The sequence below is a fragment of the Rhizobium sp. SRI_017 genome (genome assembly GCF_057586295.1).
In genome coordinates this window covers 451,400-563,295 of record NZ_JBYCZP010000002.1, presented here as the reverse complement: position 1 = coordinate 563,295, position 111,896 = coordinate 451,400, and the positions used below count along the sequence as shown (strand labels likewise).

113 protein-coding genes, 1 tRNA gene, 1 other RNA gene and 1 pseudogene (2 of these 116 running past the window's edge) are annotated in these 111,896 nt (G+C 61.1%); 44 read left to right on the top strand and 72 right to left on the bottom strand.

What is annotated here, in order from left to right; translation table 11 throughout:
* Both AC2YI2_RS07510 and AC2YI2_RS07505 read left to right on the top strand, forming a co-directional pair.
* On the top strand, window positions 1-175 hold the 3' end of the coding sequence (locus AC2YI2_RS07510) for a recombinase family protein (protein ID WP_487385813.1). Its footprint begins 746 nt before the window's first position; the window shows 175 of its 921 coding nt (coding positions 747-921); its start codon lies beyond the left edge, outside the window; its stop codon occupies window positions 173-175.
* 96 nt (window positions 176-271) lie between these two features.
* Window positions 272-1,009 carry a hypothetical protein gene (locus AC2YI2_RS07505; protein WP_487385812.1) on the top strand — a complete coding sequence of 246 codons (738 nt, stop codon included), beginning with the start codon at window positions 272-274 and terminating at the stop codon, window positions 1,007-1,009.
* 254 nt (window positions 1,010-1,263) lie between these two features.
* Here the strand turns inward: AC2YI2_RS07505 and AC2YI2_RS07500 are convergent.
* The 4 genes from AC2YI2_RS07500 to AC2YI2_RS07485 all read right to left on the bottom strand — a co-directional run bounded on the left by AC2YI2_RS07500 (window position 1,264) and on the right by AC2YI2_RS07485 (window position 4,215).
* Window positions 1,264-1,339, bottom strand: a tRNA-Lys gene (locus AC2YI2_RS07500).
* A 126-nt stretch (window positions 1,340-1,465) separates the two neighbouring features.
* A complete protein-coding gene (locus AC2YI2_RS07495; protein ID WP_487385811.1) occupies window positions 1,466-2,365 on the bottom strand; it encodes a PhzF family phenazine biosynthesis protein in 900 nt (299 codons plus the stop codon).
* The gene (locus AC2YI2_RS07490; RefSeq protein WP_487385810.1) at window positions 2,366-3,106 is read right to left on the bottom strand and encodes an NUDIX hydrolase; all 741 of its coding nucleotides are present in this window, start codon (window positions 3,104-3,106) and stop codon (window positions 2,366-2,368) included. It abuts the gene before it with no gap.
* A complete protein-coding gene (locus AC2YI2_RS07485; protein ID WP_487385809.1) occupies window positions 3,103-4,215 on the bottom strand; it encodes an endonuclease/exonuclease/phosphatase family protein in 1,113 nt (370 codons plus the stop codon). Before AC2YI2_RS07485 ends, AC2YI2_RS07490 begins: the two co-directional genes overlap by 4 nt.
* A 311-nt stretch (window positions 4,216-4,526) precedes the next feature.
* On the opposite strand from AC2YI2_RS07485, the gene AC2YI2_RS07480 reads away from it, so the two are divergent.
* Both AC2YI2_RS07480 and AC2YI2_RS07475 read left to right on the top strand, forming a co-directional pair.
* Window positions 4,527-4,913, top strand: a complete 387-nt coding sequence (locus AC2YI2_RS07480) for a DUF4189 domain-containing protein (RefSeq protein ID WP_487385808.1) — start codon at window positions 4,527-4,529, stop codon at window positions 4,911-4,913.
* 250 nt (window positions 4,914-5,163) lie between these two features.
* Window positions 5,164-6,192: an NAD-dependent epimerase/dehydratase family protein gene (locus AC2YI2_RS07475; protein WP_487385807.1), complete on the top strand. Its 1,029-nt coding sequence runs from the start codon at window positions 5,164-5,166 to the stop codon at window positions 6,190-6,192.
* 24 nt (window positions 6,193-6,216) lie between these two features.
* On the opposite strand, the gene AC2YI2_RS07470 is transcribed toward AC2YI2_RS07475, so the two are convergent.
* Both AC2YI2_RS07470 and AC2YI2_RS07465 read right to left on the bottom strand, forming a co-directional pair.
* Window positions 6,217-7,446 carry an aminotransferase-like domain-containing protein gene (locus tag AC2YI2_RS07470; RefSeq protein WP_487385806.1) on the bottom strand — a complete coding sequence of 410 codons (1,230 nt, stop codon included), beginning with the start codon at window positions 7,444-7,446 and terminating at the stop codon, window positions 6,217-6,219.
* A gap of 129 nt (window positions 7,447-7,575) precedes the next feature.
* Complete coding sequence (locus tag AC2YI2_RS07465; RefSeq protein WP_487385805.1) at window positions 7,576-10,332, bottom strand: tetratricopeptide repeat protein; 2,757 nt, start codon at window positions 10,330-10,332, stop codon at window positions 7,576-7,578.
* 298 nt (window positions 10,333-10,630) lie between these two features.
* On the opposite strand from AC2YI2_RS07465, the gene AC2YI2_RS07460 reads away from it, so the two are divergent.
* Window positions 10,631-12,517, top strand: coding sequence for a diguanylate cyclase (locus tag AC2YI2_RS07460; protein WP_487385804.1), 1,887 nt, complete (start codon window positions 10,631-10,633; stop codon window positions 12,515-12,517).
* A 70-nt stretch (window positions 12,518-12,587) separates the two neighbouring features.
* Here the strand turns inward: AC2YI2_RS07460 and ilvC are convergent, their stop codons facing one another.
* A complete protein-coding gene (gene ilvC, locus AC2YI2_RS07455) occupies window positions 12,588-13,607 on the bottom strand; it encodes a ketol-acid reductoisomerase (protein WP_487385803.1) in 1,020 nt (339 codons plus the stop codon).
* 42 nt (window positions 13,608-13,649) lie between these two features.
* Window positions 13,650-14,300, bottom strand: a complete 651-nt coding sequence (locus tag AC2YI2_RS07450) for a TetR/AcrR family transcriptional regulator C-terminal domain-containing protein (protein WP_487385802.1) — start codon at window positions 14,298-14,300, stop codon at window positions 13,650-13,652.
* Between the two features lie 264 nt (window positions 14,301-14,564).
* Between AC2YI2_RS07450 and AC2YI2_RS07445 the strand changes: the two genes are divergently transcribed.
* Window positions 14,565-15,581 (top strand): flagellin N-terminal helical domain-containing protein, encoded by a 1,017-nt coding sequence (locus AC2YI2_RS07445; RefSeq protein WP_487385801.1) that lies wholly within the window; start codon window positions 14,565-14,567, stop codon window positions 15,579-15,581.
* Window positions 15,582-15,633: 52 nt separating this feature from the next.
* On the opposite strand, the gene AC2YI2_RS07440 is transcribed toward AC2YI2_RS07445, so the two are convergent.
* Window positions 15,634-16,530, bottom strand: a complete 897-nt coding sequence (locus AC2YI2_RS07440; protein WP_487385800.1) for a LysR family transcriptional regulator — start codon at window positions 16,528-16,530, stop codon at window positions 15,634-15,636.
* 104 nt (window positions 16,531-16,634) lie between these two features.
* Between AC2YI2_RS07440 and AC2YI2_RS07435 the strand changes: the two genes are divergently transcribed.
* The gene (locus AC2YI2_RS07435; protein WP_487385799.1) at window positions 16,635-17,630 is read left to right on the top strand and encodes an aldo/keto reductase; all 996 of its coding nucleotides are present in this window, start codon (window positions 16,635-16,637) and stop codon (window positions 17,628-17,630) included.
* 119 nt (window positions 17,631-17,749) lie between these two features.
* Complete coding sequence (locus AC2YI2_RS07430; protein ID WP_487385798.1) at window positions 17,750-18,082, top strand: hypothetical protein; 333 nt, start codon at window positions 17,750-17,752, stop codon at window positions 18,080-18,082.
* 3 nt (window positions 18,083-18,085) lie between these two features.
* Here AC2YI2_RS07430 and AC2YI2_RS07425 read toward each other — a convergent pair whose 3' ends face one another.
* Window positions 18,086-18,550 carry an Lrp/AsnC family transcriptional regulator gene (locus tag AC2YI2_RS07425; protein WP_487385797.1) on the bottom strand — a complete coding sequence of 155 codons (465 nt, stop codon included), beginning with the start codon at window positions 18,548-18,550 and terminating at the stop codon, window positions 18,086-18,088.
* Between the two features lie 144 nt (window positions 18,551-18,694).
* Here AC2YI2_RS07425 and AC2YI2_RS07420 point away from each other — a divergent pair, with 144 nt between their 5' ends.
* Both AC2YI2_RS07420 and AC2YI2_RS07415 read left to right on the top strand, forming a co-directional pair.
* The gene (locus AC2YI2_RS07420) at window positions 18,695-19,420 is read left to right on the top strand and encodes an aspartate/glutamate racemase family protein (protein ID WP_487385796.1); all 726 of its coding nucleotides are present in this window, start codon (window positions 18,695-18,697) and stop codon (window positions 19,418-19,420) included.
* A 59-nt stretch (window positions 19,421-19,479) separates the two neighbouring features.
* Entirely contained in the window at window positions 19,480-19,836 is a 357-nt protein-coding gene (locus tag AC2YI2_RS07415; protein ID WP_487385795.1) for a DUF4087 domain-containing protein, read from the top strand.
* On the opposite strand, the gene AC2YI2_RS07410 is transcribed toward AC2YI2_RS07415, so the two are convergent.
* The 3 genes from AC2YI2_RS07410 to AC2YI2_RS07400 all read right to left on the bottom strand — a co-directional run bounded on the left by AC2YI2_RS07410 (window position 19,770) and on the right by AC2YI2_RS07400 (window position 22,495).
* Window positions 19,770-20,363, bottom strand: a complete 594-nt coding sequence (locus AC2YI2_RS07410; protein WP_487385794.1) for a GyrI-like domain-containing protein — start codon at window positions 20,361-20,363, stop codon at window positions 19,770-19,772. The two genes, AC2YI2_RS07415 and AC2YI2_RS07410, sit on opposite strands and share 67 nt — an antisense overlap.
* Before the next feature lie 122 nt (window positions 20,364-20,485).
* A complete protein-coding gene (locus tag AC2YI2_RS07405) occupies window positions 20,486-21,712 on the bottom strand; it encodes an FAD-dependent oxidoreductase (protein WP_487385793.1) in 1,227 nt (408 codons plus the stop codon).
* A gap of 30 nt (window positions 21,713-21,742) precedes the next feature.
* On the bottom strand, window positions 21,743-22,495 hold the full coding sequence (locus AC2YI2_RS07400; RefSeq protein WP_487385792.1) for a pyridoxine 5'-phosphate synthase: 753 nt from the start codon (window positions 22,493-22,495) through the stop codon (window positions 21,743-21,745).
* A gap of 430 nt (window positions 22,496-22,925) precedes the next feature.
* Between AC2YI2_RS07400 and AC2YI2_RS07395 the strand changes: the two genes are divergently transcribed.
* The gene (locus tag AC2YI2_RS07395) at window positions 22,926-23,606 is read left to right on the top strand and encodes a MerR family transcriptional regulator (RefSeq protein ID WP_487385791.1); all 681 of its coding nucleotides are present in this window, start codon (window positions 22,926-22,928) and stop codon (window positions 23,604-23,606) included.
* Here AC2YI2_RS07395 and AC2YI2_RS07390 read toward each other — a convergent pair whose 3' ends face one another.
* The 4 genes and pseudogenes from AC2YI2_RS07390 to AC2YI2_RS07375 all read right to left on the bottom strand — a co-directional run bounded on the left by AC2YI2_RS07390 (window position 23,607) and on the right by AC2YI2_RS07375 (window position 26,639).
* Complete coding sequence (locus AC2YI2_RS07390; RefSeq protein WP_487385790.1) at window positions 23,607-24,734, bottom strand: ATP-dependent DNA helicase; 1,128 nt, start codon at window positions 24,732-24,734, stop codon at window positions 23,607-23,609.
* Between the two features lie 55 nt (window positions 24,735-24,789).
* A complete protein-coding gene (locus AC2YI2_RS07385; RefSeq protein ID WP_487385789.1) occupies window positions 24,790-25,191 on the bottom strand; it encodes a VOC family protein in 402 nt (133 codons plus the stop codon).
* A gap of 65 nt (window positions 25,192-25,256) precedes the next feature.
* A pseudogene (locus tag AC2YI2_RS07380) lies at window positions 25,257-25,364 on the bottom strand (LysE family translocator); the annotation flags it as partial.
* A gap of 681 nt (window positions 25,365-26,045) precedes the next feature.
* The gene (locus AC2YI2_RS07375; RefSeq protein ID WP_487385788.1) at window positions 26,046-26,639 is read right to left on the bottom strand and encodes a LysE family translocator; all 594 of its coding nucleotides are present in this window, start codon (window positions 26,637-26,639) and stop codon (window positions 26,046-26,048) included.
* Window positions 26,640-26,863: 224 nt separating this feature from the next.
* Here AC2YI2_RS07375 and AC2YI2_RS07370 point away from each other — a divergent pair, with 224 nt between their 5' ends.
* The 4 genes from AC2YI2_RS07370 to AC2YI2_RS07355 are packed head-to-tail and all read left to right on the top strand — an operon-like array spanning window position 26,864 to window position 29,483.
* Complete coding sequence (locus AC2YI2_RS07370; protein ID WP_487385787.1) at window positions 26,864-27,256, top strand: COG4315 family predicted lipoprotein; 393 nt, start codon at window positions 26,864-26,866, stop codon at window positions 27,254-27,256.
* On the top strand, window positions 27,240-27,797 hold the full coding sequence (locus AC2YI2_RS07365; RefSeq protein WP_487385786.1) for an RNA polymerase sigma factor: 558 nt from the start codon (window positions 27,240-27,242) through the stop codon (window positions 27,795-27,797). Before AC2YI2_RS07370 ends, AC2YI2_RS07365 begins: the two co-directional genes overlap by 17 nt.
* On the top strand, window positions 27,794-28,579 hold the full coding sequence (locus AC2YI2_RS07360) for an anti-sigma factor family protein (RefSeq protein ID WP_487385785.1): 786 nt from the start codon (window positions 27,794-27,796) through the stop codon (window positions 28,577-28,579). The genes AC2YI2_RS07365 and AC2YI2_RS07360 overlap by 4 nt, the downstream gene beginning before the upstream one ends.
* A 55-nt stretch (window positions 28,580-28,634) precedes the next feature.
* The gene (locus AC2YI2_RS07355) at window positions 28,635-29,483 is read left to right on the top strand and encodes an aldo/keto reductase (protein WP_487385784.1); all 849 of its coding nucleotides are present in this window, start codon (window positions 28,635-28,637) and stop codon (window positions 29,481-29,483) included.
* Window positions 29,484-29,517: 34 nt separating this feature from the next.
* Here AC2YI2_RS07355 and ilvN read toward each other — a convergent pair whose 3' ends face one another.
* Together ilvN and AC2YI2_RS07345 are read right to left on the bottom strand one after the other, a co-directional pair.
* Window positions 29,518-30,090, bottom strand: coding sequence for an acetolactate synthase small subunit (gene ilvN, locus AC2YI2_RS07350; protein ID WP_487385783.1), 573 nt, complete (start codon window positions 30,088-30,090; stop codon window positions 29,518-29,520).
* Window positions 30,091-30,114: 24 nt separating this feature from the next.
* Complete coding sequence (locus AC2YI2_RS07345; RefSeq protein ID WP_487385782.1) at window positions 30,115-31,896, bottom strand: acetolactate synthase 3 large subunit; 1,782 nt, start codon at window positions 31,894-31,896, stop codon at window positions 30,115-30,117.
* A 329-nt stretch (window positions 31,897-32,225) separates the two neighbouring features.
* On the opposite strand from AC2YI2_RS07345, the gene AC2YI2_RS07340 reads away from it, so the two are divergent.
* Together AC2YI2_RS07340 and AC2YI2_RS07335 are read left to right on the top strand one after the other, a co-directional pair.
* A complete protein-coding gene (locus tag AC2YI2_RS07340) occupies window positions 32,226-33,323 on the top strand; it encodes a helix-turn-helix transcriptional regulator (protein ID WP_487385781.1) in 1,098 nt (365 codons plus the stop codon).
* A 50-nt stretch (window positions 33,324-33,373) separates the two neighbouring features.
* Window positions 33,374-33,766, top strand: a complete 393-nt coding sequence (locus tag AC2YI2_RS07335) for a winged helix-turn-helix transcriptional regulator (RefSeq protein ID WP_487385780.1) — start codon at window positions 33,374-33,376, stop codon at window positions 33,764-33,766.
* 25 nt (window positions 33,767-33,791) lie between these two features.
* Here AC2YI2_RS07335 and AC2YI2_RS07330 read toward each other — a convergent pair whose 3' ends face one another.
* On the bottom strand, window positions 33,792-34,010 hold the full coding sequence (locus tag AC2YI2_RS07330; protein WP_487385779.1) for a hypothetical protein: 219 nt from the start codon (window positions 34,008-34,010) through the stop codon (window positions 33,792-33,794).
* A 237-nt stretch (window positions 34,011-34,247) separates the two neighbouring features.
* Between AC2YI2_RS07330 and AC2YI2_RS07325 the strand changes: the two genes are divergently transcribed.
* A complete protein-coding gene (locus AC2YI2_RS07325; RefSeq protein ID WP_487385778.1) occupies window positions 34,248-34,844 on the top strand; it encodes an NADPH-dependent FMN reductase in 597 nt (198 codons plus the stop codon).
* 78 nt (window positions 34,845-34,922) lie between these two features.
* Here the strand turns inward: AC2YI2_RS07325 and AC2YI2_RS07320 are convergent, their stop codons facing one another.
* Entirely contained in the window at window positions 34,923-35,393 is a 471-nt protein-coding gene (locus AC2YI2_RS07320) for a VOC family protein (RefSeq protein ID WP_487385777.1), read from the bottom strand.
* Between the two features lie 179 nt (window positions 35,394-35,572).
* Here AC2YI2_RS07320 and AC2YI2_RS07315 point away from each other — a divergent pair, with 179 nt between their 5' ends.
* Window positions 35,573-37,606, top strand: coding sequence for an ATP-binding protein (locus tag AC2YI2_RS07315; RefSeq protein WP_487385776.1), 2,034 nt, complete (start codon window positions 35,573-35,575; stop codon window positions 37,604-37,606).
* Here the strand turns inward: AC2YI2_RS07315 and AC2YI2_RS07310 are convergent.
* The 3 genes from AC2YI2_RS07310 to miaA are packed head-to-tail and all read right to left on the bottom strand — an operon-like array spanning window position 37,596 to window position 39,668.
* The gene (locus tag AC2YI2_RS07310) at window positions 37,596-38,150 is read right to left on the bottom strand and encodes an N-acetyltransferase family protein (protein ID WP_487385775.1); all 555 of its coding nucleotides are present in this window, start codon (window positions 38,148-38,150) and stop codon (window positions 37,596-37,598) included. The two genes, AC2YI2_RS07315 and AC2YI2_RS07310, sit on opposite strands and share 11 nt — an antisense overlap.
* Window positions 38,151-38,160: 10 nt before the next feature.
* Window positions 38,161-38,733 carry a helix-turn-helix domain-containing protein gene (locus tag AC2YI2_RS07305; RefSeq protein ID WP_487385774.1) on the bottom strand — a complete coding sequence of 191 codons (573 nt, stop codon included), beginning with the start codon at window positions 38,731-38,733 and terminating at the stop codon, window positions 38,161-38,163.
* Between the two features lie 32 nt (window positions 38,734-38,765).
* Complete coding sequence (miaA, locus tag AC2YI2_RS07300) at window positions 38,766-39,668, bottom strand: tRNA (adenosine(37)-N6)-dimethylallyltransferase MiaA (protein ID WP_487385773.1); 903 nt, start codon at window positions 39,666-39,668, stop codon at window positions 38,766-38,768.
* On the opposite strand from miaA, the gene serB reads away from it, so the two are divergent.
* The 5 genes from serB to AC2YI2_RS07275 are packed head-to-tail and all read left to right on the top strand — an operon-like array spanning window position 39,667 to window position 41,984.
* The gene (gene serB, locus AC2YI2_RS07295) at window positions 39,667-40,554 is read left to right on the top strand and encodes a phosphoserine phosphatase SerB (protein ID WP_487385772.1); all 888 of its coding nucleotides are present in this window, start codon (window positions 39,667-39,669) and stop codon (window positions 40,552-40,554) included. The genes miaA and serB overlap by 2 nt on opposite strands.
* Window positions 40,551-41,387 carry an MBL fold metallo-hydrolase gene (locus AC2YI2_RS07290; protein WP_487385771.1) on the top strand — a complete coding sequence of 279 codons (837 nt, stop codon included), beginning with the start codon at window positions 40,551-40,553 and terminating at the stop codon, window positions 41,385-41,387. Before serB ends, AC2YI2_RS07290 begins: the two co-directional genes overlap by 4 nt.
* 42 nt (window positions 41,388-41,429) lie before the next feature.
* Entirely contained in the window at window positions 41,430-41,579 is a 150-nt protein-coding gene (locus tag AC2YI2_RS07285; protein WP_487385770.1) for a BrnT family toxin, read from the top strand.
* Window positions 41,580-41,596: 17 nt separating this feature from the next.
* The gene (locus AC2YI2_RS07280) at window positions 41,597-41,710 is read left to right on the top strand and encodes a hypothetical protein (RefSeq protein ID WP_487385769.1); all 114 of its coding nucleotides are present in this window, start codon (window positions 41,597-41,599) and stop codon (window positions 41,708-41,710) included.
* Window positions 41,682-41,984, top strand: coding sequence for a BrnA antitoxin family protein (locus AC2YI2_RS07275; RefSeq protein ID WP_487385768.1), 303 nt, complete (start codon window positions 41,682-41,684; stop codon window positions 41,982-41,984). Before AC2YI2_RS07280 ends, AC2YI2_RS07275 begins: the two co-directional genes overlap by 29 nt.
* Window positions 41,985-41,987: 3 nt before the next feature.
* Here AC2YI2_RS07275 and AC2YI2_RS07270 read toward each other — a convergent pair whose 3' ends face one another.
* From AC2YI2_RS07270 to nirK, 10 genes are all read right to left on the bottom strand, one after another.
* Entirely contained in the window at window positions 41,988-43,550 is a 1,563-nt protein-coding gene (locus tag AC2YI2_RS07270) for a Do family serine endopeptidase (RefSeq protein ID WP_487385767.1), read from the bottom strand.
* A 21-nt stretch (window positions 43,551-43,571) separates the two neighbouring features.
* A complete protein-coding gene (locus AC2YI2_RS07265; RefSeq protein WP_487385766.1) occupies window positions 43,572-43,757 on the bottom strand; it encodes a DUF2065 domain-containing protein in 186 nt (61 codons plus the stop codon).
* Window positions 43,754-44,683 carry a protease modulator HflC gene (gene hflC, locus AC2YI2_RS07260; protein WP_487385765.1) on the bottom strand — a complete coding sequence of 310 codons (930 nt, stop codon included), beginning with the start codon at window positions 44,681-44,683 and terminating at the stop codon, window positions 43,754-43,756. The genes AC2YI2_RS07265 and hflC overlap by 4 nt, the downstream gene beginning before the upstream one ends.
* Window positions 44,680-45,786, bottom strand: coding sequence for an FtsH protease activity modulator HflK (hflK, locus tag AC2YI2_RS07255; RefSeq protein WP_487385764.1), 1,107 nt, complete (start codon window positions 45,784-45,786; stop codon window positions 44,680-44,682). Before hflK ends, hflC begins: the two co-directional genes overlap by 4 nt.
* A gap of 134 nt (window positions 45,787-45,920) precedes the next feature.
* Window positions 45,921-46,430 (bottom strand): dihydrofolate reductase, encoded by a 510-nt coding sequence (locus AC2YI2_RS07250; RefSeq protein ID WP_487385763.1) that lies wholly within the window; start codon window positions 46,428-46,430, stop codon window positions 45,921-45,923.
* Window positions 46,431-46,741: 311 nt separating this feature from the next.
* A complete protein-coding gene (locus AC2YI2_RS07245) occupies window positions 46,742-47,254 on the bottom strand; it encodes an N-acetyltransferase family protein (RefSeq protein ID WP_487385762.1) in 513 nt (170 codons plus the stop codon).
* A 103-nt stretch (window positions 47,255-47,357) separates the two neighbouring features.
* Window positions 47,358-47,843 carry a BON domain-containing protein gene (locus AC2YI2_RS07240; protein WP_487385761.1) on the bottom strand — a complete coding sequence of 162 codons (486 nt, stop codon included), beginning with the start codon at window positions 47,841-47,843 and terminating at the stop codon, window positions 47,358-47,360.
* A gap of 244 nt (window positions 47,844-48,087) precedes the next feature.
* On the bottom strand, window positions 48,088-48,783 hold the full coding sequence (locus tag AC2YI2_RS07235) for a Crp/Fnr family transcriptional regulator (RefSeq protein WP_487385760.1): 696 nt from the start codon (window positions 48,781-48,783) through the stop codon (window positions 48,088-48,090).
* Between the two features lie 73 nt (window positions 48,784-48,856).
* Complete coding sequence (locus AC2YI2_RS07230; protein ID WP_487385759.1) at window positions 48,857-49,756, bottom strand: SUMF1/EgtB/PvdO family nonheme iron enzyme; 900 nt, start codon at window positions 49,754-49,756, stop codon at window positions 48,857-48,859.
* Between the two features lie 74 nt (window positions 49,757-49,830).
* Complete coding sequence (gene nirK / locus AC2YI2_RS07225) at window positions 49,831-50,967, bottom strand: copper-containing nitrite reductase (protein ID WP_487385758.1); 1,137 nt, start codon at window positions 50,965-50,967, stop codon at window positions 49,831-49,833.
* Window positions 50,968-51,136: 169 nt separating this feature from the next.
* On the opposite strand from nirK, the gene AC2YI2_RS07220 reads away from it, so the two are divergent.
* Window positions 51,137-52,381 (top strand): NnrS family protein, encoded by a 1,245-nt coding sequence (locus AC2YI2_RS07220; RefSeq protein WP_487385872.1) that lies wholly within the window; start codon window positions 51,137-51,139, stop codon window positions 52,379-52,381.
* 65 nt (window positions 52,382-52,446) lie between these two features.
* Here the strand turns inward: AC2YI2_RS07220 and arsK are convergent, their stop codons facing one another.
* The 20 genes from arsK to ccoN form a co-directional block, all read right to left on the bottom strand.
* Window positions 52,447-53,661 carry an arsenite efflux MFS transporter ArsK gene (gene arsK / locus AC2YI2_RS07215; protein WP_487385757.1) on the bottom strand — a complete coding sequence of 405 codons (1,215 nt, stop codon included), beginning with the start codon at window positions 53,659-53,661 and terminating at the stop codon, window positions 52,447-52,449.
* Between the two features lie 2 nt (window positions 53,662-53,663).
* Window positions 53,664-55,067, bottom strand: coding sequence for an NAD(P)-binding domain-containing protein (locus tag AC2YI2_RS07210; RefSeq protein ID WP_487385756.1), 1,404 nt, complete (start codon window positions 55,065-55,067; stop codon window positions 53,664-53,666).
* Between the two features lie 58 nt (window positions 55,068-55,125).
* The gene (locus tag AC2YI2_RS07205; protein WP_487385755.1) at window positions 55,126-55,446 is read right to left on the bottom strand and encodes an ArsR/SmtB family transcription factor; all 321 of its coding nucleotides are present in this window, start codon (window positions 55,444-55,446) and stop codon (window positions 55,126-55,128) included.
* A 289-nt stretch (window positions 55,447-55,735) separates the two neighbouring features.
* Window positions 55,736-56,167 (bottom strand): arsenate reductase (glutaredoxin), encoded by a 432-nt coding sequence (gene arsC, locus AC2YI2_RS07200; RefSeq protein ID WP_487385754.1) that lies wholly within the window; start codon window positions 56,165-56,167, stop codon window positions 55,736-55,738.
* On the bottom strand, window positions 56,164-56,865 hold the full coding sequence (locus AC2YI2_RS07195) for an aquaporin (protein ID WP_487385753.1): 702 nt from the start codon (window positions 56,863-56,865) through the stop codon (window positions 56,164-56,166). Before AC2YI2_RS07195 ends, arsC begins: the two co-directional genes overlap by 4 nt.
* A 2-nt stretch (window positions 56,866-56,867) precedes the next feature.
* Complete coding sequence (locus AC2YI2_RS07190) at window positions 56,868-57,377, bottom strand: arsenate reductase ArsC (RefSeq protein WP_487385752.1); 510 nt, start codon at window positions 57,375-57,377, stop codon at window positions 56,868-56,870.
* A 19-nt stretch (window positions 57,378-57,396) separates the two neighbouring features.
* Window positions 57,397-57,756: an ArsR/SmtB family transcription factor gene (locus AC2YI2_RS07185; protein ID WP_487385751.1), complete on the bottom strand. Its 360-nt coding sequence runs from the start codon at window positions 57,754-57,756 to the stop codon at window positions 57,397-57,399.
* 91 nt (window positions 57,757-57,847) lie between these two features.
* Window positions 57,848-61,072 (bottom strand): efflux RND transporter permease subunit, encoded by a 3,225-nt coding sequence (locus AC2YI2_RS07180; protein ID WP_487385871.1) that lies wholly within the window; start codon window positions 61,070-61,072, stop codon window positions 57,848-57,850.
* 38 nt (window positions 61,073-61,110) lie between these two features.
* Window positions 61,111-62,082: an efflux RND transporter periplasmic adaptor subunit gene (locus tag AC2YI2_RS07175; RefSeq protein ID WP_487385750.1), complete on the bottom strand. Its 972-nt coding sequence runs from the start codon at window positions 62,080-62,082 to the stop codon at window positions 61,111-61,113.
* Between the two features lie 13 nt (window positions 62,083-62,095).
* Window positions 62,096-62,296 (bottom strand): YgaP family membrane protein, encoded by a 201-nt coding sequence (locus AC2YI2_RS07170; RefSeq protein ID WP_487385749.1) that lies wholly within the window; start codon window positions 62,294-62,296, stop codon window positions 62,096-62,098.
* A 130-nt stretch (window positions 62,297-62,426) separates the two neighbouring features.
* A complete protein-coding gene (locus tag AC2YI2_RS07165) occupies window positions 62,427-62,744 on the bottom strand; it encodes an ArsR/SmtB family transcription factor (protein WP_487385748.1) in 318 nt (105 codons plus the stop codon).
* Between the two features lie 192 nt (window positions 62,745-62,936).
* Entirely contained in the window at window positions 62,937-63,938 is a 1,002-nt protein-coding gene (locus AC2YI2_RS07160; RefSeq protein ID WP_487385747.1) for an ABC transporter transmembrane domain-containing protein, read from the bottom strand.
* A gap of 227 nt (window positions 63,939-64,165) precedes the next feature.
* Window positions 64,166-64,306 (bottom strand): cbb3-type cytochrome oxidase assembly protein CcoS, encoded by a 141-nt coding sequence (ccoS, locus tag AC2YI2_RS07155; RefSeq protein WP_487385746.1) that lies wholly within the window; start codon window positions 64,304-64,306, stop codon window positions 64,166-64,168.
* Entirely contained in the window at window positions 64,303-66,570 is a 2,268-nt protein-coding gene (locus tag AC2YI2_RS07150) for a cation-translocating P-type ATPase (protein WP_487385745.1), read from the bottom strand. Before AC2YI2_RS07150 ends, ccoS begins: the two co-directional genes overlap by 4 nt.
* Entirely contained in the window at window positions 66,567-67,058 is a 492-nt protein-coding gene (locus AC2YI2_RS07145; protein ID WP_487385744.1) for a FixH family protein, read from the bottom strand. The genes AC2YI2_RS07150 and AC2YI2_RS07145 overlap by 4 nt, the downstream gene beginning before the upstream one ends.
* A 2-nt stretch (window positions 67,059-67,060) precedes the next feature.
* On the bottom strand, window positions 67,061-68,629 hold the full coding sequence (gene ccoG, locus AC2YI2_RS07140; RefSeq protein ID WP_487385743.1) for a cytochrome c oxidase accessory protein CcoG: 1,569 nt from the start codon (window positions 68,627-68,629) through the stop codon (window positions 67,061-67,063).
* Between the two features lie 99 nt (window positions 68,630-68,728).
* Complete coding sequence (ccoP, locus tag AC2YI2_RS07135; protein WP_487385742.1) at window positions 68,729-69,589, bottom strand: cytochrome-c oxidase, cbb3-type subunit III; 861 nt, start codon at window positions 69,587-69,589, stop codon at window positions 68,729-68,731.
* A gap of 3 nt (window positions 69,590-69,592) precedes the next feature.
* Window positions 69,593-69,745, bottom strand: coding sequence for a cbb3-type cytochrome c oxidase subunit 3 (locus AC2YI2_RS07130; RefSeq protein ID WP_487385741.1), 153 nt, complete (start codon window positions 69,743-69,745; stop codon window positions 69,593-69,595).
* A 10-nt stretch (window positions 69,746-69,755) separates the two neighbouring features.
* Entirely contained in the window at window positions 69,756-70,493 is a 738-nt protein-coding gene (ccoO, locus tag AC2YI2_RS07125; protein WP_487385740.1) for a cytochrome-c oxidase, cbb3-type subunit II, read from the bottom strand.
* An 11-nt stretch (window positions 70,494-70,504) separates the two neighbouring features.
* On the bottom strand, window positions 70,505-72,124 hold the full coding sequence (gene ccoN, locus AC2YI2_RS07120; protein WP_487385739.1) for a cytochrome-c oxidase, cbb3-type subunit I: 1,620 nt from the start codon (window positions 72,122-72,124) through the stop codon (window positions 70,505-70,507).
* A 163-nt stretch (window positions 72,125-72,287) separates the two neighbouring features.
* Between ccoN and AC2YI2_RS07115 the strand changes: the two genes are divergently transcribed.
* Both AC2YI2_RS07115 and AC2YI2_RS07110 read left to right on the top strand, forming a co-directional pair.
* The gene (locus AC2YI2_RS07115; RefSeq protein WP_487385738.1) at window positions 72,288-72,803 is read left to right on the top strand and encodes a hemerythrin domain-containing protein; all 516 of its coding nucleotides are present in this window, start codon (window positions 72,288-72,290) and stop codon (window positions 72,801-72,803) included.
* 211 nt (window positions 72,804-73,014) lie between these two features.
* A complete protein-coding gene (locus AC2YI2_RS07110) occupies window positions 73,015-73,743 on the top strand; it encodes a Crp/Fnr family transcriptional regulator (protein ID WP_487385737.1) in 729 nt (242 codons plus the stop codon).
* 205 nt (window positions 73,744-73,948) lie between these two features.
* Here AC2YI2_RS07110 and AC2YI2_RS07105 read toward each other — a convergent pair whose 3' ends face one another.
* The 4 genes from AC2YI2_RS07105 to AC2YI2_RS07090 all read right to left on the bottom strand — a co-directional run bounded on the left by AC2YI2_RS07105 (window position 73,949) and on the right by AC2YI2_RS07090 (window position 76,395).
* Complete coding sequence (locus AC2YI2_RS07105; RefSeq protein ID WP_487385736.1) at window positions 73,949-74,245, bottom strand: metal-sulfur cluster assembly factor; 297 nt, start codon at window positions 74,243-74,245, stop codon at window positions 73,949-73,951.
* Complete coding sequence (locus AC2YI2_RS07100) at window positions 74,242-74,751, bottom strand: DUF2249 domain-containing protein (protein ID WP_487385735.1); 510 nt, start codon at window positions 74,749-74,751, stop codon at window positions 74,242-74,244. The genes AC2YI2_RS07105 and AC2YI2_RS07100 overlap by 4 nt, the downstream gene beginning before the upstream one ends.
* A 3-nt stretch (window positions 74,752-74,754) precedes the next feature.
* The gene (locus AC2YI2_RS07095; protein ID WP_487385734.1) at window positions 74,755-75,765 is read right to left on the bottom strand and encodes a hypothetical protein; all 1,011 of its coding nucleotides are present in this window, start codon (window positions 75,763-75,765) and stop codon (window positions 74,755-74,757) included.
* Window positions 75,766-76,122: 357 nt separating this feature from the next.
* Window positions 76,123-76,395, bottom strand: a complete 273-nt coding sequence (locus tag AC2YI2_RS07090) for a DUF2249 domain-containing protein (RefSeq protein ID WP_487385733.1) — start codon at window positions 76,393-76,395, stop codon at window positions 76,123-76,125.
* Between the two features lie 187 nt (window positions 76,396-76,582).
* Between AC2YI2_RS07090 and hemN the strand changes: the two genes are divergently transcribed.
* Window positions 76,583-77,932 carry an oxygen-independent coproporphyrinogen III oxidase gene (gene hemN, locus AC2YI2_RS07085; RefSeq protein ID WP_487385732.1) on the top strand — a complete coding sequence of 450 codons (1,350 nt, stop codon included), beginning with the start codon at window positions 76,583-76,585 and terminating at the stop codon, window positions 77,930-77,932.
* Between the two features lie 271 nt (window positions 77,933-78,203).
* Here hemN and AC2YI2_RS07080 read toward each other — a convergent pair whose 3' ends face one another.
* From AC2YI2_RS07080 to AC2YI2_RS07050, 7 genes are read right to left on the bottom strand one after another with little or no spacing between them, the layout of a single operon-like run.
* Window positions 78,204-79,196, bottom strand: coding sequence for an FAD:protein FMN transferase (locus AC2YI2_RS07080; protein ID WP_487385731.1), 993 nt, complete (start codon window positions 79,194-79,196; stop codon window positions 78,204-78,206).
* The gene (locus AC2YI2_RS07075) at window positions 79,189-79,764 is read right to left on the bottom strand and encodes a nitrous oxide reductase accessory protein NosL (RefSeq protein WP_487385730.1); all 576 of its coding nucleotides are present in this window, start codon (window positions 79,762-79,764) and stop codon (window positions 79,189-79,191) included. The genes AC2YI2_RS07080 and AC2YI2_RS07075 overlap by 8 nt, the downstream gene beginning before the upstream one ends.
* A complete protein-coding gene (locus AC2YI2_RS07070) occupies window positions 79,761-80,588 on the bottom strand; it encodes an ABC transporter permease (RefSeq protein ID WP_487385729.1) in 828 nt (275 codons plus the stop codon). Before AC2YI2_RS07070 ends, AC2YI2_RS07075 begins: the two co-directional genes overlap by 4 nt.
* Window positions 80,585-81,505: an ABC transporter ATP-binding protein gene (locus AC2YI2_RS07065; RefSeq protein WP_487385728.1), complete on the bottom strand. Its 921-nt coding sequence runs from the start codon at window positions 81,503-81,505 to the stop codon at window positions 80,585-80,587. Before AC2YI2_RS07065 ends, AC2YI2_RS07070 begins: the two co-directional genes overlap by 4 nt.
* The gene (locus tag AC2YI2_RS07060) at window positions 81,502-82,875 is read right to left on the bottom strand and encodes a nitrous oxide reductase family maturation protein NosD (RefSeq protein ID WP_487385727.1); all 1,374 of its coding nucleotides are present in this window, start codon (window positions 82,873-82,875) and stop codon (window positions 81,502-81,504) included. The genes AC2YI2_RS07065 and AC2YI2_RS07060 overlap by 4 nt, the downstream gene beginning before the upstream one ends.
* A complete protein-coding gene (gene nosZ, locus AC2YI2_RS07055) occupies window positions 82,875-84,794 on the bottom strand; it encodes a TAT-dependent nitrous-oxide reductase (protein WP_487385726.1) in 1,920 nt (639 codons plus the stop codon). Before nosZ ends, AC2YI2_RS07060 begins: the two co-directional genes overlap by 1 nt.
* Window positions 84,795-84,838: 44 nt before the next feature.
* Window positions 84,839-87,073, bottom strand: a complete 2,235-nt coding sequence (locus tag AC2YI2_RS07050) for a 4Fe-4S binding protein (protein WP_487385725.1) — start codon at window positions 87,071-87,073, stop codon at window positions 84,839-84,841.
* A gap of 145 nt (window positions 87,074-87,218) precedes the next feature.
* Here AC2YI2_RS07050 and AC2YI2_RS07045 point away from each other — a divergent pair, with 145 nt between their 5' ends.
* Together AC2YI2_RS07045 and AC2YI2_RS07040 are read left to right on the top strand one after the other, a co-directional pair.
* Complete coding sequence (locus AC2YI2_RS07045; protein WP_487385724.1) at window positions 87,219-88,079, top strand: ferritin-like domain-containing protein; 861 nt, start codon at window positions 87,219-87,221, stop codon at window positions 88,077-88,079.
* A 169-nt stretch (window positions 88,080-88,248) separates the two neighbouring features.
* Window positions 88,249-89,289, top strand: coding sequence for a GGDEF domain-containing protein (locus tag AC2YI2_RS07040; RefSeq protein WP_487385723.1), 1,041 nt, complete (start codon window positions 88,249-88,251; stop codon window positions 89,287-89,289).
* 135 nt (window positions 89,290-89,424) lie between these two features.
* On the opposite strand, the gene AC2YI2_RS07035 is transcribed toward AC2YI2_RS07040, so the two are convergent.
* Both AC2YI2_RS07035 and AC2YI2_RS07030 read right to left on the bottom strand, forming a co-directional pair.
* Window positions 89,425-91,044 (bottom strand): copper resistance CopC/CopD family protein, encoded by a 1,620-nt coding sequence (locus tag AC2YI2_RS07035; protein ID WP_487385870.1) that lies wholly within the window; start codon window positions 91,042-91,044, stop codon window positions 89,425-89,427.
* A gap of 19 nt (window positions 91,045-91,063) precedes the next feature.
* A complete protein-coding gene (locus tag AC2YI2_RS07030; RefSeq protein ID WP_487385722.1) occupies window positions 91,064-91,588 on the bottom strand; it encodes a YcnI family copper-binding membrane protein in 525 nt (174 codons plus the stop codon).
* Between the two features lie 335 nt (window positions 91,589-91,923).
* Between AC2YI2_RS07030 and AC2YI2_RS07025 the strand changes: the two genes are divergently transcribed.
* The 6 genes from AC2YI2_RS07025 to AC2YI2_RS07000 all read left to right on the top strand — a co-directional run bounded on the left by AC2YI2_RS07025 (window position 91,924) and on the right by AC2YI2_RS07000 (window position 96,244).
* Window positions 91,924-92,064 (top strand): hypothetical protein, encoded by a 141-nt coding sequence (locus AC2YI2_RS07025; RefSeq protein ID WP_487385721.1) that lies wholly within the window; start codon window positions 91,924-91,926, stop codon window positions 92,062-92,064.
* 277 nt (window positions 92,065-92,341) lie between these two features.
* Window positions 92,342-92,788 (top strand): pseudoazurin, encoded by a 447-nt coding sequence (locus AC2YI2_RS07020; protein WP_487385720.1) that lies wholly within the window; start codon window positions 92,342-92,344, stop codon window positions 92,786-92,788.
* Window positions 92,789-92,948: 160 nt separating this feature from the next.
* Window positions 92,949-94,463, top strand: a complete 1,515-nt coding sequence (locus AC2YI2_RS07015) for a PAS domain S-box protein (RefSeq protein WP_487385719.1) — start codon at window positions 92,949-92,951, stop codon at window positions 94,461-94,463.
* Window positions 94,450-95,088 carry a response regulator FixJ gene (fixJ, locus tag AC2YI2_RS07010; RefSeq protein ID WP_487385718.1) on the top strand — a complete coding sequence of 213 codons (639 nt, stop codon included), beginning with the start codon at window positions 94,450-94,452 and terminating at the stop codon, window positions 95,086-95,088. Before AC2YI2_RS07015 ends, fixJ begins: the two co-directional genes overlap by 14 nt.
* 81 nt (window positions 95,089-95,169) lie before the next feature.
* Window positions 95,170-95,517: a response regulator gene (locus AC2YI2_RS07005; RefSeq protein ID WP_487385717.1), complete on the top strand. Its 348-nt coding sequence runs from the start codon at window positions 95,170-95,172 to the stop codon at window positions 95,515-95,517.
* Between the two features lie 82 nt (window positions 95,518-95,599).
* Window positions 95,600-96,244, top strand: coding sequence for a helix-turn-helix domain-containing protein (locus tag AC2YI2_RS07000; protein WP_487385716.1), 645 nt, complete (start codon window positions 95,600-95,602; stop codon window positions 96,242-96,244).
* A 64-nt stretch (window positions 96,245-96,308) separates the two neighbouring features.
* Here the strand turns inward: AC2YI2_RS07000 and thyA are convergent, their stop codons facing one another.
* Window positions 96,309-97,217, bottom strand: a complete 909-nt coding sequence (thyA, locus tag AC2YI2_RS06995; protein WP_487385715.1) for a thymidylate synthase — start codon at window positions 97,215-97,217, stop codon at window positions 96,309-96,311.
* Window positions 97,218-97,465: 248 nt separating this feature from the next.
* Here thyA and ssrA point away from each other — a divergent pair.
* The 3 genes from ssrA to AC2YI2_RS06980 all read left to right on the top strand — a co-directional run bounded on the left by ssrA (window position 97,466) and on the right by AC2YI2_RS06980 (window position 98,657).
* Window positions 97,466-97,821, top strand: a transfer-messenger RNA (tmRNA) gene (ssrA, locus tag AC2YI2_RS06990).
* 126 nt (window positions 97,822-97,947) lie between these two features.
* The gene (locus AC2YI2_RS06985) at window positions 97,948-98,460 is read left to right on the top strand and encodes an SspB family protein (protein ID WP_487385714.1); all 513 of its coding nucleotides are present in this window, start codon (window positions 97,948-97,950) and stop codon (window positions 98,458-98,460) included.
* Window positions 98,461-98,468: 8 nt separating this feature from the next.
* Window positions 98,469-98,657: a DUF4169 family protein gene (locus AC2YI2_RS06980; protein ID WP_487385713.1), complete on the top strand. Its 189-nt coding sequence runs from the start codon at window positions 98,469-98,471 to the stop codon at window positions 98,655-98,657.
* 109 nt (window positions 98,658-98,766) lie between these two features.
* Here the strand turns inward: AC2YI2_RS06980 and AC2YI2_RS06975 are convergent, their stop codons facing one another.
* Complete coding sequence (locus AC2YI2_RS06975; RefSeq protein ID WP_487385712.1) at window positions 98,767-99,270, bottom strand: thioesterase family protein; 504 nt, start codon at window positions 99,268-99,270, stop codon at window positions 98,767-98,769.
* Between the two features lie 107 nt (window positions 99,271-99,377).
* Between AC2YI2_RS06975 and AC2YI2_RS06970 the strand changes: the two genes are divergently transcribed.
* The 3 genes from AC2YI2_RS06970 (at window position 99,378) to AC2YI2_RS06960 (ending at window position 105,163) form a co-directional block, all read left to right on the top strand.
* Entirely contained in the window at window positions 99,378-100,790 is a 1,413-nt protein-coding gene (locus AC2YI2_RS06970) for an FAD-binding oxidoreductase (RefSeq protein WP_487385711.1), read from the top strand.
* A gap of 75 nt (window positions 100,791-100,865) precedes the next feature.
* Window positions 100,866-104,546 carry an AsmA family protein gene (locus AC2YI2_RS06965; protein ID WP_487385710.1) on the top strand — a complete coding sequence of 1,227 codons (3,681 nt, stop codon included), beginning with the start codon at window positions 100,866-100,868 and terminating at the stop codon, window positions 104,544-104,546.
* Window positions 104,547-104,575: 29 nt separating this feature from the next.
* Window positions 104,576-105,163: a YdeI/OmpD-associated family protein gene (locus tag AC2YI2_RS06960; RefSeq protein WP_487385709.1), complete on the top strand. Its 588-nt coding sequence runs from the start codon at window positions 104,576-104,578 to the stop codon at window positions 105,161-105,163.
* Here AC2YI2_RS06960 and AC2YI2_RS06955 read toward each other — a convergent pair.
* Genes AC2YI2_RS06955 through AC2YI2_RS06945 form a run of 3 tightly spaced genes read right to left on the bottom strand, consistent with a single transcriptional unit; the run spans window position 105,160 to window position 109,700 of the window.
* On the bottom strand, window positions 105,160-105,378 hold the full coding sequence (locus tag AC2YI2_RS06955) for a ribbon-helix-helix domain-containing protein (RefSeq protein WP_487385708.1): 219 nt from the start codon (window positions 105,376-105,378) through the stop codon (window positions 105,160-105,162). The two genes, AC2YI2_RS06960 and AC2YI2_RS06955, sit on opposite strands and share 4 nt — an antisense overlap.
* A gap of 3 nt (window positions 105,379-105,381) precedes the next feature.
* Window positions 105,382-108,528 (bottom strand): efflux RND transporter permease subunit, encoded by a 3,147-nt coding sequence (locus AC2YI2_RS06950; protein ID WP_487385707.1) that lies wholly within the window; start codon window positions 108,526-108,528, stop codon window positions 105,382-105,384.
* Window positions 108,525-109,700 (bottom strand): efflux RND transporter periplasmic adaptor subunit, encoded by a 1,176-nt coding sequence (locus AC2YI2_RS06945; RefSeq protein WP_487385706.1) that lies wholly within the window; start codon window positions 109,698-109,700, stop codon window positions 108,525-108,527. The genes AC2YI2_RS06950 and AC2YI2_RS06945 overlap by 4 nt, the downstream gene beginning before the upstream one ends.
* 198 nt (window positions 109,701-109,898) lie before the next feature.
* Here AC2YI2_RS06945 and add point away from each other — a divergent pair, with 198 nt between their 5' ends.
* Both add and AC2YI2_RS06935 read left to right on the top strand, forming a co-directional pair.
* The gene (gene add / locus AC2YI2_RS06940) at window positions 109,899-110,942 is read left to right on the top strand and encodes an adenosine deaminase (protein WP_487385705.1); all 1,044 of its coding nucleotides are present in this window, start codon (window positions 109,899-109,901) and stop codon (window positions 110,940-110,942) included.
* A 64-nt stretch (window positions 110,943-111,006) separates the two neighbouring features.
* On the top strand, window positions 111,007-111,896 hold the beginning of the coding sequence (locus AC2YI2_RS06935) for an ATP-dependent helicase (RefSeq protein WP_487385704.1). It continues 1,732 nt past the right edge of the window; only the first 890 of its 2,622 coding nucleotides appear in the window; the start codon lies at window positions 111,007-111,009; its stop codon lies off the right edge, out of view.

Below are 111,896 nucleotides of genomic sequence, written 5' to 3'. Positions count from 1 at the left end.
AATCCGGCATAAGGGTGAGCTGCACGATGGTGAGCACACATCGATCATCGAGCCAGACGTATTCGCAGCGGTACAGCAACTGCTGGCGGCACAGGCGGCAAGTCGAAAGGGCGCAACGATGCATGACAGTCCCCATCTGCTAACGGGTCGCATCTTCGATGAGCACGGAAACTGACTCACGCCAGTTCATACGCAGAACCATGGAAAGCGTTACCGCTACTATGTCACGGATACCCGGCTTGCCGCAGCAAAAGGCGCTGCTGTCTGGCGCGTGGCGGCGCCGACCATCGAGGCTGCTGTCGAAGCACAGCTCCTCCAGCTTCTGAACAACCATCCGCAACTCGCTACGTGGACTCAAGAATATTCCCTGGAGGTCACCCTGCCTCACTTGCTTGAGAATGCTGCGATCCTTCGGCAGCGCGTCATCGCTAGCGATGCGGGCAACTTCGCCTCCTCAATCATCACGGCGGCTATAAAGCGTGTCACCCTGGCTTCCGACCGCATCCGATACGATGTGGATGCACGGCAATTCTTGAACATCATATCGAACGACACGCAACGCAATCACCGCGGTGGTGGCGAGCGGTCCACGATCACGGATCAGGAGGTCTTCGCCGAGGCCAAGCTTGATGGACCGACATCACTTGTCACGCTCGAACGACCGGTTGCGATCAAGCGTCGCGGCGTTGAAATGAAGATCGTTCTCGATGATCCCGCAACTGCCAACCAAGCACCTGATCAGACCTTGGTAGAGGGTATCGCCAAGGCTCATTATGCCCTGCGGATGCTTACGGACGGGTCCGCTCAATCGATCGCTTCGGTCGCTGACGCCATGAAGATGGATGCCTCCGACATCAGCCGGATCCTACCCCTCGCCTTCCTCTCGCCCAAGCTGACTGAGGCGATCCTGACTGGTCGTCATTCGCCAGATCTTACATTGCGCACCCCGACTCGTGGCACCGATCTGCCGATCCTTTGGAGCGACCAAGATGCCCTGCTCCCGGCATAAATGTTTGGATAAGGTCCGCCTGAAGATGGCCGGCGTATGCCGGCCGTTTCGCTTCCATCGAATGCCTACCAACATCAGCTGGAAAACGGCTGGTCACGGAATTAGCCCGAGGGAGACTCTCTCCCGTCATCGAGGAGATTTGGCGGCGAACAGAGACGAATTCCGCGTCTCCACAGGACGGCACAGCGGTAAGCCACGGAAATGTCGGAGCTATTTCGACAGACCCAATATCACCTAGGTTTTGGAAGACTGAATGGTGGGTGATGTAGGGTTCGAACCTACGACCCGCTGATTAAGAGTCAGCTGCTCTACCAACTGAGCTAATCACCCGCCGCGCGGCATTTGTTTGCCGTTGGCGGGGCGTATAGCCGGGATGGCGGGGCTTGGCAACCCCCGCCTGCCGAAAAAGTTTGCGTCGCGGCATTTCTCCCAAGGAATGCGGCTAACGCCGTCAAATCAAAGCAAAATCCGGCCTTCGGCGATCTTTACCGCCTGCCCCCCGATCCGGGCGTGCTGCACGGCTTTGCCACCGGATTCGATATGGAGATGAATGATCGATGGCCGGCCCATTTCGACCCCCTGCTCGATCGTCAGCGCATGGTGGCCGGAGCCCAACGTATCGAAATGGTGGATCGCGCCGCTCATCGCCGCCACGGCCGAGCCGGTAGCCGGATCCTCGGCAATACCGAGATCCGGGGCGAACATGCGAGCGTGGAAACTCGCCCGATGGTCGACTCCGCCGCGGCAATAGACATAGGCGCTCGTCGTGCCGAGCGGTGATGCGGACCAGCGCTGCGGGTCGAAGCGGATGCTCGCCGCGACATGAAGGTCCCGCACTGGCACCATCACATAGGCGACGCCGGCATTCCATGCCGAAAGCCGATGATTCTCGAAGCCGATATCGGCGGCACTGATGCAGAGCGCATCGGCCACGGTCTGTGCGTCGAGCTTGACGTCCACGCGCTCGGATGTTCGCGGCAGGTCGAATTCGGCAAAGTTGGCCTCACCCTTGCGCAGGCGGACGGCGCAGCGCACCGGGCCGACTTTCTCCTCGAGCATGCTCACGAGATCGTAGTCGCCCTCGCCATGCTGGCGCTCGGCCAGCGCGACCGCAGCGCCGACGGTCGGGTGCCCGGCAAAGGGCAATTCCTTGCCCGGCGTGAAAATACGCAGGCTCGCCGAATGCGCCGGATTCTCTGGCGGACCGACGAAGACCGTCTCAGAGAGATTGAACTCACCGGCGATCGCCTGCATCCTGCTGTCGGAGAGGCCTTCGGCGTCGAACACCACCGCCAGCGGATTGCCGGCAAGCTTTTCGCCGGTGAATACGTCATAGATCGCGTAATCGCGCGCCATTCACTTCATCCCTTCCTTGAAAATCCACTCGAGCGCCGGCAGCATGAACGGCGCGTAGTCGTGTGCCTTAGGATCCGGCGAGCGGATGCCGATGAGCGCGGAAATCTCCGGCTCCGGATCGGTGGCAATATGCTCCATCACCCGCGCACCGACCTCAGCCTCGGACAGCGCGCTCCGGAAGACGCGGAATACGGCGATGCTGTTGCCCACATGGACGGCACGGCATATCGGGTCGACGTCCATCTCGCCGAGATCCAATCCCGTTTCTTCCTTCGTCTCACGCTGCATATTGCTGTCCAGATCGCAGAAGCCGTCCTTAACGTCATGGGCATCGAGCGATCCCGCGGGCGAATAGACCCGTCCGGGATTGGCCGTCGTCTCGGCCATGCGGATCGCCATGACGGCGCCATCGGCGGAGACGATCATCGGTACGGCGAAGAGATGATGTCCGCCCTGCCCGCGCCCCGTGCGCCGCCAGTGCAGGAAGGCGGCAAAGGGCACCATATGCGCGCGCCCCTCGATATGGCCGGCCTCGAAGGAAAGCACGCGCTGGAACACCATCCGGCCATTGAACAGGCGGGGATTGGCCGCGACTTCCCGCTGCCAGTTCGCCTCGATCGCCGCCTCGTTCGCCAGCACCCAGGGATGCGGCCCATCCGCCACCGCGAGACGGAAGGACGACACGTCGAAGACCCTGCCTTCTCGCGGGAAGCCGGCATCGGTAAGCATCGCGGCCGTCATGGGATGCTGAGCTCCACGACGACGGGGCAATGGTCGGACGCCTTCGGCCGGTCCCACCCGGTGCGTGGAAAGCGATCGACCTCCTGCCCCGGCGGAAACGGTGTGCGATAGGGCTGCCCTTTGCGGACGATGTCGGGTACGGCGTCGGGGTTGGCGCGGGAGAGCGCCGGCGAAAGCCAGATATAGTCCAGCTGGCAGAGATGCCGCACCTCCATGCCCTGGGCATGATAGAGCGTCCAGCGATCGTCGGGATCGCGCCGCCGCACGATATTTTCGGCAAAGCCATCGGACGAAAAGACGTTCAGCGCCGATTGGGTTTCCGCCACCGGCGCGAACTGGAGGCCGAGCCGCGGCGACCCGGAAATGACCAGGCGTTCCTGGTAGTCGTTCATGTCCCCGCAGATGATGAAGTTCTTTTCGGCCGCGGCGGCACCAGCGCCGAACCGTTGTTCTATGATCTTGCGGACCGCCCGCGCCTCGGCCGTCCGGAGCGGCATGGTCGCGATCCTCCCGTCGCCCTGGTCGCGCGGCGAATTCATGGATTTGAGGTGCACGGCATAGATCGTGAGCGGGCGTCCGCCGACCTTCACGTCGACCTCCAGGCAGTCTCGACGGAAAATCCGGTCCTGCGGTTTTTCCGTCGCCGACAGGTTCGGTTCGAATAGCCCCATCGAATCGAAGGTCACCCCGGCATGGCTGCGGACGCCGACAAATTCGATCGGCTCGCCGTCCCGCGTCGTCTCCTTCATCATGATCGCGACATCGATGCCGCGCGAATCATTGCCCTCGACAAGGTACTTGTTGCGATACCCCTCCCCCATCATTCGGTAGAGATAACCGAACTCGAAGGCCTGCAAAGCCTCGAGACTCTCCACTTCCTGCAGGCACAGGATGTCCGCATCGGCCGCTGCTATAGCCTGCCCGGTCAACTGACGCGTGTCGTCGGTCAGCGAGATTATTCGTGCCTCCTCCAGGCGCTGATAATCGGCCGCGGTAGCAATCTGGTAGAGTCTCAGCACGCGGTCGCCGCGCAGCTGATTGCGGAAGCCCGTGAAATCGAAACGCGTCAGCAGGTTTTCGATGTTGAACGTTCCTATGCGTACCGCCATGCAAGTCTCCCGCCTTAGCCGTGGGCGAACCTATATCACGGCGCTTCGTCGACGCCATTCCGTCTTGCATGCCTTGTGGAGCGACTGGCAAACTCTTGCCGGCAAGGGGCGCAAATATTGAAGGATATCTTGTTCGGCCATGGCCGCTGTCCGTTCCGTTTCTTGAGCGATGACAGTAATATGATGATGGCCGCCCAAATTTTCCGCAGATCATGGGTGCGATCAAAAAAAAGTGCTGGACTCGCGAATATTCCCAAAACATTATTCGTAAAGACAGGTGAGGCCAACATCTTCCAACGAGGGGGACTAAGATGAAAACACTCAACAAAATCGCGACTGCCGTCCTTGGCGTAGCGCTGCTGACGGTTCCTGTCGCAGCATCAGCGGCGGATTTTTATGGTGCCTTTGCCTTTTCGCAAAACACCGGTGCCAGTGGCTGGGCCAAGAACTATAATTCACAAAGCGAAGCCGAAGGTGCTGCCCTTCAGGTCTGCTTCCAGACCCAGGGCGCGTCGGACTGCAAGGTCGCTTATTCTTTCGTGAATTCCTGCGCCGCGCTCGCCGTTGGTGGCGACAATGGATGGGGTGCCGATTGGGGCGTCAACATCCAGGCCGCTGAAAACAAGGCTATGAACACCTGCGCAGGCTATTCCTATAACTGCAAGGTCCTGACGAGCCAGTGCTCGAACGGTCGTTAGACCGGTAAACTCGGCGCGGCACGGGAAACCGGCATTACGCCAATAAGTTTAGTCGATCAAACCCGTGAGCCACCGCTCGCGGGTTTTATTTTTCAACCAAAAGTAAATTTAAGCAACTCACACATCTGTATTATGATAGGAGGCCGAAAAGAAATATAGTAAGACTTAAACCGCGGATTGTTTGACTTGTAACGTCTTTTTCACTTCAATGCCTCGACCGCTGGCGGAGACGGTAATCAGGGCATCGATCATGAAGGCTCTTGTCACAGGAGCGAATGGCCACATTGGCAGAAATCTCGTACGCGTCCTTGCCGAGAAGGGATACAGCGTCCGGGCGACGGTTCGCTCCCTTGGGGAGACCGAGCGTAACAAGTCACTTGCCGCCCTACCCGATGTTGAAGTGGTGGAACTTGACATACGCGACGCCGACCGCTTCCGGGTGCTCTGCGATCAGATCGACATCCTCTTTCACGTCGCAGCCACCTACGCTTATTGTCCCGGCACACGAACAACAGACGAAGACATTGTCGCGGACAGCTTGCAGGGCGCGGATGCCGCCATTCGTGCAGCGGCACGACAGGTCGCCAAAGTCGTATTGACATCGTCGTTGGTAACCGTTCCCCTAAGGCGGCCATCGGAACCGCCGGCGACGGAAGCGGATTGGCAGACCGACTTGTCCGTGCCCTACTTCCGGGCCAAGACAACGGCTGAGCGGCGCGCCCGGGAACTCGCCGAGAAATATTCCGTCAATCTCGTTACCGTGCTCCCGGGGGCAATCTGCGGTCCCGGCTTCACCCGTGGAACGCCGAGCACCGATCTCATCGAGGGCATCATGCGCGGCACGCTGCGTTTCGGCGCGCCACGGATGAACTTTCCGATCATCGATGTCAGGGACGTCGTCCGCGGTCATATCCTGGCGGCAGAAAAGGACGTCAGTGGCCGCTTCCTGCTTTGCGGCGACAGCTTTCCGAGTTTGCGCGAACTGACCCGCATGATGCATGCCTTGGATCGCAGGGTGCCGGCGGCGCCGATGACCATGCCCGATTTCACAGGGCCGCTGCTGCCCTATCTCGACTGGCTGAATTCCAGACTTTTCGACAGTCCCCTCACCGTCACCCCTGAATTCGTAGAGGCGATGTTGGGCAAACAGTTCCATGCCAGCAACGCGCGGGCACGGGCTGAGCTCGGCTGGCGACCGGAGATTCCGATCAGCCAGACGCTATCAGACACGATGGACACGATCCGCGCGCTCCGCCGCAGCGCAGGACGCAAAGTCTGATTTGAGGCCGGCAACGCGGCGGTATCAGGCTGCCGACTTGACCATTTCCCGCCGCACGAGTTCGCCGAGGCGCGACATGCCCTCGTCGATCATCTCGAAAGATGCGCAGGAGAAGGAGAGGCGCAAGGTGTTATCGCCGCTGCCATCGGCGTGGAACGCCTTGCCGGGCACGAAGGCGATGCGATAGTCGCGGATCGCACGGGCGAGCAGGTCTGCACCATCCATCCCCTTGGGCAAGGTCAGCCAGACAAACATTCCGCCTTCCGGTTTGGACCATTCGACACCCGCGGGCATCACCCTCTCCAGCGCTGCGAGCATGCGGTCGCGGCGAGCCGAATAGGTGGCACGGACAAGCTCCACTTGCGGCCCGAACACATTTCCCGCGACCTCGCCAATCACCATCTGGTTGATCGTCGAGGAATGCAGGTCGGCCGCCTGCTTGACCAGGACAAGCTTGCGGATCACCGACTCCGCCGCGACGACCCAGCCGACGCGCAGGCCGGGCGCGAGCGTCTTGGAGAAGGAACCGCAATACAGCGTGCGGGTCTTGTCGATATCTCCGCCGTTGCGGGCGATGTCGAGCGCCAGGATCGGCGGGACAGTCTCACCATCATAACGCAGTGACTGGTAGGCCGCGTCTTCGATCACGGCGATATCGAGCTGTTCGGCAAGGTCGAGCAGCCATTCGCGTGCGGAAAGCGGCATCGTCTCGCCGGTCGGATTGGAGAATTCTGGCACGCAATAGGCAAACTTCACGCGCCCGCCTGCCTTGACCGCCGCATCCCGATAAGAGTCGACATCGCGGTTGGACATCGGCGTCAGCCGGTCATAGGTCGGTTCATAGGCGTTGAACGCGCCGATTGCGCCGAGATAGGTCGGCCAAGTCACCAGCGCCGTATCCTTCGGCGACAGGAATATCTTGCCGAGATAGTCGAGCACCTGCTGCGAACCCGATGTAATCAGGACATTTTCCGCCTTGCACTCGATGCCGAGTATCTTCATCTGGCCAACGATCCATTCGCGCAGCGGCTTGTAGCCCTCGCTGACCGAATACTGCAGGCCGACTGAGGCTTGCTCGCCACCCAACACCTTGGCATAGGCCTCGGCGACGGCTTGCTTGGGAAACAGCGCTGCATCGGGAATACCGCCGGCAAAGGAAATGATGTCGGGCTGCTCGAGCAGCTTCAAGAGTTCGCGGATTTCCGACGCTTTCATCCGGCTCGCACGCGTGGCGAAGACCTGTTCCCAATCCATGACGTTTCCTCGGTTTTGTTATTGAGGCATCTGACCATGGAAACCTATAAGCGTCAACAATGCTGACCTAAATTTCCGCCATGGACGAGGCGTGGCTTGCCTGGGGCTCCAGCACCCGACCTTGCTTCATCAAATGTCCTTCAGCGCCTCGGCTGCCGCTTTCTTATTGCGCTCATCGATACCGGCTGGTCCCTTGGTCTTGGCGAAGGCGACGAGGGCCGAAAGCGTGGCCTCGTCGCAGCCGTCTTTACCCAGGCCATCGACGCCCGCCCGCTTGGCCGAGGCCAGCACGGCATCGCAGGCACCGGGCGCGAAGATGAACTGCTTCAGCACGCCGCCGAGCGCGAGCGGATCCTGCAGCCGCTTGTCGTCACGGATCGCCGCGATGACCGACTGGCCGAACTCCCGCGCCTTGCCGTCCTGGTAGATCTGCGTCGTGTTGAAAATGAACTCGAATTCGATTTTTTCCGCGCCCGGCGGCTTGGTCAGCATCAGATCAAGCCCGTAGCGGGTGATCTCGGCCGCGCTGACGACCCGGCGCACCATGGCCGCCTGATGATAGTTTGGCAACAGCGCCCAGCGCGCATCGATATTGCCGTACTGGGCGAGCAAGTTGACTTTGGCGAGCGCGGCCCGTTTCTGTCTGTCGTTCTTTGCGGCCTGGAACTCGCTTCTGATCCGGTCCCACTTCCGGCCTATGCTGTCCTTCGAGATCAGTTCACCCGCTTCCACGGCCGCCGGCTCTTCCTCCGCCGCGGAGGTATCGGTCGAAGTCGTATCGTAGCCCTTCGCCTCAACCCAATCCGCGAGCGCCTTGCGAGCCTCCGGCCCCCAGTAGCCCTCAGGCGAGCCGCGATAGAAGCCGTCGCGGGCGAGCCGCCGTTCGATCGCAACCTTGATCTCCTGCGGAAAAGCCTTGCCCATCGTCACGAGGTTGTTGTCCTCGAGACCGGCCGGCGCCTCCCGGAAGCCATTCATGATAGCCTCGGCGACTGCCTCCGTTCCCGCCTCCATCGCACGGCCGGAAAAGACATCGAGATCCATCTGCGCCCCGAGATCGGCAGCGCCGAGGCCCATCCCGTCAAAGGATCGGCCATAGCCATTGTTATAGAGCGCGATTCGCCAGGTGACCCCCTCCTCCAGCGTCATCAGCCGGTCGAATGTGTCAAAGGTGAAGGCGCGGGCAATCTTCGACTTCGCCTTGATCGAGCCTAGTTCCGCCGCGCGCCGCCAGGCATCGAGCCGCCGCTTCTTGTCCTTGGTGATACCGAGCCCGTCGTCATAGGCGTCGCCGAGCAGCAGCAAAGCCTCGATATTGTCGCCCCGCGCCGCCTGCTTGAGCATGTCGGAGGCCGCGCGGTCGTCCTGTGGATACAGAATACCCGCGCGCAGAAACTTGGCCTTGAGCAGGAAGGCTTCAGGCTCCTCCTGCCGGATACCCTTGTCGATGATGGCCATCAGTTCCGCATCACTCAGCCCCTCCTCGCGGCGCATCGGCCGGTAGCTCGTGCTGCCGAGATTTCGATATTGTGTCGAGGCATAAAGCCAACGCGCCTCTTGATCTTCGACATCGGCGAGCGGTTTGAGAAGGGTACGCGCACCGTCCTCATCGGCAAACTGGGAATTGTCGGAGAGCTTCAGCTTGACGAGCGCGAGGGCCGCCCGGGTGTTCCCCTCCGCCGCGGCTTTGGCAAGCGCGCCGGTGATCATGTCGGCGTTGTCGAGCCGACGATGGTAATCCACCAATAACCCGGCAAGCCTGATGTAGTTGGGGACATCCCAAGCTGCGGCGAGCGTCGCGATGGCTTCCTGTGGCCGGCGGCCACCGGGTTTGTCCGACAGCAGGATATCCGCCTTTACCTTCAGCGCTCGCGGATGGAACTTGAGACCTGGATCGCGCAAGAGCTCGAGCGCACGCTTCGTATCCTCGGCGCCACCCTCTCCGCTCACAAGCATCTCGGCAAGCAGAGGCCTTACACCCGCGTAGCGCTCCGCATGTTGCTCCAGCAACTCCCGAGCGCGCGCGAGATCCTTGCGGGTACCACGGCCGATCCTCATCGCTTCGGCGACTGCAATGATCGAGGAGGACGCTGTCTTCCCGCCGGAATCCATATCGGCCTGCAGATACCGGAAGGCAGCACGCTGCTCGGTGGCTGGGAAGCCCTCCTCTTCAAGAGTCGTGGTGGCGATGACGTGTGGCGCGTCTGCGCGAACGAAGTCTTCATAGGGCGATGATGCCGGCCCCTGCGGCGGCGCACCCTCGGCCCGGCGTGCATAGAGCACCGACATCTTGAGGTCGCGCCTGAACATGTCACTTCCGCGATAGAGCATCATCAATTCTCTCAAGGCCTCGATATGGCCTTGCTCGGCGGCCTTGAGCAATTCTTTGCGCGCCTCCTGCTGCGAGATCATATTCAGCGGCGCCGACGCCGGCTTGCCATTGGTCAGTATGTACAGGCGATAGATGAGATACTGCGCCTCGGCGCTGCCTTGGCCGGCCAGTTTGCGGAGTTGCGAGGCGAGGAGATGAATGCTGTCCGCATTGATCATCATCGTCACGCGAATCCACTGCAGCTCCATCCGCCTTTCTTTCGGCGCGCCGACCCATGCGGCCTGGCACTGCGCCTGAAGCACCCGAGCCTTCGTCATGTCGAAATCTTCGGGATAGAGTTCCGTGAATTGTACCGGCGCCGCCTTGGCCGAAAAATCAAGCGGTACCGATGCACCCTTGTCGCAGGCGGTCACTGCTTCGGCGATCTCGCCGGCCAGCCTTTCCTTGCTTGCCTTGTCGTCCAGCGCCGTCTGCGCAAGAGCGTTCGATGCCCCGAGCGCGAAAAGCAGCGATGCAATGGTGGAGATTGTGGGCAGATGATTGGCAAGCGGCATAGTCTTCATCCTTTCCCGGCGCCATCGGGCACCTCTCAAAGACATCCGCGCATAGCCATGCCGTCCCAACTGACAGCCCCGGCCATGCGCGTTCCAACTGCAGACACGACGTCCCGCCCGGAACTTCTATTCGCGTTGTGTTTCAACGCGTGGACAGATCCGGGTGACAACGATGTTGCACCACGGCGCCCAAAGACGAATTAGCGAATTATTTCGACCAACTGCCGCCAATTTAAGCAAAGCAAAACTTCTTGCCTGCATAGATAGGGGTCAACCACCCGGGGGCTGATAGAGAGCGATGAGCGGCGTATGGAATGAGTTCGCAGGCAACGTCGCCTTTGTCGGCTTGGCGATTGCTATGTGGGCGCATTTGTCGGTTTGGTTTTCACGACAATTGACCGGTTACACGCGCGTCGCTTTTGGCCTGGCGACAGGTTTGACCTCCGTGGGGTCGATCATGCTGGCCTTCGAGGTGAGCCCAGGCGTCTTCATCGATCTACGCCACGCACCGCTGGCGCTTGCAGCCATGTTCGGTGGGCCGGTCGCTGCCACGATCGCGGGGGCATTCGCGATAGCCTTCCGTATTTGGGTCGGAGGCGCGGCGATGGCCGATGGCATTGCCGCCGTCGGGATGGTCTTGGCTCTTGGGCTTGCGATCAACGCGATTACTCGCGATCGCCAGCCCCGCTTTTCTGACCTCTTCCTTCTCACTCTTGGCCTCGCGATCGTCCTCGTCGCTGCAATGATGGCGCTTCCAGCACTTGCCGCCGTCCACCTTCTGACGCTCGGAGGGCTCGAACTGGTGGTGCTCAATTGCGCCGGCGCTGTTCTCGGCGGCCTTACTCTTCTCATGACCCGTCGCATTCAGCTTGAGCGAAGCATCCTGGAAAGCGCGTTCGCGCAGTCACCCGATTTCCTCTACGTCAAGGACCGCGACAGCCGGTTCCTCGCCGTCAACGCCAACATGGCGACACTCCACCGTGCCATCTCCTCTGCCGGTCTTGTGGGGCTCTCTGATTTCGACGTCATGCCCAGACCGCAGGCAGAGCAGCTGTTCCTGGCCGAACAGGAGATGATGCGGACGGGCAAACCGATTATCGACTCTTTCGAGCGGCTTCAGGATCGGTTCCTGCTCGCATCGAAAGTGCCGCTGCTCGACCACGAGGGCCGCGTCATAGGACTCGCTGGCGTTACCCGTGACATCACCGAGCGTACCGAACTCGAAAACGAACTCCGCGAGAGCAAGAACCTTCTGGCTCATGCCATGGCTGGCATGTCGGATGGTTTTGCCATGTTCGACAAGCACGGCCGGCTCGTCTTCTGCAACGAACAGTATCGCGAGGCCTTTCCGCTATCGAGAGATGTTCGCGTGCCCGGCGCGCATATCAGTGACATCATCCGCCGGAGCCTGGAAGTCGACGAGCGCGCCAACCGTCCGGATGTCGTGACGGAGGAACTGATCGCAGCATTGGCTGCCACGCTTCATCGCAACAAGGACGAAGAAGTCGAACTCTATAACGGCGACTGGCGCAGCATCCGCACCCGGCTTGCGGAGGACGGCACTGCCATGGTCGTCGTTTCCGACATCACCGCCAACAAACACGCCGAGGCAGCGCTCCGGATCGCTGCGGAACAACTCAAGAATCTTGCCGACACGGATGGCCTGACGGGCGTCATGAACCGCCGTGGCTTCGATGAGGCCTTCACGCGGGAGGCGGGCCGCAGCGCCCGCGAAGGCACGCCACTCAGCGTGTTGATGATCGATATCGACTGGTTCAAGGCCTATAACGACACCTATGGTCATCCCGCCGGCGACGAATGCCTGCGGCAGGTGAGCCGCTGCCTCGTCGATTGCGTCAAGCGCCCGGCCGACACGGTCGCCCGCTATGGCGGCGAAGAATTCGTCGTGCTTCTGCCCGTTACGGATGCAGCGGGCGCCAGGGTCGTGGCGGAGCTGTTCGCCGCCCGACTTGCTGAATGCGGCATGCCGCATTCCGGCAGCCCACTCCGCCGGGTCACGGTCAGCACCGGGATCGCCACCGGCCAGGGTCAGGTGCTGCGCGCCGAGTCCCAGCGCCTCCTGGCAACCGCCGACAGCGCACTCTACGACGCCAAGGCGAGGGGACGAAACCGGGTAGCGGAACGAGGCTTCGAGCCCAAGAACGCCGGCAGACTCGCCGGTTGATTTCGCACTAATCAAGGAAAAGGGCGGGGAAGTTTCTTTCCCCGCCCGCTCACATTTCGATCGCTGAAGCTTAGTTGACGGCCTTGTCGACCAGCTTGTTCTTGCCGATCCACGGCATCATGCCGCGGAGCTTGGCGCCAACTTCCTCGATCTGATGGCTGTCGTTCATGCGACGGATACCCTTGAAGCGCGATGCGCCGGCGCGGTATTCCTGCATCCAATCAGAGGTGAACTTGCCGGTCTGGATGTCCTTCAGAACGCGCTTCATCTCGGCCTTGGTCTCGGCAGTGATGATGCGCGGGCCTGAGACATATTCGCCCCACTCCGCGGTGTTCGAGATCGAGTAGTTCATGTTGGCGATGCCGCCTTCATAGATCAGGTCGACGATCAGCTTCACTTCGTGCAGGCATTCGAAATAAGCCATTTCCGGCGCATAGCCGGCTTCGGTCAGCGTTTCGAAACCGGCACGGATCAGTTCGACGAGGCCGCCGCACAGGACGACCTGCTCGCCGAACAGGTCGGTTTCGCACTCTTCGCGGAAATTCGTCTCGATGATGCCGGAACGGCCGCCGCCAACGCCGCAGGCGTAAGAAAGTGCGAGCTCAAGCGCGTTGCCGGAAGCGTTCTGGTGAACGGCAACCAGGCACGGCACGCCGCCGCCCTTCTGGTATTCGCCGCGCACGGTATGGCCCGGGCCCTTCGGTGCGATCATGACGATATCGACCGAGCTCTTCGGCTCGATGAGACCGAAATGGATGTTGAGGCCATGGGCAAAAGCGATCGCTGCACCATCGCGCAGGTTCGGCGCGATCTCGGCCTTGTAGATGTCGGCCTGGAGCTCGTCCGGCGTCGCCATCATCAAGAGGTCGCCCCACTTGGCGGCATCGGCGACGGTCATGACCTTGAAGCCGTCGGCTTCGGCCTTCTTGATGGTCGGCGAGCCGGCCTTGAGCGCGATCGCCACATTGGCGGCGCCCGAGTCCTTGAGGTTCAGCGCATGCGCCCGGCCCTGCGAGCCATAGCCGACGATGACCACGTTCTTCGCTTTGATGAGATTGAGATCGGCATCACGATCGTAATAGACGCGCATATTCTGGTCCTTCCCTGGTGCTGTCTTTTCTTGAAATGGCGATCAGGCCGCCACACCCTTCCCCGTGCCGTAGAGCGTCAGGAAGGCGTTCACCGCCCTCTCCGCCCGCCGGCCGAATTCCTTTCTGGTCGCAGAAAAATCCTCGCCGAGCATCATGCGAACATGCAGATCCCGCACAATCAGCCCGTATAGAGTCTCGTAGGCTTCATTGGCATCGTCAAACGCGATGAGACCCGCCCGTTTGGCCGAGATCAGAAGCGCGGTGGCACGACGACCGATCTGGCGCCGGCCGCGCTCCAACAGCATCTCGCCGAGTTGGGACGATTCGCGGCTCGCCTGCCCGATGGCAAGCCGGTTGAGCGCAAGCGACACGTCGCCCGATAGCACATCGAGCAACCCGGTGGCGAAATCGTTGAGCAGCTTTTCCAACCCCTGGCGCGTGAGGTTGGTCTGAGCACCGTCGCCCGTCCGCACCTTCGAGGCCTGATAGGCGATCATCGCCTCCATCAGCCCGTCACGGTCGCCGAACCACTTGTACAGGCTCTCTTTCGAACAATTGGCTGCACGTGCAACGCCCGCCGTCGTCAGCGCTTTCTCGCCACCGGAAACAAGCAGTCGAAGAGCCTCTTCGAGCACAGCGTTCTGGCGCGGCGAAAAGCTTTCAGGTCCCGGCGTTTCAAGCGTATGCAGCATGGCGACGTCCTCAGTACCGTACGGTACGGTTCGTGGCGTTATGCTCCTTCAGTCGCCCGCTGTCAAGCGGCAACCATCCGCGAGAATGCTCGGCATTCGACCGTCTGCCTCGGTGTTAATCGTTGCACTACCCCATTAACGCGCGATTAACCATGAATTTTTACCATTTCTCTTGTCCGAAATTGGCTGCCGCATGAATTCCCGAGCCGGCATTTTACCATCGGACATGCCTCAATAGCGCGATTATTTTCCGGGTCTCATTTCATGACGAGTCTCATTACCAATACATCAGCCCTATCCGCGATCGCTCATCTGCGAACGTTGAACGACGACCTCCGCAACAGCCAGACACGCGCCTCAAGCGGCCAAAGGATCTCGACCTCTTCCGACAATGCCGCCTACTGGTCGATTGCGACCACGATGCGAACTGACAATCGCTCGCTTTCCGCGGTCGAGGATGCCCTGGGTCTGGGAGCCGCGATGGTCGATAGCGCAACGTCCGGGATCAAGGCCGCCATCGAGGTCACCGACAAGATCAAGTCCCGGCTGGTCGCAGCACGCGAACCTGGCGTCGACCGCGACAAAGTCAATTCCGAAATCACCGAACTCAAAGCACAGCTCAAAACGATCGCCGATGGGTCCAGCTTCAACGGCATCAACTGGCTCAAGCACGCCGAGAACGATCAACCCTGGCTGAAGGAGCCGATCGAGATCGTCGCCTCCGTGTCGCGCAACAGTGATGTCTTCGGCGTCGAAACACTGCGTTACGAACGCCAGGCCTCCAGCTTCTCGGACAAGCAGATCATTAATGCCTTGGTCGATGATTCCAACCAGACCCACGGCGAATATGGCATCCTGACCTCCGACGCCTATGCTGCTGATCTCGGCCTCACCACGGGCTACATCATGATCCAGGGCTCCGGCACGACCTCTGTACCCAACGGCGCCCCCACCCTGCCGCAGGTGGAGATCGGCATTTCGAGCGCCACGACCGATCAAGCGATCGAGGAAATGCTGTCGGTCACCGATGCGATGCTGATGGACATGACGACGACGGCCACCGTGCTCGGCACCGCCGGCGCCCGGATCGGGCGTCAAGAAGACTTCGTCGCGGATCTTCGCGATACGATCGACCGCGGCGTGGGTCGCCTTGTCGATGCCGATATGAACTCGGAGTCGGCGCGGCTCAAGGCGCTCACGACCCAGCAGAATCTCGGCGTCTCGGCACTGGCGATCGCCAACAGCCAACCTGACAACATCCTGAGCCTTTACAAGGGTTAAGCATTGCGGCGCAGCCGCCGGCCAACCCTCAGGCGTCAGGCGGCGTCCCCCGTCACACGGCTCTCTGCTTTACGAAATCGACGAAGGCTCTAAGCGGCGTCGGCATGTGGCGCCGACTTGGATAGTAGAGAAACGGTCCGGAGAACGGCTGTTGCCAATCCGGCAAGACCTCGACCAGTTCACGGTTTTCGAGATAGGGCCTGACGAAATCCTCGAATGTCGCCACGATGCCGAGGCCACCGCGGGCGGCCGCGAGTTCAAGCTCCATGGCATTCGCCACCAGGCTCTCCGGCGGGTTCACCCGGATGACCTCCCCGCCGCGCTCGAATTCCCAGCTGTTCAGCCGGCCGCTTTCGAAACGGTGGCGAATGCAATTGTGGCTCATCAGATCGCTTGGATGGTCGGGCGCGCCGCGCCGGGCGAGATAGTCGGGTGACGCTGCGGCACAGAACCGTTGGCTTCGCGGTCCGAACGGAATCGCGATCATGTCGAGGTCGAGGCTCTCGTCGTAGCGGATGCCGGCATCGAAACCCGCCGCGAAGACATCAATGAACGTGTCATGCGCCGCGATCTCCAGGATGATGCCGGGATAGGCCTTCATGAAGGGGACGACGATGTCTGGCATGAAGAGTCGCGCCACGATCGTCGGCACATTTATCCTTAGTCGTCCCGCCGGCGCCGTATCCGAACTCTTCACCTCATCGAGTGCCCCCGCGAGATCCGAAAGCATCGGCGACAGCCGGTCGAGCAGCCTTTGCCCCGCATCCGTCGGCGTCACGCTTCTCGTGGTCCGATTGAGAAGCCGCGTTCCCAGCTTGGCTTCGAGCCGCCGGACGGCTTCGCTGAGCGACGAGGCGGAAACGCCACGCATCGTCGCCGCCCCACGATAGCTGCGTTCCGCTGCGACGCTGGCGAAAGCTTCGAGATCGGCGAGAGGCAAATCACTCATTGTACAAAATTCCGCACGGGCCGTTCATGTTTAGATGGATTATCGCACAAAGCTCTCCGCGCTAAAAGACCTCCATCCCAACGGAAAGCAGAAAGGAGATCATCATGAAGATCGTTCAACTCGGAAAGACCGGCCCGCAAACCTCCACCTTCGGCCTCGGCTGCATGGGCATGTCGGGCATGTATGGCCCCGCCGACCGCGCCGAGAGCATCGCCACGATCCACGCCGCGATGGAAGCCGGTGTGACCCTGCTGGATACCGGCGACTTCTACGGGATGGGCCACAATGAGCTGCTGATTGCGGAAGCGCTCAAAGGCAAGGATCGCGACCGCGTGCAGTTGAGCGTCAAGTTCGGCGCCCAGCGCGACCCGTCCGCCGGCTGGATCGGTTACGATGCCCGGCCGGAAGCGGTGAAGACCTGGCTCGCCTATACGCTCGTTCGTCTCGGCGTCGACCATATCGACATCTACCGCCCTGCCCGCCTCGATCCGAATGTGCCGATCGAAGACACGATCGGCGCCATCGCCGACATGGTGAAGGCAGGCTATGTCAGGCATATCGGCCTGTCGGAGGTCGGCCCGGAAACCATTCGCCGCGCCGCCGCGGTTCACCCGATCGTCGATCTGCAGATCGAATACTCGCTGATGTCGCGCAGCATCGAGAAGGACATCCTGCCGACAACGCGCGAACTCGGCATCGGCATCACCGCATACGGCGTGCTGTCGCGCGGCTTGCTCAGTGGCAGCCAATCGGCTGGCAAGGGCGACTTCCGTGCTCACTCGCCTCGCTTCCAAGGTGACAACCTCGCCCGCAATGAGCTACTCGCAGCGGCATTGCAGAAGGTCGCCCAATCCAAGGGGATGACGGCTTCGCAGGCAGCGATCGCCTGGGTCGCAGCTCAGGGCTCGGACATCGTCCCACTCGTCGGCGCCCGCAAGCGCCATCAGCTCGAAGAGTCCCTGAAGGCTCTCGACGTCTCGCTCACGCCGGAGGATCTCGCCGTCCTGGAGGCAGCCGTGCCGAAAGATGCAGTCGCCGGAGGGCGCTATCCCGAAGCTCAGCTCGCCCATCTCGATAGCGAGAAGAGCCACGCGGCCTGATCGATCGGTCCTCTCATCCGCTTCTGTCCAGCGATGGAAGCGGATGATGCATCCATTGCATTACCGGTCCGATCTCTCCAGAATTGCCGCCAAAGACGAGGCGCAGGGGAGTCGGGCCGATGCAGAGTGACGACAACGAACAACTCGTGGAAATGCTGTTCCGCAACGGCACGCTGACCGTCTCGGGCATCCTGCTCTCGTTTTCGCTGAGCTTCGTGACGCAATGGGCGAACAATCCTGTGCCCTGGATGCTCACCGACTTGCCCACGGTACTTCTGCTGTCCAGTGGCATCGTCTTCCAGATCGTTGCGCTCGTGCGCCTGCTCCGGCACGATTCTGTCAAGCGCACCATGTATGACAGGGCAACGCGCTACATGGTCATCGGCGTCAGTCTTACCGGCACCGGTGTCATTTCCGCCATGGTCATCGACTTCATCAAGCTCCTGGCCTGATCTTCAGTCCGCGTAGGCGACAGGCATCCCCTCATCCGCCTTCATCACCTCCATGGAGATAAAGGCGGAAACATCGAACAATTCCACCTTGCGGATGATCTCCTTGTAGACATGGTCGTAATGCTCGGCGCGTGGAAGGAGGATCTTGAGCAGATAATCGTAATTGCCGGTCAGCCGGTGCGCCTCGACAACTTCCGGGATACCGGCGATCGCCTTGCGGAAGCTGTCCACCCACTCCTCGGCATGCCGCGTGGTCTTGACCAGCGCGAAGACGATTGTCGGCACGCCCATTTTCTCGCGGTCGAGCACCACGACGCGGCGGGCGATATATCCCTCAGCTTCGAGACGAGCGATACGGCGCGAGCAAGCCGACACCGAAAGTGCCACCCTGTCGGCGATCGTAGTAACCGATACCGCAGCATCACGTTGCAGGATTGTCAGAATTTTCCGGTCGCGATCATCGAGCATTTCCATACCTCCGCAAATTTTCAGCGCATTCTCTTACAGTTGCGCGCCAATTTTGCAACAGCTGGAACTAGGCGGCAAAACTTGCAAACATCTGCTGGAAAAGCCGTGTCACATTCGTCTTATATCTTGATAAGGATGAGACGCATGAAGACCATCGGATTGATCGGCGGCATGAGCTTCGAAAGCACCGCTGTCTATTACAACCAGCTCAACAGCATGGCGCGAGACACGCTGGGCGGCCTGGCGTCGGCGGAGCTGCTGCTTCATTCCGTGAACTTCGCCGACATCGTCGCCCTCCAGCAGTCTGGTCGCTGGGACGAGGCCGCTCGGCATCTCGCTGGGATCGCCGGACGCCTCGAACAGGCCGGCGCCGATTGCGTGCTGATCTGCACCAACACCATGCACAAGGTCGCCAAGCCTGTCCGCGACGCCATCTCGGTGCCGCTGATCGACATTATCGACGAAACCGCACTGGCGCTGAAAGCAAAAGGCGCCAAGCGGCCCTTGCTGATTGCGACTCGCTACACGATGGAAGACGGCTTCTACCACCGGCAGATGGCCGACCATGGTGTCGAGGTGGTGGTCGCTCCGAAGGACGCGCGCGACCGCATCCACGCGATCATTTTTGACGAACTCTGCAAGGGTAAGGTCCTCGACCACTCCCGCGTCGAAATGCTCGACATTATCGCAGCCGCCAAAGCAGAAGGCGCCGATTCCATCATCCTCGGCTGCACCGAGATCTGCCTGTTGCTCGATCCGGACAATCTGCCCTTGCCCGGATTCGATTCGACGCGCATCCACTGCGAATCTGCTGCAATGTTTGCCATGGGAAATGCCGTGGCTTTCGAGCAGAAGAGAAAGTATGCATAAGTATGACGCGTGCGCTTCCGCCCAGAAGCGGCATGCCCAGCCATAATCCGGAGGAATTTATGAAGAGAGTAGCCCTGGCTTCGGCCGTGATTGTCCTTCTTGGGGCATCTTTCGCGCAGGCCGCGGAAAATCGCTGCGGCTGGGTCAACAATCCGACGCCGGGCAATTGGTGGCTCACCGACGGCGACGGTCAGTGGACGATGATGACCCAGGGTAGCTACGAAGCCAACGGCATGGACAATATCGGTGACATCTCCGCCGGCGACTATGTAGCAACCAACGGCAATTACGGCCATGCCTGCGGCTGCATGCAGGTCGACACAGACGGCCAGGGCGCAATCACCGATATCTACTCGTTCCGCCAGCTGCCGATCGGCAAGTGCGAGAACGACCCCGCACTGTCCTCGCCGGGCTGAGCCGTCCGTTCGGCCGCACCGGACTCCGAACTGCTTCGCGTGAGAATGGCGATTTCAGTGCGGAAGTTCGCTTCATCCTCCGTGTGCCGCGGCGACACGTGATAGATTTCCAGCCGGCATCCATAGACGGTGCCGTCTTCAGTCTCCGACACATCCAGTTCGACGCCATTATGCTGGGCCCAACCCGGCAGCATGGCATTGACTTCCCCCAGTTTCTCATAGGGGCCCGTCCATTCCGCCGTCATGAACATGCCTGACGGCAGGATTCCTGACCGCACCGGCCCACCGCCGGCATGCACGCGCGTCGTCAGATAGCCGAATTCCATATCGAGTTCGCCGTTCTTGCCGATTGCGAGATAGCGCATGAAGCCAGGGCCGGCATCCTCGACCCCCTTGGCACCAATGAACTCCCTGAGTTCGGAATAAAACAGCACCGCCTGGCGGCGGAGGTTGCGCGGCGCCAGCTGCGACCGTATCGACAGGAAGGGCTGCTTCTTGCGGCGTAATTTTGCAGGCAAAGTCAACATGTTCGGAGCCTCACTCCCCGTCAAGACCGATAAAAATGAATTTGAATTATGACTTATGATCAGATTTCATACAGCCTTGTTCCCAAAAAGAAAAGCAGGGAAATGCCCTGAATTTTCAGGGATTATTGACCATCCCTCCAATCGCACTCTGCAACCCCAACAGACGAGAAGGGATTGAGAAGCGCGCCGGCCACGATCGAAGCGAGGAAGCTTGGCGCGGGCGGTATCTTGGCTAAGGTAGAGACGATCTGGTCGCGGATAAAGGCAAGGGCCGCCGAATCGCCCTGATAGAACGGCGTGAACATCAGCGACAGAAGCTGGAAGAGCCGGACGTGATAGCGGCGCGCGCTGCAATAGGCCTCTATTGCATCGTCGACCGTCACGGTGCGGGCAAGACTAATCGCGAGCGCCGCCGCGTCGAGCAGTGCCATATTGGCGCCCTGCCCGAGTTGAGGGCTCGTGCAATGCGCTGAGTCCCCGATGAAGACGACGCGGCCCCGGGCCGGCCGCTGAAGCGTACGGTGATGGTAACGCGCCAGCGTCAGCTGATCCCAAGCCGTGATTTCCTCCAGCATCGGCGCAGTCTCCGGCCAATAGCTCACCAGCCGTTTCTTCCAGGCCGCAATACCCTCGCCCATCACCGACTCCGCTTCACCGATCTTCTGGCTCCAGAAAAAGGCGATCTTATCGCGGCCATCGGGTGTGAGCTTGCCGACGGGCAGCACTCCGATCATTACGCTCGCCTTGTCGTAACGCTGAACAAGTGCGTTCGGCTCATAGGGCATGGCGGCCGCGTCGAGTGTTGCCCAGAATGCCCCATAGGCAAGCTCGCGCGATTTCTCACCAGAACAGAGTCCTGTCATCAACTGCGACCGGGCTCCGGTCGCATCGATCACCATTCGGTATGGCCCCATCTCGGAGCCGTCGGCCAGTTTCAGAACCGGATTGCCGCCGATATCTCGAACCGAAACAACGGCGCGCCCCGACAGAATCGGGATGCCGTCAGCGACGACCGCATCATGCAGGGTAGAAAAAAGTGCGGCTCGCTGGACCGCCAGCCCGAACCGACCCTTTGGTCCGGAGTCATAGCGGACGTCGAGCACGGCCCGGCCACTGCGATAGTCGGTTCCCCAAAGACGATCGATGCGATGACCTAGTCCACGGATCCGATCGTAGAGCCCGAGCATGTCGAGAACCGAAAGCCCCGTCGGCTGAAGGATAAGTCCGGAGCCAACGGGCGCAGGCTCATCAAAACGCTCGACGAGATCGACCTCGTGACCCGCACGGGTCAGCATCAAGGCCATGGCAAGGCCTGCCGGCCCGGCACCGCAGATCGCAATCCTGTCCATCTTGTCCGCCCGTGATCCGGGCGGCCCGGATCAGATCGTTTCCCCCAGGGCACGCCGGAACCGGCGCACCGTTTCTGCCATGCCATATTCGAGCGCGTCCGCTGTCAAGCCGTGGCCGATCGAAACTTCGGCCAGTTTGGGAATGTGCCGGCAAAGCAGCGGCAGATTGGCAACTGTAAGATCATGCCCGGCATTGACGTCGAGGCCCAGGCTGATGGCATGGCTCGATGTCGCACCCAATTTGGCAGCCCAGGCCTCGGCCCCCACCGGATCGTCATGGCAAGCACCGTAGGGGCCAGTATAGAGCTCGATCCGATCAGCGCCCGATCGCCAAGCGGCATCGATCTGCGCACGGCTCGCATCACCATCGGCGAAGAGCGACACGCGTATTCCGGCCGCCTTGAGCCGTGTCGAGATCGTCTTGAGCAGTGCTTCATTGGCCAGGAAATCCCAGCCGTGGTCCGACGTGGCTTGGACCGGATCGTCGGGCACCAAGGTCACCTGATGCGGCCGATGCGTCTCGACGAGCTGGAGAAAGTCCTCGCTGGGATAACCCTCGATATTGAACTCGCGACCGGAAAAATCCTCCTCGATCAGCGCCTTGAGTTCCGGGACATCGGTGAAGCGGACGTGCCGCTGATCGGGCCGCGGATGAACGGTGAGCCCGCCCGCTCCCGCCTCAAGCGCGATACGGCCGAACCGGACCACGCTGGGCCAGGGAAGGTCGCGCCGGTTCCGAAGCATGGCGATGGCGTTCACGTTGACGGAGAGCTTGGCAGACATGGTCGATCCGCTTTTGGACTATGCCTGATCACTAGCCGATCTCGCCCTCACCCGCCACCGACAATCGGTGAAGCATCGATGCAAAAGCGTTATGTGTCGCAGCAACTGAAGATTGAGGCTTACGCGAAACTTTGCACCCCACTGAAATACGGGGCCGGCTGATCGCAAGAAATGAGGATTACACGGCTATCTATTTCGCGTATAACGGAAATCAGCTCCATCCGGGAGGTCTGAGCCGGTTTTCCGGCAAGGTTCGGGTGTAGCTACCGAAAGCGCCGTATAAAACGGCCTGAGGCGAAAGAGTGCCGGAACGGCACCGATGCAGAATGGTCAGGTTGCTCGCGTGTTCGAGCCACTTCGTTTTGCACCTCAGGTTTGCATTGTAGGGCGCCACTGCTGGTTGGAGCGAATACTGTGAGGGCGCGCTGGCATGCAGGCAGAATATACATCTTTTTCATTGGACGCTGCGGCGCGGTCGCGCTTCCAGTTCCTTCCTTCCGTTCCTCTTCACCAGAAGCTACCGACGCGGCCCGTGGCCATCGCCGACATGGCCAACATCTTCGGCGTCACCCATAGGACGCTGCATTTCTATGAAGAGAAGAAGCTCCTCCATGCCGATCGCATCGGCGCGATGCGGGTCTATGGGCCACATCAGGTCAAGATCATGGCCCTGATCAATCTCTGCCGCGAGACCGGCATGTCGATCGCTCAGATACAGGACCTGCTCGGCGAACTCGAGGGCTCACGCTCCCAGGACGAGGCTGATACGACGCTGAGAAATGCGCTCACCGAGCACAAGCGCGAACTGATGAGCAACGAGTCGCTCATCCGCCGGCAGATGCAGCAGGTCAACGAACTGCTCGATCATGGCGCGCCGAAACACGATGAGACCAACGACAATGAAGCTCGCCCGCCCTTCCTCAACGATTTCGAATTTCAATGTCTCGGATTGATGTCCGAGGGCTATACCCCCATCCGCATCGGCAATGTCACTGGCCGCAGCATGGAAGAGGTGCTGACGACGGAAACCGCGATCATCCGGAAATTCGGTTCCAACAACCGGTTCCAGGCGGTAGCCAAGGCCGTCCTGCTCGGCATGATCGGCGACTGACTACTTCACGATCGTGATCGTCTCGGCCGCCCGGGTTATCGCGGTATAGAGCCAGCGCTCGCGCGTGTCGCGGAAAGCCCAGCTCTCATCGAACAGGACCACATTGTTCCACTGCGAGCCCTGCGCCTTGTGGACGGTGAGCGCATAGCCATAGTCGAATTCGTCGTAGCGCTTGCGCATCGACCAGGGCAGTTCGCCGTCGACATCCTCAAAGGCTGCCTTGAGCAGCTTGATCTTCGCAGCCCCGCGATCCATGTCGTCGTCCTCGGGCCGGACGAGCAGGTTGATGCCCGGCTTGGCCGTCTCCTTCGAAGACGACATGACCTGCCAGAGCGAGCCGTTGAGCAGGCCTTTGACCTGGTCGTTCCTCAGGCAAACCAGCTTGTCCCCGGCTGCCGGATAGCCGGTGGGGAAGCCCTTGAGTTCGCGGAGGCGCAGATTGTAGCGCTTGCGGGTCTTGTTGGTGCCGACGAGAACCTGATCGGCCTCGAGCACCATTTCCTGCGTCACCTCATTCCGGCCGATGACCTGCGCGGTGCCGTAGTCGCCATGCATGATCTCCTTGCCCTCACGCACATGCATGGCGAGTTGGATGATCGGATTGTCCCGTGCCTGGCGATGGATCTCGGTGAGCAGGTAGTCCGGCTCCTGCTCGGTGAAGAAGCCGCCGCCCGAGACCGGCGGCAACTGGCCAGGATCGCCAAGCACCAGCACCTTGGTGCCGAAGCTGAGCAGGTCCTTGCCGAGCGCCTCGTCGACCATCGAGCATTCGTCGATGACGATCAGCTTGGCCTTGGCGACCGGGCTCTGCCGATTGATCGAGAACATCGGCGAGACCGAGGTCTTGCCGGTCACTTCGTCCTCGACCTCTTCCTCGCCTTTCGGCCGATAGATCAGTGAATGGATGGTCCTGGCATTCGACGCCCCGCGCGACCTGAGCACCTGTGCTGCCTTGCCGGTGAAGGCTGCAAACAGCACATCGCCATCGACCTCCTCGGCAAAATGCCGTGCAAGCGTCGTCTTGCCGGTACCGGCATAGCCGAACAGCCGGAAAACCTGGCTCCGCGGCTCCTTCAGCCAGCGCGCGACGGCCTTGAGCGCCTCATCTTGTTGGGTGGAAAATTGCATGGTCGGACTTGGCAGGATTCGGTATCGAAAGGCAACGTGTCATGGCGGCATTCCGTCATTGCTCTTCCAGCACTGTGAACAGCGCGAGTTTGTTGCCTACGGGATCACGGAGATAGCCGACGTAGAAGTCCGGGCTGTAATAACTCCGCGTCCCGGGTTCGCCTTCATCGGTGCCGCCAGCTGCAAGGCCCGTTGCGTGCAATTCCCGGACCTTGGCGGCATCCCGCGCACGAAAGGCAGGCATCATGCCGTTGCCCGGCGTCGCAGGCGCGCCATCGAACGGCTTCATGACATAAACCGTGCCCGGCCCGTTATCCCGATCCGCCACGCCATCCATGGCGTAACGCGTGTAACCGTCGCCGTCCTCCTTCCGATATCCAAGCGGCAAAAGGATCGTATCGTAGAAGCGTACCGATTGGGCGACGTCATTCGCCCCGATCATCAGATAGCCCAGCATGTCAGCCCTCGAATATCGAGAACATAATAAGAACAAAATCTCGGACTTGGCAAGCCGGAGTTGTACTATTTCAGCATCGGCCAGAGGCTGATCACCAAAAGCACCGCCATCGTGATGTTGAACCATTTCAGCCGCACCGGATGCGACAGCCAGTCGCGAAGCAGCGCACCGAATGCGGTCCGCCCTCGTCGGCACCGCCGGCCGCGATGCCCGCCACGTAGAGGGCCTGGACCTTCGCATCGTCGCGCGCACGGAAAACCGAGGCTGAAGAAAAAGGGTGAGCCGCTATAGTGGATGCTCTCGCTCGTTATATGGACGAGGGCTTGACGTTGCCGAAATCTGACGTCGGTCACTGACTTATTTCCATAGCAGACCGGGATGCTTAGTGCCCCTCGGTCCATAGAACAAAAGCCCATCGGCGCAGACGGTCGTCATTGGAAGTTCGGTGAGTGCCAGCCGTTTGCGTTCCCCGACTTCCAACATTCGTTTCATGTGCGCACTGCCTTCGCTCATGTCGAGGTGATGTCTTAGTGCCAGGGCGTTCAAGTTGTCGATGTGGTACGTAATCTGAGTGCAGGTGACGGCGTAGCTTATCGCGTCCGTAAAAATTTCTATGCCCAGCTCGTCCGCCTTTGCTGCGGGCGCGAGTAGAAGACACGCACAGAAAACTATCCGAAAGATCATATAGCCACCGCGGATTTCGAATTCCGTCGTAAATACGGTGGGATTCGCAAAATTATTCGCGGATTGTTCTCGCGTACCCTGCTTCGCAGATGCCCCAAAGCGGGATAGGCAGTCCTCCAAATGGCAAGGCGTGGGAGGAAAAATGCCGCGTTGGCAAGCCGGTGTCGCAGTTACTTCAGCATCGGCCAGAGGCTAAGCACCAGCAGCACCGCCATCGTGATGTTGAACCATTTGAGCCGCATCGGATGCGACAACCAGTCCCTGAGCAGCGCGCCGAAGCCTGCCCAGCCGCCCTGACATGGCAATGCGAGGGCGACGAAAGTCACCGTCACAATCAACACGCTCATCACTGGTTGATTGGGATCGGCGAACGCGGCCATCGACGATATCGCCATCACCCAGGCCTTTGGATTGATCCACTGGAAGGCCGCCGCCGACCACAGGCTCATCGGCTCGCCGGAGCTTTTGCCGCTGCCGAGCGAGCGTGACGTGCCGATCGACCAAGCAATCCAGAGCAGATAGAGCCCCCCGCATATCTTCAGAACGAGATAGAGGGTGGGCAGGGACAGGAACAGCGCGCCGAGACCAAAGCCCACGGCTGCGAGCAGGCTGGCGAAACCCAGCTCTATGCCGATCATATGCGGGATCGTGCGCCGCATGCCGAAATTCACGCCCGACGCCAGCAGCATCATATTGTTCGGACCCGGGGTGACCGAGGTGGTGAAGGCGAACAGGACGAGGGACAGAAAGACTTCTGGCGACATGGGCTCCTCCAATAGGTCAATATTGCTGACCCAATCCCTGTTCGTCCAATGAATAGAAATGAAACTTACCGCACTGGCTTTGATAGGACGCCGGTCATCGGCTTCCTGCGAGACACGGCATTTCATTTATCTGCGGTCGGCGGGAATAAAATCACGCGTCCATGTTTCTCATGTTCAGGCTGGGCGAAAACCGCGCTTGGCCAACCAACGAATGGGAGAACATAATGCGCATCCGATCGATCCTGACGCTCATCTTGCTGGCCAGTGCGGCAGCAAGTGTCACAGCCAGCGCTGCCGTCGCCGCCCCCGCCGTCACCACGGTCAAATCCGACAAGGGCGACGTGCTCGCCGGCGACACGGGCATGACGCTCTATACGTTCAAGAATGACAAGCCAGGCGAATCCAATTGCTACGACGGCTGCGCCAAGGCATGGCCGCCCTTCATGGCGACGGCGGACGACAAGGCCGATGGTGCCTATACGATCGTGACCCGCAAGGATGGCTCCATGCAATGGGCAAAAGATGGTATGCCGCTGTACTACTGGGTGAAGGACACCAAGAGCGGCGATGTGACGGGCGACGGGTTCAAAGGCGTTTGGGATGCCGCAAGGCCATAGACCTGACGATAGCGGCGAGACCGGTAGCGGACCACCGGTTCCGTCGAGTTTCGAGGCCAGGCTGCTCGCGCTGTTGCCCGATCTCCGGCGCTATTCGCGCAGCCTGACACGCTCGGACGCCGACGGCGAGGATCTGCTCCACGACAGCGTGGAGCGGGTACTCTCGGCACGCGCCGGCTGGTCCGGCACCAACTTCCGCGCCTGGGCAATGACCATCCTGACCAACCTCTATCGCAACGGCACGCGGCGCGAGCGCAGGTTTCCCACCGTCGACCTCGACGACGCATCGCACCTGCCAGAAAACGCTCCGGTCGGCGACCCGCTCGAACGTGCCCGCCTTCAGCGCGCACTCGACCGCCTCTCGCCCGACTTCCGCGCGACGCTGATGCTGGTGGTCGTCGAAGGCCATTCCTATGCTGAGGTCGCTGAGATCACGCATGCCCCCATAGGCACAGTGATGTCGCGGCTGTCGCGGGCGCGCGCCGAGATCGCCCGCTATCTCGAAGAAGACAATATAGTACCGCTCCGGAGAACCGAATGACCGACCCCGGCAAACCCGTAACCGAAGAGGATCTGCTGGCCTTTGCCGACGCGCAGCTCTCCAACGGCGACGTCGCCCGCGTCGAGGCCTGGCTCAAGACGCATCCGGAAGATGCCGCCCGCGTTCGCGCCTGGCAGCAGCAGAACCGTGACATCCAGACCATGTTCGCGCCCTATCGCATCAGCCGCGAAGGTGATGAGACACTGCTGACTTTCAAGCCGGCTCAAGCAAATCCCGCCAATCCATGGAAAGCGCGATCCTTTCAGGCCGCGGCCGCAGCCTGCATTTTCGCGCTTGGCGTCGGCGTCGGTCGCTATGCACCACTGTCGCCGTGGTCCGAGCCCCTTGCCCAAGCCGAGCTCCATCAGGAGGCGAGTTCCGCCTTCCTGATCTATGCAAGCGAAGTCCGCCATCCCGTGGAGGTCCGCGCCGACGAGAAGGACCATCTCGTCAAGTGGCTGAGCAAGAAGCTCGGCCACCAGCTCGCCGCGCCCGATCTCTCCGCGCGCGGCTTCAGCCTCGTCGGCGGTCGTCTCGTGCCGGTCAATGGCCGGGCCGGCGCGCTCATGATGTATGAGGACGCAGCCGGCAAGCGGCTTACCATCCTCGTCGGCCAGAGCGAGGCAAATGCCATTACCAGCTTCCGCTTCGCCTCCGAAGGCAAAGTCGAGACCTTCTATTGGATCGATGAGAAGCTTTCCTACGCAGTAACCGGCGAGATTCCGCGTGATATGCTGCGCAAGGTGGCTGACGATTGTTACCAGCAGTTCGAGACGCTCTGAGCTTGTGGGCCTTGCTCGCTGAACCTATGTTCGGACAAGCGAGGGAGACGCGACCATGACCGCAAGACCGATACCCGACGTCCGGCTGCCCAACGGCATTTCGGTGCCAGCGCTCGGCCAAGGCACCTGGATGATGGGCGAGCGCGCTTCAGAGGCGTCGCGCGAGGTAGAAAGCCTCAAGCGAGGCATCGAACTCGGCATGACCTTGATCGACACCGCGGAAATGTATGCCGACGGAGGCGCCGAGCGGATCGTCGCCAAGGCCATCGAAGGCCAGCGCGACAGGATCTTTCTTGTCTCCAAGGTCTATCCCTGGAATGCCAGCCGGCGCGGCACGATAGATGCCTGCCGCCGCAGCCTCGACCGGCTCAAGATCGACCGCATAGACCTCTATCTGCTGCACTGGCGCGGCGAGCACCCGCTGGCCGAAACGGTAGAGGCCTTCGAACGCCTCAAGGCGGACGGCGAGATCGGCGCCTGGGGCGTGTCGAATTTCGACACCGATGACATGGAGGAGCTGGTCTCGGTTCCCCATGGCGGCAATGTCACCGCCAACCAGATCCTTTACAATCTCAACCGCCGCGGCCCGGAATTCGACCTCATCCCGTGGTGTCGCCAGCGCGATATCCCGATCATGGCCTATTCGCCGGTCGACCAGGGTACGCTTGTCGCAAATGCCGACCTTATTCATCTGGCCAAGGCTTATCAGGCGACACCGGCGCAGGTCGCCCTCGCCTTCCTGATCCGCCAGGGCAATGTCATTGCCATCCCGAAGACGTCGAGCTTCCATCGCGCCGAGGAAAATCGCGCGGCCATCGATCTGCAGATTACTGACGAAGATTGGCGGACGCTCGATCCCCTGTTCCCGCCACCGAAACGCAAAATGCCGCTGGAGATGATCTGATCTCCAGCGGCATTTTCGTATCAACGGATCGCTGTTACATGCTCTGCGCACCGCGGTTCATCGCGGCGATACCCGTACGGCACACTTCATTAAGTCCCAGTGGCTGCATGATCGCGATGAACTGGTCGATCTTCGAGGACTTGCCGGTGATCTCGAACACGAAATGACCCACCGTCGCGTCGATGACCTTGGCATGGAAGGCCTCGGCCAGGCGCAGCGCCTCGACGCGCTGCTCGCCATTGCCGGCGACCTTGACCAGCGCAAGCTCACGCTCGATCGGCCGTTCCTGGCCGAATTCACGCGCCCGGACAGTCAGGTCGACCACGCGGTGCACCGGCACGATGCGCTCGAGCTGCGCCTTGATCTGCTCGAGAACATGCGGCGTGCCGCGCGTCACCACGGTGATGCGCGACAGGTGCGAGGCATGCTCCGTCTCGGAGACCGTGAGGCTCTCGATATTGTAGCCACGGCCCGAGAACAGGCCGATGACGCGGGCAAGGACGCCGGGCTCGTTGTCGACGAGCACCGAGAGCGTATGGCTCTCGGCGATCTCCGTTTCTTTTGCGATAAAATAAGCCGAACCGCTCGGCTGTAGGTGCTTGTTCATTGTTCTGTCCCGATCCCGAGTTCTTTAGACGAGCTGGCGGCCCTTGGCGTCGATTGCATTGGCGACCGCCTCGTCCGTGGCTTCGTCCGGCAGCAGCATCTCGTTATGCGCCTTGCCCGAGGGAATCATCGGGAAGCAGTTGGCGAGATTGGCGACGCGGCAATCGAACAGAACCGGCTTCTTGACATCGATCATCTCCTGGATGGCGTCGTCCAGCTCGTCAGGCTTCTCGCAGCGGATGCCGTGACCGCCATAGGCTTCTGCCAGCTTGACGAAGTCAGGCATCGCCTCGGTATAGGAGTTGGAAAGACGGTTGCCGTGCAGCAGCTGCTGCCACTGGCGCACCATGCCCATATACTGGTTGTTCAGGATGAAGATCTTGATCGGCGCATTGTACTGCACCGCGCAGCTCATCTCCTGCATCGTCATCTGCACGGAAGCGTCGCCGGCAATGTCGATAACGAGGCTGTCGGGATGGGCGATCTGCACGCCCAGCGCCGCCGGCAGGCCGTAGCCCATCGTGCCGAGGCCGCCCGAGGTCATCCAGCGGTTCGGCTCTTCGAAATGGTAGAGCTGTGCCGCCCACATCTGGTGCTGGCCGACTTCCGTTGTGATGTAGGTATCGCGATCCTTGGTCAGCGCGTAAAGGCGCTCGACCGCATATTGCGGCATGATCACGTCCTTGCTCGGCTTGTAGGCAAAGGAGTTGCGAGCACGCCACTTGTTGATCTGGCTCCACCAATCGTTGAGGCGAGCCTTCTCGGCCATGCGGGCGTTGGCGCGCCAGACGCGCAGCATGTCTTCGAGCACCGAGGCGCTGTCGCCGACGATCTTCACATCGACCCGGACCGTCTTGTTGATCGAGGACGGGTCGATGTCGATATGGATCTTCTTCGAATGCGGCGAAAACGCATTGATCCGGCCGGTAATGCGGTCGTCGAAGCGTGCGCCGACACAGAGCATCACGTCGCAGTCATGCATCGCCATGTTCGCCTCGTAGCTGCCGTGCATGCCGAGCATGCCGAGCCAGTTCGAGCCCGATGCCGGATAGGCGCCGAGGCCCATCAGCGTCGAGGTGATCGGAAAGCCGGTCAGTTCGACCAGTTCACGAAGAAGCTTGGTGGCGACCGGACCGGAATTGATGACGCCGCCGCCCGAATAGATGATGCCGCGCTTGGCACCGGCCATCATGGCGACAGCCTTCTCGATCTCGGACATTTCGCCCTGGATGCGCGGCTGGTAATGCGCCTCCATCGGCACGTTGTCGGGCGCCTGGTAGGTGCCCTTGGCAAACTGGACGTCCTTGGGGATGTCGATCAGAACAGGACCCGGCCGGCCGGACTGGGCGATGCGGAAGGCTTCGTGGATGATCTTGGCGAGTTGGTTGACGTCCTTGACCAGCCAGTTGTGCTTGGTGCAGGGCCGGGTGATGCCGACGGTGTCGCATTCCTGGAAGGCATCGGAACCGATCAGCGTCGAGGGAACCTGGCCGGTGATGCAGACAAGCGGGATCGAATCCATCAGCGCATCCTGCAGCGGCGTCACCGCGTTGGTCGCTCCCGGACCCGACGTGACCAGCATGACGCCCACCTTGCCGGTGGAACGTGCATAGCCTTCGGCCGCGTGGCCGGCGCCCTGCTCATGGCGGACAAGAATATGCTCGATGTCTTCCTGCTGGAAGATCTCGTCATAAATCGGCAGCACCGCGCCGCCGGGATAGCCGAACACATGCTTGACGCCATTGTCGCGCAGCGCCTGCAGAACGATCTCCGCCCCTGTGATCTGATTGTCTGGATTTTCCGCCATCTTTGTTTCCTTCCCGTTGGCCGTCGCGATATCAAGTTTCAGGGCATAAAAAAAGGCCCCCTGGGGAGCCTCGATTTGCGCATGGGTGGCTATCGCCGGATGGTTACACCATCCTGCCCATGCGCCGTCCTACTACGAGAATGTTTGCGAGTTGAATTTTCATGGCGCGAAGCATTAATCGCAAAGGTCTCAAACGTCAATCGCAAAAGGGTTGCATCGCGCGATGCAAATTCGGGGATCAAATTTTTCAAAATTATCAGTAAAGACGCAAATAGAATGTTGACTTCATTGGTCATACGTTAAATCTGACGGTGAGAAACAGGATCCGTATGAAGAGTAACGAGGAAATCATCGACGGGATATACGAGGCTGCGCTCGTACCCGGCCAGTGGAGTGAGGTGCTGGATCATCTCGCTGCACTTGCGGGATGCTCCGGAGGTCTTGTCATTTCGGCGCGTGACCATGTGCCCAATCGAACATTGCTGACCGAAAATCTTTCGGAGCTTTACGAAAAGGCAACGAAAGAGGGCTGGTGGGCCCGCAATGCACGCGGCCAGGTCCTTCTTTCTCTGCCCTCCACCGAATTTCATTCGGATGCCGATCATTTCACCATGCAGGATATGTCGCGCGAGCCGATCTACCGCGATCTCCTCTGGCCGCTCGGCTGGGGCTATGCGACTGCCACCCATATCCAGATCCCGAACGGGGATTCGCTGATCCTTTCGCTCGAGCGGCGGCGCGATGATGGACCTGTCCAAAGGGAGGCGGTTACGCGGCTTACCGAACTGAGACCCCACCTCGCGCGCTCGGCACTCTTGGCCTCGCGGCTGGCTTTCGAACAGGTCCGGAGCGCCAACGAGGCCTTCGGCATGACCGGGCTACCATCGGCAGCGATCGATATCAGTGGCCGCGTCATCGACAGCAATACGCTGTTCGATCAGCGCTTTGAAAGGACGGCGATCGGCGCCGGCAATCGCTTCAAGCTCAACAATAGCGACGCGAACTCTATCCTGGAGGAATGTCTCGCCGCCGCGCAGGCCGGCAACAACGGCAAGCCGCTGGCGAGCCGCTCGATCGCTTTGTCGCGGACGGAAACTACGGAGGCCGCAGTTCTGCATCTCGTGCCGGTGGCCGGCTTTGCGCGCGATCTTTTCGCCATGGCTGCCTTCTTCGTCATCCTGACGCCGCTCGACACCACGCGGCTCGCGCCAGTCGAGCTCATCCAGGGCCTCTTCGACCTCACCACCATGGAGGCCCGCGTGGCGCAAGCGCTCGCGGCCGGCAGCGACATTGGCAACACCGCCGAAACATTCGGCATATCGCGCGAAACGGTCCGCGCTCATCTCAAGAACATCTTCTCCAAGACCGGCTTCTCGCGGCAGACCGACCTGGCCACCGCCATCTCGCTTGTCAGAACGATCAAATGACCCCATCTATGGTTTTGGCGGGCGCTCGGCCCATGGAAACCGTTTGATATATGGCGAAAGTCAACCACCATCTCCCCAGCGACTGCCGTCCGATCGCGCAGATCCTGTCGCGCGTCGGCGACAAGTGGTCGATCCTGCTGCTCAACGTCCTCGGCGAGGAAACGATGCGCTTCAAGGACCTGCACCGCGCCGTCCCCGGCATCTCGCAGCGCATGCTGACAGTGACCCTGCGCAATCTCGAACGCGATGGCCTGATTTCGCGCAAGGTCTATCCGACAATTCCGCCCAAGGTGGAATATTGCCTGTCCGATCGCGGCCGATCGTTGCGCTGCGCCATCGTCCCCATCGCCGACTGGGTGATGGAGCATCGCGATGGCATCGAGCACTCTCAGCAGATCTTCGACCAAGGTGGAGATTCAAACGTCGGCCTGGGCGATCATTAGAGCACGGCTGCGTCGCATCGATCGCTTATTCGACACTGGCTTCAGGTGCGAAGAGACCGAGATTGTCGCCCAGGATAACGAACACACCCCCGAGAGAAATCAGAAATCCTATTAGCAGCAGGGTGCACACCAACATGCCGGCATAGACAGACCGGAGTTCATAGCCCAAAGGCGTGCCCATGATGAAACAATAGAGGATAATACCCGCGGTCAGAAAATAGGCGCCGAGGAGCAAAAATCTCAACCCACCATTCCTGCTTAGCAATTTTGACACCGTCGTTCTCTCTGCGCTCGAATTGACTGATCTACGACTCAGGCGGGCGGGCAGCACTCATAGCCGCCGTTGAAAGTCTTACGCATCGATCCCGCCGTTTATTCGACACTTACCAAAAGGTAAGTCATTCCCAAAAAAGTGCCGTCTTGTCCCGCATATTAGTTACACATAGTTCTTTGCTTACCATTCGTAAGCAAGGAGAACACAATGGTGGACAAACCGAAAATCGGCATCATCGTCAGCACCACGCGCGCAGCCCGCTTTGCCGACGCGCCGCTCAACTGGCTGATGGAAATCGCCGGCAGGCGCAGCGACGCTTCCTTCGAAATCGTCGATTTGCGTGATTATCCTATGCCCTTCTTCGAGGAAGTGGGCTCTCCATTCTACGTGCCGCCGGCCAACGACATGGCCAAGACATGGGGGGAGAAGATCGACAGCCTCGACGGCTACATCTTCATCACCGCCGAATACAACCACTCGATATCAGGCGTGCTCAAGAACGCGCTCGACTATGTCTATCGCGAGTTCAACCGCAAGCCGGCGACCTTCCTCTCCTATGGCGGCAGCGGCGGTACGCGCGCGGTCGAGCATCTCCGCCACATCCTCGCCGAGCTTCAGGTCGCGAGCCTGAAATGGAACGTCTCCATCGGCATGACCGAGATGCTGGGCATCATGCGTGAGGGAAAGACCATGGCGGATTATCCCTATCTCGTGGAAACCGCAGAGAAGATGCTCGACGACCTCATCTGGTGGACAGAGGCGCTGCGCGACGCGCGCCGCGCCAAGACGAAGCTCGCCGCCTGAAAACGAAATAGCCGGGAAGCATGGCGGATGCTTCCCGGCTAGCTCAGAGCCGAATAGGCTCCAATGGCGCCCTGGAGATCAGGCGGGCGCCATGTTCTTCATGTTCTCGGCGATCTCTTCCGGGCTGAGCTGCCGCTCGCCCGGCGTTGCGATCGACCAGCTGTGGCCCCAGGGATCCTCCAGGATGCCATAGCGGTCGCCCCAGAACTGGTCGGCGACCGGCATCACGACCTTGGCGCCTGCGTCAACGGCCCGGGCAAAGACCGCATCGACATCGTCGACGATCATGTGGATCGTCACCGGCGTCCCGCCGATCAGCTTCGGCCCCTTGGCTCCCCATTCGGGGAACTCATCCATCAGCATCAGCATGGAATCGCCGAAGCGCATCGCGGCATGCATCATCTTCCCTTCCGGCCCCGGCATCCGCATCTCCTCGATGGCGCCGAAGGCTGCCTTGTAGAACTCCATAGCGCCGGCGCAATCAGCGCAGACAATGTGCGGGTTCAGCGTATGCATACCATCAGGCAAAGATTTGGCAGTAGTGGACATGGATCAGGTCTCCTCTTCCCAATTCAGCATACCGACCAGTTGGTATTTATGTCAATCGCCCGCGACAAAGCCTGGGAAATAACGGCCGGCACATTCTTGTACCATCGCGGGACAATGTACCGAAATGGCTTGTTAACCCGCCCTTGCTAGGGTCTAGCGTCTGCCTTCGGAGTACTGCGTTGTTCAGCAGAGATTTGCAAAACTCGCCTTCGGCGGGCGTCCAGGAGCGGCGCGATTCAAGGCAATGGAGCGAACGCTTCATCGGCAACGTCGTGTCGTGTGATGGCGCGCATGCAACGGTCGCCGCCCAGATCGGATCGATGGACGAGGCCGAGGCTGATCTCTGGTCGGTCGGCAGGCTCGTCACTATTCTTGTCGGCAAGAACCGCGTGATCGCGCTGACCAGGGCGATGCGGGCCTCTTCCACACATTGGGACGAGAACGCCACCAACGGCTTCATCGTCGATCTCGAACTGCTCGGCGAAGTCCGGGTTTTTCCCGATGGCCGCGAGCAGTTCTCGACCGGTATCTCGACCTATCCCTATCTCGGCGCCCGCGCCCACCAGATTCGCTCCTCGGATCTCGTGAAGATCTATGATCGCGGCACGATCGAAACGAGCGTCATCGGCAAACTCAGCCAGGACGATACGATCGACGCCGGCGTCCACATCCCATCGATGCTGTCGAAGCATTTCGCGCTGGTCGGCTCGACGGGCGCCGGCAAATCGACCGCGGTATCGCTGCTCATGCACAAGGCCATCGAGGCCGACCCAAAACTTCGCATTCTTATCCTGGACCCGCACAACGAATTCGCCGCGGCATTCCCCGACAAGGCCGTGGTGATCGATACGGATTCCCTCGATCTGCCTTTCTGGCTCTTCCGGCTCGAGGAATTCGCCGAAGTGCTATATCGCGGTCGCCCACCGATCTCCGATGAAGTCGATGTTCTCCGTGACCTGATCCCCGACGCCAAGCGCGCCTTCCGCGGCGAAGGCATGAACAGTCGCCGCCAGAGCGAACGCAACGGCTTTACCGCCGACACGCCCGTCCCCTACCGCGTCGCCGACCTGCTCGCCCTGATCGATGAACGCATCGGCAAGCTCGACGGCCGCTCGGAAAAACCCTATCTGCGGGCGCTCAAGCAGCGCCTCGTCGCCGCGATCAACGACCCGCGCTATCGCTTCATGTTCACCTCGAACACGATCAGCGACACGATCAACGACACGATTTCGCTGGTCTTCCGCATTCCCGGCGGCAACCGCCCGATCGCCACGCTGCAACTCGCCGGCATCCCCTCGGAAGTCGTCAATTCGGTCGCCTCGGTCCTCTGCCGCATGGCCTTCGAAATCTCGCTTTGGTCGAACGGCGCCGTCCACCTGCTCGTGGTCTGCGAGGAGGCGCACCGCTACGTGCCCTCCGACCCCAATCTCGGCTTCTTCCCGACCCGCCAGGCCATCGCCCGCATCGCCAAGGAGGGCCGCAAATACGGCTGCTCGCTCGGCATCATCACCCAGCGTCCGGGCGAACTCGACCAGACGATCCTGTCGCAGTGCTCGACCATCTTCTCGATGCGCCTTTCCAACGAGGTCGACCAGGAAATCATCCGCAAGGCGATTCCTGGCTCGTCGGTCTCGGCGCTGAATTTCATCTCGTCGCTGGCCAATGGCGAGGCGATCGCCTTTGGTGAAGCGCTGCCGGTGCCGATGCGGCTGAAATTCAACCGTGTCAGCGAAAGTGCCCTGCCCCGCGCCCATGGTGCTGAAGTGCGCGACGCGATCGACGATCCCTCGACGCTCAATCTCGGCAACGTGGTCGAGCGCATGCGCCAGACCAGTGCGCCCGACATTTCCGACTTCCAGTCGCGCATCTCCGCAGCTGAACAGAGCATTCATGAGGCGGTCTTCGTCTCCAGCGGCCAGTTCGACGAAGACGACGAGCCGAGTTTCGTACCACGGCTCACGCCGGAGCCCGGCTCCACTCTAGAACCCTATAATCCGGGCATGCTGCCGGGCGTGTCCCGTGCGGTTTCCTCCGACGAGGATCCGCGGCACAGCAATCGCATCGATCGCTACGACGCGCTCTTCAAGCCCGCCGCTCCGACGCCCCAGCCCCTGCGACCGATCGCGGAAGACGGCGACAACTATCAGCCCAGCCCTTCCCTGCGCGAACGGCTGCTGGCGCGCGCGCCGGGCACGAATCTTCTCAAGCGATAGGTTGAGGCTGCGCCTCTAACTTCTTGTACATGAAGGTACAATCGTCGAATCGATCCTCGAACACATCGCGGGCATAGGCCGGCACAATGCCGACCGTCACATAGCCAAGCGATGCATAGAGCGGCTCGGCCTTGTCACCGGTCCTCGTGTCGAGCGTGATCAGGTGGCGTCCGCGTGACGCCGCCATGCCTTCTATTTCCGCCATCAATGCACGGGCAATGCCGCGATTGCGGAAATTGGGATGAACCATCAGCTTGCGCAGCTCCGCCCTGTGTGGCTGGTTCGGCGGCGTGTCGCAGTCGAGTTGCACCGTTCCCGCGATCCTGCCGTCGATCCAGGCGACCAGCATCAGGAGCTTGCCACCCCTGAGCCCCGGCAGCACCTTGTCGGTCCAGAACCGTGCTGCGTCGTCCGCCGCATAAGGCAATATGAAGTTGATGCTGGCACCCGCCATCACGCTTGCATGCAGGATCTCGGTCAGCCCGGCCAGATTGGCCTCGAGATCCCCAGGGGAAAACTGCACGATCGTCATCGCGTCCGTCATTTCAAAAACCTCACACCATGAAAAGAATGTAGCGCGCGCCAATATCGTCGGGCGTCGCAAATTCGGTCGCGCCATGCAGCTGGTAGCGCAGGCAGTCGCCCGCGCCGACATCGTGGGCGGCACCGTTCACGGTCAGCCGCAAATGCCCCTCCACCATGACGAGATGGTGCTCCAAACCCGGCTTCGAGGGCTCAGGATATGAAATGCGCGTGCCCGGTCCGAGGCTGCACTCGATCACCTCGCCTGCCAGCGCCGCATTTGGCGGTGAGACGGAGCGGCGCTGGAAAGCAGCCGCCTGGTCATGCCAGACCCATTGCGCCTCGCGCCGGATCACCGGTTCGAAATCCTCTTCGACCATCCGCATCAGCCGCGACATGGCCATGCCATAAGACGCGCAAAGGCGTCCCAGAACGCTAGCCGTCGGGCTGACCTCGGCATTCTCCAGCCGGGACAGCGTCGCGCGGCTGACCTCACTGCGTTTCGCAAGCTCCTCCAGCGACCAGTTGCGCTCGGCGCGCAACGCCCTCAGCCGGGTAGCGATCTGAGTATCGAGAGATGGAGTGGATTTTTCGCTCGTTTCCATATGAGAGAAAAAATCCCATATTCGGGAAATTGTCAAGCGACCGGGTTCAGCCGCTCCCAACTTTCGTCCATCTGATTGCGGAACCAGGTCATCTGCCGCTTGGCATATTGCCGCGTCGCCGCCGAAGCCTGAGAGATCACCAGCTCCCGCGTCAACTCTCCCCGCAGCAGGGCCGCGATCTGCGGTACGCCGATCGCCTTCATCACAGGCATGTCCTTCGGCAAGTCGAGCCTGAGCAACGCCTCAACCTCTTCAATCGCCCCCTGTTCGAACATAGTGGCGAAGCGCCTGTTGATCCGATCATGAAGCACCGCGCGATCCGGCTCGACGATCAGCTTCCGCACGCGACGAGGGTCGACAAGGCCCTTCCCGGTTCCCTTCTGGAACGAGACCAGTGACCGACCCGTCGCATCGATGATTTCGAGCGCACGCACGATCCGCTGGCCATCAGACGTGCCCAGTTGATCCGCCATATCTGGGTCACGCGCTCCAAGCTCGGCATGCAGGGCCCAGGGCCCATCTTCGGCAAGTCGTTTGCGCCACTTGCTACGGATTTCAGCCGGTACTTCGGGTATCTCCGACAGCCCGCCAGTCAGCGCTTTGAAATAGAGTCCTGTGCCGCCGACAAAGACCGGCAGCTTGCCGCGCGACCGGACATCCGTCAGCATCGGCGCCACCGCGCGCAGCCATTCACCGGTCGAGAAGACCTGTCCGGCGGGCACGGTCCCGTAGAGATGATGCTTGATGCCGCCCATGTCGGCCTCATCTGGCCGGGCCGTCAGCACCCGCAGCGTATCGTAGACCTGCATGGAATCGGCATTGATCACCTCGCCCCCATGCTCCCGCGCCAATTCCACCGCGAGCGCGGACTTGCCGCTGGCGGTAGGCCCGGTTATCAGGATCGCGTCCATTGTGTTTTCGGGAATTTTCTTCATGGCCCTCGTTGCCACGCTCATTGCCAATCCGTCAAATCCGGTCCTCACCCAAAGGCTGGGCGAAGCTGCCGCCGACGCCGTGAAAGGCCGGTCGCTCTACTGGCTTGCCGACGGGGTGGCCTGCGATATTCCTCTTCCCGACGGCATGGCGGCGGATGAATATCTCGCCCTTCTCCGTGAAACCGTTGCTGGTCACGCGGTGGATGTGGCCGTGCAGGACGCTGAAACCCGGCGCAAGAAAATGCTGATCGCCGACATGGATTCAACCATGATCGGCCAGGAATGCATCGACGAACTCGCCGCCGAGGCCGGCCTCAAGGACCTGGTTGCCGCCATCACCGCGCGCGCCATGAACGGCGAGATCGCCTTCGAGCCCGCGCTGCGCGAACGCGTCGCGCTGCTCAGGGGCCTCGATGTCTCGGTCATCGACACGGTGATCGACAGCCGCATCACCCTGACGCCTGGGGGCATAGAGCTCGTCCGCACCATGAAAGCGAGAGGCGCCTATACCGCGCTCGTCTCCGGCGGCTTCACCAGCTTCACCCGTCGCATCGCCGCCCTGATCGGCTTCGATGAGAACCGCGCCAATATCCTGCTCGAGCAGGATGGCAAACTCAACGGCGAGGTCAAGGAACCCATCCTCGGCAAGCAGGCCAAGGTCGACGCGCTGAACGAACTCGCCGCCCGCCTCAACATCTCCACCGACGATGCCATGGCGGTCGGCGACGGTGCCAACGATCTCGGCATGCTGCATGTGGCAGGTTCCGGCGTCGCAATTCACGCGAAGCCTGCCGTGGCCGCTGAAGCGCAGATCCGCATCGATCACGGCGACCTCACCGCCCTCCTCTACCTCCAGGGCTACCGCAAGACGGATTTCGTATCATGACTGCAAACAACCCGGGCTTCTACCGCCGCCGCATCGGCGATATCGTTGTCACCGCGATCTTCGACGGCGTGGTGGAGATCGCGCTCGAAGCGGCCACCAACATCCCGCTTGAAGAAGCTCGGCGGCTGCAGGACGAGAATCTTCGTTCCTATCCACCCATGCTGCCAACTGCGCTGTTCGCCATCACCCGCGGCGACGACACTGTTCTCATTGATGCAGGCGGTGCGCCCGAATTGGACGAGCATCTCGGTCTTGGCCGAGCCAACCTGCTCGCGAGCGGAATCGATCCCAACCGGGTCAGTGCCGTGCTGATGACGCATCTCCACACCGACCACTATGGTGGTCTCACGCTTCCGGACGGCGCGGCCGCCTATCCGAATGCAGAGCTCGTTATCCATGCCGAGGACCATCGCTTCCGCTTCGGCGCCACCGAACCGCCACCGGACTACATGCGACGCGCCATCACGCCCTATGTCGACCGCCTGCGGCTCTTAGAGAGCGGGATGATCCTGCCGGGCATCGAGGCGCTGCCCCTGCCCGGCCATACACCGGGTCATACCGGCTTTCTTATCGGGTCAGGCGACGAGCGCCTCCTCATCTGGGGCGATGTCGTCCACTTGCCCTCGATCCAGTTCGCCCATCCCGACGTGTCGCTCAGCTATGACATCGACGGCAAGTTGGCAGCCACAAACCGCAAGCTCGCATTCGATCGGGCATCGAAGAAACGACTGCTTGTCGCCGGCATGCATATGGACTTTCCCTGCTTCGGCTATGTGGTCGCAGATGGCCAAGCTCATCGCTGGATCGCCGAGCCGTACAGGCATGCATTCTGACTCAAGCTTGTATGTACATTTTTGTATTTACAGGACATAAGAATGCGGTTCGAATGGGACGAGAATAAAGATCGGATCAACAAGGCCAAGCACGGGGTCTCCTTCGAAACCGCCACGCGCGTTTGGGACGACCCTCATGATGGATTTATTTCGACCGGTTCGAAGACGGCGAGGACCGATTTCACGCCGTAGGCATCGTTGGCGGGCTCATGCTCCTGACCGTCGTCCACACGTACCGTGGCGATACTGAAAAGGAAATCGTACGCATCATAGGAGCCCGCCGGGCAACGCGACATGAAAAAGGTGCTTACCAGAACAGCTGATCTGACACCGGAGATGATTGAAGAGCTCAAGGCCCTGGCAGCTTTGCCGGAGGATCAGATCGACATTGCCGACATACCGGAAGCTTCGATCGATAACATACGGCAAGGCGTGCGCGGCGTGCATTTCCGCCCGCTAAAGACACCCGTTACCATCCGCCTCGACGCGGACGTCGTCGCCTGGTTCAAGGAAACCGTCGAATCCGGAAAATACCAGTCCGAGATCAATCGCGTGCTTCGTCAGCACATGACCGACAAGCAGCGAAAGTCGGCCTAACACTTACTCGATCGGCACCGCCACCAGCCGCAGTTCACCCTTCTGATTGGCAATCATCAGATAGGCGTTGCGGCGATCGTCCTTCTTAAGTTCCTGGATCTTCTCGGCCACGTCCTCGGGCGATTCCATGAAGGTCTGGGCGATCTCGACGATCACGTCGCCCTTCTGGATACCCTTTTCGTTTGCCGCCGAATTGACGGGCACGTCCAGGATCAGCACGCCCTCGACACTTTCGGGGATCGAATATTGCTTGCGGTTCTCCGCCGTCAGCGGCGAGAGCGTGAGCCCCATGGTGTCGGCAGGCGTAATGGGTTTGTCGGCCGGCTCCTTTTCTTTGGGATCGGCTGGATCCATAGTGTCGGGCTTGGCGAGCCCATTATTGTCGAGCTGCTCGGCAAGCTTCTCCGCATCACTCTTCTTCTCGTCCTCGATCTGGCGCGCAAGCGTCACCTTCAGCGTCACCTGCTGGCCGTTGCGGATCACAACAACGTCGAGCGGTTTGTCGACCGGGCTTTCCGCCACGATGCGCGGCAGATCGCGCATCTCCAGAATGTCCTGGCCGTTGAATTTCAGCACCACGTCGCCCGAAAGGATCGGCCCTTTCTCGACCGGTCCGCCCTTGACGATGCCCGAGATCAACGCACCGCGCGGCGCATCGAGCTTGAGGTCACCGATCATCTGCTCGGTCACAGGCTGGATGCGCACGCCGAGCCAGCCGCGATGGACTTCACCGAATTCCTTCAACTGCGAAACCACATGGGCGGCAATCTCCGTCGGCACGGCGAAGCCGATACCGACCGATCCCCCACCCGACGGCGAATAAATTGCCGTGTTGATACCGATCACCTCGCCGAACATGTTGAACAGCGGCCCGCCCGAATTGCCGCGGTTGATCGCGGCATCCGTCTGCAGAAAGTTGTCATAGGGGCCGGCATTGAGGTTGCGGTTGCGCGCAGAGACGATACCGACCGACACTGATCCGCCGAGGCCGAACGGATTGCCGATCGCCATCACCCAGTCTCCGATCCGCATCTTGCGGGAATCGCCAAAGGGAACAAACTTGAGCGGCTTCTTCGGCTCGACCTTGAGCAGCGCGATGTCAGTCTTGGTGTCCGTACCGATCAGCTTGGCGATAAGCTTCGAGCCATTGGCGAAGTTGACCACGATCTCGGTTGCGCCTTCGATCACATGGTTGTTGGTGACGATATAGCCAGCCGGATCGATGACGAAGCCGGAGCCCAGCGAACTCACCTTGCGCGAGGTGTTGGCGCCATCGTCGTTGCGATTCTTGAAATAGTCTTCGAAGAGATCCTGGAAGGGCGCATCCTTCGGCAGGGTCGGCGTCGGCACGCCATCGTCACCCTCGGCCTTGGTGTTCTGGGTGATCGAGATATTGACCACCGCATCCATCAGGGATTCGGCGAGATCAGACACCGATTCCGGACCATGCTGCGTCCTGTGACCGGTCACGACGGGCGTGTCCTGCGCAAACACGGGTGCCGTCATGGCGGGCAATAGCGACATGCTAAGCGCGATTACCCCGATTTGACCGGCCAGCTTCGTCATGCGCAACGCCTTTCGTTCTTGTTACCCGCGGATCAGCCAGACGCCGAACACGCCGATTCCCATGGCGATGATACCGCCAATCCGCAACTCGCTCTCAGGAAATTCAGGCAGGATGGCGGCAAGCCCCTTCACAAAAGAGGGAGCCGCCGCATAGAGCAGCCCCTCGATGATGAGAAAGAATGCGATCCCTGCCAGAAAATCCGTCATTGCGGCAGGGCAGGCACCGCCTCCGTGGTCGCGGGCTTGGTTTCCAGGTTCGGAAGCTCACTGTTGAAGTACTGGAAGAACTCCGAAGTCGGCGAAAGCACCAGCGTCGCATCGCCCTGGCCGAGCGCCTGCGAATAGGCGATCATGGAGCGATAGAACGCGTAGAACTCCGAGTCCTTGCTGAAGGCCTCGCCGAAAATGCGGTTGCGCTCCCCTTCACCCTGGCCGCGCAGGATCTGCGCGTCTTTTTGGGCTGCCGCGATGATTTCGATGCGGCCACGATCCGCGATGGCCCGACGGCGCTGGGCGCCTTCGTTACCGCGCGCACGGATGGCTTCCGCCTCGGCAAGACGTTCCGCCTTCATGCGGTCGTAAGTCTGCTGCGACACTTCCTTGGTGAGATCGGTGCGACGAATGCGGACATCGGTGATCGTGAGCCCGAGCGACTCCGCGTCCTTGGTGATGTCGCTGCGCACTTCTTTCATCATCGAAGCGCGCTCCTTGGAGAGCGCCGATTCGAAGCCGCGCAGACCGTAGACCCGGCGCAGGGCCGAATCGAGACGGGTGCGAAGCCGCGATTCCGCCTGTGAGACGTCACCGGCAGCGACCTCGCGGAAGAGCTGCGCATTGGTGATGCGATAGACCACGAAGGCATCGACTTCGTAGAACTTGCCGCCCGAGACCTGAACACGCATGTTGTCGAGGTCGAGCCGGAGCTCCTGGTTCGACACATACTGGACACGGTCGGCATCGAGGAAAGCGAAGGGCAGCTTGAAATAGATGCCCGGCTCGGTCTTCACATCGGTGATCTGACCGAAGCGGATGACGATCGCCTGCTGCCGCTGGGTCACGACGAAGAAGGACGAATAGATCAGGAAGAGCAGCACGAGAATGGCGCCGCCGGCGATAGCGATACGGTTGGTCATTTCTGCGCTCCCTGCGTGGTGTCCTTCGGCTTGGTCAGCTCGTTCAGGGGTAGGAGCGGGAGCACTGCATTGGCGTTCTTGTCCGTATCGGTGATCACCTTCCGGGAGGCTGAAAGCACCTTTTCCATCGTTTCGAGATAGATGCGCTTGCGGGTGATCTCGGGGGCCTTCTTGTATTCTTCATAGACACTCAGGAACCGCTGCGATTCACCGAGCGCTTCCTGCACGATCTGGTTCTTGTAGGCGGCCGCATCTTCGCGGACCTGTGCGGCCTGACCGTTCGCCTCACCGCGGATCTTGTTGGCATACTGATTGGCCTGCTCGAGCATCTTGTCTTCGTCCTGCTCGGCGCGCTGAACCTCGTCGAAGGCGCTCGACACTTCGCGCGGCGGCGACACGTCTTCGATCGAGACGGTGTTGACGGACACGCCGGCTTCGTAGCGGTTCATGGTCGCCTGGATGGCGTCCTTGACCTCGAGCGCGATCGCCTGGCGGTTATCGCGGAAGATATCCTGTGCGGGACGGCGGCCAACGACTTCGCGCATCACGGAATCGGCGACCTGCGTCAGCGTCCGGCCGGGTTCGGCGACGTTATAGATATAATGGCGCGGATCGGTGACGGAGAATAGGACGGAGAACTCGACATTGACGATGTTCTGGTCGCCCGTCAGCATCAGGCCTTCATTCTGCTGCCCGCCAGTGGCGGTGCCGATCTTCTGCTGCTGCTCGTTGACATTGACGATTTCGACATTCTCGACGGGCCACAGCATGAAATGCAGGCCAGGCCCGGACACGTCTTCCTTCGCCCTGCCGAACAGGGTTTCCACGCCACGCTCGTCAGGCTGGACGGTATAGACCGCCTGCGTCGCCCAGAAGGCGACAAGGAGAAGCAGGCCGATGACGACCACGCCGCCGTTGAGGCCACCGGGCATGATGCTCCTGAGGCGATCCTGGCTGCGGCGGATAATTTCATCGAGATCCGGAGGTCCACCATTGTTGCGTGGACGGTTCGGCCCCTGGCCCCAAGGGCCCTGGTTCTTGCCTCCACCATTGCCGCTGCCGCCCCATGGGCCGCCGCCGCCATTCTGATTACTCCAGGGCATCCATACCTCTTGCGTCAAAAACCAGGCCGGAAAATCGACTTCCCAGCCATCCCGGAACCGTTATAGGTATCCCGCCATACGGTTTCAACGGACGGGGTCAATGATCATCGCTTTTTGATCAAAATATGTTGGAGTTATCGAGCTCTGCGCCGGTAGGTCACGAAACGCGTCGAATAGTCGTCCTTTTCGCCCACCGGCACGCTTTCGGTGGGCCCGGCTTCCCACACGACCGGATCGATCTCCGGGAAGACTGCATCGCCCTCGATCTCGGCCTGGATATGCGTCACGTGCAGAATCGTCGCTCGATCCATCATCTCGCGATAGATGACGCCGCCGCCAATGACAGCGATCTCATCGACGCCAAGCTTCTTCGCCTCTTGCGCCGCACGCTCCAAGCCTTCATCGAGAGAATGCGCGACGATCACGCCTTCCGGCGCAAAATCGCGGTTGCGGGTGATGACAATGTTGGGCCGGCCCGGCAGTGGCTTGCCGATGGAATCGTAGCAGACACGCCCCATCAACACGGGCTTGCCTGTCGTGAGCGCCTTGAACCGCTTGAGATCGGTCGAAAGACGCCAGGGCAAGCCGCCGTCGCGGCCGATGACATGATTGCGGGTGACCGCGACGACAAGCGAGATTTCCATGATCAGACCGCGACCGGCACTTTGATATTCTGGTCGGCCTCGTAGCCCACGAATCCGAAATAATTGCCGGGCATTAGCTTGGTCACTTGCGCTGCAATCCTGGTGAGCAGCGCGGTGGCTGCGATATTTCAGAGATTTCCATGACCGAGGCCTTCTTGAAAACCGTTGTCATCACATTTCGTTACACAAACCACGTTCAAGAACAAGGCTCATGGACGAGCGCCTTGCAGCCAAGCCATTTCGGCATCGGGCAGCGCGCTCTATTGAGCTCACTTCATCGAATGTGCGGGGAATCGTTTGACGGTCCCGCTTCACCCCAGTTCCTTGCGCACCAACAATAGTGTCGGATCGTCGGGATCTGTCACTGCGGTAAAGCCCATGTGCCGCTCGAGTTCGATCGCCGCATGGTTATCGCGTTGTTCAATGGATTCCAGCACCTTGACACCCTTTGCGCGCGCGACCTCGGCAAGATGCGCGAGCAATTCCCAACCGATCCCCAGGTCCTTGAAATCCTCGTGGACAGTGATAGCGACTTCCGCCCTTTCGAATGTGGGATCGCAGGCGAGCGTGGCGGTGGCGACGAGCGGTCCGCTGCCTTCTCCGAACGCCAGGAAGTTCTCGACATGAACGTGGTCAACGCCCGTCATTTCCGCAATGCGTGCGTCGCCGACACGGTCGATGCCGACCAGATACCTGAACCGAAGGTCTTCCCTGGTGACGTGTGTGAAGAATTCCTCGAGCCGTTCGGCATCCGTCACTTCTACCGGTCTAACGAAGAGCCGGACACCGGCGCGCGTTGTGAGTTCGACTTGTCCGCTTTGCATGGACTTATCCTTTTGTTTTCGTTTCGATAAGAGTGGTGCTGCCACCGCGACGACCAAAATCATCTGGTCGAGGACGAAGCGATCGACCTTTGGTGTCTTCGGTTCAGGCGCATATGTTCTCGGCACGCAGGACGAATTCCGCATTATCCTCCGCGCTTGCTGCGATCCTCAGATTGTTGTTCATCGACTTTGCGCCGCTGAACTCGCGGAGGATGGATGCCACGGCGCCAAGCCGCTCTTCGTTATCGACCTGGCCGAAAATCGAGAGGCAGCCGTGTTCGACCCTTATCCTGAGCTCCCTCGGGGTAAGCGCGTTCCACTCGAGAAGGTCGCAGGCTTTCTTGGCGATCCGGCAATCCACGTAGCGCCACGTTTCGTCCTTCGAGGTCTCGATCTCATTCGCGACCGCGCGCACGCCAGGCATTTCCATCGTCACGAGTTCCGCGACCGCTTTCACCGCCCCGTCGGCGGTGTAGCCGGAAAGCACCGCCACGCCGTCCTCGATCGAAATGCCGAGTTTGGCGGCCGAGAGCAGCGGATGGCGCTGGAACCTGGCAGTGAGCATCTTCAGAACAGTCTGGTCGTCCACGGAAATCGCCTTGAGTAGTTCATCGAACGACCGGATCTTGGCACACCCGTGTCGAAGTTCGTTGATCGAGGTCAAACAACTGCCAAGCCATAGGGATCAACCGCCCGCCCTGGGCGGCCAGAAGTTCGATGTCGCTATGGATGCCGTTGTTGATCCGCCGGATCGTTTCCAGCCCAGCCGCAATCGACTTCTGGAAGGTATTGAAGTCGACGATGAATTCGCCACGCCCAGAAGACGAGAACGTTCAGGACTTCCCGCAGTCGGCAAGCGCCTGGAGCCGCGCGAGGTCCTTGACGAACAGTTTCTGTCGTCCGCCTTCCACGATGCCATTGGATTCCCACGCGCTCAAGATCCGGGAGACGGTATGAAGCGTCGTCCCTGTCATCTCCGCGATGTCTTGCCGCGAGATCGGAAAATCTATCCTGATCCCACCCCTTTCGGCGCGTCCCGCCTGACTGCTGAGTCTGATCACGGTGTGGGCTACACGCCGCTCGACTTCCTCGGTCGACATCTCCCGGATTCGTGTATGTGCTTCTTCCAACCGCTGGCCGATCGTGTTCAGCGCACTGACGGCCACGTGGGGGCTTCTGTCGATGAACTCGGGCCAAAGGTCCGTCGGCCAGCATATGGCCAGGCTCTCGATCACGCCAAGCGCGGTGCCGGGATAGTCCGATCTCCGCAGTGCGCGCGCGAAACCGAACAGGTCCCCGGGATGCACGACGCGCACGATGATCTGCTGGCCATCGGGCGTGACCTGGGTAACCTTGAGCCGACCGTTCACCAGGAAGAAGAAATGGGTCGCCGGGCCGCCCTGCTCGAAGAAGGCATCGCCCGGTCCGACCCGTTTGGGAACCGCCTGCGAGAGCAGGGCATCGATGTCGTCGTCCTTCATCTTGTCGAACATGGAGAAGGCTTTCACGACGCTTCTGTCAATTTTCAACGATGCCTCCTGTCCGCGATCACGGACAGCATAGCCACGCCGCGCTCGGACAATTTGACATGGGACAAGGAGATCAGGAGATAACCCCGCGGTCGCGGAGCCGCTTGAGCAGGTCGGCATACCAGCGGTCGTCGCGGACCAGCCGAAAACCGAGATTGGCCGGAGGAGCACCGACCGAACATCCTCCCGTCTTGGGATCGCGCACGAACGAACTCATCGGCGACCGGTGCTGGCCCACAGTCACGTAAATGCCGCAAGTCGAAATCGCCTCTGTCGATTGCCCCGCCAGGTCCACCCTTCGTTGGCAGGTGGTCGTCCATTCCCAAACGTTGCCGGCGAAGTCCGCGAGACCATATTCATTTTCGCCGAAATATCCGATCGTCTTGGGCGCCGGATCGCTCTCAGCCTTTCGCCGCGTCTCGCGTTCGTAGTCGGCGAGCCAGCGGAGCGCAGGGTTGCGGCTGTCGGGGTCGACACCCAGCGCGTCGTCGGGAAATTTCGTACCCGCTGCGATCGCGATCTGCTCGTGGGTCGGCAAGGTCCAGACCTGGCCGGTCTCGGCGCTCAACCAGCGGGCATACGCCTCGGCGTCGTCGAAGCTGACGCCTGTGACCGGATAGGTGTCGCCGTGAATGTGAACGGCCGCGACGGCCGCGCACTTTCCCGCCTCGACGCAGCCCCTGTATTCGCCCTCTGTGACCTGGAATTTCATCATGGCCAACGGCTTCGAGCTCCGGCCGCGTAACATCGGGCCGTCGACCGCGAAACCGTTCTTATAGAACTCGCCATAATCGCGGAATTCGTATGCTCCGGCCGGCACGGTCACTGTCGTCGGCGCTGGGATCGTGCCTGGTGAGCGCTGCTGGAAATAACCTAGCTGGGCACCGATTCCCACTCCGAACGTCAAGGCGACGATCGCAGGTATGGCGATTGAAAGCAGTGACAAACCGTTCTTAGTCTTGCGGACAGACATGGCCAATCCTCGCGGCAGGCGGGATCGAAGAATGACATCCGCGCGGCCGGATGCCGCGCGGACCATATGTCGGGTTAGAGATTATTGGGCGACAGGATCGCCGTCATCAGGTCGTTGTTCCACTCACCCTCGACCTTGAAATGGGCGGCGGCGCCCTTCTCGAAAGCTTCGATGAGGTTGTGGTTCACGTAAGCGTAGATGCCGGGCTGCTGGAACGTGTAGAACGCCGCACCCGCAGTGCCGCCGGGTATGAACCAGGTCTCCTGATCGAGGTCCGGCGGGTTCATGAACTTGCCCGTCGCCCAGACGTAGTCGCCATGGCCGCCAATCAGATGCGGACGGGTGTCGCGGTTCGCCTGCGAATGCAGGATCAATACCTTCTCGCCGACGTTGGCCTTGAGGGCATTGTCGCCAGTCAGCGCGCCGACCGCGCCGTTGAAGACAATGTGGCTGGGGGTCAGCGTATTCATGACCCCGAGCACGTCGGTGTATGCGTCTCCCTGGCTCTCGTACTTCCTGTAATTGCCTTCGGCATCGCGCGGCACGTAGAAGTCCTGCTCGCCGACATAGTAGGCACGGTCGTAGACAAGGTCGTTGCCCTTGGCATCCTTGAGGCCGTCGCGCGGCAGGATCATGATGGCGCCGTTCATGCCCGAGGTTACATGCCAGGGCACCATTCCCGGAGGGGCGCAATGGTAGACGAACACGCCCGCCTTGGTCGCCTTGAACCGCATCACGGCCTTCTCGCCCGGGTTCACGACGGTCAGCGCGCCGCCACCAAGGCCGCCCGTCGCCGAGTGAAAGTCGATGTTGTGCTGAAGCTCGTTGGTTTCCGGGTTGACCAGCGTAACTTCGACATAGTCGTCCTGGTGGACGACGATCATCGGGCCGGGAACAGAACCGTCGAAGGTCATGGCATGGACTTCGGTGCCAGCGTCGTCAACGACGATCTTCTTTTCCTCGATGGTCAGGGTGACCTCGTAGATTTTCGGACCGCCCTCAGCCTTCTGGCTATGGGCATGGACGAACGGCGGCTTCACGAGTTCGAGCTTGACGCGCTCAAGGGTCGAAATGTCGACGGGGGTGGCGTTTGCCTCCACGATTTCTTCGTTCGCGCTTGCGACCGAGGCAGTGACGAGCGGAGCGATCGCCCCGGCGAAAGCGGCCCCAGCGAGAATCGAGCGTCTTGTCATCTGGATTTGATTGCTCATCGGACTTCTCCTGGTTGAGAACGAAGGTCTCTCCGTCCTGTCGAAGTGGAAGTTACGCCCGGAGAAGCCGGTTCTCTTTGTTCCAGAACAATTTCCCGCCACATTTGGCGGAAGACCAGCTTGCCTTTGCGCAAAGAGGGAAGCGTGCGCTTAGACTACAGTTTCCTCAATTCCAGAGGAGCAGACGATGTCCGATACCACCGCAGAGCGTCCACGTCCCAAGGGCGGCATTCCGAGAGGCCTGTCGGCCACGGGCCCGGTTCTCTTTTCCTATGGTTTCCGGCCGTTCTTTCTTGGAGGCGCCGTCTGGGCGTGCGCCGCCATGATAATCTGGATCATGGCCGTCTCCGGCCAAATCGACATCGGGGGCGATCATGGGGCCCGCGCCTGGCACGCCCACGAAATGCTCTTCGGCTTCGGATCGGCGATCGTCGCTGGCTTCCTGCTCACGGCCGTACCGAACTGGACAGGCCGACTTCCGGTGTCCGGCCCTCCCCTCGTTGCCCTCTTTCTGCTCTGGTGCTTGGGTCGCGTCGCGCTTCTCATTCCAGATACGATCGGGGTTTTGCCATCAGTCCTTCTCGAAGGGGCGTTCCTGCCGACCATGCTCCTCGTATGCGTAAGGGAGATCGTGGCCGGACGAAAGTGGGCTGACCTCAAGGTGATCGCCGGACTCGGTGCGCTGACATTGGCGAACGCCTGCTTCCATTATGAGACGCTCGCAGCAGGCGGTCCCGATTACTCAGAACGCTTGGCACTGGCGGGATTGACGATGATGATCGTGGTCGTCGGAGGACGCATGCTCCCCAGCTTCACCCGGAACTGGTTGAACAAGGCTGGCCGTACTGATTTTCCAGCCCCATACGACAAGTTCGATCTCATCGCGATCGTACTGACGATCCCTGCCTTCGCGTCCTGGGTGGTGTCCCCCGAGAGCTTCGTCACAGCTGTCACCGCCGCCGTGGCCGCCGCCCTGCACGCGACTCGCCTTTGGAGGTGGCGGGGCTGGACGACGTCAGGCGAACCTCTGGTGCTGGTGCTCCATCTTGCCTACGCGCTCGTTCCGATCGGCCTCGCAGCGATATCCGCCTCGGCGACCGGAATGCTGGACAGTACCGCAACGATCCATGTCCTGGCCGTGGGCACGGTGGCCTCCATGATGCTCGCGGTGATGACCAGAGCGACCCGCGGACACACCGGTCGGGAACTCGCGGCTTCGGGTATGACATGTGTAAGCTACGCCGCGATATTCCTCTGCGCATTGATAAGACCCATGGCCGCGGCCGTACCGGACTACGCCACCACCATCTACGCTCTCGCAGCCGTTCTTTGGATGGCGGCATTTGGTCTCTATCTGTTCGAGTATGGGCCGATGCTTGTCGCCAGGCGCAAGCCCTCTGCGCGAACCGCGTGAACGACCACGATCTCGGTCTGATGGGCCTGCAGTAGCAAATGCAGATGACCACGTCGTGCGGTTCGTCACTGGGCGGATGCGACTCCTTGGACGTTACCGATCCTGATGGCGAAGGGGATCAATGCGAACGCCATGGCGCCCGCCAAGCCGGCCGCCATCACGATCCATAGCGAGCCATGCACGCCGATCCCGGCCATGGACAGCGACATCACGACGGGCGCAATCGCCGAAGTAATCTGCTTGGCCGATGTGCACCATCCAAGCCTGCTGCCGTACCCGTCGCGTCCAAACAGTTCGAGCGGCAAGGTTCCACCGACGATGCTCGTCAGACCGGAGCCCAGCCCCATGCAAATCGCGAAGATCACGGCCCCGGCGAACCAGGGCGTCGTGGACAACAGGATCACAATTCCGATCGGCATCAGCACCGCTGCAATGACGGCAAGCCAGGTCTGGGAGAGACCTCTGCCGAACACCAGGTTAATCAGGCGGCTGGCCACCTGCGCGGGTCCGAACAGCGACGCGATCATAAGGCCCGCCGTCCCGAGCCCCAATGCCTGCGTCAGCGGGACCATGTGGACCAGCATCGCAGAGAGAGCATAGCCCTCGATGGCGAAGCCGAGCAGCATGAGGGCGAAGATCAACGCGCCGCTGGCTGATGGATTCGTGCTTGGACCGGGGATCGGAGCGGCGCGCGCCGCGACCACGGCTCCGGACGTAAGACGGGAAAGCCCGACATGGACGGGAAGGCACACGATAATGTGCATGCCTGCATATAGAAACAGCACGTCTCTCCAAGACATCCAGCCGTGAAGCCATGTGGTGAGAGGCCAGAATAGGGAAGAGGCGAAACCCGCGATCAGGGTGAGATGGACGATGGAGGTCTGCGCCCTCCGGCCTCCGGCCTGCACGATTGCGGTGAAGGCCGTCGAATAGAGGACACCCGCGGAGACGATCTGCATCAACGCAAGTGCGATTGCAAAGCTGGTCGCCCCGGAGGACATCGCGGTCACGACCAGGGTCATCGCCGATCCAACCGATCCGACGGCCATCACCCTCCCCGCGCCCCATCGGTCGGCGAGCTTGCCGGACAGCGGAGCTGCGAATGCGCCGATGAGCAGGGCGACGGAGAAGGCCCCATAGACCCATTGCTCCGACACCGCGAGATCGCGCGCGATGTCGGGAACGAGAATGCTCAGGCAATAGTAGAGCGTGCCGTAGCCGATGATCTGTGTCGCCCCCAGTCCGGCGAGCGCCCACATGGGCAGTTTCGCTTCCAACATCGTCAAGCGCTCTCGATCACCTTCTCCGGCGCAGCCTTCGATCCACACCCGCATCCCGACTTTCCGCTGTCCTTCGCCACAGCGTCGGCAACGCAGCATGCGTCGGCTTCGGCCGGAGCCGGGCCACCGCAACATCCGGCAGATGTCGCCGTCTTGATGTCGACCGAGCAGACACCGGTTTCCGGAAGCACCAGCTCCACCCGCCTTGCGGCTTCATGGTCGCCCGCGATCTCGGCGACGACAGAGCGGACCTGTTCGTAACCCGTCTTCATGAGGAAGGTCGGCGCTCTACCGTAGCTCTTTGAACCGACGATGTAGAAATCCTTCTCGTGATGCGAAAGCTCTTCGACGCCATGCGGAGGCACGGTCCCGCAGGAATGAAGGTTGGGATCGATGAGCGGCGCGAGCGCGGGCGGCGCCTCGACCGTGGGATCGACCTCGATGCGAAGCTCGCGCAGGAAAGAGAAATCCGGCCGGAAGCCCGTCGTCACCACGATCTGGTCCACCGTCAGCTGGAGGCGGTCGTTTCCGGTCCGCGCCAGCACCGTCGGCCGGCCACCGTCGGTCATGATCGCTTCCGCCGAAAAGGACGTCAGCATGTTCAATCGGCCCTCGTCCATCGCCTTCTTGGCAGCGAGACCGAGAGCACCCCGCTCCGGAAGCTGGTCGTTCAGGCCGCCGCCGAGCAGGCGGTCGACACCGTGGTGACGGAGGGCCCAGAAGATTTCTGTATTCGGGTCGATGTCCTGCAGGTCCATCAGGGCGATGGCGACGTTGATCGCGGAATGGCCGCTGCCGACCACGAGGGTCCGCTTGCCGATGAATTCCTCCCGGCGCGATCCGAAAACGTCCGGAATGCCGTACGAGATATTGGCCGAGGGCCCTTCGCCCCCAATAGGCAGCCCGTGGGTGCCCATCGGGTTCGGCTGGCTCCATGTTCCGGAGGCGTCGATGACGGCGCCGACGAGGACATCGTGTTCGAACTGCCCCTCGACATATCGGACAACGAAGGGAGCGTCTTCCCGCCCGGCTGACGCAAGCTTGTTCATTCCCTTTCGGGTGACCGCGGTCACCGTGACGCCGACTTTGAGGCCCTTGGCGATGGCGGCGACCTTGGACAGCGGAACGAGATATTCCTCCACGATCTCACGGCCGTTCGGCAGGTAATCAGGGTCAGGCGAGGTCCAGCCGGTGGCTTCGAGCAACACCCGCGCCGCATCGTCGATATTGTACTTCCATGGGGAGAATACACGGACATGCCCCCATTCGAGCAGCGCCGCGCCGACTGACGCCCCCTTCTCGAAGACGAGTGGCTGGATGCCGCGCTCCACGAGCCGGGCGGCGGCGGCGAGGCCCACGGGTCCGGCACCGATAACGGCGACAGGAAGGGTTTCATTGGAGATCATGCTTCACTCCTTTCATATTTCCAGAAGGTTCGAAATATAGTGGTAAAAAAAGGGGCGGTCATGCGACCGCCATCTCGGGACGTTTGACACAGGCTTGATCGGCGCAGCACTCGTCGACGAGATAGCCGACAAGCGCGTGCATGCCGTTGTAGTTGGCACGACTGATGAGCGTGGTCGCCTGGCGTTCCTGGACGACGAGTCCAGTGTCGATCAGGCGCTTGAGATGATGCGACAGCGTCGACGCCGGAATGTCGAGCTTTTCCTGGAGGCGACCCACGGGAATGCCATCCTCACCCGCGCGGACCAGCACCCTGTAAATCCGGAGACGGGTCACGTTGCCGAGCGCTTCCAACTGCGATGCTGCTTTTTCGATATCCATGGAAATAAGCTAGCGCAAGCTTATCGATCCGTCAATGGCTATTTCGATGAATGTCGAAATATCCTACTTAGCCGATTTCAGGTTCACCCTCGTCTTGAGCTTTGCCGCTTCTTTCTTGCACTCGCTGCAGCGGTCGAGGAGACGTCCTGCCTCGCGGGAGAAGGCGGGAGTGGGAATCCCGCCTGAGCGAGCCGTGGAAGATCAGGATGCGCGGCGCGTGGATGGAGAAGGCCGGGCGCGTGCTTCGAGGTCGGGCGTGCGGAGGTGTTCGACGCTCGCGACAGGCGGGTCAGACAATGCGCCTGCCCTCCTCGTCGAGAATCCTCTCGCCATCTTCCTTCGTGAACGGACCGTGGAAGATCTCGGCCGGCAGAATGTCGAGGACGACCTCGGATGGACGGGACAGCCGCGTGCCCATCGGTGTGACCACGAAGGGACGGTTGATCAGGATGGGATGGGCGAGCATCGCGTCGAGAAGCTGGTCGTCGGTGAGCGCGGGATTGTCCAGGCCGAGTTCGGCGTAGGGGGTTCCCTTCTCGCGGATTGCCTGCCGCACCGTCAGGCCCGCATCGACGATCATCGTGACGAGCGTCTGGCGTGTCGGCGGATTCACGAGATACTCGACGATGTCAGGCTCGATCCCGCCGTGGCGAATGAGGTCGAGGGTGTTGCGTGAGGTCCCGCATTCGGGATTGTGGTAGACGGTGACGGGAAATGTCATTGAACACCTTTGGGATTGATCGGGATTTCGGATGGTCCGGACTTGGCGGCGAGAAGCCATCCGGCGAGCACCGTTGCAAGAAGCGCGCCCGCGATCTCCGCCAATGCGAAGCCCGGCAGGTCGATCGGACGAATGCCAGAGAACGTGTTCGTCAGGGAACGCGCGATCGCGACAGCGGGATTGGCGAACGATGTCGATGCGGTGAACCAATAGGCCGCGGTGATGTAGAGGCCGACAAGCCACGGCACCGCGTCCTCTCGAAACCGCACCCCGCAGAGAATGGTGAGCACCAGGCCGAACGCGGCGACCGCCTCTGCGATCCACTGCGGCGTGCCGGACCGGACCGTCTCCGATATCTGGAAGATCGGGAGATCGAACATCACGTGCGCCGCCCAGGTGCCAAGGATGCCTCCGGCGAGTTGCGCCAGGATATAGGCGACGCCATCGCGCGCCGTGATTTCCCGCCTGATCGCGAAGACCATGGTCACGACCGGGTTGAAATGCGCTCCCGAGATCGGTCCGAGGATCGTGATCAGGACGACGAGGATCGCGCCGGTCGGGATGGTGTTCCCGAGCAGCGAGACTGCGGTGTCGGCTGAGAGCCTGTCGGCCATAATCCCCGACCCGACGACGGTCGCGACAAGGATGGCGGTTCCCAGCATTTCGGCGACGAGCCTTCGGCGGATGTCGAAGGTCACGGTCAGGCCGCCTTCGTCGGGTCGCGGCCGATGTCGTGCAGCCGCTTCTGGAGCGCGAGCTTGTCGATGGAGGTCATCGGCAGGCTGACGAAGATCGAGATTCGGTTGTTGAGCATCCGGTAGGCGTCGTCGAATGCGAGGTGCTTCTCGGCGTCCGTGCCTTCGGCTGCGGCCGGGTCGGGCAGACCCCAATGGGCCGTCATCGGCTGCCCCGGCCAGACCGGGCAGGTTTCGGCCGCCGCGCTGTCGCAGACGGTGAAGACGAAATCCATCTGCGGCGCGCCGGATGCCGCGAACTCGTCCCAGTTTTTCGACCGCGCGAAATCGGTATTGTAATTCAGGCTCTTGAGGAGCTGAAGCGCGAAGGGATGGACTTCTCCCTTGGGATGCGACCCGGCGGAGTAAGCCTTGAATTTGCCACGTCCCACCCGGTTCAGGATCGCCTCGGCAAGGATGGAGCGTGCGGAATTGCCCGTGCACAGGAAGAGCACGTTGAAGGTCTTGTCGGTCATCGTGGTTCTCGTCGTTGGCTCAGCTGGAGTTGGCCGCCTCCTTGGGAGGGCAGCAGGGGGTCAATTCCTTGATCAGCGGGGCGCAGAGCCCGGCGTTGCCGCCGCAGCAGTCCTTGATCAAGTAGAGGGTCACTTGTCGGAAGCGCTCGAGATCGGCGCGATAGATGATGGATCGGCTTTGGCGCTCGCCTGAAATCAGCCCGGCATTGGCCAACGTGGAAAGGTGCGCGGACATGGTGTTCTGCGGAACGCCAATCAGGCGCGCCAACTCCCCCGCTGGAACGCCCTCGGGTTCCCGCTCCACCAGGAGACGAAAAGTCTGGAGGCGCGTCGGTTGCGCCAAGGCAGCGAGTGCAGCAATCGTTTGAGTCTCATCCATATATCCAGAATAAAGGATATATGGATGATGTCAATATCGACGGCTCACGCCCTCGCCGGAGCGACGCCGGCCGCCACTCTGGACTCCGATTTCATGTTCTGAGCACCCGGTAGATTGCGGGTATGACCAGAACAGTCAAAAGCGTGGAGGAAATCAGACCGAAGAGCAATGAGATCGCCAGACCCTGAAAGATCGGATCGGTGAGGATGACAGCCGCGCCGATGATGGCAGCAAGTGCGGTGAGCAGGATCGGCTTGAAGCGTATGGCACCAGCCTCGATCAGCACTTCAGTAAATGGCCTGCCGTCCTTGTCGGCATGACGCACGAAATCGACCAGCAGTATCGAGTTGCGCACGATGATGCCGGCGAGCGCAATGAAGCCTATCATCGAGGTGGCCGAGAATGGAGCGCCGAACAGCCAATGACCTCCGAGGATGCCGATGAAGGTCAGCGGCACCGGCGTGAGGATCACGAGCGGCAGTTTGAACGAGCCGAACTGGGCGACGACGAGGATGTAGATGCCGACAAGTGCGATCATGAAGGCGGCACCCATGTCGCGGAAGGTGACCCAGGTCACTTCCCATTCACCGTCCCACAAAAGCGTCGAATGCCGCTGGTCGCCAGGCTGTCCATGCAGGGCGATCAGCGGTTTCTGAAGCCCGGTCCAGTCCTGTTTGTCGATGGCCTCCTGGACCGCCAGCATGCCGTAGAGTGGCGCTTCGTAGCTCCCCGCCAGTTCAGCCGTCACCATCTCCGCCGGACTGCCGTTGTGACGGAAGATTGGAAACGATGTCTTCTCGTCGATCACGCGCACCACGTCGCCAAGTTCAACCACGCCATTCGCGCCAGGCAGAACATTGGCTGGAATGGGCGTTGTCAGGAAGCGCTCGTCGAGCGTCTTTTCTCCCTTTGACCGCTCGAGACGGATCGGGATCGGTTGACGTCCCAGCCCGCGATGCGAGTAACCGATCGTCCTGCCGTTCGAGAGCACCGTGATCGTGTCGAACACGTCGGCTTCCTCGACCTTGAAATATTCCGCATCGTCGGTCGAAATTGTCAGGCGCTTGCGTGCAGCCTGAACACCATAGGAATTGTCCACATCGACGATGAAGGGCACGGAGCGGAACGCCGCCTCAACCTTTTCGGCAACCTTGCGCCGGGTGTCCGCATCGGGGCCGTAGATTTCTGCAAGCAGCGTCGCCATGACGGGCGGCCCGGGCGGTGGCTCCACAACCTTGAGACTGGAACCTTCGGGAAGCTTGATCGCAGCGATGCGCGTGCGGATCTCAAGCGCGATCTCGTGACTGGTGCGCTCACGATCACCTTTCGGCGCCAGGTTTATGGCGACATCGCCCATATAGGGCGAGGCGCGGAGATAGGCGTGACGAACCAGTCCATTGAAGTTGAAAGGCGCAGCGGTACCGGCATGCGTTTGAACGGAAACGACCTCCGGCAGTTCGAGAACGATGCGCGCAATCGATTGCGCGACCGCGTCGGTGGCTTCGACCGATGAGCCCTCGGGAAGATCGATGGTGACCGACAGTTCGGACTTGTTGTCGAATGGCAGCAGCTTGACAGTGACATCCTTGGTGTAGAACAGGGCGAGCGATCCGAGCGTCAGCGCGCCAACGACCAGAAGAAAGGCCCAACTCGTCGTTTTGGACGACAGTATCGGACGCGCCACTGCCGCATAGGCGCGGCCCAACGCGCCGCCGCCATGGGCGTGGTCGCCATTGTGAACAGAAGCCTTGCCGGCAACCTTCAGCATAAGCCAGGGCGTGACGATCACGGCGACGAAGAAGGAGAAGATCATCGCCGCCGAGGCGTTGGCCGGGATTGGGCTCATATAGGGGCCCATCATGCCTGACACGAAGAGCATAGGCAGCAGCGCGGCGACGACGGTCAGCGTTGCGACGATCGTCGGATTGCCGACTTCCGCGACAGCTTCTATCGCCGAACGGCGGCGGGATTTGCCCTCGCCCATGCCCCAGTGGCGGGCGATGTTCTCGATCACGACGATGGCGTCGTCGACGAGGATGCCGATCGAGAAAATCAACGCGAAGAGCGAGACGCGGTTGAGTGTGTAGCCCATCAGCCAGGAGGCGAAGAGCGTTAGCAGGATGGTCACAGGAATGACGATCGCCACGACGAAGGCCTCGCGCCAGCCGATCGAAATCCAGACCAGCGCAATAATTGAAATCGTGGCAAGCCCGAGGTGATAAAGAAGTTCGTTGGCCTTCTCGTTGGCGGTTTCACCGTAGTCGCGCGTTACCTCGATTTGCACGCTGGCAGGGACCAGCGTCCCCTTCAACATCTCAACCCGGTGCAGGATAGTGTCCGCAACGGTAACCGCATTCGATCCGGCGCGTTTGGCAATCGCCAGCGTCACCGATGGCACGCGTTCCGTTGCGGGCCCGTTCCTGCGGACGGTCGCGACAAGCGCGTCGCTGGTATTGGTGACAAAGGCAACGTTGGCCACATCGCGCACGTAAACCGGATGCCCATCTCGGGATGTCAGCAGGAGGTTGTTGATAGCATCGGGCGACGACAGCGTTTCGCCCGCCATGACATCGATCTGGACGCCGCGACTGCGAACCTGTCCGGCGGGAACCGCGCTGTTGGCTCCCTGAACCTTGGCTGCCAACTGCTGCAGGGTGATTCCATAGAGAGCGAGCTTTTCGGGCTGCGGCGAGATGCGTATGACCTCTCCCGTCTCGCCGACAAGGTAGGTGAGGCCAACATCGTCGATCCTGGCGATCTCCGTTCTCAGTTCACGCGCAATGCGCGTCAGGTCGTTCGAATTGACCCGGTCGGCGGCAGCGGGTGATGGCGACAGGGTCAAGGACACGATCGCCACATCGTCGATGCCCCGACCGACGATCATCGGCTCCGGAATGCCGACCGGAATGCGGTCGCTGTTGGCGCGAACCTTGTCATACACGCGCAGTATTGCGGCATCCGACGAGGTCCCCACAACGAAGCGGGCCGTGACCATCACCCGATTGTCCATGGATTGGGAATAGACATGCTCGACGCCGTCGATGCTCTTGACGATCGTCTCGAGCGGCTCGGTCACGAGTTTCACGGCATCGTCCGCATTCAGACCCGGAGCCTCAACCATGACATCGACCATCGGCACCGAAATCTGCGGCTCCTCCTCGCGCGGCAACGTCAGCAAAGCCACGAGGCCGAAGGCGAAGGCTGCCAGCAGGAAAAGCGGGGTCAGCGGCGATTTGATGAAGGCGCGCGTCAGATTGCCCGCAATACCGAGATTGGTAAGACCCGTGTCGTCATCTTCGGACGGAGAGCTTTGCACAGAAGACGTGCCTTGGCCTGAAAGGTTGTCATTCTCATTCACGGCGTCACCACGATGTCACCGGTCTGCAGGCCGGTCAGAATTTCGACGCCGGTTATGCCGCCAAAGTCGATGGCCGCGCCCGCTACCACGGCACGTTCGACCGGCTTGCCGTCTTCCGACACGGTCACGAAGTCGATCCCGGACCGCGTCGTCAGAGCGGTACGCGGCACGACAAGGGCCTGCCGGGAGCCGACGGGAAGTTCCACGAGAACACGCGCGTTGACGAATTCGGTATCAAGCTCCCTGACCTCGACATCGGCGATGACGCGGCCGTTTTCGATCTGCGGATAGATTTTCGCGAGTGTACCGGAGAGCGATTTCCCCTCCGCCGCGATTCTGATCTCAGCGCCTTGCTTCAGCGAAGCGGCATGCCGTTCCGGTATGGCCAACCTCAGGAAGAAGCCGCCCCCGCCGATATTGGCGACGACCTCGCCCGGCAGAACCACCGCTGCCTTCGTTACCGGAACCTTGAGAACACGCCCGTCGCCCGGCGCCACGACATCGCCTTCACTCCGCTGCTGCAGGACGACCGAACGTTGCGCCTCCGTGGCGGCTATCTGGTTCTGGATCACGTCCGCCTCTGTACGAAGCTGATCGAGACGCTGCACAGTGGTCGCGCCACTCTTGATCAGCTTCTCGGCCCTGTCGAACTCCGCCCGCGCGTTCTTGAGCGAGGCCTGAAGGCCCAGCAACTGTGCGTCAATCGCCTTGATCTGGAAGTTCGTCTTGTCATCCTTGACGACGGCGATGACATCGCCCGCCTTGACCATATCGCCTTCCGTTACCCGCAGGTCGATGATGGTGCCGCCAATTCTTGCGCGCGCCAGGACGCTGTCGCGCGCCTCGACTTGACCGTATACCGCTTTCCATTCCGGGACCGCGACGGACTTCAGGACAAGGTTTTCTGCTTGAGCAAGACTTGCCGCACTCGCGAATGCGAGTGCGGTCCAAATCGAAAATCGGTTCATAAGTTCACCTCGGTCAGAACGCCGTCCCCGATCCTATGCCGATTTTTCTGAAGAACATTGCGGCAGGACAAAACCCGGTGAAAGCGGACTGAAAAAGATTCGCTCCCACGAACGCCGTCAGCCAAACAAAGCCTGGATGAACAAAATGCATGAGAAGCAGGGATATCAGCACCATCGCGCCAGCAAAGGCGAGGACTGCACGATCGACCGTCATTGAAATTCTCCATAGTTCATAGATTTGTATCTACGATTATATGAAGATATGTGAGGTGGTTTGTCAAGCCCAGGACGGCAATCAAGGTCATATTGTCATTGACGAGAACATTCGGCCCGCCGCGAACCGATCAACGGTCACAATCGCTGCTGCGGCAGAAGCTGTTGTAGAGTGTGTTGACGACCTCGCGCGCCGGCTCACTCTCGATGCGGTACCACATTGTCTGCCCGTCCCGTCGCGCGGCGATGATCCGATCGCGACGCAGCAACGAGAGATGCTGTGACACGGTGGAATCCCTTATGCCGAGGAACTCCGCGAGTTGGCCAACGGAATATTCGCCATCGGCGAGCCGGCAAAGGATGAGGAGGCGGTAGCGGTTGGACAGCGACTTCAGCAGTTCGCTCGCCATATCCGCCCCGATTTTCATGGCTTCAGCATCAATCTTCATAGTTACGAATATACATGGTGAAAGCATGATTGCAAGGCTGTCATGCAGGTCAGGGAGAGGCGAGCATTAAGGATGAAGCTGCAAAAGTCTGCGTGGAGCCGCTAGGTTCGACGGGGCGGCAGATGCGATATCGAGCCAGTAGGCGACGGCTGAACACGGAGCATCGTGTGCAACGCGTCCATCGCGCCACGCCTATGAGGACAAGGCCCTGGATCGGCCGTGAGCCGGCGAGGCCCCCTCCCTTCGCTCCGTATTTTCGTCGTCGATCATGTTGCGGATCATGTCGTAGGATACTGCAGTATTGGATACAGAACGATAGAAATTGATCAGTTGATCCCAGGGGTCGGCGATCTTGTTTAGACCGGAGATGAAGACAAGGAGCGTGCCGACCTGTGTAGTGCCGCTCATGACGAGGTAACCTCCGACACCCAGGACAAGTATCGGGCCAAGTGCATCAAGAAAGTTGCCGAGCGCCGACAGAGCGTATTTGCGCAAATAGATGGCGATACGAAGTGTGTAGATGCGACGGATGACGCTGCTACCCGTGACGCGCTCGTTGACTATGCCAGACGCGATCCGCCCGACGCTGCGTACGCTGGCGATCCGGAGCCTTGCGATGCGATTGATGGAATTTTGCGTCACCGGAACAATGAGCGCCTGAGGCAGGTACAGAACGACGGCCAGGATCGCGATCATCGGCTCGACCCAAATCAGATAGCCAACGACATAGAGGATGGTGGCGCTCGTCAAGATAGGAAGTCCAAAAGCCTCCCCTCCAAAGCCACTCACATCCTCCGCCTCAGCGGCGAGCATCGAGACGACTGCTCCTGTGCCGGGAGCGGCCTGCATCCCCCGCCGTTCCTTGTCAAGAGCGTGGCCGACTATGCCCAGACGAATGTCACGCGCGATTTCTTCAACCGTGATGCCCTTCACCATATTGAGCGCGAACTTTGTGAGGCCTTGAAGGATGACAACGGCAAGGTAGGCCAGGCACAGCCAGACGAGCAGGCGATAGTTCCCCTCGACCAGCACTTCGTTAACGATGCGCCGCTGGATTTCCAGTGGAACCATCATCAATGGTGCCAACGTCATTGTTATGATGCAGATGGAGACTTGGCGGGATCGGCTCTCCTTCCAAATATACGCATAGAGATCGCGGCTCAGATTGAGAGTCTTGAGAGAGTGATCGCCCATAGGGGCCTGCCTTCCATTGCTCCAAAGCAGCGAAGAAAACTCATGGTTTCCAGCTTTGACTGCCCTCACTCTACGGAAATCATTTGGCGGCAAGCGTCATTGACGTCGGACAAACGCAATCAAGAAATCGAAGAGTGGCCCGATCGAAAATGCCTTTCGTGGATACCATGAACCCGAAGCGCGGTCTGCGCTCGCCAACAGATCGACGATCTTGACCACTCTGGCTCTCACTCGTCGTCCGAAATCGCGCGCCAGGCAGCCCCGTCGAGGTCTTCGTATTGACCTGATTTCAGGGACCACAGAAACGCGGCCAGGCCAAGTCCGCCAAGTCCGAGAGCGATAGGAATCAGGAAAATCAGCGCGTTCATGACGTGACGGTCTCCATGGTGGACTGAACGACGAGCGGTTCGCTGTCGACACGTGACCGCCGGGCATTGAGACGCAGGGAATTGGCCACGACGACCATTGATGACGTCGACATCGCGATCGCAGCGATCAAAGGCGTGGCGTAACCTAATATCGCAACAGGCACGGCAATTACGTTGTAGCCTATTGCGAGCACGAAGTTCTGGCGGATCAACCGCCCTGCCCCGCGTGAAACATCAACCGCCAATTCCACCGCGTCCAATCCTTCGCGCATGAAGACGAAGTCGGCCGCTTGCCGGCCGATGTCGGCGGCCGTGGACGGAGCGATCGACACATGCGCAGTACGAAGAGCCGGCGCATCGTTGATGCCGTCACCGACCATCAATACCTTTTCTCCAGCAGCGCTCATCTCACGCACCGCTTGGGCTTTCTGCATCGGATCGAGCGCGCCACGCCATTCAGCGATGCCAAGACCCGATGCGAGCCGTCCCACAACGCCTTCGCGGTCTCCCGATAGAAGAGTCGAAGGCATTCCGCGTTCGAAAAGAGCCCTCACCGTCTTCTTCGCCCCCGGGCGAAGCGTGTCTTCGAACAGGAATGCGGCGACGCTCACATGATCACGCGAGAGAACGACCTCCGACTGATCGGCAGAGGCGCCGCCCGCGGCGCCGCGAAGTGCGAAGGCTCTGCTGCCGAGCCGCCAGACACCATCTGCACGGCGCCCTTCCAGCCCACCGCCGGCGACCTCTCGAACCGTCTCGAAAGTCGCAGGGGCCATCGGGCAGGCCTTTGCGAGCGCGATCGACAACGGATGCCGGGAATGCCCGGCGAGACCCGCCGCCACGGAGAAGGCGTCATCCGTTATGGTGGAGATGTTGACGAGGCGCGGCCGACCGAGCGTCAGCGTTCCGGTCTTGTCGAACACGACTCGGGTGGCTTCGGCAAGTCGCTCCATGGCAGAGCCGTCCTTCACCATCACACCGTCGCGAAACAGCCTTCCCGCGGCGATGACCTGCACCACCGGGACAGCAAGGCCCAAAGCGCAAGGGCAGGTGATGACCAGAACGGCGACCGCGACGAGAAGCGCGTGCTTCCAATCTCCGTCGTAGGCGCCCCAGGCCAGGAAGGTGCCCAGCGCGAGAAGATGGACCACCGGGGAATAGAGCTGCGCCGCGCGGTCGGCGATTCGACGGTAGCGCGCCTTGCCGCCCTCAGCAGCTTCCATGAGCGAAATGATTTCGGACAGGAACGAGTTTCGCGCCTCGGCGGCCGCTTCGACCGTCAAGGAACCTGTAAGATTCACGGTCCCGGCGAGCACCCGATCACCTGGAATGGCGGGGACCGGTCGGCTTTCGCCGTTGACGATCGATAGATCGATATCGCTTTCACCAGACAGCACGATGCAATCGACGGCGAAGCGCTCCCCCGCCGGAATGAGAATCCGGTCGCCGGGCCGGATGTCCTCGACCGCGCGGTAGTCACGTTCGCCGCTGGCGTTCACCACCAGGGCCCCGCGAGGCGAGAGGCGCGCGAGTCCCAGGACCGCGGAGCGCGCCCGGTCCCGCATCATATGATCCAGCGTGCGGCCAATGAGGAGAAAGAAGAGAAGCGACGTGGTCGCGTCGAACCAGACATGCTCACCATGATGGATGGTCTCCCAGAGCGACACTCCATAGCTCAGGATGACCGCGAGCGAGATCGGCACGTCCATGTTCGTGTGCCCGTGCCTCAGCGCATTCCACGCCGACGCGAAGAAGAAGCGGCCGGAGAATACGAGAGCCGGCGCGGCGATCATCGCGGATATCCAGTGGAACATGTCGCGTGTCGCAGCCTCGGCTCCGGACCAAACCGAGACCGAGAGCAGCATGATATTCGTCGCCGCGAAGCCCGCGACCGCGACGGCGATCAGAAGCTGATTACGTTGCGCGTCGTTCGCTTCCGCGGCCTCCTGGAACAAATGGGCTTCGTAGCCCGCGTCGCCGATCGCCTGCACGAAGATAGCCGGGTCGGTTCTTGTTTCACCGACACTCTCCCGGAAAGTAATCCCGACGCGTTTGGTGGAAAGATTGACCCGGGCCCTCACGACTTCAGTATGCCGCATGAGCGCGTGTTCGATCGTGGAAATGCAGGCCCCGCAATGAACGGACGGCACGCTCAGATCGAGCGATCGACGGCCGCTGCCGAGATCGCGGGAGGACAGCCAGAGCTCTTCGCTATTGATCCCATTGTCGAGCAGAATCTCGCTTCCCGGCGCGCAGCAGCTCATTTTGCATGCTCCTCGATCACGATCCGCTCAGCCTGATGGAAGACCGTGCGATCATGGGACTTCGCTTCAATGTCTACGATCCAGGGTCCCGCCGCCAGCTCGTGCGCCGCCGAATATGCGCCTTCAACGGAAGGCTGTAGGTCGATGCTGAAGTCCTGACGATCGCCGACCGGGCGGTGGAACACGGCGGTCACGGTCTTCACCTCCGACACCGCTTCAGCCGGACCTTCGAGGATATAGCTGACGGCGGACCGGTCTATGGTGACCTTTCCCCGAAACCCCTGGCGAGCCCACTCGCGGGCCTCGGCCGCCTTAATGTTGAAGTCCTGGCTCGCGACATAGGTGTTCTTGGAGAGCATGCCGCTCCAGCTGGAATTCGCGTAATAGGCCATGAGGACGTTGACCGATATGATCGTTCCGAAGAATGCCACCATGATCGACAGCATGTGCCATCCGGTGAATCCCCTGTTCTTGGCGATGTCTTGCATTGTCATTTCTCCGGGACGTTGAAATTGGCTTGGTAATCCGCGCTTTCGCCGGTGACCGGATAGTCCACGCCGATCGTGAATTCGGTAGCACGAGCCGGCAGCCGGTCTTTCGGAACGGTCACGAAGACTTTCAGGGAGTGTACCGAGTCTGGTTCGGCATCGACTTGGAAGGACGATCCCTTGGCGTCGGTGTCTCCCGACACCGTCATGACGGCGCCTGGGAGGTCTCGGATCGAAAGCGTCAGCTTGCGCGGTTCGGGAACCATGTTGAGGATTTTCAGCGTGTAGCCGTTCCGGATCGCTCCGCTGGACTCCAGAACGAACTGTGGGTTCCGGTCGTGAAGAACATCGAGCTGCAGACGCTCGCGCATGCCGAGCGCGATCAAGAGGCCGATGCCGACAAGGCACCAAAGCCCGGCATAGATCAGGATGCGCGGGCGGACGATGATCTTCCAGTCGAAATGCCGCACATCGGCCATGAACCCGCCGTCCGGGGTCCTGACACGCGAAGGGTCTATCGAGGTCGTACCACCCGCCGTGGCGAGTGCCATATTGTAGGAATAGTCGCTGAGGGTCGAATATCCGATCAGGCTGGTCTCGCGGCCGAGCTTTTTCATGACCCCATCACAGGCGTCGATACAGAGCGCGCAGGTGATGCATTCCATCTGCAATCCGTCCCTGATGTCGATGCCCATGGGACAGACCGCGACGCAGGCGTTGCAATCGACGCAGTCTCCGACACTGGCGCCTGATACCAGCGACTTCTTCTGATGACGCGATCGAGGTTCGCCGCGCCAGTCGTTGTAAGTCACGACCAGCGAGTTCTCGTCGAGCATGGCGGCCTGGATGCGTGGCCAGGGACACATGTAGGTGCAGACCTGCTCCCGCATCAATCCGCCAAACACGTAGGTCGTCGCGGTCAGAACCGCGATGGTGATGTAGGCGATCGGCTCGGCGTGCCAGGTGATCAAGTCGGCCGCCAGCGTCGGTGCGTCGGCGAAATAGAACACCCAGGCGCCACCGGTCAGCACTCCGATCACAATCCAGATCGTATGTTTGGCAACACGCTTCTTGATCTTGTCGAACGACCACGGCGCGGCGTCGAGCTTGATGCGGGCGTTGCGGTCCCCCTCGATCGCCCGCTCAACCACCAGGAACAGATCGACCCAGACGGTCTGCGGACAGGTGTAGCCGCACCACGCACGGCCAACGGCCGTGGTCACGAGGAACAGCCCCATGCCCGCCATGATCAGCAACCCGGCGACGAAGTAGAATTCCTGGGGCCAGATCTCGATGAAGAAGAAGTAGAAGCGGCGACCCGCCACGTCGAGCAGAATGGCCTGATCCGGCGCATACGGACCGCGATCCCAGCGGATCCAGGGCGCGAGATAGTAGATGCCGAGCGTGATCAGCATCACCAACCATTTGAACCGCCGGAAAAAACCTTCAGCCCGCTTGGGGTGGATTTTCTTGCGGGGGGCGTAGAGCGGCTGGCGCAGCCGCGCGGCGTTGACCGGCTCGGCCTCGAGCCGCTCGATCGTGGCCATCTCGTCTTTGTCGAAAATGTTCATCGGAAGCCTTCCTTCTGGCTTCCACATTAGGGGCCGCTCGCGGCCCATTCTTTGATCTAGCGCAAGACGGCCCGACTTACGCCGGGCCGCCCGATGTTATTATTGTCCGCCACCAAGCGAGTGAACGTAGACCGCGAGTTCCTTGATCGTCGTGTCGCTCAACCGTCCCGACCAGGCGGGCATCACGCCGTGGCGGGGAACGCTGACCTGGCGCATGATGGCATCCTCGGTATCGCCCTTCAGCCAGATGGCGTCGGCGAGATTGGGCGCGCCGAGATCCTTGTTGCCTTCCGCCTTCTCGCCATGACACGAGGCACAGTTGTCGGCGAAGACCTGCTTGCCCGGCTGTACCAGCGCGGGGTCGGACGCGGTCTTCGTCAGGCTGACGACGTAGGCCGCGACCTGCTTGACCTGATCCGGTTCCAGGATTTCGCCAAATCCCGGCATCTCCGAGGTCCGCGTCTCGTTATGCGCGCTCCGGACACCGAACTGGATCGTCTGGTAAATCTGGTCGATCGTACCGCCCCACAGCCAGTCGTCGTCGTTCAGGTTGGGATAGCCGAGGCGACCCATCGCCCCAGACCCGTGGCAAGTGGCGCAGTTGACCTTGAACGCGGCGTCCCCGCCGTTGACCGCGAACTGCATGAGCTCGGCGTCCTTGGCGATTTCGCTCACCGGCAGTGATGCGATCTTGTCGGCGAAAACCTTCTGGGCGTCCGCCGCTGTCTTCACGGTCTCGGCGAGTTCCTGTCGACTGGAATAGCCGAGCACGCCCTTGGTGGCATCCGAGATCATCGGCCAGGCCGGATAGGCGATGGCGTAGCCGATGGACCAGACGATCGTGGCGTAGAAGGTGTAGACCCACCATCTCGGCATCGGATTGTTGAGTTCGCGGATGCCGTCCCACTCATGTCCCGTGGTTTCGACACCCGATACTTCGTCTATGTGCTTGTCAGCCACGGCTCACTCCTCTCTCAACGGGATTTTCGCGGCTTCCTCGGCACGCCGGCGCGCGCCCGGCAGGAAGACGGTGATGATCGTTCCAGCGAAGAACACCAGCATAGCCAGCATCATCCAGCTATCGGCGAAGTGGCGCATTGATTCATACGTGCTCATTGGGTTCTCCTCAGCGATAACCGGACGCGTCGTTGTAGGTAGAGAAGTCGACGAGCGTGCCCAGCATCTGCAGATAGGCGACAAGCGCGTCCATCTCGGTGAGCTTCGCAGGATCTCCGTCGAAGTCTCCGACCTTGGCCTTGGGATAGCGCTTGAGCAGCGCCTCGGTATCGGCGTTCGGATCGGCCTGGGCTTTCAAGTCGGCCTCCGCGTTCTCGCGCATCTCGTCGCTGTAGGGCACGCCGACGGCAAGGTTCGCGCTCAAGGTGCCTTTCACATTGAAGCCCGCGAGATCGAGATCGGTGCTCTTGAGGAACGCGTAGCTCGGCATGACCGACTCGGGAACGACATCGCGCGGCTCTTCGAGATGCTGCACATGCCATTCGTTGGAATAGCGGTCGCCGACGCGGGCAAGATCCGGCCCGGTCCGCTTTGAACCCCACTGGAAAGGATGGTCGTACATCGATTCCGCCGCCAGCGAGTAATGCCCGTAACGCTCGACCTCGTCGCGGAACGGACGGATCATCTGGCTGTGGCAGACGTAGCACCCTTCGCGGATGTAGATCTGCCGGCCCGCGAGTTCGAGCGGCGTGTAGGGCCGCATGCCCTCGACCTTCTCGATCGTGTTCTGGAGGTAGAACAGCGGGGCGATTTCCACGATGCCGCCGATCGTGACCACCAGCAGCGAGCCGACGAGCAGAAGGGTCGCGTTCTTCTCGATGATGGAATGTTTGTCAAGAATACCCATTGTCGGCTTCCTTATTCAGCGGGCACGGCGGCAGGAATGGCGCCCGGCAAAGGCGCTTCCCTGCGTTCGTGACCGAGGATTGTCATCGTTACGTTGTAGGCCATGATGAGCGAGCCACCGAGATAGAGGACACCCGCCAGAACCCGCACCACGTAGTAGGGGAACATGGCCGCCACCGATTCCGCGAACGAATAGACCAGGAAGCCCTGCTCGTTATATTCGCGCCACATCAGACCCTGCTGGATGCCGGCAACCCAGAAGGCAGCCGCATAGATGACGATGCCGATGGTGGCGAGCCAGAAGTGCCAGTTGACCATGCGGAGCGAGTAGAGCTGGTTGCGGTTCCAGAGCTTGGGCACGAGGAAATAGATCGCACCGAAGGTGATCATGCCGACCCAGCCGAGCGCACCGGAATGCACGTGACCGATGGTCCATTCGGTATAATGGCTGAGCGAATTGACCGCCTTGATCGACATCATCGGGCCTTCGAAGGTCGACATGCCGTAGAAAGCGATGGCCATCACCATCATGCGGATGATCGGGTCGGTGCGGACCTTGTCCCAGGCGCCCGAGAGCGTCATCAGGCCGTTGATCATGCCGCCCCACGAGGGCATCCAGAGCATGACCGAGAACACCATGCCGAGCGTCTGCGCCCAATCGGGCAGTGCCGTGTAGTGCAGGTGATGCGGGCCGGCCCAGATATACATGAAGATCAGGGCCCAGAAGTGGATGATCGACAAGCGGTAGGAATACACCGGCCGATTGGCCTGCTTGGGCACGAAGTAGTACATCATGCCTAGGAAGCCGGCGGTGAGGAAGAAGCCGACCGCGTTATGACCGTACCACCACTGAGTCAGCGCATCCTGGACGCCCGAGAACAGCGAATAGGACTTGGTGCCGAGGAAGGAGACCGGGACTGCGAGATTATTCACCACATGCAGCATCGCGATGGTCACGATGAAGCTGAGATAGAACCAGTTGGCCACATAGATATGCGGCTCCTTGCGCTTGATCAGCGTGCCGAGGAACACGATGAGATAGGCGACCCAGACGACTGTCAGCCAGATGTCGACATACCATTCAGGTTCGGCATATTCGCGGCCCTGGGTGATGCCCAGCAGGTAGCCGGTCGCCGCCATGACGATGAAGAACTGATAGCCCCAGAAGACGAACCAGGCGAGATCGCCGCCGAACAGGCGTGCGCGACAGGTCCGCTGGACAACGTAGAAGGAGGTGGCGATCAGCGCATTGCCGCCGAATGCGAAAATGACGGCCGAAGTGTGCAACGGCCGTGTGCGTCCGAAGTTCAGCCAGGGCTCGACGTCGAGGTCCGGAAAGGCGAGCTGCAGTGCCACGACGACGCCGACCAGGAAGCCCACGACGCCCCAGAAGACGGTGGCGATCACCCCTGCCCGCACTACGTCATCCATATAGGCCGAACTGTCGACCACTTTACGCGCGGAACCGGAGCCGAAGTCGACTCGCCACAGCAGGATCGCCGCAGTGCCGAGAAGGAACAGGCAGGCCACCGCCATGTGCTGCTGGAAGAGGCTGTCCTGGGTGAAGCCCGCGGCGAGCAGTGTCAGAAACGCTCCGACTCCCAGCCCGCCTATCTTGAGTGTGTTGTCCATTCTGGGAGTCCCCGTATTGTCAATCCACGCCGGGGGGTCCTGAGCGCACCCCGTTCCGGTGCTCCACCAATCTCAATTGTGGGTCCATCGAGCTTTGATCCAGATCAAGGCGCCAGACGCTTTCCTGCCAAATCATCAGCGAATGAACAGGGAGGCCCCCAATATGACCCACCGCGCCGTCAATGCTCTCCGCGAGATGCCGTGTCCGTGCCGGCAGTCGATTGCCTGGTGGCAGGAGGCGCACAGGCTGCAGCTCGCTCTCTGCGACGAGCTCGAGGCAATCGCGGATTCGCTTCCGCGCCATGTCGTTCACGAGGACTGCATTTTCGCGGCCAAGACCCTCGGCAGCTTGATCCGTGACGTGCACGCCTACGAGGAGTCGACACTGTTTCCGGCGCTCAAGGAACGATTCCCGGCCTCGCCCGAAATCTCCTCGGCGATCGAGCGGCTGACGTTCGAGCATCTCGCGGACGAATGCTACGCCGACGACCTCGCGGAAAAGCTCCTTTATCTCGGCAATGGAGGCGAGGACGTGAACATCGAAGCCCTCGCCTACATGCTACGGGGATTCTTCGATGCACTGCGACGGCATATCGCCTACGAACGCGACCACTTCTCCTTTGCGCTCGAAACCTTGGGAGCGAAACCGACTGCTGACGGCACCTCGTCATTGAACTAGGCGAAGTTCTCACAGGACACCTACCCCCTATTCACGCCGCAACGCTTCAAGACGGGCTGGTCGCGAAGACGGTTTTGCTTGACCTCGATCAAAGTCGCGGTTGATGGGATGATGGTATCGTCCCTCTCATCAACGGCGACGGCGCGCCTGGCCTGTTCGACGACCGGTCCATCTTGGATCGACATTTTCGCGGGCAAGAGAGCGGAGCTTCATGAAAGAGATTCGGAACGACAACGATTTCAAAGACGTTCCGGTGGTCTGCAAGACCTGCGAGGTGCGTCACAATGGCATCTGCCAAGCCATGACTCCGCAGCAACTCGGGGAATTGAACCGCCACTCGACCCGCAAGTCGATACGGCCCGGTGCCGAAGTGCAAGGCCAGGGCGATCGTGTCGTGTCCTACGCCAACATCATCAAAGGCGTGGTCAAGCTGACCAAGATCATGGCCGACGGCCGTCAACAGATCGTCGGCCTGCAGTTCGCCCCCGACTTCATCGGGCATCCGTTTTCTGCGGAAAGCTCGCTCTCCGCCGAAGCCGCGACGGACGCCGAAATCTGCGCCGTCCCCAAATCAGCGCTCGATCGGATGCTCGCCAGTACGCCGGGTATCGAAAGGCATCTTCACAATCAGGCGCAAGGTGACCTCGAAGAGGCCCGGGACTGGATGCTTACACTGGGCAGAAAGACGGCGCGAGAGAAGGTCGCGAGCCTCCTCTGCCTTATCGCCACCCACTGCGATCCTCAGCAGGACCACGCGCTCGAATTCGAGCTGCCGCTATCGCGTCAGGACATCGGCGATTTCCTGGGTTTGACGATAGAAACGGTCAGTCGGCAGATGACGAAGCTCAGGCAGGAAAAGCTGATCGAAATCGAAAACAACAGACACATAACGATTCTCGATTTCCGCCGCCTTGAGAGGGCGGCACGCCTTGCCGATTGACCTTCAGTCTCACCACATAGAGATCGATGAAGCCGATGGCCTGCCCGGGTTTGCGATATTCCGGATAACCGTCGCGCCGATGCTTTTCATGCTCGCTCCTACCAACGCGGTTGCGATGGCGTCGGGCGCCGCTGTGGGCCAGGTCTGCCACGATTGACATCCTGGGACTCAAAGGTCGATTGAGGCTTCGCGACCGAGCTTTGAATCACGCTTGCATCATCTCAGGCCGCCAGGGAGGGTCGTATGTCAGTCTCACGTCGACGTCCCGAGCGACGCCCATATCGAGTGCGCGCTCGCGGACTGCATCCAGCAGATATTGCGTTGCAGGACAGCCTCGGGTGGTCGTCGTCATGCTGATGACCGCGACGCCATCCTCCCCCACTCGGATATCGTAGATCAAGCCGACATCCACCACGCTAAGGCCGATTTCGGGATCGATGACACCACGAAGCGCATGGCGGATTTCAGCCTCCCGGCTGGAAAGATCCAGTTTGAGTGTCATGCGGCTGCTCCGCGCTTGACCATGATGCGGAAGGCTGTCCCGCCACTGTCGTAGTTGCCAGCCCATTTATGGCCGCGCTTGGTCAGTTCCGGAAACAGGAACAGCGGCTCGCGGGCGAGTACCGCGAACATGACCTCGCCGGGCGCCATCGTCTCCAGTTCCGAAAGAATGCGGACCATCGGCTGCGGGGGATCGAGATCGGAAAAGTCGAAGTTTCGAACGGCCTCCGGCCATTCGTCCGCGTCCTCCACGTCTTCGGAAGCGAGCACTTCGGTGGCACGCGGCAAGAACCTGACCTCGAAGTCCCCGCCATCAAGTTCGGCGACCTGGTGAAGGAAGCCCTTCCGCTCCATGACCGTGAACAGCGGCAGGGGCTTGAAGGGTGCGAGCAGTTTCAAGCCCTGCCCTGGCGCCAGCCCCTCGACCGCGGCCATGATCGCCTTGAACGGTTCGCCGCCGCCGGCGAGCATCGGTCGAACGTCGAGTTCCTTGAATTCGATTTCCATGTTTCACTCCTTGGACGTGGTGTTCGCGTAGATGAGATGCGGACGCACCGCACCGGGCGGCAGACGCAGTTGGAAAGGCGCGTAGGAGAGCCGCCTCGCGCGCAAATACTCTAGCGACAGCGCAAGGACGGCAGCGCATTGGCAGAAGCTGGCGGCTCGGAACAGCAGATCAATGTCGGTCACGATCGCGGTCGCGCCGGCGCAGACCGATAGGTAGAACACGCCGAACCACAACCTGGCGCTCCGCTCGTCGACGAGATCCTGGACCCTGGGAACCTGGCTCTTGCCCATGACCGGTCCGTATGTCTCGAGCCACGTCAGGAAGGGAACGATCTTGTAGAGCTGGGCGAGACCAAGGCCCGTGAGCCACCCCAAGCCAAGCAGATAAAAGGCCGTCGGCACCAACACGGCTTCGACGTCGAACCACACCGCAAGCGCAAGCATCGTTCCTCCGGCACAGAGAAACATCAGCGCGGCTAAACCGGCCAGGGAATTCAGCTCGAGTATTTTCCGGCGCCGGGCGCGGAACATGGACCAGATATCCCGGCCGTATGCGACAATCAGCCCGAGCGCGAGCGCTACGGCAAGCATCGGCATGGCCGAGACCAACGGCAGATCGAGTAGTTTCGAACCAAAGCCCAGATAGAGGACCGTCAGCGCTGAGACGGCAAATGCCGTCACCGCCCACTCCGAGTGCCCACTTTCCGGAGCCAGCATGAACATCGCGAACAGGCGGTAGCTCACCCCGATCGCGGTCAAGGTCATCCAGCCAAGCAGGCCCGAAGCGGCATGATACGGCACGAGGTCGGGAAGAACGGCAGCCAGCCTCGGCAGATCGACGATCCCGGAGAGCACGCCGGTGAATGAGGCACCCATCCCGAGAGTCGCCAACAGCGCGACCAGTCCGGCCATCACGAGGATGCCCGGAACATCGAAGGCTTTCTGCGAAATGATCGTCGCCGCCAGCGAAACGGCAAGGCAACCGAACCCTACGGCCAACGGAATGGCGGCCATGGAAAGGATCCTGACCTCGATATCCAAATGTCCGCCCAATGCGAGAAAGCCAGCGGTCAGAAGTCCAAGGCCAGACAGAAGAAGAGCCAGAGCAGGAGCCGCGAGCCACGACATCCTGAGGTGGGTGGCCGCCAGAACAGGGACGAACTGAAGCAGCGCGCCGCAGAATAGCAGTCCCAACCATCCAACCGTGATGAGATGTACGACCGCGAGCGTCGCGGGAGCGTCTACCGCCTTTGTGGGGAGACCGTATCCGCATCCCCACGCCGCCAATCCCAGAACGAGAAAGGCAAGCGCCGAGGCGAAATAGGCCATCGTCCACCTGGAGATCGACGCTCCGTGCATCGCGGTCGCTCCTCAGTGACCGCAGCAGCAGTCGCAGCCGGCAGACTCCGCCCGCGTGATCTGGACCTTCCAGACTTCTGGACCTTGCTCGATATACAGCCAGCCGAACTCTTCCGGATAACGGGTCTCGATTTGGCGATGCAACGGACTCGGGTCATGGTCGCTCGTGACATGCATTGCGCCGCCTGGCGACAGTGCAGCCAGCACGCCGAAAATTGTCGGATGGCGACGGCTTGGGGAAATTTGCCGCACGTCGATTTCGGGAGTGTTCGAGGGGTTCAACATGTCGTCTCCTGTACCTTCATCTTGTTTGCCGGGATGCGCCGACATTGGTGAAGGTTAGAAGACATCCAGGGCTCGCACGTTGTCGTGGAACAAACAGGTGTGGGAATTTCGGCCGAGGGGTTTGTTCCGTGTCAAAGAGCTGCGTTTTTTATCGCGCTAGATTTGGCCTCTCAATCGAGGAGACCACATGTCCAACGATCTTGTCGCGAAATACGGCGACGCTCGCCTGCCGCGCTACACGAGCTATCCGACCGCCCCAAAATTCGGCGCCGACACCACTTCCACCGATTATGCCGATTGGATCGGACGCATAGGCTCGGACGCGGCCTCCCTCTACCTCCATATCCCGTTCTGTCGGTCCATGTGCTGGTACTGCGGCTGCCACACGACGATCACCGAGCGGGACCGGCCCATCCACGAATATCTCGACGTCCTCCACCGCGAAATCGAACTGGTGTCGGAAGCCGCTTCGGATCCGCTCAATGTCAGGGAAATTCACTTCGGCGGAGGCACGCCGACGATCATCAAGCCGGAAGAGTTCGTCTCCCTCATGTCAACGATCGGCGGACGTTTCGACATCGCGCATGACGCGAACATATCCGTCGAGATCGACCCCAGGACTTTGCCCGCCGAGATGGTCCACGCACTGGGGGAATCGGGGGTTACCCGCGCGAGCCTCGGTGTCCAGAGCTTCGACCCCGTGGTCCAGAAGGCGATCAACCGCGTCCAGTCGGAGGAGACAACGGCGCTTGCCGTCGGGCACCTTCGCGACAATGGGGTCGAGCGGATCAATTTCGATCTCATCTACGGCCTTCCGCATCAAACGGTCGACTCCTGCGTCGACACGGTACTGGCATCGCTGGTGATGAAGCCGGACCGGTTCTCGGTATTCGGCTACGCGCATGTCCCTTCGTTCAAGAAGCATCAGCGCCTGATCGACGAGAACGTGCTGCCGGGTGCTGCGGAACGCAACGAACAGGCGGAAGCCATCGCCGCCACCCTGGTGTCGGCGGGCTATGTCCGCATCGGGCTCGACCATTTCGCCCTGCCTGAAGACGACCTGGCGCGCGCTGCCGCCCGCGGAAAGCTGAGGCGGAATTTCCAGGGCTACACAACCGACCAATGCGAGAACCTGTTGGGCTTCGGCGCATCCGCGATCGGCCGTCTCCCGCAAGGTTACATACAGAACGAGGTGCCGCCGGGCGTTTACGCCAAGCGGATCGCGTCCGGCTCCCTGGCGACGGCGAAAGGGTATCGATTGACCCCCGAAGACAGGCTGCGTGCCCATGTGATCGAACGTCTGATGTGCGATTTCGCGGTCGACGTTTCCGCGATTTCGGCACTCCATGGCTTCCGTCCCGACGACCTTCTCGCGGGGAACGACCGCCTCCGGTCCATGGCCGACGACGGAGTTGTCACGCTCAAGGACGGGTTGGTCGTTTTGAACGCCGATCACCGTTTCCTCGTCCGCGCAGTGGCCTCTTCGTTCGATGCCTATCTGGGCGACATGCAGCGCACGTTCAGCAAGGCGGCTTAATTGACAGCCTCACGGAAGACCGGCTTGTCGTAAGCGTTGATGACCGCTGACACGCGACGGTTTTTCAATTGTTGGCTTGACAAGCAAGGCCCAGCGGTTGCCTCCGCCGTGCCTCTCGCGGCGCGCTTTGCCCTCAGCGTATCAAGCCGCGATAGATCGCGGGCAACGCGCGCCGCATATTGCGCCGCATCGACCGCCATAAGGGTCGTCGTCGCTCCAGGGTGTCGATGTCTGGCGACCTTCAAGAGAGAGTCGCGCCGTTCGAAGTCTGCTAGACCAGTTCGCCGAGATCGACGTGGACGCCGTCTGCCCGGACCAGTTTGACGGCCAGCCTCGACCGGACCCGCACAACAGAAGCGATCGCATCCTCCTCCATCAGCGTGAACGCCGTCGAAAGGGCATCTGCGGAGGCGGCATCGTCGGCCACAACCGAAACCCGTCGATACATCGCCGGCGTAGTGCCTTTGCGCGGATCGACGATGTGTCCGAAGCGACCTGGATCGTCGAAATGAAAGCCCGCGGCACTGGATGTCGCGACAGCCATGTCCACGATATCGAGAATCCTGTCGGGATGCAGAGCGTCTTGGCTGTCAGCCAGCCCGATCCTCCACGGACGTCCATCCGCCCTGGTGCCGATGGCGCGGTCCTCGCCCATGTCCACCAAACTGCTCGTCACGCCCGCGTCGCGCAACATGTCGACGATCCGATCGGTGATATAGCCCTGAGCGATGCCGTTCAGCGTGATCGCCATCTGCGGCCGCATGACAATCTTGTCCAGATCGAACCTTACACCGCCGAAGCCGACACGGGCGACCGCGCGATCGATTTGTGCTCGTGACGGGCCGGACGGGTCTGGGTCAGGTTGGCTGAAGTGATCCCGGTAGACCGCCCATAGCGGTTGAACCGTCGGGTCGAACGCGCCTCCGGTCTGTTCCCAGAAGCCATGAGCCGCGTGAAGCAACGCCACCAAGTCGGAGGGAGGCGCGGCCAGGACGCCAACCCGATTGAGCTCGACGAGAGCCGAATCCGCGCGGTAAAGGCTGAAGACGGACTCAAGTCTCGAGACCTCTGCGACGACACGCCGGACGAGCAGGTCGGCCGCAGCTCTGTCTCGGTGGTTCAGGATGAGCGTCGCCGGCGCTCCCAGAGCGTGGCCCGTCCAGGTGATCGAAGTTTCCGGGAACTTCGCACCTGTCAGCAGAGGCAACCCGGCGGTGGCCGCGAAGATCGCGATCGCCCGTCTGCGGCTGAACGCTTTAGCCATGGTCATGTCCCTTCGTGTCTTCTTGCTCGGAGACGGCTCCGCTTTCCTTGGGCTTTTCATTTTCACCACCCCCGAGGATGTAGTCGCGGGGAACATCGCCGAACGACATCACCTTGCCGCCGTTCTCGCTCGCGAATTTTTCAGCGGCTTCGCGGGTCGAAAACGGCACGGCCTCCTCGGCACCCATCCCGCCGCGGAGCGCGCTTCCGATCACATAGAACGCTTTTTTCGCGTCGATCCAGTTGGTCTCGCCCGGCTCTTCCCAGCTCGGAGCCTTGCCCATGTCGGACACGTAGATCGCGGCGTAGTCCTTCGGCTCTTCGGGAAGCATGGTGAAGGCCAGGGTATCGCGCGCCGACGAAAACCAGATGGGCTCGCCAACCTTCGCATCGAGGATGACCTGGCCCTTGGGTCCCACGTGTTCGAGAACGTTCATTCCGCAATATCGGCCGATCGCTTCGGATGTGAGGGCGAAAGGCGCAGGCGGAGCCGCGTTCTTCTCGCCCTCGCAGCCCCCAACCATCAGTGCGGAGACCATCAATGCCAGAGTCAGGTAGTGTCGTCTCATAGCTCTCTCCTCGAGAAAGTAGCGGCGGCTAGCACGAGCGGAACAATTGTCCAGGCGCAGAGGGCGGCGATAAGGATTGTCGCGTTGAGACCCGTATGTCCGGCGATCCCCCCCATGCCGGAAAGCGCGCTTGCCTCTCCCGTGCCCAAGTTGAGCATGCGGTAAGCGTCCGTCGGATTGAGGAGCAGGAGCGCGTCCAACAGTCCGGCCGGAAGGGCATGCCCTCCCGCGGCGACCAAAGCTCCCAGGAGAGCCATGTCATAAATCAGGACGAACAACAGCCAAATTCCGATGGAGATGCCCCCTGCTGTGCTGCGCTCGCGGACACGTGCGCTGACGAGGTAGCCGATCGCGATGAACACCGCGCCGAGAAGCACCGATGAGCCAAGCATCGAGACGAACGAGGCCCAACTCGTTGCGTCGATCTCGGTTCCCGTCACGGCCAGGGCCACGGCCGCGGCCCCATAACCGAACAACGTCGCGAAGGAGAGGATCGCGAGATGGCCGAGAAACTTGCCGAGGATGACCTGATTGCGGCCGATCGGATAACTGAGCAGAAGAAGCATCGTGCCCCGCTCCATCTCGCCGACGATGGCGTCATGAGAAAGCAGCAGCGCGATCAGCGGCACCAGGAATATGGTCAGGCTCGAGAGGCTGACGATGACGACATCGAGCTGGTTGACGCCGACATTGCCGGTCGGCGCGCTGCCCAGAAAGGACAGCGTCAGGGCGAGTGCGGCCAGAAGCAGCGTCGTCGCCAGGACCCAGCGGTTGCGGAGTCCTTCCCGGACCTCCTTGCGGGCGACGATCAGGATGTTTCTCATTCGGCCGCCCTCTTCGTGTTGAGAAAATGCGCATAGAGGTCGTCCAGGGTCGGTTCCATCACATGCAAGGCGGCGATATCCGCCGGATTGGCCGTCACCGCCTTGAGCAGCGAGATCTTGTCTTCCATTGCCACTTCGGTCTCGACCATGTCGTGCCGTGCGCCCGACCAGACGGCGCCGCCGAGCTTCCAGTTTTCGGCCGTCGCGCCATTCGCCAACCGGACACTGATGCGGGTTGGCAGGCGTGCAAGTCCCCGCAGGCTGTCCAGTGTTCCGTCGGCGATCTTGACTCCCTGGTTGAGGATCAAGACCCGATCGGCGCGATCCTCGAGTTCGGTGAGCGCATGCGACGACAGGAGGATCGTGGTCCCCGTCGAGCGCAGGTCGTCCAGCAGCTCATAGAATCTGCGGCGCAATGCGGGGTCCAGCCCGCTGGTCGGTTCGTCCAGGAGCAGGACGCGCGGCTGACCGAGCAAAGCCTGTGCGAGGCCCAGGCGCTGGCGCATTCCCTTCGAGTATGTACGGACCTGACGGTCCGCCGCCTCGGCCGAGAGCCCCACACGCTCAAGGAGTTCCGGTGCGCTTGAGCTGTCGACGCGTTTGAGCCGGGCATAGAAAGCCAATGTCTCGCGGCCGGTCAGGGCCATGTGGAACGCGACGCTTTCGGGCAAATAGCCAAGCCGCTGCCGGACGCCGAAATCGCCTCTCGCGGGGTCTTCGCCGAGAACCTCCACACGGCCTTCCGATGGGCGGATCAGGCCGAGCAGCAACTTGACGATGGTCGTCTTGCCAGCCCCGTTGTGGCCGACCAGAGCGACCGTCTCGCCTTCGTTAAGGGTAAAGGACACGTCTCTCACGGCGCTCACGTTTCCGTAGCGCTTGGCGACATCGGTCACGACCACTGTGGGCTTTGTCATTGCAGAGTCTCCTTGTGGGCCTGAGGCTCCATCAACGGATGGCTGTCGACGACGCCACCGGGTAGCAAAGCCGGGAACTGGGCCTGCGCCCACCTTATGACCTGGACAGCTGGGCTCGTCGTCAGCACCTTGGCCTGGGGTGACGTCCACAGCACCTTGTCCATCAGGTCGTTGGGCCGGTACGGATTGTCGCCAATCCCGTCGCCGTCCAGATCGAAGGCCTGGTTGTCGCTCCAGTAGTTGCCGCGACCGTCGACCGACCAGTCGATGTAGCGGGTTCCCGCATACTTCACCTGGTTGCGGTTGTTGATGAAGGCGTTGCCGCTCATCAGGTTCCCTTCCGATCCGGCGGTGAAGTGGATGCCGATGGCACAACCATTGAATACGTTGTCGAGAATCCGGTTCTTGTTGGCATTGTAGATGAACACGCACTTTTCCGGACCGAGACGAAAACCAGACTGGTCTCCTTCCTCCTGCGGCGCGCCATCGTCGACAGGCATGTCTTCACTGGAAGCGCGTATCCCCGCCAACGTCCAGCGGCTTTCTGGCTGCAGATGACCGCGCACAATGTTGCCGGTTACCAAAGAACTGTTTGCGAAATTCAAGAGGAGGCCGTGGTCACGGTCACCGTCCGAAACGTTATCGACGATCTTCAGCCGGCTGGAGAACATGATCGCGTAGCCGACCAGATTGCCGATCGAAACGTTGCCGCGTATCTCGCTGTCGTTGGTGTACATGTAGTGTATCGCGAAGCGGACATTGGTGAAGCGGTTGCCGCTGAACACGTTGCGCTTGCTGGCGATGGTGGCGATCCCGTCGCGGCCGAAACTGATGTCATTGTCGACGACCTTGGCACCGGGCGCGTTCCATACGGTCACGCCGTTTCCGGATTCGCTCAAGCGTCCGTCCTTGAGGCCGATGATCTTGTTACGGCGGACCGTCGATTTGGCGGCACCGTGGATGTAGATTCCGTAGAGATTGCCTGTGACAACGGTGTTCTCGATCAAGGCTCCTGTCGCGGCCTCAGTGGCGAAGACGCCCGAATCCATCGCTTCGAGGTCCATACCCGAACCACGGATGTCGACACCCCGAAGCACGACGTCCGGCGCGTCTATCGTGACCACCGTTCCAGTGCCATCACCGACGATCGCCGCACCTGGGTCCCCTTCGACCGTCAACGCCTTCTTGATCACCAGGCGCCCCGGATACTTGCCCGGACGCAGGATGATGCGGTCGCCGACCGCGGCTTGCTCGAGCACGGCTGCGAGCGTCTGCCGATCAGATGGCGAGACTATGCGATCCGCGGCGGCAGCGGCCGAGGCGATGGCGGCCCAGAGGGCCGCCATCGTTATGGTTGTTGTGCTCCACATCACGCCGCCTGCGGCTCGACCAGCATGCGGCCCTTCATCTCCATGTGCATCGCGTGGCAGAACCACGAGCAGTAATACCAGTAGACGCCTGGCTTGCTCGCCTTGAAGGTGACGGAGGCCGTCGCCTGCGGGCCGATTTCCATGTTGATGCCGTAGTTGACGATGGCGAAGCCGTGCGTCAGGTCCTCGACCTCGTCGATATTGGTGACGTAGACCGTGACCTCATCGCCCTGCTTGACGTTGAAGGATTCAAGCCCGAAAGCCGGAGCGGACGACGTCATGTAGACGCGAACCTTGTTGCCGTCCCGGATGACCTCGGAATCCATGAGCAGGTCGATCTTGTCCTTCGCAGCCTGTTCGACCGCTTCGGCGAACATCGGGTCGTCGCGTTTCCAGATGCTGATCGGGTTGATCTTCGACGCATGTACGATCGTCGCGTCGTGCGGTTCCGCGAAGGTGGGATTGTCATGGACGAGGACCATCTCGTCGCCGGAGATGTCGATCAGCTGATCGCTTTCCGGCTTCAACGGACCCACGTTGAGGTAACGGTCCTTGGAGAACTTGTTGAGCGAGAGCAGCCACTTGCCGTCCGCTTCCTTGGTCTGGCCCATGGACGTGTGATTGTGACCCGGCTGATACATCACGTCGAGCTTCTGACGGATGGGATCGACCTTCTCGCCGTTGAAGGCGCGGATCGCGTCCTCGATGTTCCACTTGCAAATCTGGCTGTCGAGGAACAGCGTCGTATAGGCGTTGCCACGGCCGTCGAACGCGGTATGCAACGGGCCGAGACCCAGTTGAGGTTCCGCGACCACGGTGTCGCGCGGCTTGATCTTGTCGTCGAACAGATCGTCGAACTTGCGCACGTCGAACACGGTCACCGTCGGCGACAGTTTGCCCGCAGCCATGGCGTGGATGCCGTCTGGCGCGGTGTTCATGCCATGCGGTCCGTTCGATACCGGGATGTAGCGGGTGTAGGCGGAGCCATGACGGCCGTCGACAACCGGAACGCCGCCCATCTCCTTGAAGTCGCCCTTCTTGACGGCTTCCTCGATGCGCTTGATGTTGAATACGACGACCCAATCCTGATCCTTGCCCATCATCTGTTCGAGATTGACGCCGTTTTCCGAATTGTAGCAGGTCGCGTAGCAGTATTTGCCCTGGTAATCAGCGTCGACGTTGTCGAGGTTGCCGTCGACGATGACCTGCCAGGCGACCTTCATGGTGTCCCCGTCGATCGCGCTGAACACCGAGCGGTACTGCTTGGGATCGTCCAGCACCTTGCCGTCGTTGGGGATCGGCACGCCGTCTTCGCCGTTCGCGAACACGTAGCCGGTCCTTGGGTATTTCTGGACGCGGAGGCCGTGGACCGTATGCTGGTTCGGCAGTTCGATGATCTTGTCGCACTTCATTACATCGAGTCGGATGCGGCAGACGCGGGTGTTGGCCTTGTCATTGGCGAAGAGGTAGCGGCCGTCGTAGGTACCGTCGGTGAAGGACGGATGCGGATGGTGTAGATCGCCGTTGTGGTAGACCCCGCCCTGATCCTTGAGGAACTCGACCGAGCTCGGCAGAAGTCCTTCTGTCAGGATCTTCCTGCTTTCGTTGGTCTGGCCCCAGCCGGTCGCGCTGCAGCGGTTGAACACCGGGATGCGCATGATCTCGCGCATCGAGGGGACGCCGACGATGCGGACCTCGCCCGACTGGCCGCTCGAGAAGAAGGTGTAGTATTCGTCGAGTTCGCCCGGCTTGACCTCGTAGTTCAACCCGGACTTGGTAGCCGCCTTCGCAGCCGTGGCGAAGCCGCCCGACAGGGTCAGTGCACCGCCGGCGGTGGCCACGCCAGCAACCGCCGCCGCTGCGGTCGTTCCCAGCAACTGTCTCCTGTTGAAGCGAGGCTGTGTTTCTTCCTTTGACATTTTCTCTTCTTTCGTTGTGGCCGGACCGGATGTCTGGTGCCGGATTAGGGGTGGGTCACGGGCTCGCCGTTATGGGTGATCAGGGTCTTGGGGGGCTTTTCCCCCCGCGATTCCGGCGTCGACAGCGCCATGAATTTCTCGCGCTTCAACCGCTTCTGGATCATGTGCGGGCAGCGGTGGTCGTCGTGGTAGAGTTCCTGGCAATGCATGCAGTAGATGCACTCGTTGACGTTGATCTGGCCTTCCGGATGGATCGCCTGAACGGGGCATTCCTTCGAGCATCGCTGGCAGGGAGACCCGCAATCCGGATATCGCTTCAGCCATTCGAACATCCGGATACGTCCCGGAATGGCGAGAGCGGCTCCGAGGGGGCAGAGGTAACGGCAGTAGAACCGCTCGATGAAAAGGCTCGCCAACAGGAGGGCGACGGCGAAGATCACGAACGGCCAGTCGCGGACGAATTTTAGGACGATCGCTGTCTTGAACGGCTCAACTTCCGACAGCATTTCCGCATAGGCCATCGAATAGAAAGACATGCCGAATAGGCCGAGGAAGATGATGTATTTGATCGGCCACAAGCGTTCGTGCAGCCCCCAGGGCAACCTGATCTGGGGAACCTTCGCCCGCTTGGCGATGACGCTCAGAAGTTCCTGCAACGCGCCGAACGGGCAGAGCCAGCCGCAGAACGGTCCGCGACCCCAGAACAACAACCCGGCTGCAACCGCGGCCCAAAGGATGAATATCAGCGGAGCGGCGAGGAAGAACTCCCAGCTGAAATTGGTGACCAGGGCGCTCGTGAATGTCAGGACGTTGACCACCGAAAGCTGGGCACCCGCGTACCAGCCGAGCCATACAAGGGTGAAGACCAGGTAGCCGTTCCTCACCCATGCGAACAGCTTGGGCCGTTTGACCAGCCAGTCCTGGAAAAAGAAAATGGCGGTCAGCACGAGGAGCGCGGCGACGGTGATCGCGATCGACACCCGGTCCATGTTCCAGATGCGGATCCACAATGGCTGTTCGTCGGCGGCCGTTTCGGCGGCCGTCGGCTTGTCCGTCTTGTCTGCAGGAGCCGCAGCCTTCGTCACTGTGTAATAGCTGGCCGGGAGCGTGTAGCCGAGATTGAACGGTAGCACCGCCTTGTCACGCGCACCGGCGCTGCGTTGGATGAGCAGTTGAAGCTCCCACGGTTCTGTCACGTCGAACGTGAAGTCGGTCGGCACGACGAACAGGCCTATGTCCTTGAGATGCGGCGCATCGGCCGGGGCGAATGCCGCGATCCTCGTGTGGTTCTTGTCGCGGAACCGCACGCCCTGCTCGCTCTGCAACAGTTCGATCCGGTCGAAGATTCCGCCGCGGACATAAGCCGAACCCTTGAAAGAATAGGCGCCGTCGCCTCCGATCAGGATGGCCGATTGGCCAGGCTTCAAGTTGGCGATCAGACGCTGGTAGGAGGCTTCGCCGAGAAGGGTCTTTCCGATCGCCGGAACGCTGACAGGCGCGACATAGAGGTCGATGAATCTGTCCGCCGGGTTGGACGTTTCTGGGCGCGTTTCCGCGTCCTGGTGCTTCGCATCCGCGAAAGCCTTCGAAACTTCGCCCACGGTCAGGCGGAGACTGCGGATCGAGCCGTCGCCGATCAATGTCCCCCAATCGCTCACCTTGTCCTTCGAGAGATCGAGTTTGTGGATTTCGGGCGCCGCTTTGACGTCCGGCGCGCCGTTTTCATCCAGCCGTCCGCTTCGGATAAGTTTGACGGCGGACCGCAGGACACTGTCGCTCATGACGAGGACGGTCACGGTTGCACCGCTGACGATGTCGACCTGTGGCGGACGTTCGTCACCCGCTGCCACGCGTCCCAGGTCCTTGCCGATGATGGAGTTCAGCGCGGCGACGACTTTCGTCTGCGGTATGCCGATCAGAACGATCGGCTCGTGATGGTCGACGAGCTTGAATCCATGGATGATGCCCGAACTGTCGATGCCGACGACAATGTGAATGGGTTTTCCGGAATAACCGACGGAGGTCGTGAAGTCAGAGTTGAGATAGACATATCCGGCCAATTCCTTGCCGCGGTACACGGGTGCGATAGGCGGCTCGCCCAAAGGCTCGCCGAACCGGTCGGCTCCCTTGAAGAGCTCGGAGGGCTGGACTTTCCCGAGATATGTCGACAGCAGGCCTGCGGCTGACGCAGATGGTGCGCCGATCGACGAAATGCACAGCGTCGCCAGCACCAGCAGGCTCGCTATCCACGTCGTTGGCGTCTTCCCTAAGAATCGCATCGGACCCGCGTCTCTCTAAATTTCGTGCAACTTGGGCCTGAAAATAGTCGAGTTGGGCTGACCGTCTTTGTCTAAGAACAAGTTTCCGGCGGTTAATATCTGTCAAAAGTGACGTCGTGAAACGACAGAAGGGGAGTGTTTGAAGATGTCGGCCATGAACTCCGAACCGTGGGAATTCGCGTCTTTGGGCGAGCTGTTGGCGATGGCCCGTTCGATGGAGCAGGAGGCGATCGACGGCTACGTAGCGCTAAGCCAGCGAATGGTCGCGATGGCGCGTCCCGATCTGGCTGAGGTGTTCGATTCCCTGGTTCGGGAGGAAAAGGGCCACCTTAGCAAGGTGGATGAATGGCGAAACGCGTCAGGTCAGCTGGAGGGGTCGGTCGTCTCCCCCACGCCGGAGGGTCTGTTCGACGACGAAGGAACGGGGATCGTGGCGCCGGAATTGGTTTCTGCGTACCGGGCCTTCTCGATGGCGGTGCAGAACGAAGAGCGCGCCTTCACATTTTGGACCTACGTCTCGGCTCACGCTCGGTCGGACGAGATCAAGCAGGCGGCCGAACGCATGGCCAGGGAAGAACTCGGCCACGTGTCCACGCTCCGCCGCGAGCGGCGAAAGGCTTTCCACATCGAGAGGGCAGCAAGGGGCGATGCGAGGATTGATCTGCAATCCTTGGAAAAAGCACTCTCCATGCTCCTGGACTCCCTGGCCGCGAACGCGATCGGCGAGGTGTTGGAGACGCTGCTGAGCCATGCCCTCGCTGCACGTGCGCGAATGCAATCCTTGTCGGAAAGGCCCTTCGAACCGGGCACTCGGATTACGCCTGGAAGTGAACAGGCCAGCAATAAGGCTCTGCCCGTGGCCGAGATGCTCCTGGACTGCTATCTCGACTTGGGCGAGCATTCGAAGGGTGAACCGGACGCAAACCGAGCACGGCGTTTCGCCGCGCAACTGATAGCCTGTATCCGAACGGTTCGCGGTGTCGCCACTGTTCCGGTCGCCGACTGATACTGCAAGTGGCACGATGCCCACACCGCCAGAAAGTATTCGACAGCCCGCGCCAAAACGAGTGCGTCGACATCCGGCTGGCTCATCACTTGGTAACATATAAAGCTTAGAACATCTCGAGTAGAACTGTCGCTTAACTTGCGCTCCAGCCAGACGCCGCCCCAAAGCCATGAGCAGCACCAAGCACATCGGACATCAGGTCATCGCGATGATGGACCGATTGGGTATTTCTCCGATCACGAGGAACTACCACCTTTTCTACGTCTGCATCGCAAACTCGGACCCTCGGATCCGGCAGGCAGTACGCAACCTCGGCAGATTTCCCACACAGCATCAACTGGACCAGGTGATAGAAGAGCACTGCCCGGAGGCGGTCGATTCAAGACTGGTCCGCCGCCACGAGAACGCCGTGCTGCACGCGATCGACGACCTCGCGTCGCGGCTCCAGTCGGAGCAGTCGGAGATGAGCGGCTTCCAGAGCGCGATCGAGAGGGTGTCGACTGCCTTGGCCCGGTCGGCCGAGCAGGACAAGCTGACAACGGAACTTCTCATGAAGGTCGTAAACGCCATCGGCGACGCCGGCAATCGGCGGACGGCGTCCGGACAGCGCACGCTTCAGCGCATGGGCGAAAGCAGGAACGAGGTCGATGCTCTCAGGGACGAGCTGGTCAAGGTCAGGCGAATGGCCAACACCGACGTTCTTACCGGGCTGGCGAATCGCCGCCATTTTGACGACCGCCTCGCGGCAGCGTTCGGCAAGGCCCAGGAATTCGCTCTCATCCTGGCCGATATCGATCACTTCAAGGCAGTCAACGATACACACGGCCATGCCTTCGGCGATCACGTTCTGAAGATAGTGGCGGCGACGATCGCCAAATCGACCCGGACGGGAACCTTCGTCGCCAGAACGGGCGGAGAGGAATTCGCAGTCCTTGTATCGACTTCGAATGAACGTGAGGTTCGGGCCATCGCGGAACGTATTCGAGAGGGCGTCGAGCAGTTGATCGTCCGAAAGGGCGACGCGGAAATCCGCTTCACGGTTTCGTTGGGTGCGGCGATGTCGAAACCGATGGCAGCGGCACCTCAAATCTACGAGGCCGCCGATGCCGCCATGTACAGGTCCAAGGAGCTCGGCCGCAACCGGGTGACCATGCACGACCCGTCAATGGAGGAATCCAATTCGAACCGGTACCGCATCTACGCGGGCTGACAGGTTCGAAAACCTGTTTCGAACCTGTCAGGTAATGGCAGTGAAACAATCACGCCTAGACGGAACGATGACCGTTCGCGCGTGTCACCGCGACCGCTTGGAACAGGGAACCGCCAACGACGTGGCCATGAATGTTCACTTCTCCGCAGGCCGCAGTCTGACGCTTCCGCCCAAATCGACCTTCTCGAAATCCGAGACCAGGACTCCCAGCCTCACTTTCCATTCGCAGTCGCAGGGCGCCTGGACTTGGGCGGCGACCCAAAGCCCCGGGGACACCCGCCGAACCGCTACATCGAAGGGCGCGATGGAGCCGTCGGCCGACGACATTTTGAGTTCGACCTCGGACGGGTCCATCGGATCAAATTCACCGCTCACAAATGATACCTCGACATCGAAGCGCAGATCGGCACTCGTCTCGAACGTCACATTGGCCATCGCTGCGGCGTCGTGAAGATGGATCGACGTCGTGACAGGTGCCAATTGGGCGAGCGCACGCGGTGGTGGCGTGAAGCGCCACATGGCGGTGACCCCGAGAACAAGGATGATCAAGGCAATCTCCGCCCCCACCACCACTTTCATCAAGGCGGCCGCCGACCGGCTTCCCTGCGCCACTTGCGCAGTCAGGATGAGGCGGTTCCAAGTGCCCAAGGCCAAGGCGGTCGAAACGAGCGCCAGCTTCGCGAGGAGGACTTTGCCGTAGTCGGTATCCCACAGGGCTGACAGGGCACCGACTTGAATAAATGCCAAATACCCGCCGGCGACCAGCATCGCAGCGATCGAAAGCGGGATGGCGGACGAGAATCGCAGTAGCACTTCCCGCTGCCCCGGCCTTTCCGGCCCGAGGATCGACTGGAGGGCCGGCAACGCTCCAGCCCAGAAGCAGACGGCGATGACATGGACGGAAACAGCGCTGAACGACAGCCATCGAATTCCTGCACCCGAAGCATGCCCGGTGAGCGCAAATGCCGGGCCGAGGGCAGCCAGGGCCAGGATGGCAAGACCGGTCGCAAGTCCCGCGGCGCGTCCCGCCGCGAAGGCCAGAGAGAGCGAGACCAACACGAAGGCCGCGGACTTCGCGAGGCTGCAATTGAACGCGACGATCCAGATGTCAGAGCTGGCCAATACGGCAAGATCGCCCCCCGTTTCCTCGACGCAGAACAGGGCGACCAGTATCAATGCGCAGAGGCCGGAGACGGCGAGCATCCAGACTGTTGGCCGTCCGGGTCTTCGCCTTGCGATAACAACCGAAAAGAAGACACCGCCGATCCCGAACAGCGTCGCACAGTAAAAGACGAATTTCGCGCCCCAGGTCGCTGTGCCGATCCATCCCGCGTCCAACGTGGCGGCAGTGAAGTCGCTCGAATCCGAGCCCTCGCCCACCGAAAACACCACTGAGGCGGAGACCGTATGATCGTCTTCGGAAGCGACCCGCCAGGTGAAGGCGTAGGCTCCGTCGGCGAGCGCGCTGGGAAGTTCGGCGCTTACTTCGCCACCCGCCACGACGGTCTTCAGTTTCAGCTGTCGGCCGTCGCGACCGACAAGCGTAACGTCAACCCGCGTGACCGCCTCCGAAAAGCGCAGGGACAGGACTTTCGGAGACACGCGCAACCGCTCGCCCTGGGCGGGGATGGAGAAAACCAGCACCGCATGCGCGGCGGCAAGCGTCGGAGAAAACAGCAGGGCGATCGCGATCAGGGCGAAGAACGCTCGGCCGCGGGCAAGGCGGAGGCGGGCGACTCCCTGTCGATGGACCATCGCCCTGCGCACGTCGATTTCACTTGTCCAAGATTGTCACGACGGGAGCCGGATGCTCGTAGTCGTCGGCGACCTTGCCCTCTGCGGGAATCTCGATCCAGCGGGTCGTCGCGCCCTCGACACATTCCTGAACGACGGGAAAGGCGATCGTCTGGCCGGGCTTGAAGGTCTTCGTGATGTAGGCACGGAAAACGAACTCGTCGTACTCGTCATCACCCAGCTCTCCGCCGGACCAGGTCAGTTCCCGTACACCGCTTGTCTTCTCTTCGCCGTAATATTCGTAAGCTTTGGCGTATTCGCCCTCAGTCTTCTCGATCTTCCAACCCGGCTTCGGCATCGGTTTAACGGAGATGACACCCTCCGGGAGGCGTACCCGGATAGCGGTCGTTGCCTTGCCGTCGCAGCCATGGCCGACACGGAGGATGGCTTTGTAGCTCGATCCGACCTTGGCGGTCGGCGTCTCGAGCGTGATGTGGGCCATGGCTGGCACGGCGATGACAGTGGACAAGGCAAGGGCGGTAATGAGTGGCTTGATGAGCGACATCGCTTCGTTCCTTCGTTTGTGGCCTGCGTCTGGCAAGACACCCGGCTCGATTGGTCGTATCGCCATGCGAAACGTAGCCGATGGATAGTCGTGGTCGCCGAAGGGATGTTTGTTCTGCATCAAGGAAAGTGCAACTTTGCCGGCCACTCAACCAATCGTCGAATTGTTTGATCCATAGCAAATTGGGGCGGGAGAATTTCTGTATCTTCATATCCAGCCCTTCGTGATGGAAGGGCATGCGGGGGATGGGCTATGGCGGACGGTCCGCCCCCGCCATTCACATCCAATCGGGCATCTCGGAACGAGGCAGCCCAGTCGGAAGAGAGGTGCCTCGCATGTCAGTGCATCGGTTGCTCGCGCTCATCCCGCGCATTCTCTCGGCTATCTGGCTCAGGCACCTGGATGATGCCGGCTTTGACCCGGAAGCAATTCTCGCCGAGATCGATTCGAAGAAGCGAGACCGCATTTCCAATTGAATATTTTGGATAGTCTTGCGTTCCCATCATCATTTTCTCCCAGCAAGATATCGCGCTTTCCGCCTGGTCGATCGCTTCACCTGGACGAAGGCGAGGCAGAGCATTGTCGCCGCGCGCGCCTCATTTGCGCCCCACAACCCATCCCGGCCGAGATTGGCCGTCGCCTGAAGCATCCTGACAAATCGCGCTGATGTTTGTCTTATGTCAAAGACCGCGCAGGCCGCTCCTATAGGTTGGCCCCACGAATTTCAGACATCTTCGCTAAAGGAGCAAGAGAATGAGAATGCTGATGAAAGCCACGCTGGGGATCGCCTTCGCGCTCGCCGCGATGACGACGGCCGCCAGCGCGGCGGACTTCGAAGTCCACATGCTCAACAAGGGTAAGGGCGGCGCGATGGTGTTCGAACCCAGTCTCGTCAAGGTGGCCAAGGGTGACACCGTGACCTTCATCCCAACCGACAAGGGCCACAATGCGGAGACCGTCAAGGGCCTCCTCCCAGAAGGTGCCAAGCCCTTCAAGGGCAAGATCAACGAAACCCTCAAGGTCACGTTCGATGTCGACGGTGCCTATGTGGTCAAATGCACTCCGCATGTCGGGATGGGAATGGTGGCGCTCGTCGTCGTAGGTGACGCGCCCGCCAACATCGAAGCCATCAAGACGGCAAAGCTCCCCAAGAAAGCACGCGAACGTCTCGACGCCGACATTGCCGCTGCGGCTATGTGACGATCGGTCGAGGCAGACAGAAGCCCGCGCCCCTCCCGGCGCGGGCTTTTTCGTTTCGGTGTCTTTGTCACCGGTTCATCGCGTGACATACTCGCTTGACGCGTGATAGATACCTTCACAGGCAGCCGATCCGGAGCCTAGGGGAGCATAGTGGCACGCGATGATGTCGAGCGGTAGAAACGGTATTGCCCGAGCATTGTCGGATTTCGTGCTGCACCGGAACTGGCCTCCGGGCCATGGATATGCCTTCGCGACTTCGGCTGTCCTGATCGCCTTTCTGCTGCGTTACTTCCTCATGGGCGTGCTGGACGACCGCGCCATCTACATCCTCTTCGTGCCGCCGATCCTGCTCGCTGCAATGACCGGAGGGGCCGGTCCCGGAATGCTTGCGGTCGTGCTCTCCATCTGTTCGGCAGTCTATCTCAGATCGCTAACGCCCGGCGGAGTGCAGGTCCCCGAGCTGCTCGTTTTCCTTTTCGTGGGCGTGGCGATCGCCGCCATGGGCGAACTGCTGCGGGAGGCACGCAGGGAGACCCAGAAGGCCGAGGAAGCCCTCAACACAAGGGAGGCTCATCTCAGGTCAATCCTGGACACCGTGCTGGATGCCACCATCGTCAGCGACCAGGACGGGACCATCGTTTCCTTCAACGCCGCGGCGGAGCGGCAGTTCGGGTATTCCCAAGAGGAGGTCGTCGGGCAGAACCTCAGGATGTTGATGCCACAGCCTTATCGGAAGGAACACGACGGCTATCTCCATCGCTATCTCACGACCGGTGAAAAGCGGATCATCGGTGTCGACCGCGTGGTTGTCGGACAGCGCAAGGACGGATCGACATTTCCGATGAAGCTCGCAGTCGGCGAGATGCGGACAGGCGATCGGCGCTTCTTCACCGGGTTCATACGCGACCTCACCGAACGTGAGGAATCGGCGGCGCGCCTGCAGGAAATCCAGACGGAGCTGGCGCGCTTGGCGCGATTGAACGAAATGGGGGAAATGGCCTCCACCCTCGCCCACGAGCTGAACCAACCGCTATCCGCGATTGCCAACTACGTTCACGGCGGTGCACGCATCCTTCAGGATTGGGAAGGCGAGAAGGCGGAGCGGCTTCGCGACGCTTTGCGGGAGGCGGGCGAGCAAAGCTTGCGGGCAGGACAGATTATCAAGCATCTTCGCGAATTCGTCACCAAGGGCGAGACGGACAAATCTCCACAGAACATTCGCCAGATCGTCGAGGAGGCTGGAGCCTTGGCTCTTGTGGGATCGCGCGAAAAGGGAGTGCGGACCGTGTTCGATTTTCCGAGCGGCGCCGACCTCGTGATGGTCGACCGCATCCAGATACAGCAAGTGCTCACGAACCTCATGCGAAACGGCATCGAAGCGATGAAGGACTCGCCGAAGCGTGAACTGCACATCGGCATCAGGCGCACCAGCGAAGATGAGGTAGCCGTGACCGTCGAGGACTCCGGGCCGGGCATACCCGAGGAAATCGCCGACCAGCTTTTCAAACCATTCACGACGACCAAATCCGGCGGGATGGGCATCGGCCTCTCGATTTCAAAACGGATCGTCGAAGCCCATGGAGGCGACATGACCGTGTCCAAGAGCCAGTTGGGAGGAGCAAGTTTCAGCTTCACGCTGCCGGCGTTCAACGAGGAAAATGATGACGATCGATGATTTCACCGTGCATATTGTCGACGACGAGGACGCGGTCCGGAAGTCGCTCGCCTTCATGTTGACCATGAACGGCCTGGGGGTCCGCATACACGAGTCGGCGACCGCCTTCCTGGCGCTGGCACCGAACTTGAGGCAGGCCGTCCTGGTGACCGACCTCAGGATGCCCGACATGAGCGGGGTGGAACTGATCCGCAAACTTGCCTCGGGCGGCCTGACCATTCCGTCCATCCTCATCACGGGCCATGGCGACGTGCCCATGGCAGTGGAGGCGATGAAAGCGGGGGCGTCGGACTTCATCGAGAAGCCGTTCGACGAGACCGTGATCGTCGATGCGATCCGCCGGGCATCCGAACGGCTCGGCAACGAGGTCGCGGGAGTCGAAACGGCGGACGAGATCAGGGGCCGTCTGGAGACCCTGAGCGACCGCGAGCGTCAGGTTTTCGCACAGGTCGTCGCCGGACAGCCCAACAAGGCCATAGCCTTCAACCTCGACATCAGTCCGCGCACCGTTGAAGTCCATAGAGCGAACGTGATGACCAAAATGAAGGCAACCAGCCTCCCCGAACTGGTGCGGATGTCGCTCGCCGTCGGCTTCACCGCTCCGGAAAACCCGCGCCGGATTTGATCCAGGACAAGGCCTGTCGCCCGGTTCGTGTGAATAGATGGTACCGCGCAATAGTGCGCGATCCAGCTCACGGTTATCAGATTGCCGCTCACGCCCACCATCGTCGCCATCGCCAAGGACTCGGCCCTGCTCCGATCGCTTGCATTCGCGCTCGAAGCTCACGGTTATCGGGTGATGCCGTTCCGCACGTGGCAATCGGCCAAGGACAGCGCGCGCGGGGCGTTCTGCGTCGTCCTCGACAGTAACCTGCCCGACGCGGACAAGGTCGCCTGGCTTGCCGACCGGGAACCGGGTGTGGGAACGGTGCTTCTCGCCGATGGCGATCTCGAACTGGCCGGACGCGACCCCGGCGTGATCGTGTTGAACAAGCCGCTTGCGGGACCGGATGTATTGACCGCCCTCGCCGCATTGAAGGCCCGGGCTACGTAGAACCCCGTAGTGGTACAACCGAATTTCGGCGCCTTGCGCATTCGGGCATGTTCCCCACAACAGACAACACGGGGATAATGACATGCACGCCTCAGCCTCCATCGCTCAACGGACCTTCCAGGCACCTCCGGCACTCCTCGCCAAGTCGTTCACACGTCCCCGCCCCGTGACCCTGCACACGCCGGAAACCGAAATCTACGCGCAGGGCGATGCGCCGGGGACCCTCTACCGCATCGAGTTCGGCGCCGTCCGGATTTACCGCCTTCTGGCCGACGGCCGCAGGCAAGTCGTCGCCTTCCACATCGCAGGCGAGACGTTCGGTTTCGAGGGCGGCAAGTCCCGAAGCTTTTTTGCGGAAAGCATAGTAGCCACGGGCCTGACGACCGTCGACATCGACCGTGACGGCCGTTACTCCGCCCAGCTGATGGAACTCGCACTCAAGGAAATGGTCCGCGCCCAGGAACACCTGCTTGTCGTAGGCAAGCAATGCGCCCTGGAGAAACTCGCGGTTTTCCTGACCGATCTCGCGGATCGCCAGGGTGGTCTCGACTGCATCGACATCCCGATGACGCGTACAGACATCGGCGACTATCTCGGCATGACCATCGAAACGGTTTCGAGAAACCTCTCGAAGCTGCGCGCCGAGGGCGTGCTGCGCCTTCAGTCGAGCCGCTCCATCGAAATCCTGAAGCCCGAAAGGATCCGCCGCCTCGCTGGCATGAATTGAAAGGTCGCTCGAAGGGGCACGAAGTGCACGATATGTCAGCCGAATTCAGGCCCGTGTCGTCCCGTCAGACGGCGACATCGCCTGCGATCGCTGAATGAGGATCGTAATCAGAAACGACGAAGTCCTCTATTCGAAAGTCGTCGATGTCCGTGGCGCGTGGCGACAGGCGCAGCTTCGGAAAGGGCCTTGGCGCTCGGCTCATTTGCTCTCGAACCTGATCAAGGTGATTGAGGTAGATGTGCACGTCACCCCCGGACCAAACGAGTTCTCCAACGTCCATGCCGACAACCTGCGCGATCATCCGGACTAGGGCCGCCTGTTGGCATATGTTGAAGGGCAGCCCCAGGAAAAGATCGCAAGATCGCTGAAAAACCATAAGATTGAGCGTGGGCCGCTCGGAGAGCTTGGTCACGTAGAACTGGTAGACCATATGGCACGGCGGAAGAGCCATCTGTGACAACTCACCGACATTCCATGCGTGAAATATCAAGCGTCGGCTCGACGGATTTGATCGAAGGTCCTTGATCAGCGTCGCGATCTGATCATGCTCGACCCCATCGGCATCTTTCCATGCCCGCCACTGTTTCCCGTAAACCGGCCCAAGCTCACCCCATTGCTTGGCGAAGTCGTCATCCGCCAAAATCCTGTCCTCGAAGTCCCGTTGTGAAACCTGGTCACCGGTCTGCCGTCGATAGCTGGCAAGTGGCCAGTCGGTCCATATGCCCACGCCCTGCGACACCAGGGATCGAATGTTCGTCTCGCCGGCGAGAAACCAGAGCATTTCCCTGACCGAAAGCTTCCAATAGACGCGCTTGGTCGTGAAGATCGGAAACGTGTCATCTGACAGGTCGAAGCGCATCATCGCGCCGAGTGCGCTCAGCGTACCGACACCGGTGCGGTCAACCCGTCGATCACCGGTCGAAAGCACGCGCTCGATCAAATCAAGGTATTGATATTCAGGATGTCGGGACATGTTCAATCCAGGTAAAACGACCGATCCACCGGTCAGTGAATCGCACGGGACGAGACCGTTATCCCGCATGTTGCGGTACCGGTCCGGTCGCCGCGATCCGGGCCGTGTTCCAGAACATGCGCGGGAAGATCGAGATATTGCTTCATGAGCGGCCGCCTTTGAATCGTCGGCCCATCATAGGCGCCGGAGCATTGGCCTCAAAGTATGCCGAGTCTGTTATCCAAGCAATTCGTGACAAAGAGGCAAACCCTCTTTGCAAAGCCTGTCATAAACCCTATATAGAGCGTGCCGGCTTGCCGGCTATGGTGATAAACGGGCGGTGTAATAAACCCATTGGACCCGGGGGCGGTACCCGGCGCCTCCACCAGAAACCGTTGAAACGCAACGGCTTCTGATGGGGGCGAAATAGGATCGACAAGGGCGTAAAGATCGACTTTTTACCCGGCATTGTACCACCGTTATCGGGCTAAAATTGTAGTTGCAAACGACAACTATGCTGAAGCACGTCTCGCTGCTTAATCGCAGTGTGACACTTCAAATCAAGTCCTTGCGGGTAGCACTGTAAGGCGGGGTTCGGAGGCACCTGGCAACAGAAGCCTTCACTTTCTCCCTTTCCCATTCATGCTTCTTGACGCCTGCAGCGTGTGCCCTGACGCAGGAAAACCTTTGCCAAACAGGCATAAGATGGCATAGTTAGCCTCAACTTATCGACAAGAATACGGGAATCGACATGGGGCAGGACCATATCCGCTACGACATCTTGGCACAGGACGCGCTTCGCGGCGTCATTCGCAAGGTGCTGTCGGAAGTCGCCGCCACAGGCAGCCTTCCTGGCGACCATCATTTCTTCATAACCTTCCTGACCCAGGCGCCGGGCGTGCGGATTTCCCAGCACCTCAAGGCGAAGTATCCCGAGCAGATGACGATCGTCGTCCAGCACCAGTTCTGGGAGCTCAAGGTGTTCGACGGCTATTTCGAGATCGGCCTTTCCTTCTCGGACAGACCGGAGAAGCTGACCGTTCCCTTCGCATCGGTCCGCGGCTTCTATGATCCGTCGGTCAATTTCGAGCTCGAATTCGACGTGGCTGCCGTCGAGGAAAATGCCGGCGCCGAAGTGACCAACTATCCCGAGCCGCAGGTGTCCGAAATCCAGGTTGTCTCGGTCGAGGATCCCGACGCCGAACCGAAGCCGGCTGGCGGCGGCTCCGTCGTCTCGCTCGATTCCTTCCGCAAGAAGAACTGAGGCCGTCGATGGCCGATGTGATCAATCTCCGGCAAGCGCGCAAGCAGAAGGCGCGCAGCGAGAAAGAGCAGCAGGCCGCGGAAAATCGTGCCCAATACGGCCGCTCCAAGCATGAAAAGGCCGTGACCCGGGCGCTCAAGACGCAGGTCGAGAAGGCACTTGACCAGGGCAAGCTGGAAAAGCCGACCTCGGAATAGCTGGCAGGACGATTGCTAATAAGCCCGCTGACCCAGCGCGTTAGGCCAAAATCCCGAATCGCTTTCTTCACGCGACTTGAATCATTTTCTCAACTGAAGCGTGGACGGCTCAACGCCGCCTCACGCCCAGCGCCCGTCCGACATATTTCGTCCGTGGCAGCGAAGAGTGATAGCGCAGCATGGTCTGCACATCCGTCTGCACCGCCTCCGACATGCGCACCACTTTCGGGCCCGTCTCGCCCGTCAGATCGACATGCAGAAGGATGCTCTCCTGCGTCGCAGAGAGCCACCCGTCGGCGTGAAAAAGCTCCTGATAGACATGCAGGCTCTTGGCATCCGCGTCGAGCAACCGGAACGTCGCCCGCACTTCGGCACCTGTCTTCAGTTCCCTCACATAGGTGATATGTGCTTCGGCCGTCACCAGCGTCCTGTTCTCGGCGCGCCGATAGGCCTCGCCGAGGTTCAGTATATCGACGGCACTCTCGGCCGAGCGGTCGAAGATCAGCGTATAATAGGCGACGTTGAGATGGTCGTTATAGTCGATCCAATCAGGCAGGACCTTCATCGGCGCAGATATCACAGGCGTATCGAAAGGCTTCGGACTGGACAACATCAGCGGCATAACCTCGGGCTGGACAAGACGTCCCGAGTGGCAGATTAGTCTTCCGCAATCCAAACACAAGCACTTGAAGAAAACGCACTATCCTGGGACACAGCATCATGGGAATCACGAAGATCCGCCCCGGCCCGCGCAACGAAGATGGCCTGAAATCGGCCATATCAGTCCTACGCCAACGCTTTGGCGAACGCTTCCAGACCGGCGAGGCCATTCGCGCCCAGCACGCCCACACCACCACCTGGGTGCCGCCGCAGTTGCCAGATGGCGTGCTCTTCGTCGAAACGAAAGACGACATCCAGAACGCCGTTCGTATCGCCACCGATTATCGCGTGCCGATCATCCCCTTTGGTACCGGCTCGTCGCTCGAAGGCCAGGTCAATGCGCCCTCAGGTGGCTTTTCGCTCGATTTCTCCCGCATGAACCGGGTGCTCGAAATCAATTCGGAGGATCTCGACTGCACGGTCGAGCCGGGCATCACCCGCGAGGAACTCAACACGCATCTGCGCGATACCGGTCTCTTCTTCCCGATCGATCCAGGCGCCAATGCCTCGATCGGCGGCATGGCAGCGACACGCGCCTCCGGTACCAATGCGGTGCGCTACGGCACGATGAAGGACAATGTGCTCGCCGTGACCGCCGTCGTCGCCGATGGCGAGGAGATCCGCACGGCCCGCCGCGCGCGCAAATCCTCCGCCGGCTACGACCTCACCCGGCTCTTCGTCGGCTCGGAAGGCACGCTCGGCGTGTTGACCTCGGTCACGCTGCGCCTTCAAGGCATCCCGGAGGAGATTGCCAGCGGCTATTGCAACTTTCCGTCTGTCCGGCAGGCCTGCGAGGCCGTGATCATGACGATCCAGCTCGGCATCCCCGTCGCCCGGATCGAACTGATGAACGCCCTGCAAGTGAAGGCCTGCAATGCCTATTCCGGTCTCTCGCTTCCGGAGGCGCCATCCCTCTTCCTCGAATTCCACGGCTCGCCAGCTTCGGTGAAACTGCAATCCGAAGCTTTCGGCCAGGTCGCGCAGGAATATGGCGCCGGCGGATTTGTATCATCGGCCAACCCCGAGGAACGTGCCCGCATCTGGAAAGCCCGCCACAACGTCTATTGGTCGGCCAAGGCGCTCCGCCCCGGCGCCAATGCCATTGCCACCGATGTCTGCGTGCCCATCTCCCGCCTTGCCGAATGCGTCACGGCGACCGAAGACGACATTGCCGAACACGGCCTCGTCGCCCCGATCGTTGGCCATGCCGGTGACGGCAACTTCCATGTCTCCATGGTAATCGACGACAAGGACCCGGCCGAAATCGCTGCGGCCGAAGCCTTCATCGAACGGCTGAATGCCCGTGCGCTCGCCATGGACGGCACCTGCACGGGCGAACATGGCATCGGCCAGGGAAAGCAGGAATTCCTCGAAGCCGAGCTCGGCGGCTCGGTCGAAATCATGCGGCAGATCAAGAGGAGCCTCGATCCGCTCAACATCTTCAACCCCGGCAAGATCTTCGCGCTGGATTGATCACGCAGCACGCATTGCCGCTTGGCACCCCGGTTCAAATTTCCTAACGTGTCGCCGCAAGTAAGGGAGTGAATCGTGCTCGGGCGCATCTTCGTCGCCATCGGTGGGCTGCTCGTCGTGGCGCTCTTCGCGGCGCTTCTGGCGCCGTATTTCATTGACTGGACCGATTTCCGTCGCGATTTCGAGCTCCAGGCGAGCCGCATCATCGGCAAGAAGGTCGTGGTGCATGGCGAGGTCGACGCCCGCATTCTTCCCTTTCCATCGGTCACGCTGAACGACGTCCGCGTCGGCGAGGACGGCAGCGGTGAAGCGCTGGTCGCCGCCGAGAGCTTTTCAATGGAGACCGAGCTCGCCCCCTTCCTGTCGGGCGAGGCGCTCATCTACAACATGCGGATCGACAAGCCCAAGGTCCGACTCAAGCTGACCGAGGACGGCACCCTCGATTGGGTGCGCACCGGCACGCCGGAGATCCCTGCCTCCACTGTCGTGCTGGAAAAGGTCACCATATCAGGCGGCGATATCGAGTTCGTCGATGAACAGACCGGCCGCAACCGCCACATCACCGGCCTCGACATGGACCTTTCGGCCAAGACGCTTGCCGGCCCGTGGAAAGTGTCGGGCAAAGGCGCGCTCGATGGCCATTCCGGTAGCTTCGTCTTCTCGACCTCGCTGCCCGACAAGGGCAAGCTGCCGCTCAAGCTCCGCCTGCTGCCGGACAGTCCCGCCGCGGTCGTCGAGCTCGAAGGCGTGCTCGGCCTCGCCGACTTCCGCCCTGAATACAAGGGCACGTTCAACATCCGCGAGAAGTTCCGGAGCGAAACCGCCGCGGTCGACACCGCCGCCGACGGTACCAAATCCGCAGCCCCGCGCATTGCCGGCGCCTTCGAGCTGATGAACGACCGGCTCCGGATTCCCGAATATGAATTCAAGATGGGCGATCCGGCCGATCCCTACATCGTCACCGGCGAAGCCACGATCGATGCCGGCCGCAAGCCGGAATTCCTGGTGACCGCCACGGGCCAGCAGGTCGACATGAGCCGCTTCGGCGGCAACAGCGAGGGCACGGAAGACACGACGGTGGTGCCGCTGACGGACCGCGTCCGCGCCTTCCTCACGCTTGCCGCCGACGTGCCGATCCCCGACCTGCCGGGCCGGGCAACGATCCGCCTCCCGGCCCTGGTTGCCGGCGACACCATGATCCGCGATATCCGGCTCGAAATGTCGCCCGCCGAGGATGGCTGGCAGATCGCGGAAGCCGAAGCGCAGCTGCCCGGCCGCACCACGCTTTCCGCCAAAGGCAAGCTCACCCTGATTGGCGCGCAGGCTTTCGAAGGCGACCTCCTGCTTGCCTCCAACCAGCCCTCCGGTTTTGCCGAATGGGTCACTGGCGCCGTGCCCGATGCGATCCGCAAGCTGAAATCCGCCGGCTTCGAGGCCAAGGTCAACCTGACGCCCGAACTGCAGCGCTTCGAGAACCTCGAGATTGCCTTCGGTCCCGCCAATCTGCGTGGCCGGCTCGAACACGAGCAGATGCCTGACCAGCCGCCGGCTCTCTCGGTCGATCTCGCAGGCAACGCCTTCGACCTCGACACGTTGCTGGCCCTCGGTGGTCTGATGACGGGCGAAGCCACCACCGCCTCGCTTGCCGACCATCGCATCGCCGCCCGCCTGAAGGTCGATCAGTTCCGCGCTTTCGACCTCGACGCGACAGGCTTCGACGCCGCCTTCACGGTCTCCAATGGAGCGCTCGGTGATGTCCGCGCCTCGATCAAGGATTTTTACGGCACGACGCTCGACATCAAGGGCGGTATCGCCGACGTCACCGGCACGCCCAAGGGCGGCGCCACTGTCAAGTTGACCTCGGCCGACCCGTCCGCCTTCTTCCGCCTTCTCGCCGACCGCCTGCCGCCGCATCCTGCGCTCGCCCGGCTTGCGGCCAATTCCACATATTACACGAATACCGCACTCGATCTCGACCTCAAGCTAGGTCTCGGCGACTGGCCGGTCGAAGCAAACCTGACGGGCACCGCCAATGGCAGCCGCCTCACCGCGCGTCTTGCAAGCCAGACCACCGATCTCGTCGATCCCGACGGACTGACCTTCGATGCCAGCATCGAGAATCCGAGCGCCTGGATCCTGCTCGGCCAGGCCGGACTGTCGACGCTGGAAATCGACGCCGACCAGGATGGCCTCCTGTCGCTCAAGATCGAACAATCCGCCGATACCGACCCGCAGGTCGCACTGAGCTACTCGTCAGGCACGACGACGGTGAACATCGACGGCTCGGCCCGTCTCACGCAGGTAGGCTTCCTCGATGGCTCCTATGCCGTCACCGTGGATAGTGGCGACATCGCGCCTTACCTGATGATGACGGGCATCGCACTACCCCGCCTGACGGATGGCTTGTCGCTCAACGCCACCGCCAACGTCTATGCCACGAACCAGGGCGTCAGCATCGACAGCCTCAAAGGCAGCGCCGACAACAACAATTTCAATGGCGTATTGAGCTATCCGCGTACAGCGCCCGAGCCGCGCTTCGAGGGTGAACTCACCCTCGATGCTGTCGATCTCGGCTGGCTCGCCGATACGGTCTACGGCCCGATCGCCGAACCGCTCACCGGCCAACTGTCGCGCATCGCGGTTCCGAAGAATGCCGGTCTGCCGTTCAATGTCGATCTCGCGCTCGCCGCCAGCGACTTCCATCTCGGCGCGCTGGGCGATGTCAAACGCTTCAACGGCAAGCTCCGCTCGACGCCGGGCAAGATCGAACTCGCCAATGCCACAGGCCAGCTTGCCGATGGCAATTTCACCGGCCGCGCCGAGCTCGGCAATCTCGATGGTCATGCCTTCCTGCGTACACAGATGAAGGTCGCCGGCGCGAGCCTCGCCACCACTTTCTGGAGGCATGAAGGCAAGCCGGTGGCCGCCGCCCTTTCCAACCTCTCCTTCGCACTCGACACGACCGGCGAGAGTGCCGTCGAATTGCTCGAAAGCGCCACTGGATCGGGCACGCTCTCGCTTTCCAACCTCGCCATCGCGGGCTTCGACGGCAGCGTTTTTGCCGGGCTGCTGAAGCTCGCGGATGGCATTGAAGGCGAACTCAGCGAAGCCGTACTCAAGCCGGGTATCGAGAAGGCTATCCTGGCGGGCACGACGCGGGTCGAGAAGCTCGAAATTCCCTTCAATATCGCAGGAGGCCGCCTGCGCGCAGCCAACATAGCCGGCCAGAATGACGAGATCAGCTTCGCCGCCGACGCCGATATCGGCCTCTTGGGCGGCGATCTGGAGGGAAAGCTCACCGTCGCCTTCAAGCCCGGAGAGGAAGTTCTCGCGGGCGCTGAGCCATCTGTCAGCCTCGACTGGCAGGGGCCGCTCGCCGCACCTGATCGTACGATCGACATCACCGCGCTCAACAGCTTCCTGTCGCTCCGCCGCTTCGAGCAGGAGCGCCGCCGGGTCGAGATCATGCAGGCCAATATCGCCGAAAAGCAGCGGCTGCGCCGCGAAGCCGCGCTCTATCGCGCGCTCAATGCCGAGCGCGAGCGGATGGACCAACGCGCCCGCGACAATGAACGTCTGTTGAGGGCCGCTCAGGAAGCCCTCAAGGTCCAGGCGCAAGGCGAGGCAGAGGCCCGCAAAAAGGCTGAAGCCGAAAAACAGAAGCAGCAGCAGGATGAGGCAAAGCCCGACAACACCCAGGACGGGGATGGCGTGCAAAAACTCAATCTGTCGCCGGATGGCATCATCAATCAGTGAATGGTGACGGAAGCCTCTAGGGGTGCGGAATGACCGAAGCAAAGACGAACCCTAAAGTCGACGCCTATCTCGAGCGGGAAAAGACCTGGCGCAAGGAATTCGAGGCGCTCCGCGCCATCATCCGCGACTTCGATCTCGCGGAGGACTTCAAATGGGGTCATCCCTGCTACGCGCTCGACAAGACCAACATCGTGCTGATGCACGGCTTCAAGGAATACTGCGCGCTGCTGTTCTTCAAGGGAGCGTTGATGAAGGACCCTGGTAACATCCTCATCCAGCAGACCGAAAATGTGCAGGCGGCACGCCAGATCCGCTTCACCAGCGCCGATGAAATCAAGCGCATGGCCAATTCGCTCAAGTCCTATATCCAGGAAGCGATCGAGGTCGAGAAAGCCGGCCTGAAGGTCGAGTTCAAGAAGGAATTCGACATTCCCGAAGAGTTTCAAGCGAAGCTCAACGAACACGCCGATTTGAAGACCGCCTTCGAAGCGCTCACCCCGGGCCGGCAGCGCGCCTATCTGTTGCATTTCGCGGGCGCCAAGCAGGCCAAGACCCGCGAGGCGCGGATCGAGAAATACATCCCTCAGATCCTCGAAGGCAAAGGCATCGACGATTAGGCCGCGTGTCCGCCCTGCGCCTGCTTCAGCACGAAAACCCTCAGCGCCGAGGACAGATTGTAACTGTCCGGCCGCTGGTCATCGACCTCGACGATGAGCGAGGCCAGCGATTGGCCACGCTTGTCGGCAATGAGCTTGAGGGCAACGAAAAACTCCTCCTCCAGAGAAAAGCTCGTGCGGTGACCATGGAGCGAGACGGAATATTTCCGCACCATGGTCTATTGCGCCGCGTGCGGGATAAGCTCTTCCTCGAGATCGGCGATGTTGGAATTCGCCGCCGCCATTTCGCGCTCCAGCCGCTCCTCTTCATGCGCATGCGGCTTGGTCAGGCCGGCGAACAACAGGTAGGCAACAGGCGTGATGTAGAGCGTCACCAGCGTCGACAGGCCGAGGCCGCCGACAATGACCCAGCCGAGTGCCACGCGTGCTTCGGCACCGGCGCCCGAAGCGAGCGTCAGCGGCACGCCGCCGAGCACGGTCGCGATCATCGTCATCATGACAGGGCGAAGCCGGATGCGGCAGGCATTGCGGATCGCCTCGCCCACGCTCTGGCCGTCGTCGCGCAACTGGTTGGCGAATTCGACGATCAGGATGCCGTTCTTCGCCATGATGCCGACCAGCATCACCAGCCCGATCTGGCTGTAGATATTCACCGTCTGCCCGGTCAGCATCATCGCGAAAACCGCGCAGGCCAGCCCCAGCGGCACCGTCGTCATGATGATCAGCGCCGACACGAAACTTTCGAACTGCGCTGCCAGCACCAGGAAAATGATGATGATGGCGAAGCCGAAGACGGCGGTCATGCCCGAGGAATTCTCGCCCAGCGTCGCCGCTTCCGAGAGCGGCAGGATGTTGATGCCGGCTGGCAGGATCTTGCGACCGGTTTCCTGCGCTAAAGCCAATGCATCGCCGAGCCCCGTGCCTTCCTTGAGCACGCCGGTGATTGCGACCGAGCGGGTCTGGTTCTCGCGGGCGAGCTGCGGCGGGATCGCCCGCTCCTTCAGCGACGCGACCGCCGCCATCGGCACAAAGCGGCCATCCTTGGTCTTGAGGAAGATATTTTCGAGATCCTGCGGATCGTTGATCGGATTGTCCGACGAGACCAGTGTGATATCGATACGGCGGCCGTTGACGAAGACGTCGCCGATGCTGGTGCCGTCGAGCATTGCCTGCAGGGCGGAGGCCAGGCCCTGGATATCGACACCGATATCGGCCGCCTTCTCGCGGTCGATATCGACGGAGATCTGCGCCTGGGTCGGATCGTTGTCGAGCCGCACCAGATCGAATTTGCCGCTGGCATTGAGCGCATCGATCATCTTCTGCGCCTCGACATAGAGCTGGTCGTAGTCGTTTCCCGTCAGCGCGAAGTTGAGGCCGCTGCCGGCACCGCGAATGCCGAGGCTGTTGGGTTGGATGATGTTGGATTGCAGCGCCGGCGCCACCCGCAGCGCCTTGCGCACATCGTCGGATATCTCGGCCTGTGTCCGCACCCGCTTTTCCCAGGACGCGAGCGTCAACACCATGAAGCCGGAATTGGACGAACCGCCCTGCCCGCTGATGGTGAAGATATTCTCGATCTCGCCGGCATCGACGAGCGGCTTCAGCGCGTCCTCGACCTTACGGAGCTGTTCCTCCGTATAGGCAAGGCTGACGCCCTGCTGGGCCTGGGCACGGATGAGAACCGCGGAGCGATCCTCACGCGGAGTCAATTCCTGACCCAGCGAAAGGTAGACTGCAACTGCGGCCACCACGATCAGCACCGAAGCGGCGACAACCATGCCCGGCACCGCCAGCATGACGGCCAACGTCTTCTCATAGGTCTTGGCGAACACCTTGCCGAAGAAGCCGAGCACGCCGCCATGCTCTTCCACATCATGGGCACCGAGCATGCGCGAGGCAAGCATCGGACATAACGTCAGCGCCACCACGCCGGACAGCAGCACCGAAATGGCCAGCGTGAAACCGAATTCGCGGAACAGGCCGCCGGCCTGTCCCGGCAGAAAGGCGAGCGGGACGAAAACGGCCGCGAGCGTGATCGTGGTGGCCACGACCGCAAAGAACACCTGGGAGGTGCCGAGCACCGCGGCCGCGCGCGCACCCATGCCGTTGGCGCGATAGCGCACGATATTCTCGAGCACGACGATCGCGTCATCGACGACCATGCCGGTCGCAAGCACGATGGCGAGCAGCGTCAGGATGTTGATCGAGAAGCCCGCAAGATAGATTGCGGCCAGCGTGCCGACCAGCGCAACAGGCATTGTGATCGTCGGGATCAGCGTCGCGCGCAGGTTCCGAAGGAACAGGAAGATGACCGCGACAACGATGAACACGGCCAGCACCAGCGACAGCACCACTTCGTGGATCGCGCCGCGGATAAAGCTCGCATCGTCGCTGGTGATGCGCATCGTCATGCCCTTGGGCAGGGTCTTCTGCAGATCGGCGACGACAGCCTGGACGCCTTGGGAAATATCGAGCGTGTTGGACTGAGCCTGCCGGATGATACCCAGACCGACACCGGCTATGCCGTTCGACCGCATGGTCGAGGTGCCCTCTTCGGCGCCGAGCGTCACATTGGCGACGTCGCCGAGCCGGACCTTGCCGTTGATGATGACCGACTCAAATTCCTCGGGCGTGGTGATATCCGAGCTTGCGCGCACGACGATGTTGGTCGACGCACTCTCGATCGTACCGGCCGGCACGTCGAGCGCCGCCGTGGCAAGCGCAGTCTTGATGTCGGCCACCGTCATCCCGCGGCTGGCGAGCTTCGCCTGGTCGAGGTCGATGCGGAAGCTCTTTTCCTTCTCGCCGAAATACTGGACGTCGGCGACGCCCTCGACGGAAGCCAGCCGGTTCTCGATGACATCCTCGACATAGACCGTGAGATCCTCGGCCTTCATCGTCGACGACGTCACGGCGAGCCGTATCACCGGCTGGGAATCGGCATCGGCCTTGATCACCCGCGGCGCGGTCACGCCATCGGGCAGCACGTCTGTGACGCGGCTCAGCGCATCGCGCACGTCGGCGGCCGCGGTCGCAAGATCGGTCGTGTCGGAGAATTCCAGTGTCACGCGGCTGTTGCCAAAGGCAGAGACCGACGAAACCGACTTCAGGCCCGTCACCCGGGCGACGGCGCCCTCGATCGTCTCGGTGACCTCGCGGTCCATCGTCTCCGGCGAGGCGCCATCGAGATCCGTCCGGACGGTGATGACAGGTCTGTCGACGGACGGCAGTTCGCGCACCTCGATGCCGCGATAGGCCGCAAGACCCGCGACGACGATCAGCGTGTTGAGCACCAATGCAAGGATCGGCCTGCGCACGAACAGCGAGGCGGAGAATGCCTGCTTGATGCGACCGGCCGCACTCATTGGGTCACCTTCGTCGCATCGGCCACCTTTTCAGGCTTTTCCTTTTCGCCGAAGATTCGCACCACCACGCCGTTGCGCAGGCGCTGCAGTCCTTCGATCACCACGCGGTCCCCCGGGACGATCTTGGCATCGACCAGAACATCATCGGGATTGCGCTGGATGATAGCGGCAGCGATGCGCTCGATCTTGTTGTCCTTGCCGACGCGCCAGACATAGGAGCCTTCGCTGTCCCACTGGATGGCGAGCGGGCTGACCGACGGCCACGTATCGCCCGGCAGGTTGAGCACGACCTCGAAGGACTGGCCGGCACGAAGCGTATCGCCCTCATTCTCGATCTCGGCGCGGATATGCAGCGTGCGGCTCGCCGGATCGATCCGGTTGTCGATCGCCTCGATCTTGCCGGGATAGGATTTGCCCGGGCGGGCGATGGGCCGGGCTTCCACCATCTGGCCTTCGCGGATCAGGCCAGTAAATCGCTCCGGCACCCAGAAATCGACCAGCAGGCGCGAGCGGTCGTCGATGGTCACCAGCGGCGTCGAGACGGTGACGTAATCGCCGGTATCGACATTGACGATACCGGCGATGCCATCGATCGGCGCATGCACCACGCGCCGTTGCAGCGCGATCTCGGCGGCCGAGACGGCAAGACGTGCCGATTCCACGGCCGATTGCGCATCCTGGTATTCCGCCTGGGAAATGATCTTCTTGAGGTCTTCGTTGCGGTTCAGCTTGGCTTCGGCCGCCTTCATCGCGACCTTGGCCTGCGAAACGGCGACCGTCTCGACCGCGTCGTCGAGCCGGGCGATGACCTCGCCGGCCTTGACCCGCTGGCCAGGCTTGACCCGCAATTCCGCGATCTGGCCGGCGACAAGCGGCGTGATGCCGACAGAGCGGATCGCATCGCCATCGCCGATGGCACGCAGGCGATCGTTGATCTTGCCCTCTTCGGCATTCTTGACGACGACAGTAAGCTGCTGGCCCTGGTTGCGCCGCTGGTTGCCTTCAGCCGGCGGCAGGGCCGTCGGCGCGGGCTTGGCGACCATGGCGATGATATTTTCGGGAACACCCACGGTCCGCGCCATCCCGGCCGAGCCCGGCACGAAATGGAGGAGGAGCATTGCGCCGACAGCGAGAAAGACAAGTCCTGTCAGCAGCTGGGTTAGGATTCGCATACACTTCTCCAGTCGAGCCGGTGATGTCGTTCCCCCAACCTGTTATCTTTCATTACCTTTGCGGCCGCAAGTTTGGATTCGCGGGATGAACAAATTGTAATGTCCCGTGAACTCGACTTGACAAACGCCGGACCGAAAGCGAACATTTTCAGCACTGCTCAATATTGCTTGTTTTTTAGACAAACGAGGAGTTTGGCCATGCTGTCGATGGACGCGTTTCTGCGCCGCCTGCCGAAGATCGAACTCCACATCCATCTCGAGGGCGCCATTCTCCCCGCCACCGCCCGGGACCTGGCCAGGAAGAACGGCGTGGCGCTGCCGCCCTGCGAAAAGGTCGAGGATCTCTACAAATACCAGGACCTCAAGGAATTCCTCGCTGTCTACACGGCCGTGTCCAACAGCATCGTTACCGCTGACGACTATCGCCGCATCACCTACGAGATGCTGGAAAGCTGCGCCGCCAACGGCGCGCGCTATGTCGAATTCTTCTTCTCGCCGCAGGTTCATTTTCCGGGCGGCGTGACCTTCGACACGATGATATCAGGCATCGTCGCAGGCATGGACGAGGCCAAGGCCGACTTTTCGATCGACAGCCGCATCGTCCCCGGTGTCAACCGCGAGCTCGGCCCGGCCGCCGGCGAGGAACTTCTCGACATGATCCTGGCGCGCAAGGAGGAGCGGCTGATCGGCATCGGCCTCGATTTCCTCGAAGCGCCCTTCCCGCCGGAACCCTATGCAGCGCTCTTTGCCCGCGCCCGCAAGGCGGGTCTCAACCTCACCGCCCATGCCGGCGAGAGCGGCCCGGCGGCGCATGTCGCGGCATCGATCGACGCGCTCGGCGTTCGTCGCATCGACCACGGCTACCATGTCGTTACCGACCCGGCGCTGATGCAGCGCTGCCGGGAGCTGGACATCCTGTTCACCGTCTGCCCCTCGACATCAGCGGTCACCTCGCCCTGGCACGATCTCTCGTCATCCGACCACGCGATTCGGCAGATGGCCGATTTCGGGCTGAAGCTGATGATCAATTCCGACGACCCGCCGATGTTCGCCACCGATCTCGGCATCGAATACCAGAAGGCCGAAAGACTGCTGCGCTTCACCCCGGCCGAATTCCGCCGCGCGGCGCTCGACTCCATCGACGGCGCATGGCTCGACGCCGGTGAAAAGGCGCGCCTCAAGGCCGAATGGACCACCGAAATCGACGGCCTGATCGCCGAGCTTTCCGTCGAGGCGGCGTGATAGGCCTGAACAAAGCAGAAACTTCAAGCTGGTCACCGGCAACCGAATCACTACATTAGGGCCGATGACCAGTGGCTATGACGACATTCCCTTCTTCGATGAGGAGCCGACGCCGCGCCCGGCGAAGCGTGAAGCCGCGCCCGCGCGGCCGGCCGGGCCTTCCGGGCTCGCCGCGCGCGCCATGGCCGCCCGCGACGGTGGCCGCCCGCAAGCCTCCTATCTCGACGGCCTGAACGACGAACAACGCCGCGCGGTCGAGACGCTCGACGGCCCGGTCCTGGTGCTCGCCGGCGCAGGCACCGGCAAGACGCGCGTCCTCACCACCCGCATCGCCCATATCCTCGCCATGGGCCGCGCCTTCCCGAGCCAGATCCTCGCCGTGACCTTCACCAACAAGGCCGCGCGCGAAATGCGCGAGCGCATCACCCATCTCGCGGGCGAAGCGGTCGAGGGCATGCCCTGGCTCGGCACCTTCCATTCGATCGGCGTGAAGTTCCTGCGCCGCCATGCCGAGCTGGTCTCGCTGAAGTCTGATTTCACCATCCTCGACACCGACGACGTCATCCGGCTCCTCAAGCAGCTCATCGCCGCCGAGGGCCTCGACGACAAGCGCTGGCCGGCCCGCCAGTTCGCCCAGATGATCGACGGCTGGAAGAACAAGGGCCTCGACCCCGACCAGATCCCGGAGGGCGATTCCCGCGCCTTCGCCAACGGCAAGGGCCGCGAACTCTACACCGCCTACCAGAACCGCCTGAGGACACTGAACGCCTGCGACTTCGGCGACCTGCTGCTGCACCCGATCCGCATTCTCAAGAAGAACCCGGATATCCTGGCCGACTACCAGGGCCGCTTCCGCTACATTCTGGTCGATGAGTATCAGGATACGAATACGGCGCAGTATATGTGGCTCAGGCTGCTGGCGCAGCGGCCGAAGAGTACGCGGCCCCCCTCATC

Coding starts and splice junctions, on each gene's coding strand:
- AC2YI2_RS07495 (WP_487385811.1), bottom strand. CDS start 2,365: ATGGCGCGCGATTACGCGATCTATGACGTATTCACCGGCGAAAAGCTT.
- AC2YI2_RS07490 (WP_487385810.1), bottom strand. CDS start 3,106: ATGACGGCCGCGATGCTTACCGATGCCGGCTTCCCGCGAGAAGGCAGG.
- AC2YI2_RS07485 (WP_487385809.1), bottom strand. CDS start 4,215: ATGGCGGTACGCATAGGAACGTTCAACATCGAAAACCTGCTGACGCGT.
- AC2YI2_RS07480 (WP_487385808.1), top strand. CDS start 4,527: ATGAAAACACTCAACAAAATCGCGACTGCCGTCCTTGGCGTAGCGCTG.
- AC2YI2_RS07475 (WP_487385807.1), top strand. CDS start 5,164: ATGAAGGCTCTTGTCACAGGAGCGAATGGCCACATTGGCAGAAATCTC.
- AC2YI2_RS07470 (WP_487385806.1), bottom strand. CDS start 7,446: ATGGATTGGGAACAGGTCTTCGCCACGCGTGCGAGCCGGATGAAAGCG.
- AC2YI2_RS07465 (WP_487385805.1), bottom strand. CDS start 10,332: ATGCCGCTTGCCAATCATCTGCCCACAATCTCCACCATTGCATCGCTG.
- AC2YI2_RS07460 (WP_487385804.1), top strand. CDS start 10,631: ATGAGCGGCGTATGGAATGAGTTCGCAGGCAACGTCGCCTTTGTCGGC.
- ilvC (WP_487385803.1), bottom strand. CDS start 13,607: ATGCGCGTCTATTACGATCGTGATGCCGATCTCAATCTCATCAAAGCG.
- AC2YI2_RS07450 (WP_487385802.1), bottom strand. CDS start 14,300: ATGCTGCATACGCTTGAAACGCCGGGACCTGAAAGCTTTTCGCCGCGC.
- AC2YI2_RS07445 (WP_487385801.1), top strand. CDS start 14,565: ATGACGAGTCTCATTACCAATACATCAGCCCTATCCGCGATCGCTCAT.
- AC2YI2_RS07440 (WP_487385800.1), bottom strand. CDS start 16,530: ATGAGTGATTTGCCTCTCGCCGATCTCGAAGCTTTCGCCAGCGTCGCA.
- AC2YI2_RS07435 (WP_487385799.1), top strand. CDS start 16,635: ATGAAGATCGTTCAACTCGGAAAGACCGGCCCGCAAACCTCCACCTTC.
- AC2YI2_RS07430 (WP_487385798.1), top strand. CDS start 17,750: ATGCAGAGTGACGACAACGAACAACTCGTGGAAATGCTGTTCCGCAAC.
- AC2YI2_RS07425 (WP_487385797.1), bottom strand. CDS start 18,550: ATGCTCGATGATCGCGACCGGAAAATTCTGACAATCCTGCAACGTGAT.
- AC2YI2_RS07420 (WP_487385796.1), top strand. CDS start 18,695: ATGAAGACCATCGGATTGATCGGCGGCATGAGCTTCGAAAGCACCGCT.
- AC2YI2_RS07415 (WP_487385795.1), top strand. CDS start 19,480: ATGAAGAGAGTAGCCCTGGCTTCGGCCGTGATTGTCCTTCTTGGGGCA.
- AC2YI2_RS07410 (WP_487385794.1), bottom strand. CDS start 20,363: ATGTTGACTTTGCCTGCAAAATTACGCCGCAAGAAGCAGCCCTTCCTG.
- AC2YI2_RS07405 (WP_487385793.1), bottom strand. CDS start 21,712: ATGGACAGGATTGCGATCTGCGGTGCCGGGCCGGCAGGCCTTGCCATG.
- AC2YI2_RS07400 (WP_487385792.1), bottom strand. CDS start 22,495: ATGTCTGCCAAGCTCTCCGTCAACGTGAACGCCATCGCCATGCTTCGG.
- AC2YI2_RS07395 (WP_487385791.1), top strand. CDS start 22,926: ATGCAGGCAGAATATACATCTTTTTCATTGGACGCTGCGGCGCGGTCG.
- AC2YI2_RS07390 (WP_487385790.1), bottom strand. CDS start 24,734: ATGCAATTTTCCACCCAACAAGATGAGGCGCTCAAGGCCGTCGCGCGC.
- AC2YI2_RS07385 (WP_487385789.1), bottom strand. CDS start 25,191: ATGCTGGGCTATCTGATGATCGGGGCGAATGACGTCGCCCAATCGGTA.
- AC2YI2_RS07375 (WP_487385788.1), bottom strand. CDS start 26,639: ATGTCGCCAGAAGTCTTTCTGTCCCTCGTCCTGTTCGCCTTCACCACC.
- AC2YI2_RS07370 (WP_487385787.1), top strand. CDS start 26,864: ATGCGCATCCGATCGATCCTGACGCTCATCTTGCTGGCCAGTGCGGCA.
- AC2YI2_RS07365 (WP_487385786.1), top strand. CDS start 27,240: ATGCCGCAAGGCCATAGACCTGACGATAGCGGCGAGACCGGTAGCGGA.
- AC2YI2_RS07360 (WP_487385785.1), top strand. CDS start 27,794: ATGACCGACCCCGGCAAACCCGTAACCGAAGAGGATCTGCTGGCCTTT.
- AC2YI2_RS07355 (WP_487385784.1), top strand. CDS start 28,635: ATGACCGCAAGACCGATACCCGACGTCCGGCTGCCCAACGGCATTTCG.
- ilvN (WP_487385783.1), bottom strand. CDS start 30,090: ATGAACAAGCACCTACAGCCGAGCGGTTCGGCTTATTTTATCGCAAAA.
- AC2YI2_RS07345 (WP_487385782.1), bottom strand. CDS start 31,896: ATGGCGGAAAATCCAGACAATCAGATCACAGGGGCGGAGATCGTTCTG.
- AC2YI2_RS07340 (WP_487385781.1), top strand. CDS start 32,226: ATGAAGAGTAACGAGGAAATCATCGACGGGATATACGAGGCTGCGCTC.
- AC2YI2_RS07335 (WP_487385780.1), top strand. CDS start 33,374: ATGGCGAAAGTCAACCACCATCTCCCCAGCGACTGCCGTCCGATCGCG.
- AC2YI2_RS07325 (WP_487385778.1), top strand. CDS start 34,248: ATGGTGGACAAACCGAAAATCGGCATCATCGTCAGCACCACGCGCGCA.
- AC2YI2_RS07320 (WP_487385777.1), bottom strand. CDS start 35,393: ATGTCCACTACTGCCAAATCTTTGCCTGATGGTATGCATACGCTGAAC.
- AC2YI2_RS07310 (WP_487385775.1), bottom strand. CDS start 38,150: ATGACGGACGCGATGACGATCGTGCAGTTTTCCCCTGGGGATCTCGAG.
- AC2YI2_RS07305 (WP_487385774.1), bottom strand. CDS start 38,733: ATGGAAACGAGCGAAAAATCCACTCCATCTCTCGATACTCAGATCGCT.
- serB (WP_487385772.1), top strand. CDS start 39,667: ATGGCCCTCGTTGCCACGCTCATTGCCAATCCGTCAAATCCGGTCCTC.
- miaA (WP_487385773.1), bottom strand. CDS start 39,668: ATGAAGAAAATTCCCGAAAACACAATGGACGCGATCCTGATAACCGGG.
- AC2YI2_RS07290 (WP_487385771.1), top strand. CDS start 40,551: ATGACTGCAAACAACCCGGGCTTCTACCGCCGCCGCATCGGCGATATC.
- AC2YI2_RS07285 (WP_487385770.1), top strand. CDS start 41,430: ATGCGGTTCGAATGGGACGAGAATAAAGATCGGATCAACAAGGCCAAG.
- AC2YI2_RS07280 (WP_487385769.1), top strand. CDS start 41,597: ATGCTCCTGACCGTCGTCCACACGTACCGTGGCGATACTGAAAAGGAA.
- AC2YI2_RS07275 (WP_487385768.1), top strand. CDS start 41,682: ATGAAAAAGGTGCTTACCAGAACAGCTGATCTGACACCGGAGATGATT.
- AC2YI2_RS07270 (WP_487385767.1), bottom strand. CDS start 43,550: ATGACGAAGCTGGCCGGTCAAATCGGGGTAATCGCGCTTAGCATGTCG.
- AC2YI2_RS07265 (WP_487385766.1), bottom strand. CDS start 43,757: ATGACGGATTTTCTGGCAGGGATCGCATTCTTTCTCATCATCGAGGGG.
- hflC (WP_487385765.1), bottom strand. CDS start 44,683: ATGACCAACCGTATCGCTATCGCCGGCGGCGCCATTCTCGTGCTGCTC.
- hflK (WP_487385764.1), bottom strand. CDS start 45,786: ATGCCCTGGAGTAATCAGAATGGCGGCGGCGGCCCATGGGGCGGCAGC.
- AC2YI2_RS07250 (WP_487385763.1), bottom strand. CDS start 46,430: ATGGAAATCTCGCTTGTCGTCGCGGTCACCCGCAATCATGTCATCGGC.
- AC2YI2_RS07245 (WP_487385762.1), bottom strand. CDS start 47,254: ATGCAAAGCGGACAAGTCGAACTCACAACGCGCGCCGGTGTCCGGCTC.
- AC2YI2_RS07230 (WP_487385759.1), bottom strand. CDS start 49,756: ATGTCTGTCCGCAAGACTAAGAACGGTTTGTCACTGCTTTCAATCGCC.
- nirK (WP_487385758.1), bottom strand. CDS start 50,967: ATGAGCAATCAAATCCAGATGACAAGACGCTCGATTCTCGCTGGGGCC.
- arsK (WP_487385757.1), bottom strand. CDS start 53,661: ATGTTGGAAGCGAAACTGCCCATGTGGGCGCTCGCCGGACTGGGGGCG.
- AC2YI2_RS07210 (WP_487385756.1), bottom strand. CDS start 55,067: ATGATCTCCAATGAAACCCTTCCTGTCGCCGTTATCGGTGCCGGACCC.
- AC2YI2_RS07205 (WP_487385755.1), bottom strand. CDS start 55,446: ATGGATATCGAAAAAGCAGCATCGCAGTTGGAAGCGCTCGGCAACGTG.
- arsC (WP_487385754.1), bottom strand. CDS start 56,167: ATGACATTTCCCGTCACCGTCTACCACAATCCCGAATGCGGGACCTCA.
- AC2YI2_RS07190 (WP_487385752.1), bottom strand. CDS start 57,377: ATGACCGACAAGACCTTCAACGTGCTCTTCCTGTGCACGGGCAATTCC.
- AC2YI2_RS07185 (WP_487385751.1), bottom strand. CDS start 57,756: ATGGATGAGACTCAAACGATTGCTGCACTCGCTGCCTTGGCGCAACCG.
- AC2YI2_RS07175 (WP_487385750.1), bottom strand. CDS start 62,082: ATGAACCGATTTTCGATTTGGACCGCACTCGCATTCGCGAGTGCGGCA.
- AC2YI2_RS07170 (WP_487385749.1), bottom strand. CDS start 62,296: ATGACGGTCGATCGTGCAGTCCTCGCCTTTGCTGGCGCGATGGTGCTG.
- AC2YI2_RS07165 (WP_487385748.1), bottom strand. CDS start 62,744: ATGAAGATTGATGCTGAAGCCATGAAAATCGGGGCGGATATGGCGAGC.
- AC2YI2_RS07160 (WP_487385747.1), bottom strand. CDS start 63,938: ATGGGCGATCACTCTCTCAAGACTCTCAATCTGAGCCGCGATCTCTAT.
- ccoS (WP_487385746.1), bottom strand. CDS start 64,306: ATGAACGCGCTGATTTTCCTGATTCCTATCGCTCTCGGACTTGGCGGA.
- AC2YI2_RS07150 (WP_487385745.1), bottom strand. CDS start 66,570: ATGAGCTGCTGCGCGCCGGGAAGCGAGATTCTGCTCGACAATGGGATC.
- AC2YI2_RS07145 (WP_487385744.1), bottom strand. CDS start 67,058: ATGCAAGACATCGCCAAGAACAGGGGATTCACCGGATGGCACATGCTG.
- ccoG (WP_487385743.1), bottom strand. CDS start 68,629: ATGAACATTTTCGACAAAGACGAGATGGCCACGATCGAGCGGCTCGAG.
- AC2YI2_RS07130 (WP_487385741.1), bottom strand. CDS start 69,745: ATGAGCACGTATGAATCAATGCGCCACTTCGCCGATAGCTGGATGATG.
- ccoO (WP_487385740.1), bottom strand. CDS start 70,493: ATGGGTATTCTTGACAAACATTCCATCATCGAGAAGAACGCGACCCTT.
- ccoN (WP_487385739.1), bottom strand. CDS start 72,124: ATGGACAACACACTCAAGATAGGCGGGCTGGGAGTCGGAGCGTTTCTG.
- AC2YI2_RS07115 (WP_487385738.1), top strand. CDS start 72,288: ATGACCCACCGCGCCGTCAATGCTCTCCGCGAGATGCCGTGTCCGTGC.
- AC2YI2_RS07110 (WP_487385737.1), top strand. CDS start 73,015: ATGAAAGAGATTCGGAACGACAACGATTTCAAAGACGTTCCGGTGGTC.
- AC2YI2_RS07105 (WP_487385736.1), bottom strand. CDS start 74,245: ATGACACTCAAACTGGATCTTTCCAGCCGGGAGGCTGAAATCCGCCAT.
- AC2YI2_RS07100 (WP_487385735.1), bottom strand. CDS start 74,751: ATGGAAATCGAATTCAAGGAACTCGACGTTCGACCGATGCTCGCCGGC.
- AC2YI2_RS07095 (WP_487385734.1), bottom strand. CDS start 75,765: ATGGCCGCCATTCCGTTGGCCGTAGGGTTCGGTTGCCTTGCCGTTTCG.
- AC2YI2_RS07090 (WP_487385733.1), bottom strand. CDS start 76,395: ATGTTGAACCCCTCGAACACTCCCGAAATCGACGTGCGGCAAATTTCC.
- hemN (WP_487385732.1), top strand. CDS start 76,583: ATGTCCAACGATCTTGTCGCGAAATACGGCGACGCTCGCCTGCCGCGC.
- AC2YI2_RS07080 (WP_487385731.1), bottom strand. CDS start 79,196: ATGGCTAAAGCGTTCAGCCGCAGACGGGCGATCGCGATCTTCGCGGCC.
- AC2YI2_RS07075 (WP_487385730.1), bottom strand. CDS start 79,764: ATGAGACGACACTACCTGACTCTGGCATTGATGGTCTCCGCACTGATG.
- AC2YI2_RS07070 (WP_487385729.1), bottom strand. CDS start 80,588: ATGAGAAACATCCTGATCGTCGCCCGCAAGGAGGTCCGGGAAGGACTC.
- AC2YI2_RS07065 (WP_487385728.1), bottom strand. CDS start 81,505: ATGACAAAGCCCACAGTGGTCGTGACCGATGTCGCCAAGCGCTACGGA.
- AC2YI2_RS07060 (WP_487385727.1), bottom strand. CDS start 82,875: ATGTGGAGCACAACAACCATAACGATGGCGGCCCTCTGGGCCGCCATC.
- nosZ (WP_487385726.1), bottom strand. CDS start 84,794: ATGTCAAAGGAAGAAACACAGCCTCGCTTCAACAGGAGACAGTTGCTG.
- AC2YI2_RS07050 (WP_487385725.1), bottom strand. CDS start 87,073: ATGCGATTCTTAGGGAAGACGCCAACGACGTGGATAGCGAGCCTGCTG.
- AC2YI2_RS07045 (WP_487385724.1), top strand. CDS start 87,219: ATGTCGGCCATGAACTCCGAACCGTGGGAATTCGCGTCTTTGGGCGAG.
- AC2YI2_RS07040 (WP_487385723.1), top strand. CDS start 88,249: ATGAGCAGCACCAAGCACATCGGACATCAGGTCATCGCGATGATGGAC.
- AC2YI2_RS07035 (WP_487385870.1), bottom strand. CDS start 91,044: ATGGTCCATCGACAGGGAGTCGCCCGCCTCCGCCTTGCCCGCGGCCGA.
- AC2YI2_RS07030 (WP_487385722.1), bottom strand. CDS start 91,588: ATGTCGCTCATCAAGCCACTCATTACCGCCCTTGCCTTGTCCACTGTC.
- AC2YI2_RS07025 (WP_487385721.1), top strand. CDS start 91,924: ATGTCAGTGCATCGGTTGCTCGCGCTCATCCCGCGCATTCTCTCGGCT.
- AC2YI2_RS07020 (WP_487385720.1), top strand. CDS start 92,342: ATGAGAATGCTGATGAAAGCCACGCTGGGGATCGCCTTCGCGCTCGCC.
- AC2YI2_RS07015 (WP_487385719.1), top strand. CDS start 92,949: ATGATGTCGAGCGGTAGAAACGGTATTGCCCGAGCATTGTCGGATTTC.
- fixJ (WP_487385718.1), top strand. CDS start 94,450: ATGACGATCGATGATTTCACCGTGCATATTGTCGACGACGAGGACGCG.
- AC2YI2_RS07000 (WP_487385716.1), top strand. CDS start 95,600: ATGCACGCCTCAGCCTCCATCGCTCAACGGACCTTCCAGGCACCTCCG.
- thyA (WP_487385715.1), bottom strand. CDS start 97,217: ATGTCCCGACATCCTGAATATCAATACCTTGATTTGATCGAGCGCGTG.
- AC2YI2_RS06985 (WP_487385714.1), top strand. CDS start 97,948: ATGGGGCAGGACCATATCCGCTACGACATCTTGGCACAGGACGCGCTT.
- AC2YI2_RS06980 (WP_487385713.1), top strand. CDS start 98,469: ATGGCCGATGTGATCAATCTCCGGCAAGCGCGCAAGCAGAAGGCGCGC.
- AC2YI2_RS06975 (WP_487385712.1), bottom strand. CDS start 99,270: ATGTTGTCCAGTCCGAAGCCTTTCGATACGCCTGTGATATCTGCGCCG.
- AC2YI2_RS06970 (WP_487385711.1), top strand. CDS start 99,378: ATGGGAATCACGAAGATCCGCCCCGGCCCGCGCAACGAAGATGGCCTG.
- AC2YI2_RS06960 (WP_487385709.1), top strand. CDS start 104,576: ATGACCGAAGCAAAGACGAACCCTAAAGTCGACGCCTATCTCGAGCGG.
- AC2YI2_RS06955 (WP_487385708.1), bottom strand. CDS start 105,378: ATGGTGCGGAAATATTCCGTCTCGCTCCATGGTCACCGCACGAGCTTT.
- AC2YI2_RS06950 (WP_487385707.1), bottom strand. CDS start 108,528: ATGAGTGCGGCCGGTCGCATCAAGCAGGCATTCTCCGCCTCGCTGTTC.
- AC2YI2_RS06945 (WP_487385706.1), bottom strand. CDS start 109,700: ATGCGAATCCTAACCCAGCTGCTGACAGGACTTGTCTTTCTCGCTGTC.
- add (WP_487385705.1), top strand. CDS start 109,899: ATGCTGTCGATGGACGCGTTTCTGCGCCGCCTGCCGAAGATCGAACTC.